Raw genomic sequence first — 111,139 nt, 5'->3', positions numbered from 1 at the left:
ATGCGGTCGGTGGGGAAGGCGGTGTCGAGGGGGACGTAGACGCCGTGGGCCATGAGGACGGCGAGGGTGGTGATGACGGTGTCGAGGGATCGTTCGACGCAGACCCCCACACAGACCTCGGGGCCCACACCCTGTCCGACCAGGAGTGTCGCGATGTCGGCGGCGCGGGTGGCGAGTTCGGCGTAGGTGAGGGTGCTGTCGTCGCAGACGACGGCCACGGCGTCGGGGGTTTCCAGCGCGCGGCGTATCACCAGTTCGTGGATCGCACCGACCGGGAGTTTTCCGCCGTCACCCGCCCACGACTCCACCGACTGCCGCTCGGCAGGCGCCATGAGCGGCAGTCGGCTCACCGGAAGATCGGGCGTGGCGAGGATCTGACCGAGCAGGATCTGCCAGTGGTCCACCAGGGTGCGGATGGTGTCGGCGTCGAACAGGTCCGTCGCGTACTCGACCTGGAGACGGAGCCCGCCCGGCCGCCGGTACACCGACCAGGTGAGGTCGAACTTCGCGGTCCCCGTGGCCACCATGGAACGCTCGACGCTCAACCCCTCGCCGAAGGGCTCCAGCGGCTCCTCCTCATGGAAGGCGAAGAGCGTCTGCACAATCGGGTTGTGACTCAGTGACCGTTCGGGGTGCAGCTGCTTCACGGCAAGGTCGAACGGGGCCCTGCTGCGGGAGAGTGCGCTCAGCAGCGACGCGCGGGAGCGCGCCACGAGCTCCCGGAAGCCGGGGTCGTCCCCCAGGTCCACCCGGAGGACGAGTGTGTCGACGAAGAAGCCGACCAGATCGTTGAGCTTGGCGTTGTCCCGGCCCGCCACCGGCGAACCGACAACGACATCGCTGCTCCCCGAGTGGCGCGCGGCGAGGACCTGGAAGGCGGCGAGCATCACCGTGTACAGACTGACGTTCTCCTCGGCGGCGAACGCCTCCAGCGCCGTCGAGGATACTCCGGTGAGCGGGAAGTCCGTCGTCTCGCCCCGATAGCTCATCTCAGCCGGACGGGGGCGGTCCGTGCCGAGGTCCAGCACGGCCGGAGCATCGGCCAGCGCATCCGTCCAGGCCGCCAGGGCCTTCTCCGTACGAGGGCTGCGCAGCGTCTCGCGCTGCCACAACGCGTAGTCGGCGTACTGGACCGGCAGTGTGCCCACCGACCCGCCGCCGGCACGATACGCCTCGTTGAGCCGGCGCTGGAACACATCGAGGGACCAGCCGTCGCAGGCGATGTGGTGGAAGGTCAGCTGCAACCAGTGCTCGTCCTCGGACAGCCGGTACAGCGACGCACGCAGCATTGGATCCCGGGCCAGGTCGAACGGCCTGCGGGCATCCGCCTCGACGGCCTCCCGTGCGCTGCGGACGCGGTCGACGGGTGCGAGGCCGGTGAGGTCGACGAGCGGGCAGTCCGTCTCACGGGTGTCCAGCAACCGTTGGCGCGGCTCCCCGTTCCCGTCCGCATCGAAGACGGTGAACAGGGCGTCATGACCGGCTGCGGCCGTAGTGACGGCGGCCGTCAGGCGGGCGGCGTCCAAGGGGCCGGTGAAGCGAAGAACGACCGGAATGTTGTAGACGGCGTTGTCCCCGAGCCAGCGGTCGAGGAACCAGAGCCGCTGCTGGCCGAAAGAGAGCGGACCGCGCTCATCCGGCCTGGCGCGGAGCCGGCCGGCCGCGGACGGTCTTGTTCCGCCTTCCGCACGCGCGTCTTCTCCCGCGTTCTCGTCGGTCGTGGGGATGCCGTCCATGATGACGCCCTTCTCACCGGTCCACTAAAGGTCCAATAAAAACGAAACGCGGCCGCGGTTTCTTGAAGAGCACACAGAGCAGTGCGTACGTGCATCGCCGAAGAGAACCTGTGAACGCTGCGAAGAACTGCGGGATTATTTGCATGGGACATGGAGGAGCGCTGTCACATTAGAGAGCCGCATCAGCGCCGGTCAACCCTCGCGATTAGCGCCTGACCTGCGCCTTTTAGTGATCGGGAGGGTTCTGGATCACATCCTTAGCGCAAATTTAGGGAAGTAATAGAGCCAAATAGGCGCACGTGTGTCTTGTATTTGAACGGAAGATTGAATCGCGTCCGGGTGCGGCGTTCCCCCGGAGCCCGTCGAGGTTCGTGGGGGAGTTGTGCGGGACCGCTGGAGAGGCTGTCAGCAGGACAGTCGTGATGGGATGCGCGCCGACATCGGGCCGGCAAAAGGGAATCGGTGCCCACGGCCGAACCGCCGCGGTGCCTCCCCGGGGAGTCACTTCCTGGCCAGCACCGTCGAACTGCTCGCCAGGCGACAGGAAATGGTCCACAGGCCGATTTCGGCCGCCTGCCGGCCCGCCGCCTCCACCTGGGCGCGCTCCTGCTGGTACCAGGCGAACGGGTCCGCCAGCAGACGGTCGATCAGGCTCCGCGGCATCGCATGGCAGCGGATGGGCTCATCCGGTACGGGCGGGTCCCCATGTCCGCTGCGGCGCTGCGCTTCTCCGGTGAGATACGCCAAGGTGTCGAGAACGCGCCATAACGCCGCCCGCTGCTCCTCCGGCGACTCCTCCGCCGCCAGGCGCTCCAGGGCGAAGGCCCGTACGAACGCGGGGAAGCGGTACCGGACGGCTCTGGACGCCTGGTCCACCACTGCGTCGAGCAGGTAGGACTCGGTGAGCTCGTCCAGCAGGTCCTGGGCGCGGTGCGGTTCGCATTCGAGGAGGGGAGCGCCGACCCAGGGCGCGAAGTCGGGTATCTCCAACTGGGCCAGGCGGCGCAGAGCCCGCTGGGCCTCCGGACTGAGCGCCGCGTAAGCCGGGGTCATGCACGTACGGACGGTCTGTTCCACGTGGCGCAGTTCGTCAGGGCGGCGGGCCGCGTCGGCGCATCCGTCCACCGCCTCGGCCTGGGCGACGGCGTCCGCCACGGCCCGGTGCGGCCGGGCGGCCAGGCGTGCGGCGGCCGCGCGCAGTACGAGCGGCAGATCGTCGCAGGCACGGCAGAGCTCCTCGACGGCCAGCGGTTCGGCGGCGACCCGTCGCCGTCCGATGATCTTCATCAGCATTTCCACGGAGCTTTCCCGCCGGAACCTGGAGAGTTCGATACGGGTGTCCGCGGGCAGCCCGGTGAAGCGTCGCCACGAGGTGATCAGCACCCGCGATCCGGACGACCCGGGGAGCAGCGGGGCGACCTGGCACTCGGACGCCGCGCCGTCCAGCACGACGAGGACCCGGCGCTCCGCCAGCAGGTCACGGTACATCTCGGCGCGCTCCTCGACGCTGCTGGGGACGGCTTCGTCGCTCACCCCGAGCGCGCGCAGGAAGCGCCGGAGCACCCCCGCGGCGCTCGTCGGGCGGCCCGGGGCGCCGGAGAGTTTCGCGAAGAGCTGCCCGTCGGGGTAGTCCGGAGCGAGCCGATGGGCGACATGTACGGCCAGGGTCGTCTTGCCGGAGCCACCCCGTCCGGTGATCACGGTGACGGGGACGACAGTTCGGGGGGCGTCGGTACGAGTGGGGGTGGCCAGAATGCGCTGGATCGCTCGCGCGCGGCCGGTGAAGTCGGCGATGTCGGCGGGCAGCAGCCGCGGAATCTTGTGCGCCGGAATGGCCGGAACCGCCGGAAGGGCCGCGACCGCCGGGCCGCTTCCGGGCCCGCCCGGCGTGGCGGCGGGCGCCGTCACCTTGATGAAGGGCTGGACCCGGGGCGGTGCGCCCCACTCCTCTTCCCCCGCCAAAATCATGCGGTGCAGCCGCTGCAGTTCTGCGCCGGGCTCGATGCCGAGCCTCTCGACGAGGGCCGCCCGCGCCTGGCGGTAGGCGTCCAGGGCCTCGGCCTGCCGTCCCGCGCGGTGGAGCGCGGTCATCAGGAGCACCCGCAGCCGTTCCCGGAGTGGGTGGGCGGCGACCAGAGCGCCGAGTTCACTCACGGCGCGGTGGTGATTGCCGAGCCGTAGTTCGAGTTCAAGACACTGTTCCTGTACGGCGAGGCGCCGCTCGTCGAGCTGGACGGCGTTCGCCCGTACCGGCTTGCTGCTGATATCGGTCAGGGCGTGACCCTGCCACAGCCCTAACGCGGCCCGTAACTCCTTTACCGCTTGCTTGGGTTGATGGGCGGCAGCGGCTCTTCCGCCTGCGGCGACCCGTTCCTCGAAGGCGTGGAGGTCGAGTTGTCCCTCGGTCATCCGTAAGAGATAACCGGGCGAGCGGGTCACGATGGGGCCGGGGTGGGGCCCCGCGGGGAGTATGCGCCGCAGCGCGCAGATGCCGATCTGTACCTGGGTGCGGCTCGTCGCCGGCGGCTTCCGCTCCCATATGGCCTCCACCAGGCGGTCATTGGAGACGACACGTCCCGATTCGAGGAGCAGCATCGCCAGAACCGTGCGCTGACGCTGCCCGCTGACATCTATGTGCCTGCCGTCGTCCACGACTTCGAGCGGCCCCAGAATCCTGAACTGCATGGGGCCCCCTTCGTGGCAACGACGGCTCGTAGAGGGCGATGGCGAACGGCCTGACGCACAGGCCCGCCGACCTCCACCGTACCTGGCGTGTTCGAATACTGGTACAGGGTGTACGAAAAGCGGATACAGGATGTGCATTCGAATGATTGCATGATCGAAAGGGGCCAGTCAACGACTCACTGCCCTGGCCGCGTCCGTCAACTTCTTTTCTCTTCAGACGCGTTATGAGGTACCGCTATCCGTAAGTTCCGGAAAAAGAACGTCTGAAATTCCATGTTTGAAGTGTGGGCGTCCGCTACGCGACGTCGAAGGACCTCACCGATGGTGTCGGCTGCCGAGGTCAGCCACGGCACGTCGATGTCCGCGGGCCCGCAGCGTGTGGGGATACCGCTGCTCGACGCGGTCCCCGAGGTACGCACGGGTCGCCACGCTGTACACACCGCGATGATCGGTGCGATTGACCTCCACATCGTCGCCGTGCAGCGCACGGCTGAGCGCGATGGCACCGCTGAGCAGTACGAAGAAGCACGGGGCCGGTTCACCCTCCCCGTAAACCACGCTTCCGGTCGGCTGTTGCTCAGCGCGGCCGCGCTCCGCCGGCCAATTGAGCTGTTCGTCGCCGTGTTTCTCGAACAGGAACAGCGTCCGCGACTGCTCCGGTGACAGATTCACTGACGTGGTCACTGTGCCTCCGGATAGCGATGCACCAAGAGGACGGCCATGGCTCCCTCGCCGCCGGCCGACGCGACTCGTTCGACCGAGGGGGAACGCACATCTCCCGCGGCGAAGACGCCAGGCACGCTTGACTCCAGGTGGTACCGATCTCTCGGCAGCCGGCAGCCGGCAGCCGGCGGCCGCCAGCCGGCTGCCGGCAGCCCGCCGGACGCTGCCCTCCGGCCGCCAAGTCCGGGCCGGTCGGCACGAATCCGCGATCATCACGGGAGACCACTCCCTCCAGCCACTGCGTATGCGGCTCGGCCCCGATGAAGATGAACAGCCAGGACGCAGCAAATGGTGCGCACGGCGCCGGTCCGGTTCTCGCGAAGGGTCGGCCGCTGCAGGTGTCCCTCGCCCTCACCGCCGAGGACTTCGGTCCACGCGTGGATCTCGATGTTGTCGATGCCGTTGATCCACCCGAACCAACGGGCTCAGCAACGAGATCAACGACGTGTCACTGATCTGCGAGCCCTTGGCGCCGGTCGGCGGCGTGCTCCTTCAAAAAGGCGCCTGCGTGGGCGGCGGCTTCTTCCTTTGTTGCGTAGTAAGAGGTGCTGTCTGCCTCATCGCGTGTTCCATCGGCTCCCTTGCCGGCCCACCGCCAGCCACCTGATGAGGGGTCCCGGGACAATTCGGCACTGCCACCGCACAGTTCGATGAGGCTTGCCTCCGCTTCTGCAGGGGATGATCTGTCGATGGCGTCGGGCCATTTCTTGCGGGCGCCCTGTCGGGTGATACCCCAAGCAGCGCCCAACTGCTCGTAGCTCGCACCATAGGAGCCGGCGGTCTTTGCCGCGATTGCCGTCAACCGCTTGACCTCTGCGTCCACCATCTTCCAGGTGGTGAGGATCGACAGTGTCACCTCGATGGGGTTGGCATCCCACGTGCGTTCCTCGGGGAGCCCGGTCGCTCGGGCGCGCATGGCCGAGGCGAGTGGGTTCAGGGCGTCGAGGAGGGCCTTGTCGAGGGCGGTCTGTTCCGCAGCGGTGATCTCAGACATCATGCAGGCAACTTTAGTTACCGAACGGGGATTCGGCAACTGAAGTTACCGCATCTGGCTACGTCGATCCGGGTCCGGGCGTGATCCCTGAACCGGCCGACTGTGATCCCGATGCCGCGGCACTCGAGCATGGTCGAAGAAGTGGTGCCACCGGGCCTCGGAGGTATTGGCAGACCGCTGATCAGGGGCGTGAACGCTCATTCCGTACCGGGGTGAAGCGGGACGGCGCCGACCTCACTCCGGCAGGCAAGGGAGTTTTCGGCAGAGTGCTGCCCGACAGCGAGTTGCGGCTGCGCGAGCTCTTCGCGAAGCTGCGGGCCAAACGCGGTGCGGCGCCTGTGGTCGTGGAGCGCTCGGCCTCGATCGGCGCGCCGTCGCCGGCTGTGGCTCGCGATGCGGGCTGCCGCGTTGCATATCTGCCGGGTGGGTGACGAGGTCTGCCGGTGACGGCGCGGCAGTCATGAGCGACTGGGGCGATGAGCAGGGCCCACGCGGGGTCAGGCGCGTCGACGATCACGCCCTTCCCCGGGGGATCCGAATTCCTGGTGTGTCGCTCAGGGTGCAGGCGGTCGGGGAGTCAGCGAGTCGATCCGGATGGGATCGCTCGCGCCGCCTGGCTCGGGACGGCGGCGGGTGTGCCGCTGAGGAGTGCCTGCCGGGTGAACCGGATGGCATACGGCAGGGCGGCACGGGTGAGTGCGTCCGCGCCGGAAGTGCGGGCTGCGGCTCCGATGACGGGCTCCGCGCACGCGACGGCGCGCCGAAGGGCGGCAGGAGTGCGCAACCGGCTCGTGTACCGCAGGGCCGGGCGGAGCAGGCCCGTGGCGGGAAGGTCGGGGAGGGCCAGGGTGAGGGTCCGGTCCTCGGCGCCAGGGCGCGGCCAGGACAGTTCGACGCGCATGAAACGGCCTCCGGTGGAGGTGGGGGGGGCCTGACGTCGGCCCGGCCGGTCGGGCGGGGAGCAGTGTTGTGGCTGGTCGGTCGACGAGCGAAGGGGGCGCGGTCGGGCGGTGACGGCGTCGATGGGCGAACGGAATTGCCGCAGCCGGTCAGGCCCTTGACGCTGAGGCGTCCACCGCCTGTTACCTCACATGGCGGTAAGTAGATATGTCCAGGCTTGCCGGAGTTGCGCGATCTTGTCAAGGTTACTGAAACGTGAGAGACGTCACGACCGCGTGCCGTCCGTCACCCCTGCCCCACGGAGAGAGAGCGACCATGACTGACAGTTCCCATGCGTCTGACTCAGGGGACACAAAGGTGCAGCATCCCGTCCAGGCGACACTGGCGCACCCCGTGCAGAGGGTGACGACAGCAGTGGAGAGGGTCCCTGGGGCGGATCGGGTCAAGGGGATCGTCAACGGTGTTCTGGACTCCGTCGGGATCGTTTCGCCGCATGCACGGCGCGTCGCGGCGTACACCGGTGCCGGACTGCTCGGCGTAGCCGGTGTGGTCGAGTGGCCCGTGGCCATGGCGGGCGCCGCGGTGGTGTGGCTCACGCAGCCGCGTCCGGCGGATGTCGCGGCGGCCCCCGCCGCCGGTGAGGCCCGCACCGAAGGGTCGCAGGCGAAGCGGGCCGCCAGGTCGGCCAAGGCGCGAACCACCGCGAGGCCGGCGAAGACCCGCTCGGCCAAGGCATCGACCACCTCGAAATCGGCAAAGAAACGTCCGGCCAAGTCATCTACCGCCTCCGGGGCGGCGAAGACCCGTCCGGCAAAGTCGACCGCCTCCGGGACGGCGAAGACCCGCCCGGCCAAGGCGTCGACCGCCTCCGGGACGGCGAAGGCCCGCGCGTCCAAGCGCGCGGCCACGACCGCCACAGGCACCTCGCGCGCCAAGGCACGTGGGCGGAAGAAGCCCTGAGGTCGCCTCCCATCCGCTGTTACGACCGTTCCGTGCCCGGCACCCGTGATGACCGTTCCGCCCGGCCGCGGGCGGCAAGCCCGCGAAGGTGAGACATGCTGCTCCGCTTCCTGACCGGGCTGCCCGCCGTGGCCCTCCAGAGCGCCCTGGCTGCGCCGGCCGAGGCCACCCGCCGGATCGCTCCGCCGACCGCAGATGCGGCGCGGTTGGCCGCTGAGCTTGTGAACGCCGGTGCACGCGGCGCGGTGGACGGGGTGGCGGCGGTGTCGGCGACCGCGCTGCGGGTCGGCAGGGTCGCCCGCAACGCGATGACTCCTCAGGTCGGCTACTGGCGCGCCGGAACCCGGATGCACCTGGCGCTGGCGCACCACCCGGACGCGCCCGTTCGAACCGTGGAACGACTCGAGGCCGCCGCCAGAAAGGTGGCCGTCGAGCTGGCCGAGCACCCTGACGTGCTGATCGCCTACTGGGACGGCGGCCTGGGGCGGCTGGTCGTGCAGACCACCGACGACGCGGTCGGCGAGCGGGTGGCGGACCGGGTGTCCGAACTGGCCGCCGAGCACGGGCTGATGCACGTCGGCGATCAGACGCTGGAACACGTGCACCCGGGCGCCGCCGGGGGCGTGCGCGCCAACGCTGTCGCCCTGGCGTGCGACGCGGCGGGCATCGGCGTCGCATTCGCCGCTCGGGCAGCCTTTGTGAAGCGCGCGCCGGAGGCCATGGTGGCCGCGGTCGTCATGATGCGTGAGGACTCGCGGGTACGCGTGGTGCTGAGCCGTGCGCTGGGCCCGGACGCAGCCGATCTGGTGCTGGCCGCGGCCCATGCGGCCGTCTGCGGGATCGGGCAGTCGCCGAGTCCGCTGCTCCTCGACGCGGCGCTGCGGACCGCCCAGTTGGTGGAATCGCTGGCTCAGCTCGCGACGTTCGACGCCTTGCACGACACGCTGTGCGCCCCGGACCGGCTGACTGTAGCCAACACCGACGTCGTACGTCCGCCGCTGCTTCCGTGCCCGGGCGAGGAATATGCCGCCGCCGCGGTCAACGGGATGCTGGGCGGCGCCGCCACCACGCTCCTGTTCACCCGCAGCCTCGACGAGGCGGCCGAGACCGTACTGGCCGGTTCCCCCAAGGCCGCACGCTACGGCCCGGCGGCCTTCACCGCGGCTCTCGGCAGTGCCCTGGCGCGCGAGGACGTGCTGGTCCGCGACCCCGAGCGGTTGCGTCAACTGGAGCTCGTGGACACCGTGGTCCTGCATCCCGAAGCGCTGCGCAGCACTCGGCGCACTGTGCTCGAGGTTCACCCCAGTGCGACCGACTGGGATCACCACCGGTTGTGGCAGGAAGCCACCGCGGCCCTGAGCGCGCCCGAGGACGCGGCAACGCCGTCCGAGGAGTCATGCATCGGTCTTCGCGCAGTGCCCGATGAGACGGTGCCGGACGAAGGACTGTTGATCGCGTCGGTTCGCGGAACGGACGTCGGCACCGTCCTGGTCGGCTGGGAGGTCGACCCCATGGCCGAAGCCGCGCTGAACGCAGCGCGCCGAGCCGGTCTGCATGTCGTGGTGGTGGACGACTGCTCGCTCGGCGAGTTCGGGACTCTCGCCGACCAACTCGTCTCTGCCGAGATCCCGTTGGCCGAGGTGGTGGCTGCCCTGCAGAACGAGGGCCGAACGGTCCTCACGGTGGCGCGCGTCCCGCACGACCGGGCGTCCGCCGAACGGGAGTTGACTGCCGCCGCCCACGACGTACTCGACGGACTGCTCCGCAGTGACATCGCCGTCGCAGTCACCGACGAGCGCAGCGCCATCGTCTGGGGCGCCGACCTTCTGCCCCTGCGCGGACTGGAGGGGGTGTGGCGGCTGCTGTCCGCCGTACCCGCAGCGCGGGCGGTCAGCCGGCGTGCCAAGTTCTGCGCCGAGGCGGGCGCCACACTCTCCGAGCTCCTGGTGCTCACCCGGGGGGCTCGGTCGCAGCGGGTTCCCTTCCCCCTCGAAGTGCGGCTCAGCCCCGTCACTGTCGCCACTGCCGCGGCCCTGGTCATGGGCTGGTGCGCCGCACTCGGTGTAGCCGCCGGTACGACCCCTCACCCCAGGCCGCGGGTGCCCTGGCACGCCCTGCAGCCCGAGCAGGTGATGGTCCGGCTGGCGAAGGCCTCACGCGCCACACCCACCGCCCTGACGGTGGTACGGACCCGGGTCGGCCACATCGCGGGCACCGCTGCCACGCACCCGGCCTTCGCACCCGCACGGGTGAGCGCACGTCTGGCCGACGCCGTGTGGGCCGAACTGGACGACCCGTTCACCCCGGTCCTGGTGGTCGGTGCCACAGCGCAGGCACTGCTGGGGTCCGCGGTGGACGCATTCCTGGTCATCGCCGCCGTGGCGGTGAACGCCCTGGTCGGCGGGGTACAGAGATTGCGCGCGGAACAGGCGCTGTCCGCACTGGTGACCGGGCAGCGGCGAACCGCCCGGCGACTCGCCCACCCGTCAGCAGGCGAGGCATCCGTCGTCGAGGCCGTGCGGCTGAAGCCCGGCGAGGTGATCGAGCTGCGCACCAACGATGTGGTGCCGGCCGACGCGCGGCTGCTGGAGGTCAGTGGCTTCGAGGTGGACGAGTCCTCGCTGACGGGCGAGTCACTGCCCACCCGTAAACAAGTGGCCGCCGTACCGCAGGCGTCCGTCGCCGACCGCAGCTGCATGGTGTTCGAAGGCACCACGGTGGTGGCCGGCCACGCCCGGGCAGTGGTGGTGGGCACGGGTGACCAGACCGAAGCCGGCCGCGCGGCGTCCCTCGCCGCCCGGGTCCCCACCTCGGCGGGGGTTCAGGCACGACTGCACCGGCTGACCCGCCGGGTGCTGCCCCTCACCCTCGTCGGCGGCGCCGCGGTGGCCGGCCTGTCCATGCTGCGCGGCCGCCCGGTGCGCGCAGCCCTCCGGGGCGGACTGGCAGTCGCAGTGGCTGCCGTACCCGAGGGCATGCCTCTCGTGGCGACCGTCGCGCAAATGGCCGCGGCACGGCGGCTGAGCAAGCTCGGCGTCCTGGTACGCACGCCACGCAGCCTGGAAGCGCTCGGACGCGTGGACACCATCTGCTTCGACAAGACCGGGACCCTCACCGAGAACCGGTTGCGTGTCGTCCGCCTGATCGCCGACACAGGCGTCGAGCACCCGGCCGACGCGGGCGAGGCGGAACACATCCTGCGCGTTGCCGCCCGGGCCTGCCCCCGCGTTGCCGAGCAGCCGGGCGTCCACGCCCATGCCACCGACGAGGCGGTCCTGGCGGTCGCCCCGCCCGAGGCAGGGTGGACCATCGTGCAGGCCCAGCCCTTCGAGGCGAGCCGGGGTTACGCCGCCGCCGCCGGAAGGGACGCGGACGGCGCGAGCATGCTGGTCGTCAAGGGCGCGCCGGAAGTCGTGCTGCCCTGCTGCCCGGATACGGATCCGGCAGCCGTCGAAGAGGCACACTCCCTCGCCGGCCAGGGCCTGCGGCTCCTGGCCGTCGCCCAGCGCTGTCTCGCGACGGACGACGAGGCGAGGGAAGCACTGGACAAGCCCCTTGAACTGCTGGAACTCATCGGGTTCGTGGCACTTGCCGACACCCCCCGCGCCAGCTCCGCAACGCTCGTGGCCGGTCTCGGAGAGGTCGGCGTACGACCCGTCATGCTCACCGGCGACCACCCACAGACCGCCCGCTCCGTGGCAGTCGCCCTGGGCTGGCCCCCTGATGTCACGGTCGTCACCGGTAACGAGTTGGCTTCACTGGACCGGGCGGGACGGGCCCGCCTGCTCCGGGACTGCGGCGTCGTGGCCCGCGTCGCACCCGAACAGAAGCTCCAGGTCGTCGAGGCATTCCGGGAGGCGGGTCGCGTCGTCGGCATGGTCGGCGACGGCGCCAACGACGCCGCCGCCATCCGCGCTGCCGATGTCGGGGTCGGTATCGCCGCGCGCGGATCGGCAGCCGCACGCAATGCCGCAGACCTCGTGATCACCAACGACGAACTGTCGGTTCTCATCGACGCCATCGGCGAAGGCCGAGCCCTTTGGCGCAGCGTGGCCGACGCGATCAGCATCCTGCTCGGTGGGAACGCCGGCGAGGTCGGCTTCTCCGTACTGGGCACACTGCTGTCCGGCACGTCGCCGCTGTCGACACGTCAGCTGCTGCTGGTCAACCTGCTCACCGACATGTTCCCGGCGATGGCGGTCGCGGTAACCCCCCAGGATCCGGAACCCGCCGGTGAGTCCACCGCGACCGATACCGTACCCGTGGGCCTCGCCGTCCTCGGGCAACCGCTGACACGCCAGATCCGCCATCGTGGCCTGATCACCGGTATCGGTGGGACCATCGCATGGCTCATCGGCACCCTCACTCCTGGCTCAGCACGACGCACCAGCACCATGGCCCTGTGTGGTGTGGTCGGAGCCCAGCTCACCCAGACCGTCGTCGGACGCCGCCACAGCGCGCTGGTCCTGACCACAGTCCTCGGCACCGCCGCCGTGCTCATCGCCCTGGTCCAGACACCCGTCGTCAGCCACTTCTTCGGGTGCACACCGCTGGGCCCACTGGCCTGGACCGGAGTGGCAGTCGCCGTCGGCACCGCCTCCCTCGGACCCCACGTACTGCCACAGGCCGAACAGCTGCTGGCCGACCTCACGTCACGACTGCGTCCCATGGTTCGGCTCGTCCGCTGACACGCTGTATGACCGGTAGCTGTCGCCGTTGATCGAGACGAGTTCGCAGTGGTGCCGAAGTTGGTCGAGGACCTCGTCGCCGAAGACCTGACCCCGTTCTCCGAAGGTCTTGTTCGAGGACAGGATGATTGAGCCCTTCTCGTAGCGTTTCTTGCTGAGTCTGCCCGCCGAGTCGCGCGACCGGCCTGAGACCCTTCACCGAGCTGTCGAGGCGGTCACACTTGAGGCCCATGAACCACTGGCCGGCGCTGTCCGCCGTTCCTCGACTGGTCGGCTCGGCGGTCGTCGGAGCGCTGATCGGCGCGGTCGTCGGTGTACTGACCAACACACCGCTCGGAATTCTCGCCGGAATCGCCGCGGCGGAGACGATCTTCGTCGTGGCAGGGTGGATGGTCCTGTGGCCCATGGACGCCGCCACCACCCATCACAACGTCCGACGCGAGGAGTTCCGGCCCGTCACCGAGGAACTCGTCGTCGTCGCGGCCGCCCTGTGCGGACTGGTCGGTATCGTGGCGCTGCTCCTGGTCGGCGACTCGGAGCTGAGCCACGCCGCGGCCGCGACGGCACTCTGCGGCGTGTTCATGGCCTGGGCGGCACTTCACCTGATGTACGCCGCCCGCTACGCGTTCCTTTATTACCTGACACCCGAAGGCGGGATCGACTTCAATTCCAACGACCCGCCGCAGTACAGCGACTTCCTCTACTTCAGTTACAACCTCGGAATGACCTATCAGGTCTCCGACACAGACGTCTCCAGTTCCATGATTCGCGCGGTCGCCCTCCGGCACTGCCTGCTGTCCTATGTCTTCGGCGCCAGCATCCTGGCCACCACCATCAACCTTGTCGTCGGAATCGTCACGCGCTGATGGACCGCTCCAGCGGTGCGTCGAACTCGTAGGAGACCGGCCCCGGGTGACCGGAAAGGCCGGCTCGGCGCCGTTGGCGCCGAGCCGGCCTTTCCGGTGGTGCATCCCCCTCGGGGGTGCCGAGCCTTCCGCTGGACGGGGGCTGGTCAGTCCGTGCCGAACTCCATCGCGGCGCGGTCCAGCATCTCGTCGTCACCGGAGACCTCGCCGCGGGAGGCGATGGCCTCGGCGCCGCCCTCCGGCATGGTGCCGATCAGTCCGGTCGCGGCCGCCTGGGCGGCACCGATGGCGGGACCGGCGGTGCCGATCAGGCCAAGCCCGGCGTACTGCTCCAGCTTGGCGCGCGAGTCGGCGATGTCGAGGTTGCGCATGGTGAGCTGGCCGATCCGGTCCACCGGGCCGAACGCCGAGTCCTCGGTACGCTCCATGGACAGCTTGTCCGGGTGGTAGCTGAACGCCGGGCCAGTGGTGTCGAGGATCGAGTAGTCCTCGCCGCGCCGCAGCCGCAGCATCACCTCGCCGGTGACGGCCGCGCCGACCCAGCGCTGCAGCGACTCGCGCACCATCAGCGCCTGCGGGTCCAGCCAGCGGCCCTCGTACATCAGCCGGCCGAGGCGCCGCCCCTCGTTGTGGTACTGGGCGAGGGTGTCCTCGTTGTGGATCGCGTTGACCAGACGCTCGTACGCCGCGTGCAGCAGGGCCATGCCGGGCGCCTCGTAGATGCCGCGGCTCTTGGCCTCGATGATCCGGTTCTCGATCTGGTCGGACATGCCCATGCCGTGGCGGCCGCCGATGGCATTCGCCTCCATCACCAGGTCGACGGGGGAGGCGAACTCCTTGCCGTTGATCGTCACCGGGCGGCCCTGGTCGAAGCCGATCGTCACGTCCTCGGTGGCGATCTCGACCGAGGGGTCCCAGAACCGCACGCCCATGATCGGCTCCACGGTCTCGACGCCGGTGTCGAGGTGCTCCAGGGTCTTGGCCTCGTGGGTGGCGCCCCAGATGTTGGCGTCGGTGGAGTAGGCCTTCTCGGTGCTGTCGCGGTACGGGAGGTCGTGGGCGAGCAGCCACTCCGACATTTCCTTGCGGCCGCCGAGCTCGGTCACGAAGTCCGCGTCGAGCCACGGCTTGTAGATGCGCAGGTGCGGGTTGGCGAGCAGGCCGTACCGGTAGAACCGCTCGATGTCGTTGCCCTTGAAGGTGGAGCCGTCACCCCAGATCTGTACGTTGTCCTCGAGCATCGCCCGGACCAGGAGGGTGCCCGTGACGGCGCGGCCGAGCGGCGTGGTGTTGAAGTAGGCACGCCCGCCCGAGCGGATGTGGAACGCCCCGCAGGTGAGCGCGGCCAGACCCTCCTCGACCAGCGCCGCGCGGCAGTCGACCAGGCGCGCGATCTCGGCACCGTAGGTCTTCGCGCGGCCGGGCACCGAGGCGATGTCGGGCTCGTCGTACTGGCCGATGTCGGCGGTGTAGGTGCATGGGATGGCGCCCTTGTCGCGCATCCACGCGACCGCGACCGAGGTGTCGAGGCCGCCCGAGAAGGCGATGCCGACGCGCTCGCCGGCGGGAAGGGAGGTGAGGACCTTAGACATAGGAAGAGTATGCATAATCTCGCATGATCATGCAAAGTCGGGGGCGCGCCACCGCCGGAGCGAGGCGCCCCGCCGCTCTGGCGGCGGAACCGACGCGGGCCGGTTCTTCCTAGACGCAATGGAGCCACAGGTCGTACAGCACACCGTGGATGTGCGCTTCACCGCCCGAAGGTCCGCGAACGGGCGGACGCCGACGGTCGAGGCACCCGCGCCAGACGATGCCCGATGCGGCCGTCGACCCTACCGTGGTGACATGGCAGTGATCAGCGGTTTGAAACGGGGGGCGCGGCCCCGGATCGGTGTGGTGGAGGCACTGGGCGTGGCGCTGCTGTTCGTGCTGTCGGTCGCGGCTGCCTCGGTCGTACGGCACGGGCACCAGTTCTCCCTGCGGTGGCCTGTCGTGGTGCTGGCGGGTATCGGTTGCGCCGCGTTGGTGTGGCGGCGCCATTACCCTTTCGGCGTACTGGCCGTCGCAGTTGCCTGCGGGGTGGCCTTTCAGATAGTCGGGATTCGGGAAAGCCCGCTGGTGATCAGCCCGGTCCTGGTGTCGGTCTACAACGTGGCCGCGCTGACCGACCGGCGTGCCACCTGGGCTGCGGCATCATTTTCGGCCGTCGTACTGGTGGGCGCCGCCGTGCTGTGCGACCCGCACTCATGGCTGGCCCCCGACAACGCGGCGATGCTGGCGTGGACGGCGCTGCCGGCTGCTGTCGGGGACGGGGTGCGTTCACGTCGCGCCTATGTGGCGGCCGTGGAGGAGCGGGCGGAACACGCGGAGCGTACGCGTGAGCAGGAGGCGCAGCAGCGGGTGGCGGCCGAGCGGGTGCGCATCGCGCGCGAGCTGCACGACATCGTCGCGCACCACATCGCCTTGATCAACGCTCAGGCAGGCGTGGCCGTCCATTTGGTGGAAAGGCGGCCGGAGCAGATCCTGGCCGCTTTGGAGGACATCCGGGACACCAGCCGGTCCGCGCTGGACGAACTACGGGTGACCGTGGGGCTGCTGCGGCAGTCCGGCGATCCGGTGGCGCCGCGTGATCCGATGCCGGGCCTTGCGCGCGTACCGGCGCTTCTGGCGTCGTTCGAACGCGCGGGCCTGACCGTGACCCATACTCGGCGGGGCATCGCCGAACCGCTGGCGCCGACGGTCGACCTGGCCGCGTACCGCATCGTGCAGGAGGCTCTGACCAACGTGCACAAGCACGCCGGCGCCGACCATGCCCGGTTGTTCCTGCACTACCGCCCCGAGCGGCTGACGATCACCGTTGAGGACGACGGACGGACCGGAGGGAACCACGCCCACCCGGGGACGGGCCACGGGCTGATCGGAATGCGTGAGCGCGCTTCCACGGTCGGGGGTTGTCTGTACGCGGGAGAGCGTCCGGAAGGCGGCTTCACCGTGACGGCTGAACTGCCGCTGCGTCCCGGCCTGGTAATGGGCAAACCACCGAGGAGAGACGGGCATGACGATTCGCGTACTGCTTGCGGATGACCAGGCCCTGCTGCGGGGTACCTTCAGGATGCTGTTCGACTCCACGGACGACATGGAGACGGTGGGGGAGGCGTCCAATGGGCAGGAGGCACTGGAACTGGCGCGTGCAGAGCGTCCGCATGTGGTCCTGATGGATATCCGCATGCCGGAGATGGACGGCCTCGACGCCACACGGCTCATCAGTGAGTCCGAGGACCTCTCGGCGGTGAAGGTGCTCATCCTGACCACCTTCGAGGACGACGAGCACGTCGCCGAGGCTCTGCGCGCCGGTGCGAGCGGCTTTCTCGGCAAGGGGGCCCGGCCCGAGGAGCTTCTCGACGCCGTCCGTACGATCGCCGCAGGCGAGGCACTGCTGTCCCCGTCGGCGACGCGTGCGCTGATCAAGCGCTTTCTCGCGCAGCCGGACCCGTGCCCGGCGGACGTGCACGAGCGGCTGGAGTGCCTGACACGGCGGGAGCGCGATGTCGTGGGCCTGGCGGCACTGGGGCTGTCGAACGACGAGATTGCAGAACAATTGTTCGTCAGCCCGCTGACTGCCAAGACCCACGTCAACCGGGCCATGACCAAGCTGGCGGCTCGTGACCGGGCCCAGCTCGTCGTCATCGCCTATCAGTGCGGCCTGGTCAGTCCGGCAGCGGAATCCGGGCCTTCACCGGCGTCGGAGTAATCGTCGGCGCGGTACGTGCATGTCGCCCCAGTCGTAGGCAGGTGTGGCAGATACCGCAGCCGTGGTAGCCGGGAATCGCTGCGGGGGGACGACGCGCGAGGGGCCCTTCCTGGGCGAAGGTGAGAAGGCGAACGGAGGTTTCGCCATGATCGAAGCCCACTGCCCGACCAAGCGATACAACGCCGAACCGATCAAGCCGCACACCGTGCGCCGATCACACCGCGTGTTCGCATCCTTGACCGCGGCCTGCGTCGCCGCTCTCTTCGGCGGCCGGGCGGTCCCGTCCCCGTATCACCTGACCACACACTCTCCACCCCCAGCATCACCCGTGTGATCTCCGGTACCACGCTTCACCTCACCACCGCCGGACTGCTCGGTGTCGCCCTCGACACCATCATCCGCAGTTCCGCCGGAACCATTGCAGCCCCGGTGGGCATCCATCTCGCCCTGCCCGGTCCGGCAGCCCTGCTGCCGACCGACTGGGCCCGGCTCACCACGCCCTGCGCGGCCGCGACGACCGCGTGAGGCGGCACCCCAGCAGCAGGAAGGACACCTCCCATGTTCACGGCATCCGAGAAGCACCGCACGATCAGTGAACGACCGGCAACCTGCCCCCCGTGCCGGGACGGGGACGACTTCCGTGCAGCCCTGCCCGTGCACCTGTCCCTGCTCCGCGACGCCCTGGCCGACAGCACCGGCCGATACCAGGGGACGTCCAGGGAGGGCCAGGCCGAACGCCGCCATGTGGCACCCACACAGCTCACCCTGTCCCAGTGGGTCAGCAGGACCGCGAAGATCGGGGATCAAAGCTGACGCGGCAGCAACGACGAGCCCGGGGCGGCCCGGCACAACGGCCGCCCGGGCTGAGCGGTCCCACCGCATGTCGGGGCAGCGCGCAGAGCCCAGCAGTGGCTTGGAACGATTGGCCGCCTGGCATCCCGCGACGACTCGACCACTCACGGGATGCGCGCGACAGGGTCGCTCGGTCAGGACATGCCGGCGAAGTTGTCGCAGCAGGTGGCCGACGACGAGGCCGCACTGCTCACTCCGATGGTGACGTCCTCGCACCGGGCCAGGGCGAGCCGGTGACCCGGGAGATCGATCATGATGTCAGCGTGGTGCGGACGCGTATACGTCCCTCACATTGTCCCTGGGCCTCGGCCTGTTCCGGCCGCACGGGCCCGCCGCGAACGCGTGGAGCAGATTCTCTGTCACGCGGGTGACGAAAGCCCCCGTACGGGCGTCCATGCCGTGGTTGCGTCCGTTCTCACGGGTCCCCGCCATCAGAGCCTCGACCCAACGCATCGTCCCGGAGGCGAAGACGCCCGCTCCGCTCGGCACGGTGTAGTAGGCGGAGTCGGAATGACTGTGTCTGCCCTCGCAAACGAGAGGGGAATGGGCGATGATCTCGAGCGGCGCCGGGGTGGGCATGTCCGGAGTGACCCGGTCGTACTCCACTCCGACCAGGTGGTCGAAGGAGTCTCCTCGCTTCACGCCCGTCCCCTCGAAGAGCCAGTGGTCGCTCCGGTGGACGACATACGGGGCGTCCACCGGGTAGCCCTCGTAGAGGACGCCGGTCAGGGACGACTCGGGGGAGGCGCCGGGCGGCAGGCGGAAGTCGTTGGTCGGCATGTCCGGGTGGTCGGCGAGGTACGGGTCGTTCCGGTAGTCGGTCTTGTAACAGACGACAGCGCGGTCGGCGCCGGTGGCGTCCGGCTCCAGTCTGACCCTGCGGAAGCAGGCGTTGGCGCCGAGGAAGGCCACGTTGGTGCCCGCGTCGCGCGCCCGGGTGACGTGAGCCCGTTGCTGCGGTGTCCAGTACTCGTCATGTCCCAGTGAGAGAGCTCCGGCGGCGTTCTGGAGAATGCCGGGGTCGCGATGGACGTCCGCACCCGTGGTGTAGGCGAGCGGGATGCCCAGCCTCTCCGCCAGGACCACCGCCGCCCGTTCGTAAACCATGAACTTCTCGGCCCCATTGCCGTCGTAGGGACGGTCGAAACTGACAGTGAGCGACCGCGTGCTGTATGCACCGTTCTCGCCCTCGTAAAGGCTGTAGCCGCCCCACCTGTTGTACGCCTGCCATGTTGCTACGGCGTGCATCAGCACGATTCTGCCCGCCGCGCTCGCCGAGCGGACGATCAGTGGCACATAGCGCTGGTGGCCGTTGTCCGAGTCCAGCCGGAGCAGATACGCGCCCTCCGGCCAGCCGTTGGTGCGGACACGGAGTGTGCGTCGCCAGTCCGCCCGTACGGTCCGGGTGACCCGGAGCAGCCGGGGGCGGGCCTGGACCGACCCGGGCACACGGTGCGAACGCCAGATCAGTCGCGCCTGCGCCCCGTCGTACCAGCCGACGCGGTAGGCCGAGACCCGGAACGCGGGGGCGGTGGTGGAGACGTACATGCCGAACTCCTCACCCGGCACCACGCTCACCTTGTCGGCATAGCCTTCGATGGCCCCGGGCGGTCCCACCGAACGGACACGCCAGTCGGAGTCCGCGGCCCGAGCGCTGTCCCCTTCCTCGGTGCGGCGGGAGGCGCCGGTTTGGGTGGAGCCGGTGGCGGTCCCCCCGGCCGCGGACGAGTGGCAACCGGTCACTGCCACGCCACCGGCCACCGCCCCGCCCGCTGCGGCAGCGAGGAAGAGCCTGCGGTCCAGCCGACCGGTAGTCCCGGCGTCCTGCCCCTCACCACGCTTCATGTCGCCCGCCGAACCCGTTCCGCAGCGCTGTCACCGGCCATCGTCACCCGCCACCTGCTCGGGCACGATCCGGGAAGGGCCGAATCGGGGACGGGCCGCGTCGTGCGCGACCAGCCGGGTTCGATCTCCTCGCAGCCATCCCGTCCTGCCGTCGGTCGAAGAGGTGCGAGCTCCGCTGTGACGGGACGGCGGCCCGCCGCGTCGCAGGCGGGCGCGTCGGGCGATGCACCGGGTGCCTGGTCAGCGCAGGGGACCGTCCTTGTTGCCTCGCCGGATCCAGTGTGCCCGGCGCTGGTAGCGGGCGACCGGCGGGGTGACCGCAGGACCGGGCGACGGCGCAGCCTCGCCGGTCGGGGGCGCGGTCGGTGCGGGCGTGTCGCTGGGCGGGCGGAGCCCTTCCGCCGAGTACCGCGTCGTCGCGATGCTCTCCACGAGCTGCTCTTCGGTGAAACTCTCCGAACCGGACACATGGGGTACGAAACCGATGAGTACTCCGTCGCTGACGATCTCCGCGTCGAGCCCCGAGGCCCCGTCGACGTCCCACAGCGCCTCGATCCCCTCGTCGAGGACGACCCGGATCCCGAACTCGTAGACACCCGCCTCCACGAGATGGGCCATCACGCCACGGGCACGAAGCGCCGACACCAAACGGCCGGCACGTTCCGAATCCATACCGGACGCACCTCCTTCGAGTACGGACGCGCGAGGTGGACAACCAACCGGGGGCTCCGACCCGAGTACCTCGGAGGCGTCCTGCCGAACGGCGGCCTTGCCGGTCGTGGCCGCCGTTCCGGGCCGGCCCCCGGCGCGCAGCACGCGGGCGGCGTGGTGGCGATGACTGTCGTGCAGTGCAGCGCCCCCTTCCGGGGCCGCTGACTTCACGGGTTCGGCTGCGGCGGAGCCGGGAAACTGGGCGGCGCACGGAGCCCCTTGCAGAGTGAACCGGCAAGGAGCCCTGCCGTACGGCCGCCGCCTCTGTCAGCTCTCGGCATGTTCCGCCAGGCGCTCATCCACGCGGCGGGGCACTTGGGCCTCGGCCGGATCCATGTTCCCTTCCAGCCTCCAGCCCTCGGCCCGCGACGGCGTCGGGTACTCGACGTTCTGGCTCCTGGCCGCCTCCGTAGGCCGCCACGCGTGTCTACAGAACGAGCCTAACGCGTCGCCCGGTTGGCGGCCCGACCCGCGCGCACCGCCGTGCAGGTCGGGCCCGGACAGCAGCTGCTGGGCGAGTTCGAGCCCGTCGTCGGCCCGGCCGGGGTCGGTGAATGGCGAGGACGAACGCGCGCTGGGCCCGGCTGGTGGTTCGTTCGCCTGCGACACCGTGCTGTTCGGCTTCGTTCCGGGCCGCTCGGTACGCTGCGCCGGAGCGGTCCCTGCCGCCTCCCGGCGGGCTGAGCGATCCGGCGGAGCGGCTCGGCGAGGGCAGCAACTCGCTCGACATCCCGCTGGTCAGCCATACGCCGGTCCTCAACTGTGCGGTTCGCGGTGCAGACGCCGGTCGTCCGGGCCGGCGCGCGACGGAAGCCGGCCGTCTCCCGGGCGGTCCACGGGGCGCGACCGCTCGTACATCACCGCCCGGACGGCCGCGGACCTTCTCCGCCACGCCCCGTCGACCGGCTCGTGGTGGTGGAGCACCGTGCCGCGATCGGCAGGGCGCGGGCCGGCCGGCCCCGATCCCCGTTTCAGGCGCCCGGCAATCCGAGCCCGCGCCGTGCGAGACGGCCACCGTCGGCGGACCCGCCCATCGGCGCCGACGCGATCGGGTGGTGCGTGCCGAACGACTTCGTGAACGCCGTCGACAACGCCATGGCCTCAATCATCGCCCTGGTCGGTACAGGGTCATCAGGCCGGTGAATCGGCCGCCGACGCCCTGACTTTCCGCGACGGCGTGACGCCTGCACAGCGCAGCTCCGCCCGGAACGCCACTGGAGTCGTACCGGTGTGCTGATGGAAGAACTTCGAGAAGTTGGCTGCGTCGGGAAAGCCCACCGAGGCTCCGATGCGGCCGATCGGCATGTCCGTGTGGGCCAGTAGGCGTCTGGCCTCGAGGACGACGCGTTTGTCGATGAAGCCCTTGGGGGTCTTGCCGGTGGCCGCGCGCACCGCGCGGACGAGGGTGCGGCGGGAGTAGCCGAGGGCGTCCGCGTACGCGCTGACGCTGTGGTTGGTGGCGAAGCCCTTCTCGACCGCGTCCCGGAAGCGGGTGAAGGTGGTGTCGGTCTGCCCACGTGCCGTCTCGGCGGAGCTCGCCGCGAGGTGGGCCAGGCGGAGCAGGAACGCGGTCAGGGAGTGCCGGAGCACCGCGGTGTGGAGGCTCAGCGGCAGTGTGGTCGTGTCGACGTACTCGCGCTCCAACTGGGCGAGGGAGCGTTCGAGGGCGGCCAGCTGATCCGCGTCGGGGCGCAGCAGCGGGGGCTGGTCATAGCGGTAGAGGCCCGTCGCCTCGACGGTCGCTCGGGGCAGGAAGCCGGGCTGCATCGTCAGGACGGTCCCGCGGTACCCGGCCGTGGGGGAGAAGCGGTGCACCTGGCCCGGGCGGATCCAGAGGAGATCGCCGGCGGAGACCTCGTACTCGGCGAAGTCGATCATGTGCCTGACCGGGCCGCCGCGGAACAGCATCACCACGTGGAAGTCGACGCGGTGCACGCGTTCCAAAGGCGCGTCCGCATGCCAGGTCCGGCCGGGCTCCATGGGCCCGACCTGCATACCTACGCCGCAGACGCTCAGGTTCGCGGGGAAGGGAAAGGTCTTGATCCCTCCACCCTCCTGGTCCGTTCTGTCTGTCATGTCCCTCTCGCGTCGGCTCGGTACGGCACCCGCTGTCCCACTTTCACCGAAGGCTGACACAGAGGCACCTTCCCCGGCAAAAGTCATACTTTTAAGTTTGAACGCATCAGAGCAGTTTCCCGGCTCCTATCGAGGACTTCTTGAAGATGAGCACGCAGATACCCGACAGCTTCCCTGACGGATTCGAGTGGACCGAACTCGACCGGCGTGCCGTCGACACCGCCCGCCTTCTGGCTGCCGATGCCGTGCAGCAGGTCGGAAACGGCCATCCGGGCACCGCGATGAGCCTGGCGCCGGCCGCGTACACCCTCTTTCAGAAGGTGATGCGGCACGACCCGGCCGACCCGGAGTGGACCGGCCGCGACCGCTTCGTCCTCTCCCCGGGCCACACCTCGCTGACCCTGTACACCCAGCTGTTCCTCTCCGGGTACGAGCTGGAGCTGGACGATCTGAAGGCGTTCCGTACGCACGGTTCGAAGACGCCCGGTCACCCCGAGTACGGGCACACCGCGGGCGTCGAGACGACCACCGGTCCGCTCGGCCAGGGTGTCGCGAACGCCGTGGGCATGGCGATGGCCGCCCGCTACGAGCGCGGCCTGTTCGACCCCGAGGCGCCGGAGGGTGAGTCCCCCTTCGACCACACCATCTGGGCGATCGTCTCGGACGGCGACCTGGAGGAGGGCATCTCCGCCGAGGCCTCGTCCCTCGCGGGTCACCAGAGGCTCGGCAACCTCGTCTTCGTCTACGACGACAACCACATCTCCATCGAGGGCGACACAGCAACCGCCTTCTCCGAGGACGTCCTGAAGCGGTACGAGGCGTACGGCTGGCACGTCCAGCGGATCGAGCCCTCGGCCGACGGCGACATCGACGTCCGAGCGCTGTACGGGGCGCTGACCGCCGCCCGCGCCGAGACCGGGCGCCCCTCGATCATCGCGATGCGCACGATCATCGCCTGGCCCGCCCCGAACGCGCAGAACACCGAGGCTTCGCACGGTTCGGCGCTCGGCGCCGAGGAGATCGCGGCCACCAAGCGGGTCCTCGGCTTCGACCCGGAGCAGACCTTCCAGGTGGAGCCCGAGGTACTGGCCCACGCCCGTGAGGCCCTCGACCGCGGCGCCGAGGCGCATGCTGCCTGGGACAAGCAGATCGCCGAGTGGCGCACCGCCGCCCCCGAGCACGCCAAGCTGTTGGACCGCGTCGTCGCCGGCCGGCTGCCCGAGGGCTGGGAGGCCGCTCTGCCGCGGTTCGAGGCGGGCACATCCGTCGCGACCCGTGCCGCGTCCGGCAAGGTGCTGCAGGTGCTCGGCGGTGTGATCCCCGAGCTGTGGGGCGGCTCCGCCGACCTCGCCGGCTCGAACAACACCACGATCGACAGGACCAGCTCCTTCCTGCCGAAGGGCAACCCGCTGCCGGAGGCCGACCCGTACGGCCGCACGGTCCACTTCGGTATCCGCGAGCACTCGATGGCCGCCGAGATGAATGGCATCGCGCTGCACGGCAACACCCGCATATACGGCGGCACCTTCCTGGTCTTCTCCGACTACATGCGCAACGCCGTGCGCCTGTCCGCGCTGATGCAGCTCCCGGTCACGTACGTCTGGACCCACGACTCCATCGGCCTCGGCGAGGACGGCCCGACCCACCAGCCGGTCGAGCACCTGGCCTCGCTGCGCGCCATCCCCGGCCTGAACATCGTCCGCCCGGCCGACGCCAACGAGACCGCGCTCGCCTGGGCCGAGATCCTCAAGCGGCACGCCACGAACCCGGCTCCGCACGGTCTCGCGCTCACGCGCCAGGGTGTGCCGACGTACGAGGCGAACCCCGAGGCGGTGAAGGGGGGTTACGTCCTGCGCGACTCCTCCACCAAGACCCCTGACGTCATCCTCATCGCCACCGGCTCCGAGGTGCAGCTCGCCGTCGCGGCGCGCGAACTGCTCGAGGCCGAGGGGATCGGTGCGCGTGTCGTGTCGATGCCGTCCGTCGAGTGGTTCGAGGAGCAGTCCGCGGAGTACCGCGCGAGCGTGCTTCCGGCGTCCGTGAAGGCCCGCGTGGCCGTCGAGGCGGGGATCGGCCTGACCTGGTACCGGTACGTCGGTGACGCCGGACGCATCGTCTCCCTCGAGCACTTCGGCGCCTCCGCCGACGCCAGGACCCTGTTCGCCGAGTACGGCTTCACCGCCGAGAACGTCGCCTCCGCCGCGCGGGAATCTCTCGCCGCAGCGCGTGGTTGATCAGACCGCCAGAAAGAAGATGATCACTGTGAGCAACACCGCCGAACCCCTCAAGGCCCTTTCCGGGGAAGGTGTTTCCATCTGGCTGGACGATCTGTCCCGCAAGCGGATCACATCCGGCAACCTCGCCGAACTCGTCGAGCGGAAGCACGTGGTGGGCGTCACCACCAACCCCTCGATCTTCCAGGCCGCCATCGGCTCCGGAGAGGGGTACGAGGAGCAGCTGGCCGACCTCGCCGTGCGCGGCGTCACGGTCGACGAGGCCGTCCGCATGATGACCACCGCCGACGTCCGCGCCGCCGCCGACGTCCTGCGGCCCGTGTACGACGCGACCGGCGGCCGCGACGGCCGGGTCTCCATCGAAGTCGACCCGCGCCTCGCCCACAACACCGCGGCGACAGTCGCCGAGGCCAAGCAGCTCGGATGGCTGGTCGACCGCCCGAACGTGATGATCAAGATCCCGGCGACGAAGGCCGGGCTCCCGGCGATCACCGAGGTCATCGGCCTCGGCATCAGCGTCAACGTCACGCTGATCTTCTCGCTTGAGCGCTACCGCGAGGTCATGGACGCGTACTTGGCGGGCCTGGAGAAGGCGCAGGCAGCGGGCATCGACCTGGCCGCCATCCACTCCGTCGCCTCGTTCTTCGTCTCCCGCGTCGACAGCGAGATCGACAAGCGCCTCGCGAAGGTCGGCACGGACGAGGCACTCGGGCTCAGGGGCAGGGCCGCGCTCGCCAACGCCCGTCTCGCGTACGAGGCGTACGAGGACGTCTTCGCCGCCGACCGCTGGACCGCCCTCGCCACGGTGAGCGCCAACAAGCAGCGCCCCCTGTGGGCGTCGACGGGCGTCAAGGACCCCGCGTACAAGGACACCCTGTACGTCGACGAGCTGGTCGCGCCCGGCACGGTCAACACCATGCCGGAGACGACCCTCGACGCCACAGCCGACCACGGCGACGTCCACGGCGACTCGGTGACCGGCGGCTATGCCCGGGCCCGCGCCGACCTCATGGCCGTCGAGCGGCTCGGGATCTCGTACGACGAGGTCGTGAAGCAGTTGGAGGACGAGGGCGTATCGAAGTTCGAGGCAGCCTGGGAAGACCTGCTGGGTGCGGTTGCAACCTCGCTGAACGGCAAGGGAGTTGAGGGGGAATGAGCGAGCGCGAGACGCTTCTGGACGGTGCCGCGCAGGATGCGCACACCGCGGCGGAGGGATCCGGTGACGCGGCCGTGGAACCGGGCGGCATGACCGCCGGATCCGGCGACGCGGCCCGGGAATCGGGCGACGCGACGGCGGAATCCGGTGACGCGACGGCCGACAGGGGCGCCACCGCCCCGGACCTCGACTGGAGCAACCCGCTCCGCGACCCCCGCGACCGCCGCCTCCCTCGAATCGCGGGCCCCTCCGGCCTCGTCATCTTCGGCGTCACCGGCGACCTCTCCCGCAAGAAGCTGATGCCCGCCGTCTACGACCTCGCCAACCGCGGCCTGCTCCCGCCGGGCTTCTCGCTCCTCGGATTCGCCCGGCGCGAGTGGGAGGATCAGGACTTCGCACAGGTGGTGCACGACTCGGTGCGCGAGCATGCCCGCACGGAGTTCCGCGAGGAGGTCTGGCAGCAGCTGGCCGAGGGCATGCGGTTCATCCCGGGTGACTTCGACGACGACACGGCGTTCAAGCAACTTCGCGCCGACATCGATGAGTTGGACGCGTCTCGGGGCACCAGTGGCAACTACGCCTTCTACCTGTCCGTACCGCCGAAGTTCTTCCCGAAGGTCGTCCAGCAGCTCAAGAAGCACGGTCTCGCGGACGCGCCGGAAGGTTCCTGGCGGCGTGCGGTCATCGAGAAGCCGTTCGGCCACGACCTGGCCAGTGCGCGCGAGCTGAACGCGATCGTGCACGAGGTGTTCGACCCTGACCAGGTGTTCCGTATCGACCACTACCTCGGCAAGGAGACGGTCCAGAACATCCTGGCGCTTCGCTTCGCCAACCAGATGTACGAGCCCGTCTGGAACCGCAGTTACGTCGACCACGTGCAGATCACGATGGCCGAGGACATCGGCATCGGCGGCCGCGCCGGATATTACGACGGCATCGGCTCGGCCCGTGACGTCATCCAGAACCACCTCCTCCAGCTCATGGCGCTGACCGCCATGGAGGAGCCGGCCGCCTTCGACGCGGAGTCGCTGCTCACCGAGAAGCTGAAGGTCCTCAAGGCCGTGAGGCTGCCGGAGAACCTGGGCGAGCACACCGTGCGCGGGCAGTACGCGGCGAGCTGGCAGGGCGGCGAGAAGGTGCGCGGCTACCTGCAGGAGGACGGCATCGACCCCAGGTCGACGACCGACACCTACGCGGCCGTCAAGCTGGAGGTCGACAACCGCCGCTGGGCGGGCGTCCCCTTCTATCTGCGCACCGGAAAGCGCCTCGGCCGCCGCGTCACCGAGATCGCGGTCGTCTTCCAGCGCGCGCCCCACTCCCCCTTCGACTCGACCGCCACCGAGGAGCTCGGCGCGAACGCGATCGTCATCCGCGTACAGCCCGATGAGGGCATGACGGTGCGCTTCGGATCGAAGGTGCCGGGTACGTCGATGGAGATCCGGGACGTCACGATGGACTTCGCGTACGGCGAATCCTTCACCGAGTCCAGCCCGGAGGCGTACGAACGCCTCATCCTGGACGTCCTGCTCGGCGACGCCAATCTCTTTCCCCGTCACCAGGAGGTGGAAGAGTCCTGGAAGATCCTCGACCCGATCGAGGGGTACTGGGACAAGCACGGCAAGCCCGCGCCGTATGCCTCGGGCAGCTGGGGTCCCGAAGAAGCCCACGAGATGCTCGCACGAGACGGACGGAGCTGGCGCAGGCCATGAAGATCGATCTGACCGACACCACGGCAAGCAAGATCAACAAAGCGCTCGTGCAGGGGCGTCGTGCCATCGGCACTCCCGCCGTGGGCATGGTCCTCACGATGGTCATCGTGACCGACGAGGAGAACGCGTACGACTCGATCAAGGCGGCCGAGGAGGCCTCGCGCGAGCACCCCTCGCGCACCCTGGTCGTCATCAGACGCGTCGCACGCACCCCGCGCGACCGCACGCGTTCCCGCCTGGACGCGGAGGTGCGGGTCGGCTCGGACGCGGGCACCGGCGAGACCGTCGTCCTGCGGACCTACGGTGAGGTCTCCGACCACGCCGACTCGGTGGTCCTGCCGCTGCTGCTGCCGGACGCGCCGGTCGTCGTCTGGTGGCCGGTGGACGCGCCCAACATCCCGGCCAAGGACTCGTTGGGTGCCCTGGCACAGCGACGGATCACCGACATGTACGCCGTCGAGGCTCCACTCGTCGCCCTGCAGGCCCGAGTCTCCTCGTACGCGCCCGGCGATACCGACCTGGCGTGGACCCGGCTGACGCCGTGGCGCTCGATGCTGGCCGCGGCGCTGGACCAGGCCCGCAAGAAGGTCGTGTCGGCCGCCGTGGAGAGCGAGGCCGAGAACCCGAGCGCCGAGCTGCTGGCCCGCTGGCTGGAGGCCCGGCTCGAGGTCCCGGTCGAGCGCATCGTCACCGCCGGGCCGGTCGTGACAGCCGTACGGCTCGGCACCGAGAGCGGCGAGATCGTGATCGACCGCCCCGACGGCCCACTGGCCACCCTGTCCCTGCCGGGCCAGCCCTCGCGCACCCTGGCCCTGAAGGTGCGCAGCACCTCCGAGTTGATCGCCGAGGAGCTGCGCCGCCTCGACGCGGACGAGATGTACGCCGTCGCCCTGCGCGGGGACGGCACCGAGGAGAACCCCCGTCATGCCTGACTCACCCAAGCTCACGCACCGCCCGCAGTGGACGGCCCTCGAGCACCACCATGCAGGGGAGCTGCAGCACTCGCAGCTGCGTGACCTGTTCGCCGCCGACCCCGGTCGTGCGGAGCGTTACACCGTGCGCGCCGGCGATCTGCGCATCGACTACTCCAAGCACCTGATCACGGACGAAACCCTCGCCCTGCTCCAGGAACTCGCCACCGTGACCGACGTGTTCGGGATGCGGGACGCCATGTTCCGCGGCGAGAAGATCAACGTCACCGAGCGGCGTGCCGTACTGCACACCGCGCTGCGCGCCCCGCGCGAAGCCGTCATCGAGGTCGACGGCGAGAACGTCGTCCCGGCCGTGCATGCCGTGCTCGACAAGATGGCCGACTTCTCCGAGCGCGTCCGCTCGGGCGAGTGGACCGGGCACACCGGAAAGCGGATCCGCAATGTCGTCAACATCGGCATCGGCGGGTCGGACCTCGGCCCCGCGATGGCATACGAGGCGCTGCGGGCCTTCACCGACCGCTCGCTGACCGTACGGTTCGTCTCCAACGTGGACGGCGCCGATCTGCACGAGGCCGTACGGGACCTGGACCCGGCGGAGACCCTGTTCATCGTCGCGTCCAAGACCTTCACGACCATCGAGACGATCACCAACGCCACGTCGGCGCGGTCCTGGCTCCTTGCCGGGCTCGACGACGGGGGCACCTCCCGCTCGAGCGAAGTCGAGAGTGGGGGAGAGAAGGCGGTCGCGAAGCACTTCGTGGCGCTGTCGACGAACGCCGAGAAGGTGGCGGACTTCGGCATCGACACGACCAACATGTTCGAATTCTGGGACTGGGTCGGCGGGCGCTACTCGTACGACTCGGCGATCGGCCTGTCGCTGATGATCGCCATCGGCCCGGACCGGTTCCGCGAGATGCTCGACGGCTTCCACCTCGTCGACGAGCACTTCCGAACCGCACCCGCCGCGTCCAACGCACCTTTGCTCCTCGGCCTGTTGGGCGTCTGGTACGGCTCGTTCCTCGGCGCCCAGTCGCACGCGGTGCTCCCCTACTCGCACTACCTGTCGAAGTTCACCGCGTACTTGCAGCAGCTGGACATGGAGTCCAACGGCAAGTCGGTGGACCGCGACGGCGATCCGGTGGAGTGGCAGACCGGTCCGGTGGTGTGGGGTACACCCGGCACCAACGGGCAGCACGCGTACTACCAGTTGCTCCACCAGGGAACCAAGGTCATCTCGGCCGACCTGATCGGCTTCGTCAACCCGGTCGACGAGCTGAGCCCCGAACTCAAGGCCCAACACGACCTGTTGATGGCCAACCTGTTCGCACAGGGCCAGGCGCTCGCCTTCGGCAGGACGAGCGACGAGGTGCGCGCCGAGGGGGTTCCCGAGGAGCAGGTGCCGCACCGCACGTTCCGCGGCAACCACCCCACCACGACCATCCTGGCAAGCGAGTTGACCCCCTCGGTCCTCGGCCAGCTGATCGCGCTGTACGAGCACAAGGTGTTCGTACAGGGCGCGATCTGGAACATCGACTCCTTCGACCAGTGGGGCGTCGAGCTGGGCAAGGTCCTCGCCAGGCGCGTGGAACCCGCGCTCACCGAAGGAGCGGACGTCCCCGGCCTCGATCCCTCCACCGCCGCCCTCGTGGCCGCGTACCGCACTCTCCGGAAGAAGTGAAACAGCATGACAACAATGCAATTGGGCCTCATCGGCCTCGGCAAGATGGGCGGCAACATGCGCGAGCGGATCCGCCGCGCCGGCCACACCGTCATCGGCTACGACCGCAACCCGGACCTCGCCGATGTGAGCAGTCTGGCCGAACTGGTCGAGAAGGTCGAAGGCCCGCGTGTGGTGTGGGTGATGGTGCCCGCGGGCGGCCCGACCCAGTCCGTCATCGACGAGCTCGGCGATCTCCTGGAAGCCGGCGACACCGTCGTCGACGGCGGCAACTCCCGCTGGACGGATGACGAGAAGCACGCCGAGGAGCTGGCGGCCAAGGGCATAGGCTTCGTCGACGCGGGCGTCTCGGGTGGTGTCTGGGGTCTGGAGAACGGCTACGCGCTGATGGTGGGCGGCGACGCCGAGAACGTCGCGAAGGTCCAGCCCATCTTCGACGCGCTCAAGCCCGAGGGCGACGCCGGCTTCGTCCATGCGGGCAGGGTCGGCGCCGGCCACTTCGCGAAGATGGTCCACAACGGCATCGAGTACGCCATGATGCAGGCCTACGCCGAGGGCTGGGAGCTGCTGGAGAAGGTCGACTCCGTCACCGATGTGCGCGAGGTCTTTCGCTCCTGGCAGGAGGGCACGGTCATCCGTTCCTGGCTGCTCGACCTGGCGGTCAACGCGCTGGACGACGACGAGCACCTCGACAAGCTCCGTGGTTTCGCCGCCGACTCCGGTGAGGGCCGCTGGACGGTGGAGGCGGCGATCGACAACGCGGTGCCGCTGCCCGCGATCACGGCGTCGCTCTTCGCGCGTTTCGCCTCGCGTCAGGACGACTCCCCGCAGATGAAGATGATCGCCGCGCTGCGCAACCGGTTCGGCGGCCACGCCGTCGAGTCGGCGAAGTAACTGCCATGGGCGACCTCCTGCTGGTCCGCCACGGCGAAACCGAGTGGAGCCTGTCGGGCCGGCACACCAGCTGGACCGACCTGCTCCTCACCCAGCGCGGCGAGGAGCAGGCCAAGTCCCTCGCCCCGCTGCTCGCCGGGCGGACCTTCGCCCTCGCGCTCACCAGCCCGCTGGGCCGTGCAGTGCGGACAGCGGAACTCGCGGGCCTGCACGACGTCGTGCCCGAGCCCGATCTGCGCGAGTGGGACTACGGCGCGTACGAAGGCGTGACGACCCTCGAGATACATCGCACCCGGCCCGACTGGTACCTGTGGAACGACGGGGTGCCGCCCGGTGGGGCCGGCCATCCGGGCGAGTCCCCGATCGAGGTGGGACAGCGCGCCGACCGCGTGCTGAACCGCGTCGGGCCGGCACTCGACAGCGGTGACGTGGTGCTCGTGGCCCACGCCCACTTCCTGCGGGTGCTCACGGCGCGTCGCCTCGGACTGCCCGCCGCGGACGGGCGGCTGTTCCAACTGGCTACGGGGACGGTCAGCCGCCTCTCCACCGAGCACGGACGACCTGTGATCGCCGAGTGGAACGCCACAGGAACTTCTGCGGCCGTCCACTGATTTCTACGGTGCCGTAGAACCGAAGAGGTTCCGGCCAGCCCCCGCGGGCTGGCCGGGCGGCGTTCTCGCCGAATAGGTTCTGCGGGCCGATCCGGGTTCCGTCGTCACGTCCTCAGGGCGAAGCAGCAGGCCAGGACGAGTGCGGCGTCGGCCCACAGGATGCGACGAAGGCTCCTCCGGGCGTCGGTCCCAGCACCGTGGCGAGGCTGCCGGTGACGGCGTACAGGCCCAGCGCACGGGTACGGTCCAGGCCGCTTAAGACGTCCTGAAGGGTTCCTATGGCCTGGGAGCTGACCAGACCGGACTTTGCTGTCTGTGCCAACCGCGCGGCGATCACCATGCCCGCACGCCGGTCGCGGCCGGGCCGGGCCGTTCGGCGTCGGCAAGAGGTAGCCGACGGTGCCGACCGGGCCGAAGTCGAACAGCTCCTCGGATACCCCCATTTTCCCACGGCCCCGGCGGCCCCTGCTGACGGCGGCGTAGATCATCCAGCCTGTCTCCCGTGGCAGGCCTCCTCGCCTGCGGTGAAAATGGTGATCGGAAGGCAAATGAGGAGGTTGGCATCCGGTGTGAAGCTCTCCCGTAGCCGTGTCGCGTCCGACTCGCGGCTCGCGCTCGACTCAGGCGCGGGTAGGAAAGGGCTCAAATCCGGTGCCCTGGGACTGTGGTCCTCCGTTGCCATCGGCCTGGCGTCCACCGCCCCGGCGTACAGCCTCGCGGCCACGCTCGGCCTCATCGTGGCGGCCGTCGGCCCGCAGGCCCCGATCATCACGATGCTGGCCTTCGTCCCGATGCTGCTGATCGCGTACGCCTACAAGGAACTCAACGCGAGCAACGCCGACTGCGGGACCACCTTCACCTGGGCGACCCGTGCCTTCGGCCCGCGCACCGGCTGGATGGGCGGCTGGGGCATCATCGTCGCCGACATCATTGTCATGGCGAACCTCGCAGAGATCGCCGGCATTTACAGTTTCCGGCTCCTGGGCTACGACTCACTCACCCAAAGCAGGGTGTGGACCACCATCGCGGGCGTCGTCTGGATCACCGTGATGACCGCGATCTGCTACGTCGGCATCAAGATCTCGGCCGCCGTTCAGTGCTGGCTTCTGTTCATCGAGGTGGCCGTACTGGTGCTGTTCGCCATCACCGCCCTGGTCAAGGTCTATACCAGTTCCCCCGAGACGGCGATCCATGTCTCCGCCTCCTGGTTCAACCCCTTCCACGTGCCATCGGCCGAAGCGCTGACCTCGGGCATCCTTGCGGCCGTCTTCATCTACTGGGGCTGGGACACTGCCGTCACGGTCAACGAGGAGACCGCGGACAGCACGCGCATCCCCGGGCGCGCCGCCGTCATCTCCGTTGTGCTCCTGCTGGTCCTGTACGCCCTGGTCGCCACCTCGGCGCAGGCCTTCGCCGGAATCGGCTCCGCCGGAATCGGGCTGGGCAACAAGGCACACGAGGGCGATGTGCTCTCGGGCCTCGGCAACGCAGTCTTCGGCAGCCAGGGCCTCGGGTCCGCCCTCTCCAAGCTGCTGGTCCTCATGGTGCTGACCTCTGCGGCGGCCTCCACCCAGACCACCATCCTCCCGATGGCCCGGACCGTCTTCTCCATGGCCGCGCACAAGACCATCCCCTCCCGATTCGCCCGCGTGCACCGCAAGTACCTCACCCCGACCTGGTCGACCGTCAGCTTGGGCCTGGCCTCCGTCGGCTTCTTCGTCCTCCTGACGGCATTCAGCCGCAACGTCCTGGCCGACTCCATCGGGTCGGTCGGCCTCGCGATCGCGTTCTACTACGGCCTCACCGGCTTCGCCTGTGTCTGGTACTTCCGCAAGGTGCTCACCCGCAGCCGCCGGGACTTCCTGTTCAAGGGCCTGCTGCCGGGTCTGGGCGGGCTGTTGATGCTCTTCCTCTTCTGCTACGCCGCCTTCGGCGTCTACGCCGACCCCGACTACGGTGAGACCTCCATCTATCTGCCGTTCATCGGGCAGACGGGCGGGGTGACCGTCGTGGGCCTCGGCGCCCTGCTGCTCGGCGTCGTGCTGATGCTGGTCGTCACGCGCGAACACACCGCGGCACTCAGGCTTCAACGCACCCTGCTGCCTCACCGGCTGCCGCAGCGGACCGCTGTCGAGATGGCGAGCCGCTATGTGCCCGCCGACAGCCGGTCCGGGGTGGGCGGTGACTGGTTCGACGTCATCCCGCTGTCGGGCACGCGTGTCGGCCTGGTCGTCGGGGAGGTGATCGGCCACGGACTGCTCGCTGCCGCCACCATGGGGCGCCTGCGTACAGGCGTACGCGTCCTCGCCCGCCTGGACCTCGCCCCGGACGAGCTCCTCTCGCGCCTGGGTGACCTGGTCGGCCAGACCGCCAAGGAGCAGGCGGCCGCTCAGGGCGCAGGCGGCGTGCGGCCCGGGGATGACGAAGCCCTGGGGGTGACGTGCCTGTACGCGGTGTACGACCCGGTGTCGGGGCAGTGCAGCATGGCACGTGCCGGTCATGCGCTGGCTGCGGTCGTCCTGCCGGACAGTGGTGTCGCCACCCACCCCGAGCTCCCGCCGGGCCCTCCGCTGGGACTGGGTGGTCTGCCCTACGAGACCGCGGAATTCCAGCTGCCGCGCGGCAGCCTTGTCGCCCTGTTCACCGACGGCCTCGTCCAGACGGCCGTCGACGACCTCGACGTCGGACTCGGCCTGCTCACCGAAATCCTCGCCCAGTCCCGGCGTCCCTTGGAAGAACTCTGCGACCGCGCAGTCGCGACCCTGGTGCCGGGGCCCGCGAACGACGACGCGGTCCTGCTTCTCGTACGCACACGGATGCTCGATGACCAGCGGGTGGCTGTGTGGGAACTGACCGCGGAGCCGGCGATGGTCGGCAACGCCCGCACCATGGCCACCGGGCAACTCGGAGCATGGGGATTGGACGAGCTGTCGTTCACCACCGAACTCATCGTCAGTGAGTTGGTCACCAACGCCATCCGCTACGCCGCCGGGCCGATCCACGTCCGGCTCATCCGCGACGAAACCCTCATCTGCGAAGTCGCCGACACAGGGCATACCTCACCCCATCTGCGCCACGCCGCGGCTGACGACGAGAGCGGCCGCGGCCTGTACATCGTCGCCCAGATCGCGCAGCAGTGGGGCACGCGCTACACGCCCACCGGCAAGACCATTTGGGTGGAGCAGGCCCTGCCGACAGCCCCTGCCGTCGAAGCGCCCTGACAGAGCGTTTCGCCCCGAGGCCCCAGGCGACATCCGCGCAGGTCACGGCCCCGCCCCCTGACCGCGGGCGACGGGCAACCGGGTGCTGCGACCAGCACAGATGGAAGGCGAGTTCGCCGGTTGAGGGGCTGCGGCGGATGGGCAGGCACCGGTTGGAGTCGGGATGAGCTGTACTTAAAGAGTATTTTGTCCCGCGGATAGTTGAGCCAGCCGGTTGGTGCGCTCGATGACCCGGAGTCGCGGGATCACCTTGAACCCCGTCGCGGCAGGACCCGGGCGGACGACTTCGACGTCGATGCCGAGGCGTGGCGCCGTGTGGGAGTGGTGGCTGACCTGGAAGGGCACTGCGGTCCCGGCGTCCTGACCGTTCGCTCGGACGTGGAGGAAGGACAGGACGACGGGGCCGAAGACCAGCTCGACCCGCCGGCCCACGAGCAGTGGATCGACTTGGTAGCGGTTGCCGTGCAGGGACACGAGCGCGGTGTGGGAGACGGTGCGGTGTTCTGACCGGCGGAAGGCTTCGGCGAGGTCGGCGGGGTTGGGGACGCCTCAGCGGATGGCTGTTCATCGAGCGGGCCAGTGGGGCGGTGGCGGCACCCGTCTCGGAGTGCACCCGGCGATGGTAGACGTTCTTGGTCCAGGCTGTGAACAGCCGGTTCATCTCCAGCAGGCTTGTCGGCGTACTCGTGAGAGTGCTCGACCGAGTACGGAGACGTCGAAAGGCGGGAGCCGTCCGCAACGAGGCCCGCTGGTACACGCGCTGGGGATGGATCGAGCCGAGGGCCGCGCCGGAGGGCCCCGCGCTGCCGTGCGCGTACAACATTCGGCGCAGCATCCTCGACCCGTTGATCAGGTCCCCTGCGGCAAAGACCCCTGGCGTCGATCTGCTGCTCGGCCATCATGTGACCGGGCCGGTCCGGGAAGCCGGGCGAACTTCACCGGTAGGGTCCCCGGCAAGTTGTTGATGCCCACCTCCCGCTGGTCACCGGACAGGAGTTGGCCGCTGATTACATTCACAAGCCGGACAGCGGCTACGGTGCTGTTGTGATGATCAACGGGGAGGACACAGTATCCGGGACCGCGCTGTTGATCGCGGCAGCCCCGGCCGGCAAGGGCTGTCTCATCGACGCAACCAGCGTCCTGCCCACGCTCGCGGCGGTCCCGCCCAGCACCCTGACCGGCACGACGGCGGCCACCATCGTTGAACTCGCCGACCCGACCGACCCGCAGACCGTCCTCACCCGCATCCGCGCCGCGGCCGCCGGACCAGGCCCGCTCTCCCTCTACATAACCGGACAACTCCACCTCGACCACAAGCAGCGCCTGATCCACCTCGCACTCGCCCGGACCACGCCGACCACCCTGCGCTACACCGCATTGCCCTGGCACTGGCTGGCCGGCGAACTCAAACTGCGCCGACCGGGCACCACCACCGTCGTCACCGACATGGTCGCCACCCCGGACGCCTGGCAACAGCTCCGTACCGAGGGCCTCGTCCTCGGCCATGGGATCCGCGTATACGGCCGGATCACCCCGCCGCCGCCCCGCCGCCGCATCGCAGAACCGGCCTATCTGAAGGCCCTCGCCACCACTTGGCGCAGCGGCATCAACCCGCCACTCGCCCAGCTCCACGAACAGGCCGCCGCCCAGGCCGGCCCCGTCGACGCACTGTTCCTGGCCATCGACCACACAACTGTCCCAACCCCTGCGGTACCGGCTGTGCCAGTACCGAACCGGCCACACCGGGAGCCTGCACCTGTTCCGACGGCGCCTGCTCCGATTTCGGAGAACACCGAGGAGGCCGAAGAGGACCCGCTGCCTGCGATTTTCGCCGCTGCCCTCGCCGGGCGGCACGGCGAAGCTGCGTCGCTCGCAGCCATGTGGGAGGGATGGGCTCTGCGTACCTACGGCGCGGGCTCCGTGCAGGCCATCCACTGGCTGGAGGTCCGGGCCGACCTCGCTCGTCTGGCCGAAGATCCCGCGTGCAGCTGCGAGTTGTGGATGGCTGCCGCCGACGCCCGCCTCGCCCGGCAACAGCCCCCGGACGACCCCGCCGTAGAAGGCGCCGTGGACCGCGCCCACCACCAGTGGCAGGAACTTCACAACCCGCAGCAGGCCCGGGAACTCGGCCCGCCCCTGGTCTCATTGCGCCGCCACGTACCCGGCCGGCGCTCCGGGGCGGTCGAAGCCGTCCAGCGCCGACTGGAACTGCTGCACACCATGCCCCCGGCGGGAGGCTGACGTGCGACATCCTGACGGGGGACAGGGCCGTCCCTCACGCGCCCGGGTCGGGCTGACCGGACAGCCTTCAGCCCTGCAACCAACCCTTGAAGACGGCCAGGCCGGACGTCGAGGGGTGCCCAGCCCCGGGTTCGGCGCGATGCGGAGGTGTCCTGTCCCTGCGATGCAGAGGCAGTCCCGCTCTTCTGTAGGCATGTACGGCTAGGTCCCGGTCATGTGTGGATGAGTTCCGGAGAGTTCCGGTCTTGTGCAGGCACCGCGAAGTCGGCGTTCGACTTCGGGTGGGGTTCGAGGCCGGTGGCCTGCTGATGGAAAGCCGCCAGAGCCAACGAATCAGGGCAGTCGAGTGTTATCGCGCTCAACTTCATCTGCAGGGGCATGACACCTCGAGCCGACCAGTGGACTTCCGCGATGAACATCCTAGTGACGGCTGCCTACGGTTGGGCCGGGCACCGACTGCCGACCTTTCCCGCTCAACTGTGGCACCGCAGGTCAAAACCTCGCCCTGCCCTCGCGGGCGCAGGACGGCGGCTACTGGCCGAGCACGCGATCCCGCCCTCGACCGCCAGATTCCGCACCCCGACGGACGTGGCCGCCCACCTCGGCAAGTACAGCAGCCAACCCCCGAGGAAGATCAAACCCGCATGTTGATTCTCGGCGATTTCTTGGGCCGTGACTGTCGGATCACTCCGGGCCGCGGGTCTCACCGGCGCCGCGCAGGTGTCACCCCTCCGAGTCGGGCTGATCCGAGAGGCAAGGCCTGACCGGCGTCCAACGGCCGCTCGAAGAAGGTTTCCAGAACCACCGTTGCCTGCGTCCCGCTGACCCCGTCGATCGCGTACAGGCGGCGCAACACGTCCTGGAGCCGCTCGGTGGTCGAGGTGCGCACCTTTACGAGGACGGCCGCGCTGCCGGCAATGACGTGCGCCTCCTGGATCTCCGGGACGGCGGCGAAGTCCTCGGCCCGGTCGCCCATCCACGCCGTCGAGTCGACCAGCACGAAGGCGAGAACCCCGCGGTCGAGTGCCGCGGGGTCGACGTCGACCGTCGTGGCCCGGATGACCCCCTGTCCGCGCAGCTTGCGCACGCGCTCGTGCGCGGCGCCCGCCGACAGGCCGACCGCCTTGCCCAGTGCGGCGTACGACTGGGTGGCGTCCTGCTGGAGCAGCGCGATCAGTTGTCGGTCGATGTCGTCCACTGGTTTCATGCGATAACCATATCTTGTTCGGTTGTATGCGTGTTACGTTGAATCACATCTGGCCACTTCCTCCGAGAGGACGCCATGCCTGCCGACGGGCTGTACGAGATCCTGGACGACCGCTTCCGCACCGGACGCTGTGCGAACGGCGACAGCAGGCTGGAGGTTCTGCACGACGGTTGCCGCTGGGCCGAGGGCCCCCTGTACCTCCCCGCCTGGCGCCAGCTGATCTGGAGCGACATCCCGAACGACCGCATCCTGCGCTGGGACGAGGCCACCGGCACGGTCGGCGTCTTCCGCACCCCGGCCGGCCACAGCAACGGCAACACCCTCGACCGGCAGGGCCGCCTGGTCACCTGCGAGCAGGGCAACCGTCGCGTCACCCGCACCGAGCCCGACGGGACCGTGACCGTCCTGGCCGACCGGTACGCCGGCAAGCGGCTCAACAGTCCGAACGACTCCGTCGTACGCTCCGACGGCACGATTTGGTTCTCCGACCCGGACTTCGGCATCAACAGCGACTACGAGGGCCATCGCGCCGAGTCCGAGATCGGCGAGTGCAATGTGTACCGGATCGACCCCGCGACGGGGGACGTGCACCTCGCCGCCGACGGGTTCGCAGGACCCAACGGCGTCATCCTGTCCCCCGACGAGATGCGGCTGTACGTCTCCGACTCGCGGACTGCCCGGATCCACATGTTCGACATCCGCGAGGACGGCACGCTCTGCGACGGGAAGGTCTTCGCCGAGGGCCGCGGTGAAGTCCGCTTCGACAACATCCGCTTCGACGACGAAGGCCGCCTGTGGGCCGCCGCCCTGGACGACGGCGTCCACTGCTACGACCCCGACGGCACCCTCATCGGCCGGCTGCGCGTGCCCGAGTCCGTCTCCAACATCGCCTTCGGTGGCCCGAAGAACAACCGCCTGTTCATCACGGCCACCACCTCCCTGTACTCGCTGGTGATGTCGGTGACCGGGGCGCCGCGCCTCTAGTGCTGCAGCAGTGTTTCGCCCTTTCTCCTGGTCACAGGGGTGTTTTCGAGTTGTGAGGGGGACGGCGTACAACCCTTGGCGCCCTGTGCGGGTCTTGTTGGTTGCCGAGCGCTTGAGATGAGAAGCGCGGCCACCTGCTCGCCGTCCTAAGGGGTTTGCCTTGTCCTCACGGAGATTCAATATGGCTGCCGCCGCTGTCGTCGCCGCCGTCATCGCCATGACGGGGGCGGCCCCCGCGGTGTCCTACGCCGAAGACACCCCTGCGGGCGCCCTCGCCGTCGACGCCGCGGCGTCCGTGCGGGCGGACTTCGACGGTGACGGATACACCGACGTGGCGGTCGCCGCTCCGGGCGGCACGGTCAACGGCAAGTCCGGCGCCGGGTACTTCGCCGTCGTCTACGGCATGGCCGAGGGCCCCAACGGCGTCAAGCGCCAGGTGATCAGCCAGGACCGCTACGGGATACCCGGCACGGCGGAGACGGGTGACCGCTTCGGCAGCCACCTGACGGCGGCCGACCTGGACGGTGACGGTTTCACCGACCTGGTTGTCGGAACCCCGGGCGAGGACATCGGCAGCGCGCGTGACGTCGGGCGGCAAACCGTCCTGTGGGGAGGTGTGGGCGGGCTTGCCACCGCCACCGACGTCGGCCAGGGCGGGGCGGAGACCCGGGCCGGTGACTTCGACGGGGACGGGAACCTGGACCTGGCGACGGCCTATCAGATGCGGTACGGGCCCTTCAGCCGTCATGGTGGTCCGGCTCGCACCGGCCCCCTCGTCGACCTGGACGTCCGTGTCTACGCGATGGAAGCGGGCGATGTGGACGGCGACGGCACAACCGACCTGGTGGTCAGCAGCGGTTCGTGGGACTCGGACGACGGAGGGGCGATCCCGCCGCCCCATCTGCAACTGCTGAAGGGCACCGAGGACGGCCTGGTGGCAGGGGCGTTCATCGCCCACCCCGACACGGTGTCCGCGGACAGCATCGCCCTCGGCGACATCGACGGCGACGGTCGGCAGGATGTCGTCTTCGGCCGCAGCACGGCGGCGGGCGGCGGTCTCGTGGGCGTGGTGCGGGGCACGGCGGGCGGGCTCGCGCCGCGGGCCACACTGATCGGCCAGAACACCCCCGGCGTCCCCGGGACAGGGGAGAGCGGCGACCGCTTCGGTACCGACGTCTCCGTCGGCGACGTCACCGGCGACGGTTACGCCGACGTCGTCACCGGTATCCCCGGCGAGGACCACGCCGGCCGGACCGACGCCGGCACCTTCGCCATCCTCAGGGGGAGCGCGACGGGTCTCGTCGGCACCAGGGTCCAGGTCCTCAGCCAGAACACGGCCGGGGTGCCCGGCACGGCGGAGAACGGTGACCGGTTCGGCAGCCGCACCTCCGTCGTCGGCGGGTACGTCGCCGTCTCGGCACCGGCGGAGAACAGCGGTTCCGGGGCCGTGTGGGTCTTCCCCGGCACCGCCTCCGGTGTCACCGCGACCAGGTCGGTGAGCTTCGGACCGCGCATGCTTGCCGCGCCCGTGCCCGGAGCACGCTTCGGCTCCGCCTTCCACCGCTGACGCCTGCGTCGCGTCGCGCCTCCGCGCATCACGACGGGAGAGCGCCCAGACCAGTCGCCCAGCGGTGCACCTCATCAACCGTGACGTCGGTATGTACTACGCGGCCGTGCGGCCGGCGGAGGTCATTCACCTCCGGCGTCCGCAGTGCCACTTGCCCAAGACTGGATGGATGCCCGGCGACGTCCTCCGGTGCCGGTCGGATCGCACCCACCACCGGCCCGAGCGTGGAAAGGCTGTCGAACAGCGGGGCAGGCCGTCGACAGCACCCGCTGCCGGGCCGGGGCCTGCGCCGCGACCAGCTCCTGGACCAGTCGGCTCTTACCGATCCCGGCCAAACCCTCGATCAGCACGACCACCGGCGGTCCGGACAACGCCGCTCTCAAGGCGGCGAGTTCGCGCTCGCGTCCGGCCGAGCCGGGTGATCCGATCGCCGGTGGGTCGCGTGTGTCGCAATCGCCGGTAGACATTCGCCCCAGCGTGGGAGACGGACGACTGTGTGCCCGAACCGTCGTGTGGTCCGGGCACAACATGATCAGAGGTCACAAGGCGGGGCGGCAGGCGCATGAATGACCGACGCATCGACGAGCTGGCCGGCCGCGCCCAGGCCGAGGGCCTCCGGGCCCTTCGGCAGGAAGGCGAGGGACGCCGCGGTGTCCGGGGGGTTCGGATCGGGTTGGTCAACCGAGGGAGCGGCGGGCAGCCGCGGCGTCGCCGGGGTTCCAGCCGCGTCGGGGGACGGAGCTGAGCAGCAGACGTGTGTAGGGGTGGTGAGGCGCGTCCAGGATCCCGGCCGTGGGGCCCGCCTCCACCACCTGTCCCTCCCTGAGGACCATCACCTCGTCGGTGATGTGTCGGACGACGGCGAGGTCATGGGTGACGAAGAGGAAGCCGATGCCGACCTCGCGCCGGATGGTGCCCAGGAGTTCGAGGACCTGCGCCTGAATGGACACGTCCAAGGCCGCCACGGCCTCGTCGAGGACGAGGACGCGCGGTTCGGCGGCCAGCGCGCGGGCGATCGCCACGCGCTGGCGCTGGCCGCCGGACAGCTTGCCGGGCAGGGCGGCCGCCTCCCGTTCGCCGAGCCCGACCTGGTCGAGGAGTTCGGCGACGCGCTCCCGCCGGGCCGTCGTCTCCATCGGGAAGTGGAGGCGCAGGACCTCCTCGACGCACTGGCCCACGGTCACCCGCGGATCGAGGGACAGGTACGGATCCTGGAAGACCATCTGGATCTCGCGTGCGCGGGCGAGTCGCTCGGCTCTGCCCCTGGCCGGCGCAGAGCGGTCACGTCCACCGATGCGGATGGTGCCGCCGTCGGGGCGCTCCAGGCCGACGAGCATCCGCACCGTCGTGGTCTTGCCGCTGCCGGATTCGCCGACGATGCCGAGAGAGGAGCCCGGCGGCAGGGTGAAGGACACGTCCTTGACCGCCGTGTGGTCTCCGTACCGCTTGCGCAGCCTCTGAACGACGAGTTCCTCGGTCGCCCCGGTCACAGTTTGATCCCTTCATCGGCGCGGTGGCACGCGGCGAGTCCGTCGCCGTGGTGCGCAAGTTCGGGCGTCTCCTCGGAACAACGCGGCTGCGCATGGGCGCAGCGCGCTGCGAAGGCGCACCCCGGTGGGGCCTCGGCGAGGGAGACTGGTCGGCCCGGGATGGGGCGTGGGGCGGCGGCTGCGGCCTCGATATGGGGCGTGCAGGCGAGGAGTCCCGCCGTGTACGGGTGGCGTGGACGGTCGAACAGCGCGTCGGTGCCGTTGGTTTCGACGATCCGGCCCGCGTACATGACGTACACGCGGTCGCAGATCGCCGAGGCCAGTTCGAGGTCGTGGGTGACGAAGAGCATTCCGGTGCCGCGTGCGGCCTGGAGGCGGGTGAGGATCGCGATGATCTCCGCCTGGGTGGTGACATCGAGGGCCGTGGTCGGCTCGTCGGCGACCAGCAGAGCGGGCTCGCCCGCGAGGGCAGCCGCAATGACCACACGCTGGAGCATCCCGCCCGAGAACTGGTGAGGGTAGCGGCGCAGCGCGCCCCGCGGATCGCGGATGCCCACCGCGTCGAGGAGTTCCTCGGCCCGGTTCTCGGCCGCGGCGGCGGGGGTGCCCGCCCCGCGCAGTCCCTCGGTGAGGAAGTCGCCTACGCGGCGCAGCGGGTTCACGGACGCGCGCGGGTCCTGGAAGATCATCGCGACCTGTCCGGCACGCAGCCCGGCCAGTTCGGCGCGGTTCATGGCCAGGACGTCGCGGCCCGCGACCTGCACCTCACCACTCGTTCGCGCCCGAGGCGGCAGCAGCCCGAGCACGCTGCGGCACGCGACCGACTTGCCCGAGCCGGACTCGCCGACCAGGCCGACGGTCTCGCCGGCCCGGACTCGCAGCGTGACGCCGTCGAGGATGGGCCGGGCCGCCTGCTCGCCGGGCAGACGGACGCCGAGTCCGTCGATCTCCAGCGCGGGGGTTTCATACTCGGTCATGGCACTCACCGCTCCCGCTTCGCGATTCGGTCGGCGAGCCCCTCGCCGACGATGCCGAAGGCGACCACGGCTAGGACGATGCACGCGGACGGCGCGAGCGCGGGCAGCATCGCCCCCTGCTGGATCGCCGACTGGCCTTCGTTGATCATGGCTCCCCAGTCCGCCGTGGGCGGCTGCACCCCGAACCCGAGGAAGGACAGCGCGGCGAGATCCATCAGTACGTAGCCGAAGTTCATCGCGGACTGCGCGAACACCGTCGGTGCGATGTTCGGCAGCAGATGACGCAGGCAGATCGTCCAGCCCGACCAGCCCTGCACGCGGTAGGACTCGATGTAGGCGCGGGCCTTCTCCTGGCGGGCGATACCTCGGACCAGGCGTCCGACGTACGGGGTGTAGGCCACGGCCATGGCGATCACGGGCGCGGCCATGCCCGAGCCGAGGACAGCTACCAGGAGGATGGCCAGCAGCAGTCCGGGGATCGCGAAGGCCAGGTCCATCGACCGGGACAGCAGGGCATCGGCCCAGCCACCGCGCCAGGCGGCGACCATGCCGATGAGCGTGCCGAGGAGGGTCGAGACGCCGACCACGAGGAGCGGTCCGAGCAGGCCCGTGCGCGCGCCGTGGATGAGCCTCGACAGGATGTCGCGGCCCGACTGGTCGGTACCGAGGAGATGGTCACCGCTGGTGCCCGTCAGGCTCGCCGACAGGTCGAGCACGTCGGGGTCGTACGGTGCGAGCACGGGGGCAAGGACGGCGATCAGGACGAGCACCGCGAGCACGACGACGCCGGCCGTGAACAGTGGGCCCTGGCCGAGAACCCGCAGTCCGCCCAGGCCCCGGCGGCGGCGCAGCGCACCCGAGGAGGGGGGCGCGGGGGAGACGGTGGTGGTCATCGGGAAGCCTCCCCGTAGAGGGACAGCCGGGGATCGATAACCGGCACGAGCAGATCGACGATCAGGTTGACGACGACGAACGCCGCCACGCTGAGCAGGGTGATCGCCTGAACGACGGCGAAGTCCTTGGCCGTCACCGCCTGCACCAGCAGGGAGCCGATACCGGACACGTTGAACGCGGTTTCGACGATCGAGGTGCTGATCAGCAGGCCGGCGAGCATGGTGCCGCCGACGGTGACGATGGGGCCCAGCGCGTTGCGCAGCACATGCCGGCGGACCACGGCGCCTCTCGCGACACCACGGGCACGCGCCACCTCGACGTGTTCGCGCCCGAGTTCGTCGAGCATCGCCGACCGGGTGACCCGGGCCAGCAGTCCGGCGAACGTGATCGCCAGGGCGAAGGCGGGCAGCGTCAGATGGTAGAGGCGGTCGCCGAGGCTCTCGGGGGTGCCACCGGGCCCGGGAAACCAGCCCAGTTGGACGGAGAAGAGCGAGATGAGCGCGATGGCGCTGACGAACGAGGGAGTGGCCGTGGCGACGCCGGTGCCGAGGAGCACGGCGCGGTCCACCGCCCCGGGGCGCAGGGCGGCCAGGATGCCGCCCGTCACGCCGAGGACGGCGACCAGCAGCGCCGAGTACCCGACGAGCAGCGCGGTGCCCGGCAGACGGGAGGCGATGAGGGAGCCGACGTCCTGGTGGAACTGGGTGGAGCGGCCGAAGTCGCCGTGCAGGACGCCGCCGAGCCACTTCGCGTACTGGACCGGCAGCGGGTCGTCCAAGTGGTACTGGGCGCGCAGCGCCTCGACCGCTTCCGGGGTCGCGGGGCGGCCGTGGAGCAGGAAGGTCACCGGGTCGCCCGGCGCGAGATGCACGGTGCCGAAGACGACGAACGAGGTGACGAGCAGCACCGCCGTGAGGCCGAGGAGGCGGCTCATCAGATAACGCGTCATTGCTGCGCGGCCCCGATCGTCGCGGCCCATGGGTAGTACAGCTGGGCGATGCCGGTCGGGGCACCCGTCACCCGGTTGCCGAGAAAGACCGAGTAAGGGGCTTCGTACAGCGGGATGATCGGGAGTTCGCGTACGGCGATGCGCTGGAGTTCGGCGGTCAGTTCCGCGCGGCGCGCCGCATCGGGCTCCGCGTTCGCCTTGTCGAAGGCGGCGTCGAACTCGGCGTCGGACCAGTTGCCGTAGTTGCCGAAGTCACCGGTACGCAGGTACTGGTAGAACTCCAGCGGGTCGGGCGTGTTGTCGTACCCGTTGGTGATGACGAGGTCAAGTCCCTTGCGGGCGCCGGGGTCGACGAAGATGCTGCTGTACGCCTCCGGGGCGACTGCCTTCAGTTGGACGTCGAGGCCGATCTGCTTGCCGGCGGCCTGGACGGCGTTGGCCACGACACTGATCTCCGGTGCGAGCGAGCTGGTGACGAGGGTGATCTTGCGCCCCGTGGCACCGGCCTCGGCGATCAGCTTCTTCGCGCCGGCCACGTCGTACTCGGGCTCGGGCAGCGCCTTGAAGTAATCGTCGGCCTTCTCGGGCGCGAGCGCCCACGCGCCGCGCGCGGCGGGCGCCTTCGCGGGAATGCCGATGCCGCCGGCGGCAGCCTTGACGATGCTCTTGCGGTCGAGGGCCATGGAGAGGGCCTGGCGGACCTTGAGGTCTCCGAGCGGGCCCTTGAAGTCGAGCACGGCGAGATCGGAGGCCGCCGTGTTGGGGCCGAAGTACACCGTGCCCTTCGAGCCGGTGCGCAGCTGGGCGAGGGAGGAGGAGGGCACCATGTAGCCGCCGTCGGCCGTGCCGGACAGGAAGGCGTTGGTGCGGGCGGACGAGTCCTCGATGAAGGTGAATGTCACGGTGTCGGTCTTGGGGGTCAGCGACCGGTTCCAGTAAGCGGTGTTCTTCTTCAGGGTGAGGCTGTCGCCCTGAGCCCAGCTGTCGAGGGCGTAGGGGCCGGTGCAGTTGACCTTGCCCTTGGGGCCGCCGTAGTCCTTGCCGGCCTTGGCAAGGAAGGCGGCGCTCTCGACGGTGCCGGGGGAGGCCGCCATGAGTTCGTTGAGGAGCACGTCGGGCTTCTTGAGCCGGATCGTCACCTCCAGCGGGCCGCTCTTCTTGATGGAGGCGACGTTCTTGAAGGACGAGCCCCACGGGGATCCGGTGGCCGGATCCATGTGGCGTGTGAGGGAGGCGACCACGTCGTCCGCCGTCATGGTCGATCCGTCGTGGAACTTCACATCCGGTCGAAGGGTGTACACCCAGGTCTTCGGGTCCGGGTTCGCGTACTTCACGGCCAGCCCGGGTTCGATCTTCATGTCGGGGGTGACCCGCAGCAGTTGCTCGCACACGTTGGCGAGCACGGTGTTCGGCGGGTAGTCGTAGGCGAGGGCGTAGTCGAGCGTGTAGGGCTCGGCGTACAGCGACCAGGTGAAGGAGTCGAGAGAGCCCTTCGCCGCCGGGGAGTTCGGGGTGACGGTGTAGGCGCTGGCGCCGCCGGACCGGGACTTGGTCGCGCCGGAACAGCCGGCGGTGGCGGCCGTGACGACGGCGGAACAGACAAGCAGCGCGGTGGCTCTGGACATGCGCAAGGAGACCCACCCCTTTACGGGTGTAGTGACGGGCGCTGGGAGATGGAGCGAGTATTGATGCGGGAACGTTCCCGCGCAAGACTTTGCGGGAACGGTTTTGCTGAGGTCGCGAGGGTGGCAGCATCAGCGCATGACTTCAGCTCCCCAACGCGGCGGCCACACTTTGCGGACCGCCCCGCCTCGCGTCCGTCTTGTCGATGTCGCCCGCGAGGCGGGCCTGTCCAAGACCACCGTCTCGGCGGCCCTCAACGGCACGGGACGGCTCTCGCCGGCCGTACGGGAGAAGGCCAGGGAGACTGCGCGCAGGATGGGATACCGGCCCAACGCCACCGCCCGGCAGCTGCGTTCGGGGCGGGCCCGGCTGATCGGTTACGTCGTGGGGGAGTTCGCAGGGACCCCGTGGACGTATTTGGAGTCGCCCTACTTCGCCCAGCTGACCAGCGCCACGGCGGCCGCGGCGCTCAAACGCGGATACGCCCTGGTGATGCTGCCCGCGGGATCGCTGCACAGCGAGTGGGCCGACCTGCCGCTCGAAGCGGTGATAGTCGCCGATCCGGTCGCCGACGATGGGGTGGTGGAGGATCTGCTTGCCGCCCGTATCCCCGTCTTCAGCGACGGATCGGTGGACGGCAGACCTGGAGCGCACTGGGTGGACGTCGATGCCGAGGAGGCGGTCCGCGGAACCCTGGAGCATCTGGGATCGCAGGGCGCACGGCGGACGGCGCTCGTGCTGCCCGACAGCACCACCCGCTTCCACCGGGGCGTTCTGGCCGCCTACCGGGGCTGGTGTGCCGCACGCGGCCACACGGCCCGGGTGACCTTCGCCGCCGACGCCGGCAACGGCCCGGTGGTCCGGGCGGTGGACAGCGCACTGACCGCTGCCGAGCGGCCCGACGCCCTCTTCGTGGTGGCGGAGCTGAGCCCGCCGCTCGTCCTGGAGGCGGCACGCCGCCACGGCTACGACGTACCCGGCGACCTTCTCGTGGTGTGCGTGAGCGAGGACGGTACGGCCGAGCACACCGAACCTCCTGTCTCGACGTTGAGCCTTCAGCCCCGGGAGGTCGCCGAGGCCGGGATCGAACTCCTCGTCGCCGCCCTGGAGAACGGCGACGAAGGGCCCTCGGGCGTGCTCGTGCCGACGCGCCTGCTGGTCCGGGAGTCCTCGCGGCGGCCGTCCTAGACCCTCAGGCGGAGTGCACCAGCGCGCCGCCGACGTAGGTGCGCAGGACCTGGGCCTCGGCGATCTCCTCCGGGGGCAGCGTGAAGATGTCCCGGTCCAGCACCACCAGGTCGGCCAAGTGGCCGGGGAGCAGACTGCCGGTGTCGTCGAGCCCGTTCACATGTGCCGAGCCGGCGGTGTAGGCGGCTACCGCGGTGGCGAGGTCGAGGCGCTGCTCCGGCAGGAAGACCCGTCCGTCGGTGGCCTCGGGCTCCATCCGGTTCACCGCGACATGGATTCCGGCGATCGGATCGGGGCTGCTGACGGGCCAGTCGCTGCCTGCGGCCAGGGTGGCTCCAGCGCGCAGGAGGGAGCCGAACGGGTACTGCCAGGAGGCCCGTTCGGGTCCGAGGAAGGGGATCGTCAGCTCGTCCATCTGGGGTTCGTGTGCGGCCCAGAGCGGCTGGATGTTGGCGATGGCGCCGAGCCGCGCGAAGCGATCCAGATCGTCGGGATGGACCACCTGGAGGTGGGCGAGATGGTGGCGGTTGCCACGCCGCCCGTGGGCCTCGACGGCTGCCTCGACCGCGTCCAGGGCCTCGCGCACCCCCCGGTCGCCGAGCGCGTGGAAGTGGACCTGGAAGTCGTGGGCGTCGAGCTCGGTGACGTACGAACGCAGGGCGACGGGGTCGACGAAGCTCAGACCCGAGTTGGCGGTGGCGCAGCCGCAGCCGTCGAGGTACGGGCTGGTCATGGCCGCCGTGAAGTTCTCGGCGATGCCGTCCTGCATGATCTTCACCGCACGGGCGCGGAACCGTCCGTGGCTCAACTGCTCTCGCTGGGACAGCAGCTCGGCGATCTGCTCGGCCCCCCGCTCGCGGTCCCACCACAGGGCCCCGGTCACCCGGGCGGTGAGCGTGCCTTCACGAGCGGCCGCCAGATAGGCGTCGGACGGGTCCGGATTGCCGCCGAACACGCCCAGCAGGGCGTCCTGCCAGCCGGTGATACCGAGGGAATGCAGCAGCTTCTGGGCCCGCAGCAGACCGGCGAGGCGGTCCGCCGGTGTGCTCGGCGGCACGATCCGGGAGACCAGGGCGGTGGCGCCCTCCTGCAGCATGCCGCTCGGGGTGCCGTCCGGCTCGCGCTCGATCCGGCCGTCGAAGGGATCGGCGGATTCCCGGGTGAGACCGGCCAGTTCGAGCGCCCGGGTGTTGGCCCAGGCGCCGTGGTGGTCGCGGTTGACCAGAAGGACCGGGCGGTCCGGAATCACCGAGTCGAGGAGCTGCCGGGTGGGCAGTCCGCCGTCGAAGCTCTCCAAGGACCAGCCGCCGCCCGTGATCCACGAGCGGTCCGGGTGCGCGTCGGCGTAGGAGCGTATGCGGGTGAGGTAGTCCTCGACGCCCACCGTGCCGGTCAGATCGCACTCGGCCATTTCCATTCCACCGAACACGGCGTGGATGTGGGAATCCTGGAATCCGGGGAGCAGCAACTTGCCCTGGATATCGATGACTTCGGTGTCCGGGCCGATCAGTTCGCGCACCTCGTCATGGCCGACGGCGGTGATGCGCTCCCCGGTGACGGCCAGGCTGCTCGCCCGGGTGCGCGCGGGATCTCCGGTGTGGATGGGGCCACGGGTGAAGACCAGATCGGGCTTGGCCATGAGGTGCTCCAAGGCGAGAGGGAGGGATGTGTCGAACGGTCATGCAACCGAGGTGTGCATTCACATGTCAACGCTGTTGTCGTAAGACGCTTCCGAGGGGGGGGTGGGGTGCAGGCGGCACGCTCATGCTGTACGCGGCGGCACGGCTGCCTGGGAGCCACGCTGAGGGGGCGGCGGCTTCGGTGGGCGCCCCCTCGGGCTCGTCGTGCGACTCAGGCGTAGAACCTGTACACCGCCTGGGCGACGCAGGCGGGCTTCGCCGAGCCGTCGATCTCCACGGTCAGGTCGACGACGACCTCGACCCCACCCTGGACCTCTTCCACGGACACGACCCGGCCGTGGGCGCGGACCTTCGCGCCGACCCGCACGGGAGAGGGGAAGCGGACCTTGTTCAGACCGTAGTTGACGGCCATCGAGACGCCCTCGACCCGCAGCAGTTCGCTCCACAGGGGGATAAGGAGGGAGAGCGTGAGGTAACCGTGGGCGATGGTCCCGCCGAAGGGGCCGGCCTTGGCGCGCTGGACATCGGTGTGGATCCACTGGTGGTCGCCGGTGGCGTCGGCGAAGGTGTCCACGCGCGGCTGGAGGATCTCCAGCCAGCCGCTGTGACCGAGATCGGCTCCGGCCTGGGCCTTGATCTCGTCGATTCCGTTGACGGTGAGGGGCATGGGGTACTCCCGGGTGCTGAGAGGGATTCTGTCGATGAGGGGCGGTCGGCGAGGGGCGGTCAGCCGCCGAATTCGGACCGGATGACGCCCTTGAGCAGCTTTCCGGTGGCGTTGCGCGGCAGCATCGTGCCGAGCAGGAGGTGAAAGGTCCTGGGAATCTTGTAGCGGGCCAGCCGGCCGTTCAGATGGGCGAGGAGTTCGGCCTCCGTCGCGGTGGAGCCCGGAGAGAGGACGACCACGGCCCGGCCGACCTCGCCCCACTTGGGGTCGGGCACGCCGAAGACCGCGCATTCGATGACGTCCGGATGCTCGAGGAGCGCGTCCTCGGCCTCGGCGGGGTAGATGTTCTCTCCACCCGAGATGATCATGTCCTTGAGGCGGTCGACCAGTTGCACATAGCCGTATTCGTCGACCATCGCCACGTCGCCGGAACGGAACCAGCCGTCCTCGGTGAAGGCCGCGCGGCTCTCCTGCGGAAGATTCCAGTAGCCGGGCGTGACGTTCGGGCCCGAGACGACGACCTCGCCCTTCTCGCCCGGTGCCGTGTCCTCGCCCGCCGCGTTCCGGACGCGGACATCCGTGAAGAAGTGCGGTACCCCGGCCGAGCCGACGCGGTCGAGGGAGTCGGCGCGGTCCAGGACGAGCGCCCCGGGCGAGGTCTCTGTCATCCCGTACCCCTGGACGAACGCGAGTCCGCGCTCCAGATAGGCGCGCGCGGTGCGGGCGGGGACGGGTGCCCCGCCGCAGAGGAGGGTCCGCAGGCTCGACAGGTCGGCGGTGTCCCAGCCCGGCGCCGAGGCCATCGCGTCGTACATGGTCGGAACCCCGAACAGACAGCTGACGCGGTGCTGTTCCACCAGCTCAAGCGTGCGGTCCGGATCGCAGGAGGACTCCAGCAGGACCGTGCCGCCCTTGAGCAGGGTCGGCAGGAAGAGGGGCGCGCTGACGAGCGCGACCTCCTCGCCGGACAGCTCGGTGTCGACGAGGACGTTGACGCTGTTCCAGATGATGTTGCCATGGGTCAGGACAGCGCCCTTCGCCCTGCCCGTGGTGCCCGAGGTGTACATGATCAGGCAGGGCTCCTCGTGCCTCACCGCCTCATCGATCTCCTCCGCCGGGGCGGCGGCGATCGTCTCCTCGTAGGCGAGTCCCGGACCGGCCGTCACAGCGATCAGCGTCGCGAGACCGGCCCGGTCCGCGAGCTCCACCATGTCGGCGGCCGGCCGGTGGGCGTGGACCAGGACGCGGCTGCCGGAGTCGGTGATCTGGTGCACCAGTTCGGGCACGGTGAGACGGGAATTCAGTGGTACGAAGACCGCCCCGAGTTGCCCCGCCGCGAAGAGGGCCTCCAGGAAGGCCGGATGGTTCGGACCGAGGAAGGCCACCCGGTCCCCGCGCTCGACCCCTGCGTCACGCAGGGCATGGGCCAGCCGTGTGCAGCGGTCGTGCAACTCCCCGTAGGTGAGGCCGCGACCCTCGTGGACGAGGGCGGGGCGGCGTGGCGTCTTGCGATTGCGCCGGGCGGTCCAGGAACCGATCCCCTGGTTGCGCATGGCTCACTCCTCCGTCAGGCCGAGCAGCCGGGCCGCGTTCTCCTTGAGGATCTTCGGACGCACCTCGTCCTTGACCGGCAGCTTCGCGAAGTCGGCGAGCCAACGGTCGGGGGCGAGCAGCGGGTAGTCGGACCCGAACAGCACCTTGTCCCGCAACAGGCTGTTGGCGTACCGCACGAGCTGTGGCGGGAAGTACTTCGGCGACCAGCCCGACAGATCGATGTAGACCTCCGGCTTGTGCGTGGCCACGGCGAGAGCCTCGTCCTGCCAGGGGAAGGACGGATGGGCGAGGACGATCCGCATCCCGGGGAAGTCGGTGGCGACGTCGTCGACGTCCAGCGGATTCGAGTACTTCAGCCGGATGCCGCCGCCTCCGGGCGCCCCCGCGCCGATGCCGGTCTGCCCGGTATGGAAGACGGCGATGGCGCCGGCCTCCTCCATGGCCTCGTACAGCGGGTACGCCATGCGGTCATTGGGGTGGAACGCCTGGATGTTGGGGTGGAACTTGAATCCCCGTACTCCGTACTCGGCGACCAGCCGGCGGATCTGGCGCACGGCGGCCCTGCCCTTGTACGGATCGACCCCCGCGAACGGGATGATCACGTCCGGGTGCTCCTGGGCCGATTCGGCGATCTCCTCATTCGGTACGGGTGCGGTGCCGGTGGCCGACTCCGCGTCGACCGTGAAGACCACACAGGCCATCCTCCGCTCGCGGTAGTACGCGGCGATCTCCGGCAGGGTGGGGTGGCGGTGCTCCGCCTTGAAGTACGTGCCGGCGGCGCTGTCCAGTTCGGCGGAGAGCGAGGTCGTGCCCCGCGCGGACACCTCGGCGTGGACGTGCATGTCGATGGCGACGAGCTCGGCCGGGTCCGGCCCGCTGGTACCGCTCGCGGCCGTGGTGCCCGTCACAGCTGCGGCGCCGGGATGCCGTAGGTCTGCTCGGACCGGGCGAAGACGTTCGGCCAGGCCCCCGCGACAGCATCCGCGCTCCAGCCACCGTCGGTGTAGGCCACGGCGACCTCCTGCGGGTGCGACCAGAGGGCGAGCTTGTCGCCACCGACGCCGATGCACTGACCGGTGATGCCGGCCGAGGCGTCCGAGGCGAGGAAGGCGACGAGGCCGGCCGCGTCCTCGGGGGTGCCGAATCCCTCGCCCTTGCGCAGGCTGTCGGGGAACGCGGTGCCCTCCAGCTCCAGCGCCTCGACGTGCGGGGCGAAGGCCGCGATGGTCTTCGTCATCGCGGTGGCGGCGACCGGTATGACCGCGTTGGCGGTGATACCGGCGCGAGCCAGCTCCAGCGCCCAGGTGCGCACCATGGCGGCGATTCCGGCTTTGGCAGCCGCGTAGTTGGTCTGCCCGAAGTTGCCGCGCTGACCCGCGGGGGAGCCGGCGACGATCACACGCCCGCCTTCGCCCTGTTCCCGCATCCGTTCGACAGCGGCCCGGACGCAGGTGAACGTGCCCCGCAGGTGTACCTGGACCACCGTGTCGAAGTCGTCGTCCGACATCTTCCACAGCACCTTGTCGCGCAGGACGCCGGCGTTGGTGACGATCGCGTCCAGGCGGCCCCAGCTATCGACAGCCCGGGAGACCAGAGCATCGGCGGCCTCGGTGGAACCGACGGGCACCACTTCCGCGACTGCGCGCCCGCCGTCGGCGGTGATCTGTTCCACGGCCGCGGTGGCGGCGTTCGCATCCACGTCGTTGACGACGACGGCCGCGCCCGAGGCGGCGAGTGAGCGGGCGTAGGCCAGCCCCAGACCGCGGCCGCTGCCGGTCACGACGGCGACCTTGCCGGAGAGATCCATGCTGCTTCCTTTCGTGAAGGCCGGTGCGCGGGTGCGGGAAGGGCGACCACGGCGGAGACCGGCGGGAGCCAAAGCTAGGCAAAATTCAAACGGCGGTCAACAGAATGCCGAATATTTATCTCCGGGAGCAGTGCGGCGCCTACGCTGTCCCCGTGACCCGACCCCGCTCGCCCCAGGAACCGATGGACACCGCCGAGGGCGGCACAACTGTCAGGCCTCAGTCGCTGATGATGAGCTTCTTCGGTATTCACGTGCTCGGCCGTGACATCGCGCTCTCTTCGGCGTGCGTCATCGACGCCTTCGCCCGTGTGCGGGTGGGCGAGGATGCCGTCCGCTCGACGCTGACGCGTATGGTCGGCCGCGGTCTGCTGGAGCGGCATCGGCGAGGACGCCGCATGTACTTCTCGCTCACGGAGCGCGCGGCCACTGTCCTCTCCGACGGGCAGGAGCGGATCTGGCGCGACGGAGCCGTCAATCGGGAGTGGGACGGCACCTGGACCCTGGTCGGTTTCTCGCTGCCGGAGTCCAGGCGCCGTGAGCGGCACGACCTGCGCTCACGCCTGGTGTGGGCCGGATTCGGGCCTGTGCAGAGCGGCCTGTGGGTTGCCCCTCGTCGAGTCGACGTCGCCCCGCTGGCGGCGGAGGTCGGGCTGGAGGATCACATCAGGGCCTTCCACGGCGAGGCCGCGCCGCCGACCGAGGCCGGGCCTCTGTTGCACTCCGCCTTCGACGTGGACGCGATCGCCACCGGCTACCGGTCCTTCATCGATCGGTGGGGCGGCTCCGTTCCGCCCGGCGGCGCGGCGGACGACATGGCGCTGCAGCTCCTGCTGCACACCGACTGGCTGGAACTCGTGCGCGACGCCCCCTATCTGCCCGCCGAGCACTTGCCCGAGGACTGGCCGGCCGCGCGCGCCGAGGAGCTCTTCCGCGAGCTGGCGCGGCGGTACGAACCCGGCGCGTCGCAGATCGCGGACGAGATGCTGGACCGGATCGACCTGGCCTACGAAGCCGAGACCGAGGGGGCCGGGGGCGATGAGCCCGGGGTCGGCTGAGCTCTTATGACAACACCGTTGACGTTATGACCTCCAAGCGGTCTGATGGCGGCACTTCGGAGGCACGTTCCTCCATATTCCGAAGGAGCCGCCTCATGGACCCCCTCATCTCGCTCCGGGACGCCGAACCGATCCCCTTCTGGCTGGACGACCCCGACCGGCCCCGCGCAGCCGGCGCTCTCGTCGGGGCCACCCGCTGCGACCTGCTCGTGGTCGGCGGCGGATACAGCGGACTGTGGACCGCACTGATCGCCAAGGAACGCGACCCGTCCGCCGACGTGGTGCTGATCGAGGCGCAGGAGGTGGGCGGAGCGGCTTCGGGCCGCAACGGCGGATTCTGCGAAGCCAGCCTCACCCACGGCCTCAACAACGGACTGCAGCGCTGGCCGAACGAGATCGGTCTGCTGGAGCAGTTGGGTCGCGAGAACCTCCAGGCCATCGAGGACACGATCGAACGGCACGGGATCGACTGCGCCTGGGAACGCACCGGCTCTCTCGTCGTGGCCACTGAGCCCTATCAGGTCGCGGGCCTGACGGAGGAGGCCGAGAGCGCCGCCCGGTACGGCGGCCGCCCGGTCCTCCTCGACACCGACGCCGTACGGGCCGAGATCGACTCACCCACTTTCCTCGGCGGCCTCTGGAACAAGGACGACGTCGCCATGGTCAACCCGGCCAGGCTGGCCTGGGGCCTGAAGCAGGCGTGTCTGAACCTCGGAGTGCGCATCCATGAGCACACGCCCGCGACGGAGCTCGCCGAGGCCGGCTCCGCAATCGCTGTCCGCACCCCCTACGGCCGCATCGACGCCGCGCGCGTGGCGCTCGCCACCAACGCCTACCCCTCACTGGTCCGCCGCCACCGCCCGTACACCGTGCCCGTGTACGACTACGCCCTGATGACACAGCCGCTGACCGACGCGCAGCTGGCTTCCGTCGGCTGGCGCAACCGACAGGGATTCGCGGACAGTGCCAATCAGTTCCACTACGTACGCCTGTCCGCGGACAACCGCGTCCTGTGGGGCGGGTACGACGCCGTCCACCGCTACCGAGGCCGTGTCAGCGCCGAGCGCGACCAGCGGCCGGAGACCTTCGCCACCCTCGCCCGGCACTTCTTCCGGACCTTCCCGCAACTGGAAGGGGCCCGCTTCACGCACGCGTGGGGCGGTGCCATCGACACCAGCACGCGCTTCTGCGTGTTCTTCGACACGAGTCACCGCGGGAGGGTCGCTTACGCCGCCGGCTACACCGGACTCGGCGTCGGTGCCACGCGCTTCGGCGCGGAGGTCATGCTCGACCTGCTCGCAGGCGACCGCACCCGGCGCACCGCTCTGGAGATGGTCCGGAGCAAGCCCCTGCCCTTCCCGCCGGAGCCGGTCCGCTCCCTGGGAATCGGCATCACCAAGTGGTCCCTCGCCCGCGCGGACGAGAACGCCGGCCGGCGTAACCTCTGGCTCAAGACCCTGGAGCGCTTCGGTCTCGGCTTCGACAGCTGACACCGGACTCGGCTGCTGCCGGGAGCGACCCGACGATTCCTGCAGTGAGTCCGTGAAAGAGGCCGATGCCACGGCACTGTTCCACGACGGATGCATCGCCGTCGCATCCGTCATCGCCGGCCGCATGGCCGAGGACGCGAAGGTCCCGGCGCGTACCCGCCACTACATCGAGCGCGAGGCGCCCCGCCACTGACCGACACCATCGGAGAGGCCCCGCATGACGGAAGACATCATCCGTACCAGCCACGGACCGGTGCGTGGCGAACGGACCGAAACAGGCGTCCGCTTCCTCGGCATTCCCTACGCCCGGCCGCCGATCGGACCGCTCCGCTTCGCCGCGCCCGTCCCCCCGGAGCCGTGGGCCGACGTCCTCGACGCCCGCGTGTACGGACCCACCGCGCAGCGCCGTCCGTTCGCCGAGGCAACCACCATCCCCGAGCCCTGCGTTCCCGGCGAATCCACCCTGAACCTCAATGTGTTCACCCCGGCCCGCGCCGCCGGGCAGACCGGCCTCCCCGTCCTGGTGTGGATCCACGGCGGCGGCTTCGTCGCGGGCTGCTCGGCCAGCCCCTGGTACGACGGCACCGCCTTCAACCGCGACGGAGTGGTCCTGGTATCGCTGGGCTACCGGCTCGGCATCGAGGGCTTCCTGCACGTGGAGGACTCGCCCGACAACCGCGGGGTGCTCGACTGGATCGCTGCCCTGCGGTGGGTACGGGAGAACATCGCCGCCTTCGGTGGGGACCCGGACAAGGTGACCGTCGCCGGACAGTCGGCAGGCGGCGGCGCGGTCCAAACACTCCTGGCCACGCCGGCCGCGGCGGGCCTGTTCCGGGCAGCGATCTCGGCTTCGGGCGCGGTCATGCGACCGCAGGGCCCCGAGTTCGCGGCGACCGTCTCCGAGTTCTTCACCGCACGCACCGGAGTGCCCGCCACGGCCGAGGCGCTCCAGAGCCTGACGGACGAGGAGATCCTCGCCCTCCAGGACGCGCTGAACGCACCCGGTCCCGATCGCGATGCCCTCCCGATGTTGGTCCTCGCCCCCTTCGCCGACGGAGCGCTGATCCCCGAACCCGTACCGGAGGCACTCATTGCCGGCGCGGCGGGCCAGGACATCCCGCTGATGATCGGCTGCACCACGCACGAGTTCAACGCAGTCGCGGAGGGAGAGGCCGGTCAGGCCCTCACCGACCAGATCTTCCGTGCACCCGCCCTTGCCCTCGCCGAGTCCCGGGCGAGCCGCGATCTCCCCACGTGGCTCTACCAGTTCGATTGGACCGCGACCGCACCCGCGTTCGAGGGCCTGGCCCACCACTGCGCCGACCTTCCCTTTGTCTTCGACCTTCTGGGCGCCGAAGGGGTCGACAAGGCGTTGGGGGAGGCGCCCCCGCAGCAGCTCGCCGACGCCGTGCACACGGCCTGGGTCGCCTTCATCCGCGACCTCGACCCCGGCGCGGCCTGGCCCTCCTACTCCACCGAGCGGCGCGAGACCCGTATCTGGAACACGGAGTCCCGCACGGCGCGCGACCCGCTCCGCTCCGTACGGGAGACCTGGCTGGGCGCGGCGACCTGACCGCGGTCTCCGCGCACCGTCGTCACCGGCCCGGCTCGTCCTCCTCAAGGACCGGCCGGGCTGCGGCGTAGGCAGCGTTGACGGCCGGGACCCGGTGGACCGCAGCCTGGGGCAGGGGGCGATCGGGGTCCGCAGAGCGTGCCGGGGGAGACGCCGGGCGGCCACGGGCGTCGTTGCGGTGTCCATGATGTCCTGGCCGGCCGCGCCCCGGTGGACGCAGGGGCCGTACCCCCGTGGCACGTTCGGACGTCGCGGCCTCGGCGGGGGAGCCGGCCCGCCTTGTCGGTGATCAGCAGGAGTCCGGGGCGGTCGGTGCCAGGCGGGGTTCTCGGGCGAGGAACGCCATCAGGACCTCGCGCACGTCGACTTCCGAGCAGGCCGGAGCCCGGGCGGCAGGCATCCTGGCCGGGGTACCGACCAGGTAAACAGTCAACGGCGACAACCTGACGGAGGGATAGGGTTCGGCTGAGAAGAATCCGCTCGGTGCACGGGAGCTGCGCCAGGGCCGGACACGGTGGCCACCCGAGGAGGAGCCGGATGCTGCAGGCGCTGGGATTGGGCCCGGCCGAAGAGGCCATCTACACGGCACTGCTGGCCCGCCCGACAGCCTCCGCACAGGACCTCGCCCGGCAAACCGGACTCGACAAGGCCGAGAGCATGCGCATCCTGCTCGACCTGGCGGCGCGCGGCCTGGTGGCCGTCGCCACCGAGGTCGAGAGCGGGGCACTCGACTCGGCCGATTGCGAGGCCGGTCTCCGGCCTGCCCACTACCGGCTCACACCGCCCTCGGTCGCCCTGGCCCCGCTCCTCGTCGAGCAGCGCAACGCGCTGCACCAGGCCGAGACCGCGTTCTCGATGCTGACCGAGCAGTACCGCAGCACCGCCGCACACACTGCGGGCGGTGTCGTGGAGGTGGTCGTCGGTGTGGAGCAGGTCGCACACCGGTTCCACCAACTGCAGCGCGGCGCTCAGCGGGAGTTGCTCGTCTTCCTCGTCGGCGCGCCCATCGCGGTCCCGCGCGAGGATACCGACACGTCGGAGAGCTCCGCGCTGGACCGCGGGGTCGACTTCCGGGTCGTGGCTGACAAGAACTATCTCGACAGTCACGACGTCGTGCGGGACGTGCGGGCGGCCGTCACGGCAGGCGTCGAGCTTCGCCTGGTCGATTCGCTGCCGCTGAAGATGGTCGTGTCGGACCGGGAGCGCGCCATGGTGCCACTGGACATGGCGGACTCCGGCGGTGAGCCGAGCGCGATCGTGGTGCACCGCAGCGGCCTGCTGACGGCCCTGGTCCATCTTTTCGAGAAGGAATGGGCCCAGGCCCGGCCGATGTACACCTCTGCCACGGGCGTGCGCGAGGAGCCGGCAGCCGATCAGCAGCCGACAGAGGAGGAACTGGAGGTCCTGGCCTTGCTGCTGGCAGGGATCTCCGACCGGCGGGCGGCATCCCAACTCGGTCTCTCCATACGCACCGTGGAGCGACGGATACGCCGTCTGATGGACCTTGCCGGGGTGGAGTCGCGCCTGCAACTCGGATGGCACGCTGCACGTGCGGGCTGGCTTTGACCTCCTCTTCGGCCTGACAGCCAAGGACCTTCCGTCTGTCGGTGGCCCCCTGCGAGGGCGGCCGCCAACTCCTGGCGGGTTCTGTATCACCGCCGACGGGCCCGTTCTCCGGCAGCGGATCGGAGTCCGCACGGATCCGGAGGAATCGGCGTAACGGAGAGAGCTTGAGGCGGGCCGGGGCCTGCTGCTGGTCAAGGAGTGGGGGAATGTGCCCCCGCGCCCCCTTCGGCGAGATCATCCGGGCGAGCGTCGGCCCGGCGAAGCGTGCCCCCGTCTGCCGGGCCCGAAGATCCACCGAGCTGACGAACCAATTGATGTGACCGCGTGACGGAATACCGCCACGTGGGAAACCCGTCACGCGCGGCATCCCCACTCAATCGATACGTCTGCCAGGCTGCAGCCGCAGTTTGGCATATGTTCATGGCTCACATAGGGAGATTCATGCGTTCCATAACGCGTATGGCCTTGGGCACGGCGACCGCCGCCGTCCTGGCCGTCACGGCGGTCGCGCCTTCCGGGGCGGCGGACACTCCGCCTGACGGTGCCTCGGGGAAGAGGCCCGTCATCGGCAGCAAGACCGCAGGTGGCAAGCAGGTGACGGTCACGCTCGTCACCGGCGACAAGGTGCTGGTGACCACGGACACGTCGGGTCACAGCTCGGCGGCGGTGCTGCCCCGCAAGGACGGCACACAGCCGATGGTGCAGACCTATCAGAAGGGCAAGGACCTCTACGTCTACCCGGAGGGCGCCTCTCAGGCGATCGCTCAGGGCAAGGTCGACGAGCAGCTGTTCAATGTCACCGGGCTCATCCGCCAGGGATACGACGACACACATACCGACACGCTGCCGCTCATTGCCACTTACCAGAACAATGTGAACGTTGCCGACAGCGCGCCGGCGGCTCCGCGCGGAGCCGAGCGGGGCCTGAGCCTCCCGGCTGTGGACGGCGTCGCGCTCAGGGCCGGCAAGGACACCGCCGCCGCCTTCTGGCAGGACGTCACCAACCCGCGCTCACGTTCTGGCTCCACGCTGAAGAAGCTGTGGCTGGACGGCAAGGTCGAGGCCACGCTGGACCGGTCCACCAAGCAGGTGCACGCGCCGGAGGCCTGGGCCGAGGGCTACGACGGCAAGGGCACCAAGGTCGCCGTGCTGGACACGGGCGCGGATGCCGAGCACCCGGACCTGGTGAACCGGGTGGACGCGTCCAAGAACTTCACGGATTCCAAGACCACCAACGACTATGTGGGCCACGGCACGCACACCGCCTCCACGGTCGGCGGGTCCGGAGCGGCGAGTGACGGCCGTAAGAAGGGCGTCGCCCCCGGTGCCTCCCTGCTTGTCGGCAAGGTTCTCAACGACGCGGGCTACGGCCTGGACTCCTGGATCATCGCGGGTATGCAGTGGGCCGTCGACCAGAAGGCCGACGTCGTCTCCATGAGCCTGGGCAACCCCAGGATCGGCGACTGCGCCGACCCGATGGCCCAGGCCACGCAGGAGCTGTCGAAGAGCAAGCACACCTTGTTCGTCGTCGCCGCCGGCAACTCCGGCCCGGGCGCCGAGACTGTCTCCTCGCCCGGCTGTGTGCCCGGCGTGCTGACCGTCGGCGCCGTCGACCGCGACGACACCACCGCGCAGTTCTCCAGCCGCGGTCCGGTGGCCGTCACCCACACCCTCAAGCCCGAGCTCGCCGCCCCCGGCGTCGACATCTCGGCGGCGGCCGCGGGCGGCCGCGGTGTCTATGCCTACCGGACGATGTCGGGCACCTCCATGGCCACCCCGCATGTCGCGGGCGCTGCGGCTGTCGTCCGCCAGGCGCACCCGGACTGGACCGCGCAGCAGATCAAGGCTGCCCTGGTCTCCTCCGCCCGCACCGGCGGCAAGGTCGCCGGCGCCGACCAGACCGGCGGTGGGGTGCTTGACGTGTTCGGCGCGGTGAACCAGAAGGCGCTCTCCGTGCCGGCTGTCCAGGCCGGCAGCTACAACTGGCCGCAGGACGCGTCGGACCGCACCACCGTGCAGGTGCCCTTCACCAACACCAGCGACAGCGACCTGACGCTCCATCTGAAGCTCAGCGGTGTGCACGGCAACGACGGCAGCGACGTCACCTCCGGAATCATCAAGCCGGAGCAGAACAAGGTGACGGTCCCGGCGGGGGCCACCGCTCAGGTGCCGCTGCAGATCGACCCCACCGCCCGTCTGAAGCCCGCCCAGTACGGTGCGGTCACCGGCCGGATCCTGGCCACCGGCGGCGATGTGCACGTCTCCGTGCCCGTCACCCTCTACGTCCAGCCGGAGACGGTCACCCTCCGGGTCAAGGTCGTCGACCGTAACGGCAAGCCCGCGACCGGCGCCTCCTCCCTGGACGTCGCCAGCATCGACTCCGACGAGGGCGAGCGCCGCACCAACGCGGGTGCGCCCGAGCAGATCTACCGTGTGCGCCCGGGCGACTACGCCCTCAGCAGCTTCGTGGCGACGCCCGACGCGAGCAACAAGCCCGAATCGGTCAGCTACCTCGCCCACCCGCAGATGCGGATCACCGAGGACACCACCGTCGTCCTCGACGCCCGCAAGGCCCACCAGCTGAGCCTGCGCACCGACCGCCCCTCGAAGCTGCAGGGCACCACGTTGAACTACGCCCGCACGTGGGACGACACCTGGCAGCTCAGCGGAACACTCACGGCCGGCGGCGCCGTGCAGAAGTTCTACGCGGACATCGACGGGCGCGCTCACAAGGGCACCTTCGAGTTCCGGCCCACCTGGCGCGCGACCGGTTCCGAGGACGGCTCGTCCTACGTCTACAACGTGTCGTTCCCGACCGAGGGGCCGCTGCACTCCGACCAGGTCTACCAGCCGAAGGACTCGAAGCTGGCCCAGGTCACCGAGACGTGGCATGCCATGGGCAAGGAGGCCGACTACATCGACGCGCTGTTCCTCCGTCCCTCCGGGAGCAGCTCCACCCAGATCCCCGTGAGCCTGTACCAGACGGTCCACGTGCCTGGTACCCGCACCGCCTATTACACGACCGGCGACGACGCCTGGTTCCACGGTGCGATGACCAGCTTCCCGTTCGCCGCGTTCATGGGCGACCACGATCGCACCTATCGGGCCGGACAGCGGAGCGCCGAGGAGTGGTACGGCGGCCCCCTGCGGCCGGGCGCGGCGCGCGACGCCGACGGCAACCTGATGCTGGCCGCCGAGCGGCAGGGCAACCTGATCGGCATCCAGAACGCCCTCTGGGTCGACGGCTCCGGCGACCACTGGACCTACGGCGGGTCCTTCGGCGACCTCGGCAACATGTCGCTGAAGCGCAATGGTGAGCAGATCGGCAGACTCACCTATCCGTACGGCGTGTTCGAGGTGCCGGACGAGGATGCCGCGTACGAGCTCACCCAGAACCTGGCCAAGATCGACACTGCGGACCGCAACTGGCTGCGCTCCACCGCCGCCACCACCACCTGGAGCTTCCGCTCCCACCGGGAGCCGGACGTCTACTCCCGCGGCCTGCCGCTCCTCCACCCGGCGTACGACCTGCCGGTGGACGGCATGAACACCCTGCCCGCGCAGAGCGGCATCAAGGTCGGCCTGTCGGTCGAGGGCCACGCCGGGTACACCGCGGGCGCGATCACAGCGGCCTCGCTGTCCTACTCCTACGACGGCGGCACCACGTGGACCCAGGCGCCGACCGAGCAGCAGGACGGCAAGTGGACGGCCGTCCTCGACCACACCGGCGCCGCCGGTAAGCAGGTCATGACGAAGGCCACCTTCACCGACGCCAACGGCAACGCGGTCACCCAGACCATCACGCGCGCCTACGACGTGCGGTAACCACACGGTCCGGCCGGGCGGTCTCCCGCAACAGGGGGCTTGCTCGGCCACCCACCTGCTGCCCCGCCCGCGGCACCCAACGAGCACGTCCGGTTCGGCGGGCGGGGATGGGAGGACCGACGCCCGACAAGGTGCACGGCGTCCCGTCCCCGCCCCAACTTCTGAGGAAGGGCGTCCGGTCGGCGGGGTGCAACGCCACGACTCCGGGACCGTCGGCCATACGGAGAACTGCCGGATCGGAGTGTTTCCCGCCTGCGCATCGGGCAAGGGCCGCACTCTGATCGACCGGGCCCTGTCTGTGCCGAAGTCCTGGAACGCTGCCGGGCCGCGGGCATCGGCGACGAGGCCGGCGCGGGGAGCGGCGCGGACTCACGACAGCCCGCTCAACTCCTGTGTCACGGGCAACTGTCATGGCGTCCCGGCCGTGCGGTGCGCAGAAGGGAAGAACCCTCTATGCGTCATCCCAGGCCATTGAGCTCATCCTCCAGCCGACCGGTGTCCGGACGAACTGGGTGGTCTTGCGGCCGGATCCCTCGAACCACTCGCCATCGAGGAAACCGGACTTGCGGTACTCGCTGAATCGGTGCGCGATCGACCCGAAAATCTCGGTCCGTTCGGCAACTTCCCATTCGGAGAACTCCGTCAGCGTCCCATCGGTGAGGATCTTCTCCCGGGGCTCGACGAACGCGTCAAGGTTGTAGACCACCGGCTCGCCCCCGACGTTCTTGATGATCATTCCTTGCGGAATGAACACCTCATGCACAGCGTTCACGTTCGGCCGACTTCCGCCGGTGTTGGTGAACGCACCGAGGAAGGAGTGCATCAGCTGGTCGAGCTCGGCCTTGACGTCGGACACGGATCCCCTTCCACAAGTGAAGCACCTCGCGCCTGATCGTCGCCCATTGCCGGCCTGTCGGCAAGGTCGACGCACTTGGCCCTGCCCCGGGCAGCCCCAGGCACTCGGTGGGCGATGCCGCGAACAACAATGTCCTGCCCGGACCCGGCCCGGCTGCCGAAGGTGCTGCCCGCACCCGCGACCGGGATCACGACAGTGCTGCTCACGAGGCGGACGGGCCCGCTGCGTGGGACAATCATGGGGATTGTTCCCGGCCGACAGGTGGCGGGAGGAGCGGACATGGAGATCAAGCCGCAGGCGGCCGTCGTCCCCAAGATCGACCAACTCGAGCAGGGGAAATACGGCCCCGTGTTTCCGAAGACACCGGCGTGTTACGGGTTCACCATCGTCGCGAAGGTCAAGCCGGGCCGGGCCGACGCGATGCGTGCCTACGGCAGCACTCTGGCCGAGGCTTTGGAGGAAGACCCCCAACTCCTCGCGCCACTGAAGTTGCACTACCTGCGCTGGGTGCTCTTCGACGACGACACGCGCTTCATGTATCAGGGGATCTTCGATACCGACTTCGACAAGTACACCGAGGACGCCATCGCGCTTTTCGGCAAGGCGGGGGTGAACACGGCCTTCGAGAACCTCGAAGGATTCCCCGAGGACTGGCGGACCAACCCTGAGGCGTTCGTCAGGTTCGTGCGCGAACACCACTGTCCGAGCTTCATCGAGTACGGGGAGTACCCGTACGTGTCCGCTGATGAGATCAAGAAGGCTCTGCGGATCAAGGGTGCTCTGTCGGAGATGCTCGACCAGTTGCAGTGAGAACGGGCTGTCGTGTGCTTGTCCCATTGCGGATCGGAGACGAGATGAGCGAGGTCAGGACCGCGCGCACCTACAACCAGAACCACGTCCCGCGCGAATACACCCCTGGTCGGCGACGGGTGAGCATCTACGTCTCGTGGAGCTATCCGGCCGAGGCGGGCAGGAACCCGGCTGAACTGGACAACCGGTTCTCCACGATGACGGAGGTCAGGCGGGTGGCGTGGCCTGCCTACGAGGACCCGAAGTGGTCCGACCCGTTGCAATTCCAGCAGGGCATCGCCGGCTCGCTGGAATTGTTCTTCTGGGCCTGGGTGCCGTTCCAGCAGTTTGTCGAGGAGGTCACCGGGCATCCCGTTCCGGTGTATCAGCGCATCGACCAGGCCGGGTTCCGGACTCCGCTCGACGAGCGTGTACTGGCCGACACCGACACTCTCTTCGTGTTCGGGCTGGATCACATGGTCACGGGGCAGGAGGCCCGGCCCGAGGAGGTCGAGGCACTGCGGGCCTTCCTCGGCCGGGAGGACGCCTGTCTGGTCCTGGGGCCTCACCATGACGTCGGGGCATCGGACGATCTGGCCGTGCGGGACGTGGAGTACCACCATCACGGAGATCGCCTGGTCCCCCGCCAGCAGCGATTCGCCACCTACGTCCGGGGCTTGATGCAGGGCCTCGCGGTGCCGGTCGAGAACCGTTACGGACTGCGCCCCGCGGTGCGGGAGAAGAACGAGATCGCCCCGCTCTCCACGGTGAGGGACCTGGACGCGAAAGGGTGGCTGGAAGGCGTGACGAACTTCAACTTCCATATGCACCTGCCGCATTACGCCGTGACGACCGACGAGCCGGAAGTCATCCACGTGCTGGCCAGGCAGCCGATCGACACCTCCAGGCCGCATCCGTTCACCGAGGCAGGCAACACCGAGTTCAACATGTTCCTGTGGATGCCTCCGGGCGGTGAGCGGGCCGGAGATGTGCTGTTGGCGGACTCCACGATCTTCAGTTCGCTGTTCGGCGGCGACGAAAGTCTGCGGAGATTCTGGCGGAACCTCGTTACGAGGTAGTGCCGCAGGGAGGCGAACCGTGAGCGGACCTACGCAAGTCGCGTTGGAACTCGACGATATTCAGCGCGGGGTTCTCAGCCCTCGGCCGACTCCCTACGCGGCGACCTACCTTGTGTTCCGCGTCGATGACCGGGCGGACGGGCGGGAGCTGATGCGGCGCGCGAGCGCGGTGGTGACCTCCGCCGCCGACTCGGTCAGCCCCCGGGGGGACACCTGGGTCAGTGTCGCGGTCTCCTGCCACGGTCTGGAGGCCCTGGGTGTGCCGCGCGCGTCACTGGACACGTTCGCCTGGGAGTTCCGGCAGGGGATGGCCGCCCGGGCCAAAACACTGGGCGATGTCGGCGAGAGCAGCCCCGAGAACTGGGAAGCGCCGCTGGGCACGCCGGATGTCCATGTGGTGCTCACGGCGGTCGCGCCTGATCCCCAACGGTTGGCGGCGGCTCTCGACCGGGCCCGCCCCGCGTACGACCACCTTTCCGGTGTGACCGCGATCTGGCGCCAGGACTGTTACGCGCTGCCCACCGAGACCGAGCATTTCGGCTATCGCGACGGCGTCAGCCATCCAGCCGTCGAAGGAAGCGGCATCGCCGGGTCGAACCGGCTGGAGTCGCCGCTGAAGGCCGGGGAGTTCGTGCTCGGCTACCGGGACGAGATCGGCGGTCTGCAGACCCCGCAGCCGGAGGTGCTGGGGCGCAACGGCAGCTACGCGGTCTTCCGTAAGCTCCACCAGGACGTCGCCGCGTTCAGGCGCTGTCTGCGGGACAACGCCACTTCTCCCGAAGACGAGGAACTGCTCGCGGCCAAGATCATGGGACGCTGGCGCAGCGGAGCTCCCCTCGCGCTCAGTCCGCAACACGACGACCCCGCTCTCGGTACCGACCAGGACCGCCGCAACACCTTCCTGTACGAGCGAGACGATCCGGCGGGATTCATCACGCCCGGCGGCTGCCACATCCGCCGGGCCAACCCCCGCGACGCCTCGGTGGCGGGAGAAGTGCGACTTCACCGCATGATCAGACGCGGTGCCGTCTACGGTCCACCGCTCCCCGAGGGGGCCCTGGAGGACGACGGCACCGACCGCGGCCTGATGTTCGCGTTCATCGGAGCCCACCTCGGGCGGCAGTTCGAGTTCGTCCAGTCGGAATGGATGAACGACGGCGTCTTCTTCGGCGCGGGCGACACCAAAGATCCCGTCGCCGGATCCCACGACGGAGTCTCCGGCTTCACCATTCCCCGGCGGCCGCTTCGACGGCGCCTCACCCCACTGCCGCGCTTCGTCGTCACCCGCGGCGGCGAGTACTGCTTCCTGCCGAGCCGGAGTGCCCTGCGCTGGCTCGGGGAACTCCAGAACTGACAGGGCGGCCATGCACGCCGTGGCACCACCCCGAGGTGCTCCGCCGCCCGAGGGCGCGTCCCTCGGCATGTTGTGGTGGCGGTGAACACCCGCCATCACGACACGCCGGGGAAGACCCGGTCGGCCAGGACCAGTGTGCGCGGGCCCGCCGGCCGGCCACTCGACACGGGCCTGCAGCATCGGCTCCCCGACCCGGCAGTCGTCCAGCTCCGCATCAGGTATCGCGTGCGTGCCGCCCTGCACCGGCGCGGCCATCCGTACCTGCGGGAACGCCGCCTTGTCCGGGCCACGGGTGTTGCCCGGACGATCGAAGGCCTTCCCGGTCGCGCGACTGTCAGCGGCATCCCAGCACGTGTCGTCCACCGCCACCAGCCGCAGCCCACGCCAGATCGCTCGCGGCGTCTGCGCCGGGCGGTGGCAGCGAACAGCGCCATCAGCGGCTCCGAATCCGGCCGTCGCCCGGCTCGGAACAGCGAGGACTCGGCAGGCATCCGCCACGGTCCGCACAGCCCGGCTTCCCCGGGCCGTCGACCAGAAGCCCCACCGCGCTGCGCAAGCAGTGTCTTCCTGCGGTTGTCGCCGTCGAACCTGATCGGTTCAGTCCGTGGAAGCCTTCTGCTCGACGACGATCTCCCGCTTGAGGATCTTGCCCGTTGCTCCCTTGGGGAGTGCGTCGGTGAATGTGACGATCCGCGGATACTTGTACGCCGCCACCAGCTGTTTGACATGGTCGCGTATCTCATCGGCCGTGATCTGCGCACCGCCCCGGAGGGTCACGACGGCGGCTATCTCCTCTCCGTGGGTCTCGTGCGGTACACCGATCACCGCGGCCTCGGCGACGGCCGGGTGTTCGTAGAGCACCTCCTCGATCTCACGTGGGTAGACGTTGTATCCGCCCCGGATGATGAGGTCCTTCTTCCGGTCGACGATGAAGTAGTAGCCGTCCTCGTCGACACGGGCCAGGTCGCCACTGTGGAACCATCCGTCCCGGATGGCATCCGCGGTCGCGTCCGGACGATTCCAGTAGCCCTTCATCACGTTGTCGCCGCGGATCGCGATCTCACCCACCTCGCCCGGGCCCACCGAGGTGCCGTCGTCCGCCACGAGCTTGAGCTCGACCCCGCGGATCGGGAGGCCGATCGAGCCGGCCTTGCGCGGCCTGTCCGGGGGGTTGAACGACGCGACAGGCGAAGTCTCCGACAGCCCATAGCCCTCCAGTACCGTGATGCCGAATATCTGTTCGAATTTGTGGAGTACCTCGACCGGCAAGGAGGCACCGCCGGAAACGGCCAGGCGTAGTCGTGAGAGGTCGTAGCCGTCGGGGATCCCGGTGTGGAGCAGGGCTGTGTACATCGTGGGGACGCCCAGGAAGATGGTGGCCCCGTGGTCGTGCATGATCTCCAGCGCCCTGACCGGCTCGAACCGCGGCAGCAAGGTCAAAGTGGCGCCCGCGGCGACGGCGGTGTTGAGAGCGCAGGTCTGCCCGAAGGCGTGGAACAGCGGCAGGCCCCCGAACAGTACGTCGCCCGGCCCGACGTGGAGCAGCGTCCGGGTCGTGGTGGCCGCGTTGGTCATCAGGTTGCGGTGGGTCAGCTCGGAGCCCTTCGGGGTTCCTGTCGTGCCCGATGTGTAGAGGATCACGGCAGTGTCGTCCTCCGCCCGGTCGACGACGTGGGGCATCGGTTCGGTGGCCCGCACTCGGGTGTCGAGCGCCGTCGAGTCGGTGACCAGGCAGTCGGCCCCGACTTCCGCCGCGGCCGTTGCGACCTGGTCCGCGCACCGCTGGAGTGTCACCACGATCCGCGATCCGGAATCCCGGAGAGTGAAGGCTATTTCACGGGCCTTCAACAGCGGATTCATCGGTACCACCACGCCACCGCAGCGGAGGATGCCGTAGTACGCGACCGGGAACCAGGTGACGTTGGGCATGACCAACGCGACGCGGTCGCCCGGCCGGACGCCCTTGGTCTGCAACAGTGTGGCGAACCGGGCGCTCGCGTCGTCCAGTTGGGCATAGGTGAGGGCGATCTCGTCCTGGCGAACGGCGACGCGGTTGCCGTCGGCCCTGGCGGATTCGGTCAGGAGCGTGGCGAGGTTGTTCATTCGGTTTCCTCTTCGATCTGGGGTGGCGGCGGTCACCATGGGTGCCGGCAGCCGCCGAGGCCCACGGATTTTTGTGTCGCGATCACGTCGCGGGGGGCAACCCCGCCGCGATCGGGGTCGCCGCCGGTGCTGTGCGGATCTCCCCAGAAGTCGGGCGGCAGGTGGCGTCCCTGCCGCACGGCCAGCCACAGCCGCAGGACGTGGCGCTTCAGTTCGGGGTCGTCGAAGTCCTCATACTCCGTGCGGGAATGAAGAACCGCATGGTTGTTGAGGAACAGCAGGTCACCGACCTCGAAGTCGACCTCGAGCCGGAGCTCCGGTGACCCTGCCAGTGCGTCGACGAGGTCGAACAGTTCCACGTCCGTCGGCTCCAAGCGGGGAACGTCAGGAAAGCGCTGTGCGGATTCGAGGTAGCAGCGGTTGTAGCGCATGCTGAGCTTGCCCCCGCTGAAGGACACCAGAGGGACCGCGGCGTACGGGCGCTCGCCGGGGGCTTGCTCCTCCCGGCGATCGAGGAAATGTGTGCGGTACAGCCGCTCGACCAGATCAGGTCGCCGTGCCAGGACGGCGTTGTAGACCGCTGCCGAGCTGACGACGGCGGTCCGTGCGCCGGAGCGGGCCGCTCGCAGGCACAGCAGCCCGAGGGCATCGGATCCGTCGGTGTGGAACGGCAGCCTCGCTCTGGTCTGGTATCCGCGCGTTCCCGGGTCGGCAAGGCTACGGCCGGTGTCCCGGGCGTGGCCCAGCATGTGGCCTGATGCGTTCTGCGACACCGGAACACCCAGATGCCGGCCCACTCCCCAGAAAATGGTGTTTGCCGCCGCCTGGCTGTATCGCTCGACCGGAATGCGTTTGACGAGCACGAATCCGCGTCCGTTCTCCAATTCGTCGGCGATGCGTTCCAGTTCGCAGGCCAGTGTCGGCAGCGGAAAGTCGCCGGCGGTCATCTTCAGCAGTGGAAGGTCCCGCGCACGCACCGCGTGCACGGCCGCCTCGAGTTCGTCGATCTGCGCCGGCGAGAGCCGCAGGACCCATTCCTCGGAGTCCGCCAGGTCCGGACCCGCCCACACGGCCGGCCCGGTGCAGGGCCGACGCAGCACGTTGATCACGCTTGTCATGGTGACCTCCCTCAGGTCGTACGTCTCTCTTCGGACTCCTGTGCAGCTCATTGCCGGCTGGAACAGAAATCGGGCGTACGACCTCTCGCCTTCCTTGCTGAATATTTCTGACGGATTCGGGGCGTTTCACTGCCCCGAATCCATTGATCTGCAGGAAATTCCGTACAGCCTTTTCAGGGCTGGTCAGCACGTGAACATTTTGCGATGGTGCTCTCCGCTGGAATTCCGATCGGCCGGGACGCCGTATCCAGGCGGAGAACCCCACCGCAGTGGTGCAACGCTAGGTCACGATGTGTCCTGTGGCTTGACGTGACGTGACATCTCACTTATCACTTGGGGACAAAGCCCCCCTGGAGCGCGCCCATGAAGCCTCTTGTCCGCAATGCAGCGCTGAACAACTATGTCGAGGTCAGCCAGTCGCTGGGCATCGATGCGCGGGCCCTGATGAAGCGCGTCGGCCTTGACCCTGTCGGCCTCGCGGTCCAGGACAGATGGATCCCCGGCACGGCGGTCATCCAGCTGCTCGAACTCTCGGCGGCGGCCTCACGGCGCGGGGACTTCGGCCTGCTCCTCGCCGAGCGACGCAGCTTCTCCAATCTCGGCCCCATCAGTCTGGTCCTGCGCGACGAGCCCGATGTCCGCAGTGCCCTCGAACTTCTCGTCCGCCATGAGCACATGTACAACGAGATGCTCCGCAGCCGGCTCTCCGGGGCGAACGGACTGGCCACCCTCAAGGTGAGCCTCGAGCTGGGTGAGGCGATGGCCGCCCGCCAGGCCACGGAGCTGGCCGTGGGCGCCTTCCACGGGGTCCTCCGCAGCTTTCTCGGTGCCCGGTGGCAGCCGTTGTCCGTGTGCTTCACGCACGACGCGCCGGCGGATCCCGGTACCCACCGGCGCCTCTTCGGTCCCGTAGTGGAATTCGACCGGGAGTTCAACGGGATCGTCTTCTACGCCAGCGATCTCAAGGCTCCCAACCCCATGTCGGACCCGCTGCTGCGGACCTATGCCCGGCAGTATTTCGAGTCCATCGCGGTCTCGAGGGACACCACCGTGCTGGACCGCGTGCGTGAGCTGATCGAAGTCCTGCTGCCCACCGGGCGCTGTTCGATCGAGCAGGTCGCAGACAGCCTCGGCATCGACCGGAGGACGATCCACCGGCACCTCGCGGCCTCGGGCGAGACGTTCTCCGCCGTTCTCAACGCCACACGTACCCAGCTCGCGGAGCAGCTCGTGGCAAACCCGCGCCGCTCGTTCACGGAGATCTCCGGGCTTCTGGGATTCTCGGCACCGAGTGCTTTCTCGCGCTGGTTCCGCGAGAGGTTCGGCTGCAGCCCGAGGGAGTGGCGGGTACGCGGTACCGGGCAGCGGCCTTCCGGCGAGGAGTGACCGCCCAGAATTCTGCAGGGGCGTGGAACGGCCGTTCACGCCATATCCCGGCATACCCCTGGCTGGGTCCGGGGACGCCGGCCGCGACGGCAAGGCATGTCCCCAAGCGGTAAGTCTTCTGTCACCTTCGGTCAAGCGCGCGCCCTGGCCCGCCCTTAACGTTGCCTCACCGCAAGGGACAAGGCCGATCCCACGAGGGCGGGCAGAAATCCTGCCCCCAGCCGAATGTTCCCTCCCGGGCCCGCTGATCGTATCCGAGCCCCCGGCGAGCCCGGGAACCCCGTCTGCATTCCCGCGTCCGCTCCTCGCAAGCCCTCCGGGCCTCGCATCGAAGGCAGTGATGCGTGCGGCGAGTGAAGACCCATCCGACAAAGGAGATGGACCATGCACTTCTTCGACGACTCCCTGTATCCGGAGAACCAGGAGAGGCTGGTCATCCAGGCCGCGCCCTACGGGCCGGAGTGGTTGCCCGGTGACGCCGACGACCTACCGCTCACCATGGACGAGCACGTGCAGGCGGCCGTCGACTGCTACAACGCCGGCGCCACGGTGCTGCACATCCACGTGCGCGAGCTGGACGGCCACGGATCCAAGCGCATCTCCATGTTCAACGAGCTGATGGCCCGCCTGCGCGAGGCCGTGCCGGACATGGTCCTCCAGATCGGCGGGTCGATCTCCTTCGCCCCCGAGGACGAGGGCGGCGACGCCAAGTGGCTCAGCTACGACACTCGTCACATGCTGGCCGAGATCACTCCCAAGCCTGACCAAGTGACGATCGCGATCAACACCAACCAGATGAACATCGTCGAGATCTTCGACGACGAGGACATCGAGGGCACTTCGATCGCCAAGGCGGGTTACTACAAGGCCTATCGGGACATGGTGGTCGAGGCCGGGCCGGACTTCTACCTCGAGCACCTCGAGCGGCTCCGTGCCAACGGCATCCAGCCGCACTTCCAACTCGCCGACATGGCGCAGCTGGAGACCGTGGAGCGGCTGATCCGCAAGGGCATCTACAGCGGGCCGCTGGTGCTCAACTACGTTGCCATCGGCGGTGGGTTCGCCGGCCGGCACCCGGCCGACCTGATCGAGTTCATCCGCCGCGTCCCGGACGGCGCCGTGCTCACCATCGAGGCATCCATGCGCGCGGTGGCGCCGATGAACGCGATCGGCATCGCCCTCGGCACGCACGTGCGGGTGGGCAATGAGGACAACCTGTGGCGGCACAAGGGCGAGCGGATGTCCTCCGTGGAGCAGGTCGAGCAGATGGTCAAGATCGCCCATGTGCTCGGGCGTGAGATCGCCACAGGGCAGGAGGCGAAGAAGATCTACAGGATCGGTGAATGGTACTCGGACGCCGACGAGACCCTGGACCGGCTCGGCATGGTGCCCAACCGCCGCCCCGGCCGGCGCGGTTCCATGCTGCGCGACCTCAAGAGCTGATTCGATCCTACTGGCGGCGGCCAGGGTTCCCGCCCCGCCGCCGCCCCGCACAGCCCCCACACACGAGCAAACGGAGCACGTCATGGCACACGCCATTCGATTCCATGAAACCGGTGGCCCTGAGGTCATGCGGTGGGAACAGGTCGTCGTCGGCGACCCGGGTCCGGGCGAGGTACGGATCCGGCATGTCGCCGTCGGACTCAACTTCGCCGACACCTACTTCCGCTCCGGCCTGTACCCGGCTCCGCTGCCGGCGGGGCTCGGCGTGGAGGCCTCGGGTGTGATCGAGGCCGTGGGCGAGGGTGTGCCGCATGTCGCCGAGGGCGACCGTGTGACCTACACCGGCAGTCCGCTGGGTGCCTACAGCACGGAGCGGGTCATGCCCGCGGATTCACTGATCAAGCTGCCGGACGAGATCGGCTGCGAGACCGCCGCGGCGATGACCATGCGCGGACTCACCTCGGCGTATCTGCTGCGCCGGATCCACCCGCTGAAGTCCGGCGATACCGTGCTGCTCCACGCGGCGGCCGGCGGCGTCGGTCTGATCCTCTCCCAGTGGGCGAAGCTGCTCGGCATCACGGTGATCGGCACGGTCTCCAGCGAGGAGAAGGCCGAGGTCGCCCGCGCCCACGGCTGCGAGCACATCATCTACTACCGGCGCGAGAACGTGGCCGAGCGGGTGCGTGAACTGACCGACGGCAAGGGCGTCCCGGTCGTCTTCGACAGTATCGGCAAGGACACCGTCGCCGGATCCATGGCCTCGCTGCAACGCCGTGGCCTGTTGGTGTGTTTCGGTACGGCCTCAGGGGTACCGCCGCTCGACGCCATGCAACTGGCAATCCACGGATCGCTGTTCGTGACCCGCCCCGCACTGGCCGACTACATCGCCGAGCCGGCGGAGCGGGACGCCCTGGCCGGAGAGCTGTTCGGGCACGTCGCGGCCGGGCGCATCAAGATCGAGACCAACCAGCGCTACGCCCTTCAGGACGCGGTACAGGCCCATCGTGACCTGGAAGCGGGACGGACCACGGGATCTTCCGTCTTCGTCCTCTGAGCTCGCCGTGCCCCGCACGTGACCCCCAGGAGTGAGCACATGCCCCAGACCGTCCGCCCGAAGGAAGACACACCCGCACTCGTGCGTCCGGGCGCCCTCCGTACCTCCATCAAGGTTGAGCCGCTGACCTGCACCATCGGCGCCGAACTGTCCGGTGTGAACCTCGGCGACGCCGCGCGCGACGGCGACCTGTTCGCCGAGATCAAGGCGCTGCTGCTGGAGTACAAGGTCCTGTTCCTGCGTGACCAGGACATCACGCGCGCCGAACACATCGCCTTCGCCGGGCGCTTCGGCCCGCTGGAGGACCATCCGGTGGTCGGCAGCGACCCCGACCACCCCGGGCTGGTCCGCATCTACAAGGATCTGGACAGCAAACCCGAGCACTACGAGAACGCGCTGCACTGCGACGCAACCTGGCGCGCGTGCCCGCCCATGGGCGCCGTGCTGCGCTGCGTGGAAACACCAGAGGTGGGTGGTGACACGATCTGGGTCAACATGGCTGAGGCCTATCGCAGGCTGCCGGAGCACATCAAGACGCAGATCGCGGGCCTGCGCGCACGGCACAGCATCGAGGCGACCTTCGGCGCTGTGATGCCGACGGAGCAACGTCACGAGCTGAAGGCCCGCTTCCCGGACCCGGAGCACCCGGTGGTGCGTGCCCACCCGGAGACCGGCGAGCAGATTCTCTTCGTCAACGCCTTCACCACGCACTTCGTCAATTACCACACGCCCGAGAACGTGCGCTTCGGCCAGGACTACGCGCCCGGAGCGGGCAGTCTCCTGAACTACCTGATCAGCCAGGCGGCCGTCCCCGAGTACCAGGTGCGCTGGCGCTGGCAGAAGAACAGCGTCGCCATCTGGGACAACCGCTCCACCCAGCATTACGCCGTCCAGGACTACTGGCCCGCCGTCCGCAAGATGGAGCGCGCGGGGATTGCCGGCGACAAACCTTTCTGAGCCCCGACCAGAGACGAAAAGGTGATGCCCATGGGACTGCACACTGCCGGCACAACAGTGCCGGGGACGTCTCCCGCCGCACCGGCTGTATCCCGTAGCTATGCCTGGCTCGTGTTCGCCCTCGGTTTTGGGCTACTGCTGTCCGACTACATGTCGCGACAGGTCCTCAACGCGGTTTTTCCCCTGTTGAAAGCCGAATGGCTGCTCTCCGATGCCGAGTTGGGCTCTCTCAGCGGCATCGTGGCCCTGATGGTCGGAGTGCTCACCTTCCCCCTGTCGCTTCTGGCGGACCGCTGGGGCCGGGTCAGGACCTTGGTCATCGCCGCGACGGCGTGGAGCCTGGCGACCCTGGGCTGTGCCATTTCCGCGAGCTACGGCCAGATGTTCCTGGGCCGGTTCATGGTGGGCGTCGGAGAGGCGGCCTACGGGAGCGTCGGCATCGCGGTGGTCCTCAGCGTGTTCCCCATCGGTTTGCGGGCCACGCTCTCCGGAGCCTTCATGGCGGGGGGTTCGTTCGGATCCGTGCTGGGTGTGTCGGTCGGCGGTGTGATCGCCCAGGAGCATGGCTGGCGCTGGGCGTTCGGCGCGATGGGAATCCTCGGACTGGTCCTGGCCGCGGTCTACGGCCTCGTGGTCACCGAGAAGAGGCTGGGCCCGGCGTCCATCCGCAACAGCGCCGTGTCCGGGGAACGCGCCCCCGTCCGGACCCAGTTGCCGCGGCTGTTCTCCTCTGTCTCCGTGGTCTGCGCCTACATCGGCAGCGGGCTGCAGATGTTCATCGCGATGGCCCTGCTCGCGTGGATACCCAGTTTCCTCAACCGGTACTACGACATGCCTCCTGCGAAGGCCGGCCTGGCCGCCGGGGTCTTCGCGCTGATCAGTGGCATTGGCATGATCCTCTGCGGGATCGTCGCGGACCGCCTCAGCCGGAAGGCCGCGGACCGGAAGTGGATCGTTGCGATCGTCTGCTCTCTCGGGTCGTTCGTGCTGTTGATGGCGGGATTCCACTTGCCGGTCGGCCCGCTGCAGCTTGTGTTGATCGCGGCCGGGACCCTGGTGGCCGGCGGCACCGCCGGTCCGGCGGCCGCCATGGTGGCCAATCTGACCCCTGCCGCCATCGCGGCGACGGCTTTCGCCACCCTCACTCTGGCCAACAGCCTGCTCGGGCTGGCCCCTGGGCCCGCGGTGACGGGCATGCTCGCGGACCACCTGGGCCTGCTCGGCGCACTGCAGGTGATTCCGCTCGTCGCGCTCGCCGGCAGCGTGGCCTTCATCATCGGCAAGTTCTCCTACGAAGACGACCTGCGCCGCCTGGGGCTGCTCCCCGGCCCGGCGCTCAAGACCCCGGAGTTGCAGTCATGAGTCCCAGCGCACAGCCGACGGTCGTCATCGTCCCCGGACTGCGCGATCATGTGCCGGACCACTGGCAGACCGTCCTCGCCGCCACGATCGCCGACGCCCGAACCGTTCCCCCGCTGGAGAAGGACAGGCTGAGCCGCGATGCCCAGGTCGCCGCACTGGAGGAGGCGCTGTCGGACATCTCCGGGCCCGTCGTACTGGTGGCCCACAGTGCCGGGGTGATGACCACCGTGCACTGGGCGCAACGACACCGGCGTCCCGTCAAGGGCGCACTGCTGGCGGCGCCGCCGGACTTCGACACGCCGCTGCCGGAGGGCTACCCCACCCTGGGAGCCCTGCGTGAAAACGGCTGGACGCCGACGCCGCGGACACCCCTGCCCTTCCCCAGCATCGTCGCAGCGAGCACGAACGACCCCTTGGCCGCTGCCGATCGCGTCGCCGATCTCGCCCGGGCATGGGGGAGCCGCCTCGTGGACCTCGGCCCGGTCGGACACCTCAACCCCGCCTCCGGCTACGGCGCATGGCCCCGGGCGGAGGAGTTCGTCCGCGAGCTCGGCCGAGCCTCGTCCGACATGTCCGCCTGACCGGCGACGGCCTTGCCTCACGGCTCCCTCCTGCCCGCGCCGGGCCGGAGGGAGCCGTGTGCCGCCGAGCCCCTTGTTGCAGACATGTCGATGCGTCCCGTAGGCGCTTCCCCCGGCCGGCCTCCGCGCACCGGTCCCCACCCGCACGACCCCGCCCCCTGGAGGCGCTGATGAGTACCGATACCGACCTGCTGTGGTCCCCCAGCCGCTCGACGGCCGAAAGCTCCAACATCGCCGGCTTCATGCGCTGGCTGAGGCAAACGCGGGGCCTGTCCTTCTCCGACTACGCGGAGCTGTGGCGATGGAGCACCACCGAGGTGCCCGCCTTCTGGTCGGCGGTATGGGAGTTCTACGGCCTCGACGCCGTCAGCAGCTACGACGAGGTGCTGGCCGACGCGTCGATGCCAGGAGCATCCTGGTTCGGGGGAGCGCGGATGAACTTCGCCGAGCAATGCTTCGCCCGTAGCACCGACGAGCGCCCGGCCTTGATCAGTGTCTCCGAAGGCGGCGTTCCGGTGGAGACTTCGTGGCGGCAGCTCGGACGCGACGTCGCCGCTGTCGCCGCATCCCTTCGCGAGATGGGCGTGGGGCCCGGTGACCGCGTTGCCGGTTACCTCCCGAACACGTCGCATGCCGTGGTCGCGTTGCTGGCCAGTGCCGCTGTCGGCGCGGTGTGGACCGTGTGCTCCCCGGACTTCGGTACGTCCAGCGTGCTCGCGCGGCTGCAGCAGGCGCAGCCGACGGTCCTGGTGGCCGCCGACGGCTACTTCTACGGGGGGAAGAAATTCGACCGACGTCCGGCGGTCGCCGAGATCGCGGACGGGCTGCCCACGGTCCGGCATCTGATCGCGGTCGGCCACCTCTCCACGTCCTCCACCACCTCATCGTGGTCGCAGCGGCCTCGGCTGGAGCAGCACACGTGGTCCACGCTTCTCGACAACCAGGCCGAACTCACCTTCGCGGACGTCGCCTTCGACCACCCTCTGTGGATCTTGTGGTCATCGGGTACCACAGGCGTACCGAAGGGCATCGTGCAGGGGCACGGCGGCATCGTCGTCGAGCTGCTCAAGGCCCTCGGTCTCGGCGTCGACCTGCGGAGCGACGACCGCTACTTCTTCCATACGTCCACCAGCTGGATGGTGTGGAACTTCATGGTGGGCGGCCTGCTGCACGGCGCCACGATCGTCCTGTACGACGGCAGCCCCACGTACGTTGACGTCAACGGCCTCTGGAAGGTCGCCGAACAGACGCGCGCGACGATGGTCGGCGTGGGAGCGGCCTACCTGGTCGCCGCGGAGAAAGCGGATGCACACCCAGCGGCCGAGATCGATCTGAGCGCTCTTCGGTCCATCCTGCAGACCGGTTCATCGCTTCCCGGCAGCACGTGGCGCTGGGTTTACGACCGCCTCGCCCCCGACGCCTGGCTGCAGTCGATCTGTGGAGGGACCGATGTCTGCTCGGTCCTCGCGGGGGGCTCCCCGCTCCTGCCGGTGCGGGTCGGCCGGATCCAGTGTCCCGCGCTCGGCGTTGCCATCGCCGCCTGGGACGCCTCCGGACAGCCGCTTGTCGGGGCGCAGGGGGAACTGGTGGTGACGGCACCGCTTCCCTCGATGCCGTTGCACTTCGTCAACGACCCGGACAATCAGCGCTATCTGGCGAGCTACTTCGATGTCTATCCCGGAGTCTGGCGGCACGGCGATTGGGTCACGGTCGAACCGGACCTGTCGGTCGCGGTGGTGGGACGTTCGGATTCAACACTCAACCGAATGGGCGTGAGGATGGGGTCCGCCGACATCTACGCCGTTGTCGAGCAGCTTCCCCAGATCGCAGACAGTCTGGTCATCGGCGCCGAACTGCCGGACGGCCGGTACGTCATGCCGCTCTTCGTCGTCCTCGCCGAAGGGGAAACCGTCGACGACACACTTCGCAGTGCCATCGCGACGTCGATCACCCACACGCTTTCACCTCGGCACGTTCCGGACATCATCGTTCCGATAGCTGCCGTGCCGCGCACCTTGACCGGAAAGAAGCTGGAGGTCCCCGTCAAGCGCATCATCCAGGGAGCCCGCGCCGCTGATGTGACCGCTGAGGGCGCCGTCACCCACCCCGAGATGCTGGCCTGGTTCGAGGGGTTCGCCACCAGGCTCCCTTCCGGACACCGACGCGGCCGCCAGGACGGTAAATGATCTCCATGTCCCTTCCTGGGACAGACCGCGTCACCGGATCGATCAGAAGAGTCGAAAAACGCGCAGAGCCGCGTGCTGCGTCACCAACCCGCTGTGCTGCGCCGTCAGATCGATCACGGCTTGCACCGTGGAACCGGGCGCTGATCGCGGAGCCGATTCGCCTCGTATCGAGGGCTGTGCGGGAGAGACGCAGACCGTTGAAGGCGTGATGACTGACGACCCGCGGCAAGGATGCAGGGGCCGCGGCTCACCGTCGCCCTGTCTGGCGGAGGTCATTCGCCTCAGGTGTTCGCAGTGCCGCTCACCCGAGGCCGGATGAGGGTGCTCAACCTGTCCGGTGGTGTGGTCACCGCCGGGACGGAGCGGACCGACGACGGCGTGGTACCGGATGGTCGTCTGTTCCGGAACGAGGCCGGCAACTATGTGGATACTGCCGTGTATGGCGCGACGTGGTCGTTGATCCTGCCGGCCGACAGCGTGTCAGGTCGCTCGGTGGGCAGGCCGGGACCCGGCTGTGCCGCCGCGCTGCTGGGGGCCGGCGACACGGTGGTCGCCGCCTCGCGACAGAACCTCCTCGCACCTGTCCCGGTGCGGGGGTGTCTCGACGCCGGATCGCCCCGGGGTCGACGGGATGATCCCGGAGGAGGGACCGGCGGACGCGGCCGGCCCCGGTGCCGCTCTCCGCGCTCTGTTCATGCGGACGGTACGTGGACCGACGCCGCACACGACCGGGGGTGCCCGAGCGGCGTGCCGCTCGGAACGAACCTCTCGTGCGTGACGGACGGACCTTCCGGTCGGTTTCGGGCCGGTGTGCCTGCGGGCGGCGGGGTGGTTCATCTTCCGTAGACACGTTCATCCGTATCGGGGCGATGTATCCCGGATCAGCCGTCTGCTTGTGCGGACGATGACTCAGGATTTGCCCGGGCCGGTGTGCTTTGGGGCGCTGGAAAAGGGTCGTCGACAAGTCCGGCCCGCGTGAGATTGACACCTGCCTGAAATCGACTGGTGGCTTTGATTTCATCCATTATTTCAGCAACATGGCGGCGGCAGGTGCGGACGGATATTCCGAGCCGGCGGGCGACCAGTTCGTCCTTGTGGCCCATTGCCATAAGCTGCACGATCGACATCTTGAGATCGTCGAACGAGTTCGGGAGGTCTTTGGTGCAGGGGCTGAACGGGGTTGCGGCGTTCCACAGGTTCTCAAAAGCGCCGCAGGTGAACGCAACCATGGCAGGATCGTCCACCGTCACCGCTTCGGTCATTCGGTTGCCGGGGCCACACGTCGAGGAATCCGGCAGGATCACGGCCTGTCGGTCGTAAACGATGAGCGGGTCGATGAGTTCGGCGCTGGTGCGGACCTCCGCGCCGCGGTGCGTCAGTTCGCGGACCATTGACCGCGTGACCAGGTCGCCACGGGCCGCGTGCTGGTAGATCAGCCTGGTGCGCACACCGCGGTCGAGCAGGCGCAGCACGATCGCGCGGGCGGCGGGGAACGCGTGACAGGGCCGGGCGCCACTGGGCAGCACGACCAGCAGTTCCCGGTGGCAGTCGGCACTCTCGTCGGCGATCAGCGTCTGAAGAGCCGTCGCGGCGGGGTCGAGGGTCTCGTCCGACGGGGGAGCGTCTTCTCGGTGGGGCTGTGGCCTGGAGGAATCGGAGGAGTGCGCCTGGGGGCAAGGGTGCCCGCGCGACTCGGGGGCGCGTTGGTCGCCCCTCCGCTCACCCAGTGCCCGCGCCAGTCGGGCAGCGGTCTCCTCGGAAGTCATCGGCGATAGGAGATCCGGGCCGGAGAGGGCCGGCTGCATCAGTCCGAGGAGGCGCAGGACCAGCTCGGCACCCACCGACTGTTCGGGGCTGAGTCTCAGTGCCTCGGCCACGTCCTCGCACCGGACCCGGCTTCCCTCCGCAGTGGATCCACGCGTCGATGTAACGCGTTCCAGTGGTGAGCATTCCTCCGTGGAGTGGGATCCTCTGGCTGCCGACATTCTTCGCTACCCCCTTTTGCCCGTGGGTTATCGGGCGCCAACTCTAAAGCATCCGGATTTCGTGAAGTGATGCCATGGGTTCATTAATTCACGAATGATGCAGTACTGCGTCAAGCGGCGGGGAAAGCAGGCATGGGAATCATGGAAGCCTTGACTGAGTATCCATTCCGCTGGTGTGCGGTGGTTCGGTCGGAGTGCTGTCCATTATGCAGAAAATTCTCGTGGCAGCAATTGTCTGCATAGGAAAACTATGTGACACCTGTGTCGTCCACGAGGTTAACCCGGGTCATTGTGCACGGGTGAATATTTGCTCAATTAATACTTTCCACATACTATTTCTTTACTCTGACGGGAGTGCATGGCGTCCGGGCTGTTTCGTCGGGCCGGGACGGGGCAGGATGTTTAATTCGCAAGGTTTTCCGGCGTTCCCCTGCGTCCATGTGCGCTCACGAAGTGATGGGGGTTCATGGGACCTTCCTGCTCTTGCGCGCACATCGGCCACGCGGGAACGGAATGCCTGATTCGATGGATGGGGTGGGTGAAGGGGCGTCCGGCGCGAAGGCGTCGCACGCCGGAACGACCGCGTCCGCCGACGGTGAGAGCCGTCGGCGGACGCGGTCGTTCCGGGCTGTTTCGTCGCTCAGACCGCCTCGGCCGTGGACACGGTGAGCTGGAGATCCACCGGCAGGTCCTGGCGGCGGGTGATGCTGAGCTTGCGGTAGACGCGGGTGAGGTGCTGTTCGACCGTGCTCACGGTGATGTGCAGTCGCAGCGAGATTTCCCGGTTGGTGTAGCCGCTCGCAGCGAGCGTGGCCACCCGGCGTTCGGAGTCGCTGAGTTTCGTATCGGTGCCCGAGCGGAACTGCGGCTGTGCGGTGGACCGCTGCCGCATCCGGTCCTCGGGCTCCAGTTCGGGGGAGATCTCGGCGCACAACGCCTCGGCCCCGCACTCCCAAGCCAGATTCCAGGCCCTGCGGATCACCGCGTCCGCGCGGATGGGCTCGGCCGCGGCCCGCAGTGAGCGCCCGAGATCGGCGAGGGAGCGCGCCAGTTCCACGCGGTCGCCGGAGCGGCTCAGTTCGTCCACCGACTGGTTGAGCAGGGAAAGCTGCTGTCGGCGATCGGACGTCACCGCGCGTAGACGCAGAGAGATGCCGCGGACCCATGGTCTTCGGGCATCCGGATCGGCCAGTTGCTGTTCGACGAGCGTCTCCGCCTGATCGGTTTCACCGAGGCGGAACAGCGCCTCGGCCGCGTCCGTCCGCCAGGGCAGCATCGAGGGGCGGTCCACGCCCCAGCTCTTGGCGAGCCGACCGGCTTCGAGGAAGTCGCCCAGGGCGGAGTCGAGTTGATGGGTCGCCATGAGGTAGAGCCCTCGGGCCCGCAGATAGGCCAGACCGTGAATGCTCTTGAACAGGGTGTCGGCGACCGGCTGATGGAGCTGCCGGGCCACGGCGGCATGGTCGCCCATCAGGGTGCGTGCCCTGATCAGGGTGGCCGTCGGGGCGCCGACGAACGCACTGCTGCTCTGTTCGGGCAGGCAGTCGAGCGCTCTGCGGGCGTACTCCTCGGCGGCGTGCAGATCACTCAGGCGCAACAGCACCGCCGCGAGCAGGGAGGAGAACAGGGACTGCCAGGCCGGGGCGTTCTGCCGCTCCGCCTCGGCGATCAGCTCACGGCAGCACTGGGCGGCGCGCTCCGGATGCCCGGAATAGCTCAGGACCCGCAGGGCCCGTACGACCGGTTCCAGCGTCTCGTCCGTGAGTACCGTGTTCCGCAGGAACACCTGGGCGGCCGTCTCCGCGTCCGTCCGGCTGTCGCCCCGGCCGGCGCGCTCCTCGGTGCGGGTGACCGCCGGCCCCGACACCTCGTCCGCGACGGTTCCGTATCCGGTCCTGCCGCCGTTGTCCTGGGCCCCGTTGGCGCCGGATTCCCGGAGAATGATCGATCTGACCTCTGCGGCCTCGGCGATCCGTCCCTGTCCTGCGAGGAGTTCGGCCAGCGGGGCCATGCGCTCGGACGCGAGGCGGCCTGATCGCAGGACGGCGAGGGGTGCGGACAGGTGCTTCTCCGCCCTGCCCGGATTGATCCGCCAGGTGATGGCCGCGAGTCGGGTCTTGATGTCGGCCTTCTGCTGTTCGTCCCGACTGAGCTCGTGGGCGAGTTCGAGGGCGTCGGTGGCCCGGGTGCTCTCGTTGTTCATCAGCAGGTGTTCGGTGGCCTCGCGCAGGACGTCCACGGCCCATGGTGTGGCGACGAGGGATCCGTCGCGCTGGGCGGTGGCGAGCAGGTGGCCGGCGACCGTGGTGAGGGACCCCCCTCCCAGGTGCAGCAGTTCGGCGGCACTCAGGTGCAGGTCGGCCAGCACCTCGGAGGAGATCTGGTCCAGCACGGCCGACTCGGTGCAGGGGTGCCGGAAGAGGTGCCCGTCCAGGATGCCGGAGGCTTGGAGCGAGGCGACCGACTGCGCGGCCGTGAAGGTGGGGATGGACAGGAGACGGCCGGCGCGCTCCGGCGTGTAGGAGTCGCCCAGTACGGTGAGAGCCGCGCCGACATCCAGGGCGTGCGGCCCGCTGTGGCGCAGGCAGGTGAGCACGGCCTGGCCGAAGAGGCCGCCGGGCTCGGGACGGAAGGGGCGGGCGCCGGACGGCGCGGACCGGTACTCCTCCAGCAGGGCACGCAGCAGCAGGGGGTTGCCGCCGCTGATCGCGTGCAGCTCGGCGGAGAGGTCCTCGCCCGGCGCCGGTGCGACCGAGCCGGCCGTGACCAGCCTGGATCCTTCGGGGGTCAGTCGTCGTAACCGGATGCGCCGCACATGACGGCTGCGCAGCAGCTCCGTACCGAAGGCGGCGTCCTGACCGTCCTGGTGCAGCGGTGCGGTGAGCACCAGCAGCATCCTGGTGGAGCGGCTGTGACGGACGATGTGCTGGAGATAGCGCAGGGAGGCGCTGTCGGCGTGGTGCAGATCGTCGACGGAGATGACGAGCGGGATCGAGGAGCTGAGCCGCTCCAGCGCCGTCTGGAACTCGCGGACTGCGCTGACCTGTGGCTGACCGTCAGCAGCCACGGAGACCTCGGGGAGGGATCCGGCCGGTGCGTCGCCGGCCAACTGCCGCATCACCCCGAGCGGCAGGTCCCGCTCGGCCAGGGAGCCGAACGCCCGCAGTGTCAGGACACCGCCGGAATCGGCCCACTCGTCGAGGGTGTCGACGAGCTCGCTCTTGCCACATCCTGCGGCCCCTTCGATGAGGACGATGCGGGCCGGTCCGGCCTGACAGTCCGTGAGGGCGGCGCGCAGGGCCTGGACTTCCGTCTCGCGTTCAATCAATGCCACAGATGTCTCCCCCGTACCTCGCGCTGCAACATGGGTGCTCCACCCGCGGGTGCAAGCCCCGGCGGGATATGTGTGGCGTATGTAGAATGCGTGTGCGTACGTCACACGCCAATGAGTGTGGCGCACGCATGACCGAACCTCTAGTGGTCACAAGCTGCACGCACGGGGTGGGGCGGAGCACTCGCCGGAGTGGAGAAAAGCTCCCTCGTACTGGGGAGTTCGCAGCCACTGCGTGCGGTTTCCGCTCCGGCGGTGCACCGGCGCGGAGCCGGGCGGGCGGGAGTCTAAGATGCCCCGAACGGCTTCGAGACGAGGGGGTGTTGTGGGTCATCGCGAAGATCTGCTGCAGGGCGCCAAGCGTTGCTTGCTGGAGAAAGGGTTCGCGCGCACGAGCGCGCGGGACATCGTGGCGGCGTCGGGGACCAACCTGGCATCGATCGGTTACCACTACGGCTCCAAGGACGCCTTGCTGGTCGAGGCCTACGTCCAGGCGATGCAGGAATGGGGCGACGAGTTCCAGCCGGGCACGGCGATCGGTGCCGATCTGGAATCCGCGTCCTCGGCGATCGAGCGCTTCGAGATGGTCTGGAACCGCATCATCGAACTCTTCCCCACGCGCAAGTCCCTGTGGGCGCTGAGCGTGGAGGTCGCCGGGCACGCGGAGGACCTTCCCCAGATGCGCGAGGGACTGTCCAAGGCACAGCCGTTCGGTTGGTCGGCGCTGGTGGCGCTGTTCCACGGCGTGGACGAGAGCGAGGTCGACGAGCAGATGGCCGGCACCCTCGGTCGCTTCTACGCCGCGCTGCTCAACGGCGTGATGTCCCTCTGGCTCTTCTCGCCGGACACCGCCCCCTCCGGGCGGCAGCTCGCCGAGGCGATGCGGGCCATCCTGGTGCTCCATCAGGGCGCCGCCGCGGGCGCGGGCCCGACGGTCTGAACCGGGGGCGGTTGAGGGTCAGGGCTCTTCGCGGACCAGCCCGGCGTCCCGCAGTTCGCTCACCCAGATGTCCATGTCGGTCCGGGTGTTGTCCGGATCCGTGCACCACAGCGCAGCGAGCATCTCGGCCGCCGGGCCGACTTGTCCGTCGTGCTGGCGCAGCGCGATCCACATGGCGGCCCCGACCGGGCTGCACCGGAAGCTGGTGCCGTTCCCCATGGTGAGTAGTTCGAGCGATCCGTCCTCCGCCACGCGTGAGGTGACGCCGTGCTCAGGTCGTACCGGCACTCTGGCCTCCGTACTCGATAGCCGCTCGATGACGGCCAACCGCGAGGGAACGCGCGACCGTGTACGCGGGGTGGGGGGTGGCGGCGTCGGTCCGCGCAACTCTGCGGACACCGGCCGGGACTGCCTCGCATGCCGACGGCAGAGGACGGACGGGCCTCGGCACCGATTTAGACGATAGTCTAGTACGGTCGTCTAGATCCTGGTGCGGGTAACGGAACTCTGTCCGGAATCCATCGTCCCGGGGCCTGAGCCGCGCATGCCCCGGAGCGAACTCCGGGGCAGCGATGGGGTCATGGTGGACGACGGCTTCGATATCGCCGTGGGCAGGCGCCACTCCGCGCTCTTTGGCCACCGGGTGCGCGGGAACGTGCGCCCGGTGACCGGACCGGCTCAGGACGTGGTGGACGGCACCCCGAGACGACCGCGGATGAGGTCGAGAATCGCCGGAGCGTGCCCGTCCAGGAAGAAGTGCCCTCCCGGGAACACCTTCAGGTTGAACGGACCGGTGGTGTGGTCGCGCCAGGACTCCGCCTCGGCGACGGTCACCTGCGGATCGTTGTCGCCGACCAGCGCGACGACCGGCGAGCCGAGCGGCGGACCCGGGCGGTAGCGATAGGTCTCCGCCGCCTTGTAGTCGCTGCGGATCGCAGGGAGGATCATGCGCAGGATCTCCGGGTCGCCGAGCACCGCGGAGTCCGTACCGCGCAGCCGGCTGATGTCGTCGATGAGCCTGTCGTCGTCCGCCAGGTGCACCGATTCGTCCCGGACCCGCGACGGTGCCCGGCGGCCGGAGACGTAGACGCCCCTCGGGGGTGTTCCCGCGGCCTCCAGCCTGCGGGCCACCTCGAAGGCGACCGTGGCCCCCATGCTGTGGCCGAACAGTGTCAACGGCACATCGCCCCACGGTGCCAGTTCCTCGACGGCGCGGACGGCCAGCGTCTCGATGTCCTCGATGCACGGCTCGTGCCTGCGGTCCTGGCGGCCCGGGTACTGGACCGCCAGGACGTCCATCGCCGGTGAGAGCGCGCGCGACACCGCGAAGTAGTAGGTGGCCGAACCACCGGCGTGCGGGAAGCAGACGAGCCGGTCGCGGGCTTCCGGCGCCGGGTGGAACCGCCGGATCCAGGCCCCGGTCTCGCGGGAGTCGTCCGTCATCACTGCTCTACATCCTTCTGTCGGGTGGTCGATCGGTGGGGGATCGGGCAGGAGGGGGCACGGTCGCCGAGCGCGGTCGGCCGTCTCATCGGGCGGCCCAACTGCCGGGTGACCGGTAGTGGATCGGCGCGGTCCAGCGCGGTGGCCCGGCCGGCCGTTCCTCCGCGCCCGCCGTCGAAGCCCTGCGCAGGCTCATCAGGGCGGCGGTCACAGCGGCGATCTCCTCCGCGGAGGGCGTGCCGCTCACGAAACGCAGCGCCGGTCCGTGCGGTACGGGCCTGCGGGCTTCGGGGGTCAGGTCGAGAGATGCGGTCATCGGTTCCTCACTCAATGCGTCGCGGTCGGCAAGGCCGTGCGGGGCGTGCGCGGATGACTCCGACCAGGTGGCGCGGGTACACGGCGCGCCGTGTACCGGCCGGGTCGACGCGCACGAGACGCGGGGCCCGTGGCCGGATCAGGTCGGGGGATTGCCGTGCTTGCGTGCCGGAACCCGAGCGTCCTTGGTCCGCAGCATCGCCAGCGAACGCACCAGCACCGCACGGGTCTCCGCGGGATCGATCACGTCGTCCACCAGGCCGCGTTCCGCCGCGTAGTAGGGGTGCATCAGCTCCTGCTGGTATTCCTTGATCCGTTGCTCACGGGCCGCCTCCGGGTCCGGCGCCGCGGCGATCTCCCGCCGGAAGACGATGTTGGCCGCGCCTTCCGCGCCCATCACCGCGATCTCGTTCGTCGGCCAGGCGAAGGACAGATCGGCCCCGATCGAGCGGGAGTCCATCACGATGTACGCACCGCCGTAGGCCTTGCGCAGGATCACCTGGACCCTCGGCACGGTGGCGTCGCAGTAGGCGTAGAGCAGCTTCGCGCCGTGTCGGATGATGCCGCGGTGTTCCTGGTCCGTGCCGGGCAGGAAGCCCGGCACGTCGACGAGGGTGACCAGCGGGATGCTGAACGCGTCGCAGGTCTGCACGAACCGCGCCGCCTTCTCCGACGCGTGGATGTCCAGGACACCGGCCTGCGAGGCCGGCTGGTTCGCAACGATGCCCACAGTGTGGCCGTCCAGCCGGGCCAGCGCGCAGATGATGTTGGTGGCCCACTCCGCGTGCACCTCGAAGAAGTCCTCGTCGTCGACGATCTCCCGGATCACGGCCCGCATGTCGTACGAACGGTTCGGGTGCTGCGGCACCAGGTCCAGCAGGCTTTCGCAGCGCCGGTCGGGCGGATCGTCGGTCGCGGCGGTGGGCGGCAGCTCCCGGTTGTTGGACGGCAGCAGTGACAGCAGGTGCCGGACCTCCTCCAGGCACTCCACCTCGTCGTCGTGGATGAAGCCCGCCGCCCCCGACACCGTCGCGTGCACCTCGGCCCCGCCGAGCTCGTCGTGGGTGACCCTCTCGTTGGTGACGGCCTGCACCACGTCGGGCCCGGTGATGTACATCTGGGAGATGTCCCGCACCATGAAGACGAAATCGGTCAGCGCCGGTGAGTAGGTGGCACCACCCGCACACGGTCCGAGAATGACACTGATCTGCGGGATGACCCCGGACGCCTGCACGTTGCGGCGGAAGATACCGCCGTATCCGGCCAGCGCGGTCACGCCCTCCTGAATCCGCGCCCCGGCGCCGTCACTGAGCCCCACCAGCGGTGCTCCCGCCGCGATGGCCAGATCCATCACCTTGTGGATCTTCTGCGCGTGGGCCTCGCCCAACGATCCGCCGAAGACCCGGAAGTCGTGCGCGTAGGCGAAGACGGTCCTGCCGTGGACCTGCCCCCACCCGGTGATCACCCCGTCCCCGCCGGGCCGCCGGTTCTCCAGGCCGAAACCGGTGGAGCGATGCCTGCGCAACGGTTCCACCTCCTGGAACGTCCCCGTGTCGAAGAGCAGCTCCAGCCGCTCCGGCGCGGTCAACTTGCCTCGCGCGTGCTGCTGTTCCGTCGATCGTGGTCCGAGCCCCTCGCGCGCGGTGCGCTTGAGTTCCTGCGCCTGCGCCACCAGGGAACGGACGTCCGGCCGAAGGGACGCGGCAGACTCCGCGCCGCTGTCCGAAGAGGCGTCCTGAACTACGGTCATGGTCCCACCCATCCATGGGCCGGCAGTGCGCGGTGGCTTCGTCCACCAGCGCCGGAATCCGGGAAACTGCGAAACTGCCCACATTGAAGCCGCGGAATGGGGCCGCCGCCTCCCCTAAGTTGCGCGGGCCACCCCTACGCCCTCGCGCGAGGGATCAGGCCGGACCAGTGCGCCCTGGTGCCCGATCCTGCCGGATCCTCACGAAACGCCCCGCGGGATCGGCTACCGCCGCTCCGTCGCGGGCCGCTCCCCGGTTCGCGCCACAAGGTCCGTATCCGTCCGCCCGGACCCTTAGGGGCTCTACGAGGGACCGGGCGCCCGGACGCGAAGTCCCTTTCCGGAAGCTGCACATGAGCGCCCGGTGCCACTGGCGATCGCCGCCGTCAACGGAATTGGAAACCGAAACCTTAGGGGTTTTGGCATTGCCGCGGCAGACCTCAGCCTGGGTGCCGAACCGGCCGGACACGGAGTACCGAAAGGCCGGCCGTTCGCAGGAGACGTGCTGAAGGGCAGGAACACCATGACGAACGACTTCCGTGCCGACGGAGCCCTGGTCTTCCCCGGTATGAGCCCCACGCGTTTCCAGGACTCGGCCAAATTCATGCTCGTCAACCCGGTGGCCCGCCGCCTGGTCGCCCAGGCCGACGACGTACTCGGCTATTCGCTCCTCGACCGGTACCGGCAGGCCGAGGGCGACTACAGCGAATACGCGCAGGTCGCGTTCCTCGTCAACTGCCTGGCGCTCGCCGAATGGGCCCGGGACCGGTTCGAGCCGGAGCCCACGCTCTGCGTGGGCCCCAGCTTCGGAGGGAAGACGGTGGCGGCGTACACCGGCGTCCTGGACTTCGCCGAAGCGGTCCGGCTGACCGCAGGCTGGGCCCGACTGCTGGACGAATGGTTCGCAGAGCACCACCGCGACGTGGTCACCCACTCCTTCACCCGCGTCCCGCGCGCGGAACTGGACCAGGTGCTCGCCGAACTCGACGCGCAGGGCGAGTGGTACGAGATCTCCTGCCACGTCGACGACGACTTCTACATGGTCTCGCTCCGCGCCGACGTTCTCGAATGGCTCGGCAAGCGGCTGCGCTCCGTCGGCGGCCTCCCCCTCTACACCATGCACCCGCCCATGCACGCAAGCGTCTTCGGCCCGCTCCGGGAGCGGGCCGAAGACGAACTGTTCGACGGACTGACCTTCCGCGAGCCGCGGATCCCGGTCGTCGCCGACCAGGACGGCACTCTGCTGACCACGGGCGACGAGGTACGCACCATGCTCCTTGACGGATTCGTGCGCCCGGTCCGCTGGCCCGACGTCGTCGCGGCGCTACGCCGGCACGGCGTGGGAAGGCTGTACGTCTCCGGCTCCGACAGCCTCTTCGGCCGGGTCCCCGTCACGACCAGGAACTTCGACGTCGTCGCCGTGGACCCGAGGTCGGCGCTCCAGCCCATCCGCAGGAGTTTCGCCGCCTGACCGCAGCACCGACACCCCGCACCACCAAGGTTTCCGGTGGGACGCGCCCAGGCCGGCGCCGCGTCCCGGCCACCGGCACACGGACCGGCCGTGAACTTCGGAGCGAGAGGCATCCCATGACCCTTCTGAACGGGACCGACCTGAGTTTCGGCTACCTGCAGCTGACTGGCTCGGCCTGGCAGGAGCCGGTACGCCACACCCTGGAGGAGCGGTTCGCCGCGCTGGCCGAGCACGGCTGTTCCTCGATGGGGATGAGCGTCGAGGAGCTGGAGAAGTACCTGGCCGAGCACTCCGCGGACAAGCTGCGCGGCCTGATGACCGAGTACGGCGTGCGCCTGCACGAGCTGGAGGTCCTCTTCGGCTGGAACGCCGGAGGGGAGGAGGGGGAAGCCGCCCGTGCCGGTGAGACCCGCCTCTTCGAGCTCGCCGAGGCGGCGGGCATCCCGTCGGTCAAGTCCTGCGCGGTCTACCCGCCCGGGGTCGAGATGCCGCCGACCGAGGTCCTCACCGAGCGCTTCGCCGCCCTGTGCGACCGCGCCGCGGAGCGTGGGCTGACCATCTCCCTCGAAGCGATGGCCGTCATGCCCGGTTTCACCTACCAGGTCGCGTCCGATGTAGTCGCCGGCGCCGACCGCCCCAACGCCGGCCTGATGATCGACATGTGGCACCTTTTCCGTGACCCGACCGGTCTCGGCGCGATCGAGCAGCTCACCGGTGCGCAGATCGCAGCCGTGGAGTTCAGCGACGGCCCCAGCACCCCGTCCCCCGATGTGATGAACGAGGTGCTGAACGCCCGACTGCTGCCCGGCGACGGCGACTTCGACATCACCGGCCTGCTGCGCACGCTCGACGCCAAGGGCGTCGACCTCACCCCGTCGGTGGAGGTTCTCTCGACTGAATTGCGCGCCCTGCCGCTGAGCGAGAACGTCAGCCGCACTGTCGCCGCCGTTCGCCGGTCCCTTGAGAAGGCCCGCGGCTGACCGGTCCCTCCAGCCGTCACCAAACCCCGAGCGCAGAGACATCGAGAGAAGGAACCATGTCGGATCTCGTCGACACATGCCCCCATGCCCAGCCCCGTCCGTTCCCGCTGGAGCGCACCGGCTGTCCGCTGGATCCCGCCCCCGAGTACGCCGTCCTGCGGGAGACGGAGCCGGTCTCCCGCGTCAAGCTGAAGTTCAACGGCCGTGAGGCCTGGCTGCTCACCCGCTACGAGGACGTCCGGCAGATGCTGGTCGACCCCCGCTTCAGCTCCAACATGGCGGACCCCGGCTACCCGCTCCAGTTCGCCTTCCCCATGGAGCTCCTCGGCAAGGTCAAGCCGGCCCTGCTGCACATGGACCCGCCGGAGCACACCGCGCACCGCATGATGCTGATGCCGGAGCTCAGTGTGAAGCGCGTAGAGGCCATGCGGCCGCGCACCCAGGAGATCGTCGACGAGTGCATCGACGCGATGCTGTCGCACGGCGGCCCCGTCGACCTGGTGTCCATGCTGTCGATGCCGGTGCCGTCCATCGGGATGTGCGAACTCGTCGGTGTTCCGCAGGAGTCGGCCGACCTGTTCCACCGCTGGGTCACCCTGCTCGTCACCCAGGGCAGCGCCGAGGAGCACGCCTCGGCCAACGCCGAGGTCGAGATGCTGCTCCACCAGCTCATCGCCGATCGCCAGAAGAACCCCGGCGACGACCTGATCAGCAGCCTGCTGAAGCGCAACGCCACAGAGAACGAACTGGAACCCGCCGACATCAGCGCCCTGGTCCGGGCCATGATCGCCGCCGGTCACGAGAGCACCGTCAACGGCATCTCCGTCGGCGCCCTGGTGCTCCTCCAGCATCCGGAGCAGGCCGACTGGCTGCGCGCCCACCCCGAGCTCTCGGGCCAGGCCGTGGACGAGCTCTCCCGCTACTCCAGCATCTCCGACCACGGCACCGTCCGGGTCGCCCTGGAGGACGTCGAGATCGGCGGCCGGCTCATCCGGGCCGGTGAGGGCGTCATCTGCTCGCTCTCCGCGTCCAACCACGACCCGGCGGTCTTCAAGGACCCCAACACCCTGGACCTGACCCGCCGCGAGGCACGCCACAACGTCGCCTTCGGCTTCGGACGGCACCAGTGCGCGGGACAGATGCTCGTCCGCATGCAACTGGAGGTCGTCTTCACGACCCTGCTGCGCCGCATCCCCGGACTGCGCCTCGACGCGGCCCTGGACGAGCTTCCCTTCAAGGCCAACGCACTCATCGACGGCCTCCACGAGCTGCCGGTTACCTGGTAAAGGAGTTTTCCATGCGTGTGATCGTCGACCGAGAGCGCTGTGTCGCGGCAGGTTCCTGTGTGATCACCTCTCCCGCCGTGTTCGACCAGAACGACGAGGACGGCAAGGTGGTGCTGCTCATCGGGACCCCGGACGAGAAGCTCCGCGAGGAAGTCCTGGAGTCCGTCAACGTGTGTCCGGTCGCGGCGTTGAGCGTCGCCGACTGAGGACCCGCAGGGCCGCCCGCCGGTCCTCCGCCCCCGAAGGCCGGGGCACGCGACCCGAGCCACGGGTCCCGTGAGGGCCGTTCCGCACTTCCCGGCGGGGCGGCCCTCACCCCGGCTTCGCCGGGCGCCCCGTCTTTCCCCGAAGAGCCCGGACCCGTCGGCCACGACGGCCGTCCCGCTCCCGCCCTCACCCGAAAGCGACGTTGGAACCGTGGAGAATCCGAACACCAGCTACGCGCGGACGCCGCACGGGAACCGCGGGACGGTCCATTCCCTGATCGACGACGCGGCCGCCGATTCCCCCGAACGCCCTTGCCTGACCGACTCCTTCGGCCAGGTCACCTACGACCGGATGGCCGCCCTCAGCCATGGCTTCGCCACCTGGCTGACCCGGCAGGGCGCCGGCCGCGGCGACCGGCTCCTCGTCCAGCTGCCCAGCCGCCGTGAACTGGTCGCCATGGTCTACGGAGCCTCGCGCGCCGGTGTGATCCTGGTACCGCTCAACCCCGCGATGAAGAAGTACCACCTCCGGTCCGTCATCGAGGACGCGCAGCCCTCCCTGATGATCGGCGACGGCCCCGGCACCGCCGTCCTGGACGGCCTCGCCGAGGTCCCCGTGCACGACCTCGCCGCGATCTGGCCCGAGGTCGAGGCAGCTGCGCGGGAGGACGCATCGCCGTCCGTCGACGTACGGCCCGACGAGACGGCCTTCCTCGTCTACACCTCAGGCAGTACCGCGGCGCCCAAGGCCGTGATCTGCCCGCACGCACAGGTCACCTTCGCCTCCCGCGCGATTCAGCAGGTACTGCGCTACGGCCCGGACGACGTCGTTTTCTGCCGCTTCCCGATCTCCTGGGACTACGGCCTGTACAAAGTGCTGCTCACCGCTCTCGGCCGGTCCGAACTGGTTCTGGACGGCGGCGAGTCCGACCTCGTCCTGTTGCGCAGGATGCGCGAGACCGGTGCCACCGTCGTGCCGATCGTCCCCTCGCTGGCCGCGATGATCGGCACGATGGCCCGGCGCGACCGCGAGGCACCACCCCCGGTCCGGATGTTCACCAACACCGGTGCCGCGCTGCCCGCCCACGCTGTCACCGCACTGCGGGACGCGTTCCCCGGGGTGCAGGTCGTCCGGCAGTTCGGCCAGACCGAGTGCAAGCGCATCACCATCATGCCGCCCGACGAGGAACACCTCAGGCCCCTCTCCGTCGGCCTGCCGCTGCCCGGCACGTCCGTGCTCATCCTCGGCGCCGACGGAGAGCCCGTCCCGGCCGGGGAGACCGGCGAGATCGTCGCCGTGGGCCCGCACGTCATGCCCGGCTACTGGCGCCGGCCCGAGCTGACGGCCCGTACCTTCCGCCGTGACCCGGAGACCGGCTCACTGAGGCTGCACACGGGGGACTACGGCCGGCTGGACCAGGACGGTTATCTCTACTTCGAGGGCCGCCGTGACGACATGTTCAAACGCAAGGGCATCCGGATGAGCACGGTGGAGATCGAGGCCGCCGCGATGGACATCCCCGGGGTGCGCACCGCCGCCGCGCTGCCCCCCACCGACAGTCGCGACCTGGTCATCTTCGCCGAGACCGAACTGGCGCCGCACACCGTACTGAAGGAACTGGCCGAACGCCTGGAGTCCGCCAAGGTCCCCGCGCAATGCCGGGTCCTGGCCGAGTTGCCGCTGAGCCTGCACGGGAAGAACGCCCGCCAGGCGCTGGTGGAGATGATCGACGGAGAAGGACGATGAGCCGCTACCAGGCATTGGCCGAACGGTTCGGCACACCGCTGTACGTGTACGACCTCGACGAGCTCGACGCGGCCCGGCAGGCTCTCTTCGACACGCTGCCCGAGGAGTTCACCCTCTTCTACGCCCTCAAGGCCAACCCGCACCCCGGCTTGGTCCGGGCGCTCCGGGAGGGCGAGGGACGCCACTGCCGGCCCGAGATCAGCTCGACCGGTGAGCTGGAGGCCGCCGTCGCAGCCGGGTTCCGAGGCAAGGACTGCCTCTACACCGGACCCGGGAAGACCCCGGGCGAACTGGACGAGGCGATCGGTCTCGGGGTGCGGCTCTTCTCCACCGACTCCGTCTCCGACGTACGCCACGTGGCCGAGGCCGCCCGGACGAACGGGGTGACGGCGAACTGCCTGCTGCGCGTCAACAGCGCGTCGGCGAGCGCCACCAGCAGCATCCGGATGACCGGCACCCCTTCCCAGTTCGGCTTCGACAGCGAGACCCTGGCCGAGGTGCTGCCCACGCTGAGGGAGATCGACGGAATCAGCATCGCCGGCATGCACTTCTTCCCGCTGAGCAACGCCAAGGACGAAGCCAGTCTGATCGGCGAGTTCCAGCACACCATCGAGCTCGCCGCCCGCCTCCAGTGTGAGTTGGACCTCCCGCTGCGCTTCCTGGACATCGGCGGCGGGTTCACCGTCCCCTACGCCGTCCCTGGCGACCGGGGCGCCTACCCCGAGCTGCGCGGCGCGCTCGAGGCCGCGCTGGACACCCACTTCCCGCGGTGGCGCACCGAAGGGCCGGAGATCGCGTGCGAATCGGGCCGCTACCTGGTCGGCGCGAGCGGCACACTGATCACCCGTGTCAGCAACGTCAAGGTGAGCCGCGGCCGGAAGTTCGTCATCCTCGACGCCGGCATCAACACCTTCGGCGGCATGTCGGGCCTCGGCCGGCTGCTCCCCGTCGCCGTGGGCGTCGAACCGGGGGAGACGGTCGAATCCGCCAGCCTGGTCGGCCCGTTGTGTACGCCGGGCGACATCCTCGGGCGCGAGATCGACCTTCCGGTACTCGCTCCCGGAGACCTTGTGACGATTCCCAACGCCGGGGCGTACGGCCCCACCGCCAGCCTCTTGATGTTCCTCGGGCGGCCGGCGCCCACCGAGGTGATCGTCCGCGGTGAGGAGGTGCTGTCCGTCTCCAGGATCGAGCACCACCGCGCCTACCGGCCCCTGGACGATTCCGTCCCGGCGAGCACCGCGGGAGCCGTCCGGTGACCAGCGATCTCACCCCCGACCGCAGGACCTCCGCAGCCACCGCGACGCAGCCGCGCGGCACCGTCGTCGTGACGACCGTGGCCTCCGACTCCCACACCTGGAACCTGGTCTTCCTCCAGCTGCTCATCGAGGAACTGGGCTACGAGGTGGTCAACCTCGGTGCCTGTGTTCCGGACCGGGTCCTGGTGGACGCCTGCCGGGAACTGGCCCCCGACCTCGTGGTGATCAGCACCGTCAACGGACACGGACACCACGACGGCCTGCGCGTCATCGGTGCTCTGCGCTCCTGCGGTGAACTCGCCGCCACTCCCGTCGTCATCGGTGGCAAGCTCGGCGTCGCCGGGAAGCAGAGCACCGGGTCGATCGACGCGCTGATCGCCGCCGGATTCGACGCGGTCTTCGACGACGCCTCGACCAGCACGCTGGAGTTCAGCCGGTTCGTCACCGCGCTTCCCGCGGCCTCGCCCCGCCCGGTGGCCCGCACCGAGGTCGTGGCGTGATTCCGGGTGCGCGCCCGCCGGTGCGGACGCCCGAGGGGGCGCGCCCGGTCGACTTCGGGGCCTTCGTCCGTGCGAGAAGCGGCTCCGGAGCTCTCGTGGTCCAGCCCCGCATGGGGTTCAGTGACCCTGCCGTGATGCGCGCGGGGCTCGCCGCGACCCGTGAGGCCGATGCCGTGACGGTGGGCACCGTCACCCTCGACAGCTACACCAGGGTCGGTGAACTGGCCTTCGTCGAGAGTGCCCTGCGGGCAGGGAGCGACCTCAACGGTTACCCCATCGTCAGCTACGACCCGGCCGTCACCGAGCAGGTCCTCGCCGGCATACGGTCCGAAGAGTTCCCCGTCCAGGTCCGGCACGGATCGGCGGTGCCCGACGACATCTTCGCCGCACTGCGCACCTCGCTGATCAACGCCACCGAGGGCGGCCCCGTCTCGTACTGCCTCCCGTACAGCCGTACCCCGCTCGGCGACTCCGTACGGAACTGGGTCCGCTGCACCGAGGACTTCGCGCAACTGCGGGAATCGGGTGTGGAACCACATCTGGAGACGTTCGGCGGCTGCATGCTCGGACAATTGTGTCCGCCGAGCCAACTGGTGGCGCTCAGCGTCCTCGAAGCGCTTTTCTTCTGCCAGCACGGAATACGCAGCGTCTCCCTCAGTTACGCCCAGCAGACCCATGCGGAGCAGGACCTGGAAGCGATCGCCGCATTGCGGCGACTGAGCCGCGAATTACTGCCCACGCAGAACTGGCACGTGGTCGTCTACGCCTACATGGGGGTCTATCCGACCACGGCCCAGGGCGCCTACCGACTGTTGGCCGAGGCGACCCGCCTCGCCGTGCGCTCCGGCTCGGAACGGCTCATCGTCAAGACGGTCGCCGAGTCGCGCCGCATCCCGAAGATCGAGGAGAACGTGGCGGCGCTGGAGTCGGCAGCCCAGGTCGCCCGGAAGGAGACCGCCGGACCCACCCAGACACGTGCTGAGGCGGACTCGGAGACGTATGCCGAGGCCAGAGCTCTGATCGAGGGGGTTCTCGACCTGGCGCCGGACGTCGGGCGTGCCCTGGAACTCGCCTTCAAACAGGGCTCTCTGGACATCCCGTACTGCCTCCACCCGGACAACCACGGCCGTGCCCGGAGCTATATCGACGGCGACGGCCGGCTGCGGTGGGCCGGTACCGGGCGGCTCCCGCTCGGCGGCCTCGTCGGGCGCGCCAGTGCCCGGGAGGTCACCTCGGCCGGCCTGCTCGCCGATCTCTCGTACGTACAGCGGACATTCGACCAGGCGGTGCTGGAATCCGACGCACCGGAGCACCGGGCGGGTTCGGGGATTTCACCCGTGCGCACCGGGCCCCCTTCCCGCCGTGAATTACCGCGAAAGCTTAGGGGGCCCCTAGGGGCTGTGCCCGGCCCCTCGCCTTCATAGCGTGACCCGCAGTGGTGCGGTTCCTTGGTGATTTCCGTCCGGTGACGGGCGACAATTGTGTGGAGTGCAGATGACCGAGTCCGGAAACCTCGTCTCCGGCACCGACGGTGTGCCGGGCGGGAACACGCTGCAGCAGGCCGCACTCGTGCGTGAGCTGGAGTCCCTCCCCACCGCCGAGCAGAAGCGGGTGCTGCTCGATCTGGTACGGGACAACGCCCTCGCCGTGCTGCGGCAGGCCCGTCCCGACACGCCGCCGACCATGGAACCGGATCGCGCCTTCCGTGAACTGGGGCTCGACTCCGTCGCCCTCGTCGCGCTGCACGCCCGTCTCACCGCGGCGACCGGCCTCGCCCTGCCCCCTACCGTCGTCTTCGACCACCCCTCACCGGCCGCCCTGGCGGCCCATCTGCGTACGGAGGCGCTCGGCCTGCCCGACCGGCCCGAGCCCCTCGTCGCACCGGCCACCGCCACCGACGAGCCGATCGCCGTCGTCGGCATCGGCTGCCGCTACCCGGGTGACGTCGCCTCGCCGGAAGACCTGTGGCGGCTGGTCGCCGAAGGCACCCATATCCGGGACGAGTTCCCCACCGACCGCGGCTGGGACCTGGACCGGCTCTTCGACGACGACCCCACCACCCCGGGCACCACCTACGCCCGCCACGGCGGATTCCTGACCGACGCCGCCGGGTTCGACGCCGAGTTCTTCGGCATCAGCCCGCGCGAGGCCCTCGCTATGGACCCGCAGCAGCGGCTCGTGCTGGAGACCGTCTGGGAGGCCGTCGAGCGCGCCGGTATCGACGCGGAGACCCTGCACGGCAGCCGTACCGGTGTGTTCGTCGCCGCCGAGCCGCAGGAGTACGCCATGCGCCTGCACGAGGCGCCGGACGGCCTGGACGGCTACCTGCTCAGCGGCAACGCCCCCAGTGTCGTCTCCGGGCGGGTCTCCTACACCCTCGGTCTCGAAGGGCCGGCGCTGACCGTCGACACCGCCTGCTCCGGATCGCTGGTCAGCCTGCATCTGGCCGTCCAGGCGCTGCGTCGCGGTGAGTGCGCCCTCGCGCTCGCGGGCGGCGTCGCGGTCATGGGCAGCCCCGGTACCTTCACCGCGTTCAGCAGGCAGCGTGGCCTCGCACCCGACGGGACCGTCAAGGCGTTCGCCGCTGCCGCGGACGGCACCGCCTTCGCCGAGGGCGTCGGCGTCTTCGCCCTGGAGCGGCTGTCGGACGCCCGGGCGAGCGGCCACCCCGTGCTCGCCGTCATCCGCGGCTCGGCCATCAACCAGGACGGCGCGTCCAACGGTCTCACCGCACCGAGCGGACGGGCCCAACGACAAGTGATCCGGCAGGCACTCGCCGACGCCGGACTCGCCCCCGGGGACATCGATGCCGTCGAGGCACATGGCACCGGCACCACCCTCGGCGACCCGATCGAGGCCCAGGCGCTCCTGGCCACCTACGGTCAGGAGCGGGCCGACGGACCGGTCTGGCTGGGATCGGTGAAGTCCAACATCGGGCACACCCAGGCAGCGGCCGGGTCGGCCGGCCTGATCAAGATGATCATGGCGATGCGCAACGGCCTGCTCCCGGCGACCCTGCATGTCGACGCTCCCTCACCCAACGTCGACTGGACGGCCGGCGAGGTCCGCCTGCTGACCGAGCCCGTGCCCTGGGCCCCGTCCACCCGCCCGCGCCGGGCCGGTATCTCCTCCTTCGGCGTCAGCGGCACCAACGCCCACCTCATCGTCGAGGAACCACCCGCCGCCGAGCCCCGGTCCGCGGTCGGCGAGGGCGACGGCACCCGGGCCGAGACCGGTCAGCCACTGCCCGCGGTGATCTCCGCCAGGAGCGAGGAGGCCCTGCGCGACCAGGCACGTCGTCTGCTCGACCGCGTCGAGGCAGATCCCGCCCTGCACCCGCTGGATCTCGCCCACTCCCTCGCGACGACCCGCGCCGCCCTGCCCCACCGCGCCGTGGTGCTCGCCGACGACCGCGACGGCCTGCTCGCCGGACTGCGGGCGGTCGCGGACGGCCAGGACGCCCCGGGCGTGATCGCATCCGTCACCGGCGGGGCCACCGCCTTCCTCTTCACCGGACAGGGCAGCCAGCGGCTCGCCATGGGCCGCCGGCTGTATGACACCTATGCCGTCTACGCCAAGGCCCTCGACAACGCCATCGGCTATCTCGACCTCCAGCTCGACCAGTCGCTGTGGGACGTCCTGTTCGCCGACGAGGGCTCCCCCCAGGCCGCGCTGCTGGACCGCACCATGTACGCGCAGGCGGCCCTCTTCGCCGTCGAGGTCGCCCTGTTCAGGCTCCTGGAGTCCTGGGGAATGCGTCCCGACTACGTTGCGGGGCACTCGATCGGCGAGCTGACCGCGGCCCACGTGGCCGGTGTGCTCTCGCTCGACGACGCGGCCACCCTCGTCGCCGCCCGCGGCCGCCTGATGCAGTCACTCCCCGAGGGCGGCGCGATGATCGCGGTGCAGGCGGCCGAGGAGACGGTGGAACCGCTCCTCGCGCACTGCCGTGACACGGTCGGCATCGCCGCAGTCAACGGGCCGGACTCCGTCGTGCTGTCCGGGGACGAGGAAGCGGTGACCGCGCTGGCCGCACGACTGGAGGCCGCCGGGCACCGGACCAAGCGGCTCAGGGTCAGCCACGCCTTCCACTCGCCGCTGATGGACCCCGTGCTCGACGACTTCCGCCAGGTTGCGCAGATCCTCACCTACGCGCCGCCGAAGCTCCCCGTGGTCTCGGCCCTCACCGGCCGCATCGCCACCGCCGAGGAACTCCGCGACCCGGAGCACTGGGTCCGGCACGTGCGCGAAGCCGTCCGCTTCCACGACGCCGTCCGCCTGCTGAACGACCGGGGCGTCACCACCTTCCTCGAACTGGGCCCCGACCCGGTGCTCTGCGCGATGGGCCGCGAGAGCGCCGACCCGGCGGCCGTGTTCACCTCCGTGCTGCGAGGCGGCCGCGACGAGCCGCGCCAGTTGCTCTCCGCGCTGGCCGTCGCTCACACCCGCGGCGCCCGCGCCGACTGGCACGCGTTCTTCGCGGGCACCGGCGCACACCAGGTCGAACTGCCCACCTACGCCTTCCAGCACAGCAGGTACTGGCTGAGCGCTCCGGACACGGCCCAGGACGCGACCGCGCTCGGCCAGGTCGCGGCCGGGCACCCGCTGCTGGGCGCGGTCGTCGGCCTCGCCGACACCGGCGGCGCCGTCCTCACCGGACGGATCTCCCTCCGTTCGCACCCCTGGCTCGCCGACCACATCGTCGCCGGTCACGCCCTGTTGCCCGGTACCGCCTTCGTCGACCTCGCGGTCGGGGCGGGCGTACAGACCGGCGCCGAGCGCCTCGACGAACTCGTGATGGCGGCCCCGCTGCTCCTGCCCACCACCGGCGGTGTCGCCCTCCAGATCGTCGTCGACCCGGCCGACACGACCGGACACCGCGCCCTCGCCTTCTACTCCCGCGACGAGGACGCCGCCGACGACGCACCGTGGACCCGGCACGCGACGGGCCGGCTGGTCCCGCAGGAGGAGCCCGAGCCCGGGACGGCGGACTTCGCCGCGGGCACCTGGCCGCCGCCCGGCGCCGCACCCGTCGACGTCACCCACCTCTACGACGACCTGGCCGCACAGGGCTACGGATACGGCCCCGCCTTCCACGGCCTGCGAGCGGTGTGGCGTGGCGCGGCCGGCGAGGTGTTCGCCGAAGTCCGGCTCCCCGAATCGGCCGGTGACCGGTCGGCCGCCTTCGGCCTGCACCCCGCACTCCTCGACGCGGTCCTGCACGCGACAGACTTCGCCACCGGCACCCGGCAGACGGACGACCGCGTCCTGCTCCCGTTCGCCTGGACCGGCGTCACTCTCCACGCGACCGGTGCCACCTCGTTGCGCGTACGCATCACCGCGACCGGCACCGACGAGGTCGCCCTCGAACTCGCCGACACCACCGGTGCACCCGTCGCCTCCGTCGAATCCTTCCTCGTCCGTCCGGTAGCCGCCGACGGACTGGCGGCCGCCGCACACCACGACGCCCTCTTCCACGTCCGGTGGACCCCCCTGCCCGTCCTCGCGGGCCCCACCGCCACCGCCGAAGCCGCACTGCACACCGTGCCGGCCGCGACCGGGAACGACCTGACCGCCGACGTCCGCGCCGCACTCGGCGACACCCTCACGGCCGTGCGGACCTGGCTCGACGACGAGCGGCCCCCACGCGGCCGGCTGGCCGTGGTGACCCAGGACGCCGTCACCGTCACGCCGGGGGAGCGGCCCGACCTGGCCCAGGCACCCGTCTGGGGACTGGTGCGCTCCGCCCAGGCCGAGCATCCGGGCCGCTTCGTCCTCGTCGACACCGACGGCTCCCTCACCCCGGACGAGCTGCTGGGCCTCGCCGCCGGTGCGGTCGAGCCCGAACTGGCCGTACGCGCGGGCCAGGTGTACGTGCCCCGTCTGGCCAAGCTCACCCACACCCCGCAGCCCGTCGCCACCCCCTGGCGGAGCGACGGCACCGTCCTGATCACCGGCGGCACCGGCGGCGTCGGAGCCACCCTGGCCCGTCACCTGGTCGTCGAACACGGCGTACGCGGACTGGTGCTGACGAGTCGACACGGACTGGCGGCACCCGGCGCCGAAGAGCTCCGGGCGGAGCTCACCACTCTGGGTGCCGAGGTCACGGTGGCTGCGTGCGACATCGCCGACCGTGAGGCGACGGCCGCCGTGCTCGCCGCCGTCCCGGAACGGCTGCCGCTGACCGCGGTGATCCACGCGGCCGGCGTCCTGGACGACGGACTCGTCGACGCGCTCGACGCCGCACGGCTCGACACCGTTCTGCGGCCCAAGGCCGACGGAGCCTGGAACCTGCACGAACTCACCCGGGACCACGACCTCTCGGCCTTCGTTCTGTTCTCCTCGACGGCGACGCTGCTGGATGGTGCCGGACAGGGCAACTATGCCGCCGCCAACGTCTTCCTCGACGCTCTCGCCGCGCACCGCGCCGCCCTCGGCCTGTCGGCCACCTCGCTCGCCTGGGGTCTGTGGACCGGCACCGGTGGCATGGGCGGCTCCCTCGACGAGGTCGCGCTCCGGCGCATCGAACGGCTCGGCCTGCAACCCCTGTCCGTCGCGGAGAACCTTGCCCTGCTCGACCGCGCCGTCACCACCCACGCCGTACCGGCCGTCGTCCCCGTACGTCTGAATCTGCGTGCCCTGAACGCACGCGCCGCCGACGTCCCGGCCGTCCTGCGCGGCCTGGTCCGTCCGCCGCGCCGCTCCGTGGGCGCCGGCGGGGTCAGCGTCGAGCAGTCGCTCACCCGTCGGCTCACCGGTCTGACCCGCGCCGAACGGGGCGACGTCCTCCTCGACCTGGTCCGCACCCAGGTCGCAGCCGTCCTCGGTCACGAAGGACCCGAACGCGTCAGCCCGACCCGGGCCTTCAACGAGATGGGCTTCGACTCCCTCGCCGCCGTCGAACTCCGCAACCGGCTCGGCTCCGCCACCGGCCTGCCGCTGACCGCGACCCTCGTCTTCGACTACCCGTCCCCCGGCTCGCTCGCCGACCACCTCGCGGGACGGCTCGGCGGCGACACCGACCGCACCGGCCACCCGCACACCCCCACGGTCACCGTCGCGGCCGACGACGAGCCCATCGCCATCGTCGCGATGGCCTGCCGCTACCCCGGGGGTGTGACCTCGCCCGAGGAGCTGTGGCAGCTGGTCGACGAGGGGCGCGACGTCGTCTCCGCCTTCCCCACCGACCGCGGCTGGGACACCGACGTCCACGACCCCGACCCCGCCGCACCTGGCAAAAGCCTGACCGACCAGGGCGGATTCCTTTACGACGCGGCGGACTTCGACGCCGAGTTCTTCGGTATCAGCCCCCGCGAGGCGCAGGCCATGGACCCCCAGCAGCGACTGCTGCTGGAGATCGCCTGGGAGACCGTCGAGCGCGCGGGCATCGACCCGCACACACTGCGCGGCAGCGACACCGGTGTCTTCGCCGGCGTGATGTACCACGACTGGGGCCTGCGCCTGGGCCCCCTGCCCGAGCACGTGGCCGGCTACCACGGCAACGGCAGCCTCGCCAGCGTGGTGTCCGGACGCGTCGCCTACACGCTCGGCACCGAGGGCCCGGCCGTCACCGTCGACACCGCCTGCTCGTCCTCCCTGGTCGCGATGCACTGGGCCGCCCAGGCTCTGCGAAGGGGTGACTGCGGGCTCGCCCTCGCCGGCGGCGTCACGGTCATGTCCACCCCCGACACCTTCGTCGACATGAGCCGACAGCGCGGCCTCGCCGCCGACGGCCGCTGCAAGTCCTTCGGCAGCGGCGCCGACGGCACCGGATGGGGCGAGGGCGTCGGCATGCTCCTGCTGGAGCGGCTGTCCGACGCCGAACGCAACGGCCACCGGGTACTCGGCCTGGTACGCGGTTCCGCGGTCAACTCCGACGGAGCGTCCAACGGCCTGACCGCCCCCAACGGCCCCGCCCAGCAGCGCGTCATCCGCCGGGCCCTCAGCGACGCCGGCCTCACGCCCGCCGATGTCGACGCCGTCGAGGGGCACGGCACGGGCACCACCCTCGGCGACCCGATCGAGGCGCAGGCCCTGCTCGACACCTACGGCCAGGAACGTCCGGGGGACGACAGCCCCCTCCTGCTCGGCTCCATCAAGTCGAACATGGGCCACACCCAGGCGGCCGCCGGAGTCGCGGGTGTCATCAAGATGGTGCAGGCGATGAGGCACGGCACCCTGCCCGCGACCCTGCACGCCGAGGAACCCTCGCCCCAGGTGGACTGGGCGTCGGGCGCCGTGCAGCTCCTGACCGACTCCACCGACTGGCCCGCGCACGGCCGCCCGCGCCGTGCCGGGGTGTCGTCGTTCGGTATCAGCGGCACCAACGCGCACGTCATCATCGAGGAGCCGCCCACCCGGTCGGCCGACAGCGCACCACCGGCCCCGTCCGCCGCCCCGGCCGCCCCGGTGTCGTGGCCGCTGTCGGCGAAGACCCCGGAAGCCCTGGACGCACAGGCCACGCGCCTGCTCACCCACCTCGACACCGTCTCCGACGACGCCCTCGCCGCCACCGGGCACGCGCTGGCGACCACGCGCGCCGCATTCGACCACCGGGCCGTCGTTCTGGGCACCGACCGTACGGAACTCGCCGCCGGCCTCCAGGCCGTCGCCTCCGGCGCCGGGCCCGTGCGGGACACGGTCAGTGAGGGGAAGGTCGCCTTCCTGTTCACCGGCCAGGGCGCTCAGCGCCTCGGTATGGGACAGGAGCTGCACCGGTCCTTCCCGGTGTTCGCGGAGTCGTTCGACGCGGTTCTGGCCGAGCTGGACGCACAGCTGGGGAGTTCGCTGCGCGACGTGATGTGGGGCGAGGACGCCGACGTCCTGAACGGGACGATGTACGCGCAGGCGGGTCTGTTCGCGGTGGAGACCGCGCTGTTCCGGCTGCTGGAGTCGTGGGGGATACGCCCCGCCCTCCTGATCGGCCACTCGGTCGGCGAGATCGCCGCCGCGCATGTGGCGGGGGCGCTGTCGCTGCCGGACGCGGCACGGCTGGTCGTCGCGCGTGGCCGGCTGATGCAGGCGCTGCCCGCCGGTGGCGCGATGGTCGCCGTCGAGGCGACCGAGGCGGAGGTGCTGCCGCTGCTGACCGACGCGGTGGGCATCGCCGCGGTCAACGGGCCGCGCGCCGTGGTCGTCTCGGGCACGGAGGCGTCGGTTCTGGAGCTCGCCGCGACCTTCACCGGTCAGGGCCGCAGGACCACCGCTCTGCGGGTGTCCCACGCCTTCCACTCGCCGCTCATGGAGCCGATGCTCGCCGAGTTCGGTGCGGTCGTGGCAGCCCTGGAACTCGGCCGCCCGTCGCTTCCGGTCGTGTCCGGCGTCACGGGTGACCTGGCGGAGGACTGGGGAAGCGCCGACTACTGGGTCCGGCATGTGCGGGACGCGGTCCGGTTCGCCGACGCGGTGCGGTTCGCCGAGAGCCGTGGTGCCACCACCTACGTCGAGATCGGCCCGGACGCCGTGCTCAGCGGCATGGGCCAGGAATGCGTCGACAACACGGACGCCGTGGCGTTCGCGGCCACGCTGCGCCGGGAACGGCCCGAGGCACGTGAACTGCTCACCGCCGTCGGCCGGCTCCACGCCCGGGGCGTTCCCGTCGACTGGGACGCACTCCTCGACGTCAGCGGCTTCGGACAGGGCCCCGACCTGCCCACCTACGCCTTCCAGCACCAGCGGTACTGGCTCGACCAGGTCGCCGGAGCCCGCGACCTGGACGCGGCCGGTCTCGAACCGGTCACCCACCCCCTGCTGAGTGCCGCCGTCGCGACACCGGACACCGGCGGCGTCGTCCTGACCGGACGGCTCGCCACCGGCACTCAGCCGTGGCTCGCCGACCACGGCGTGCTGGGCAGCGTCCTGCTCCCGGGCACCGGCTTCGTCGAGCTGGCGATCCGGGCGGGCGACCACGTCGGCTGCGGCCGCATCGAGGAACTGCTCCTCGAAGCGCCCCTGACCCTCCCGGCCCGTGGTGGTGTCTCCCTGCGCGTCGTCGTCGGTGCGCCGGACGGATCCGACGCCCGGCCGGTCAGCATCCATTCCCGCACCGGCACCGACCCGGACAGCCCCTGGACGCGCCACGCCTACGGCACCCTGACCCGCGAAGCCCCCGCACCCGCTTTCGAGTTGACTCAGTGGCCACCGGCCGGGGCCGACCCGGTGGACGTCACGTCCGCCTACGAGCGGCTGGCCGCACGCGGTTATGCCTACGGGCCCGCCTTCCAGGGGCTGCGCGCGGCGTGGCGACGCGGTGACGACGTGTTCGCCGAGGTGTCACTCGACGGACCGGCCCGCGACGAGGCCGCAGCCTTCGGCCTGCACCCCGCGCTGCTCGACGCCGCCATGCACGCCGACCTGCTGACCGATCAGGCCGCCGACGCGGCGACACTGCTGCCGTTCTCCTGGAACGGCGTCACCCTGCACGCCGCCGGTACTCCCTCGCTCCGGGTGCACATCCAGCGCATCCGCGGCGACGAGGTGTCCGCCATCATGGTCGCCGACGACAGCGGCGCCCCGGTGGCCACCGTCGAGTCACTGGTCTCCCGGGAGGTCTCGCCGGAGCGGATCGCCGCAGCCTCCGGAGCCCTGTCCGCTTCGCTCCACCGCATCGCGTGGCAGCGGACCGCACCCACCGCCGAGCAGACGGGATCCGTAGCCGACGCCTCCGCATACACGGTCTTCCACTGCCCGGCCGCACCCGCCGACCCGGACGTCCCGGCAGCCGTGCGCGCGCTGACCCGTCACGTCCTCGCCGAGGTCCAGGCGTGGCTCGCCGACCCCGCGTCGGCCACCCGCCGCCTGGTCGTGGTCACCCGGCGCGCGATGTCCGTGCACCCCGGCGAGGACCCCGACCCGGTCCAGGCCACCGTCTGGGGCCTGGTGCGGGCCGCGCAGGCCGAGAACCCGGGCCGCTTCCAGCTCGTCGATCTCGGCCCCGACGACGTCGGCGACGCACCCGCGACGGCTGCGGCGCTCGCCGCCGCCGTCTCCTCCGCAGAGCCCGAAACCGCCGTCCGGCAGGCGGAGTTGTGGGTTCCACGGCTGAGCCGGGCCACCCCGTCCGACCCGGCGCGTTTGACCCCGTGGGACGCGGACGGCACCGTGCTCATCACCGGAGGCACCAGCGGTCTCGGCGCACTCGTCGCCCGCCACCTGGTCACCGAGCACGGTGTCCGGCATCTGCTGCTCGTCGGCCGACGCGGCATGGACACGCCGGGTGCCGAGCTCCTCGTCGCCGAACTCACCGGCCTCGGGGCCGACGTCGCCGTCGCCGCGTGCGATGTCGCCGACCGCGACCGGCTTGCCGAACTTCTGGGCGGCATCGCGCCGGAGCACCCGCTGCGCGGCGTCGTGCACGCAGCCGCGGTCGCCGACGGCGGACTGGTCGGCACCCTGACCCCCGAGGGGTTCGACGCCGTCCTGCGCCCCAAGGCCCACGGGGCCTGGACCCTGCACGAACTGACCAGGGACACCGACCTCACCGCCTTCGTGATGTTCTCCTCCGCGGGCGGCCTCGTTCTCGCCGCCGGACAGGCGGACTATGCCGCAGCGAACGTCTTCCTGGACGCGCTGGCCGCCCACCGCGCGGCCGCCGGACTGCCCGCGACCGCCCTCGCGTTCGGCATGTGGGAGGTCAGCACCGGCCTCGGCGGTGATCTGACCTCGGCCGACCTGGAACGCATGAAGCGGCTCGGCCTGCCTGCACTGCCCGCCGACCGGGGGCTCGCCCTCTTCGACGCCGCCGTCGCCACCGGCGAAACCGTCGTCGTCCCCCTCACCGTCGACGCGAAGGCACTCGCCGCCCGCACCGACGAACTGCCCGCGCTGCTCCGTGACCGGGTCCGCACGCCCGTGCGCCGCACCGTGCGGCCGGGGGCGCCCGGTTCCGCGCTGGAACGACGCCTCGCCGGTGCGACACCCGAGGAACGCGCCCGCGTCCTGCTCGACGCGGTACGCACCCAGGTCGCCGCGGTCCTCGGCCAGCCGTCGCCCGAGGCGGTCGGCCCCGACACCGCCTTCCGGGATCAGGGCTTCGACTCCCTCGCCGCCGTGGAACTGCGCAACCTGCTGGCCGGCACGACCGGGCTGCGGCTGCCCGCCACCCTCGTCTTCGACTACCCCAACTCCCGTGCTGTGGCGGGCCACCTCGACACCCTGTTCACCGGCACGGCACTCGCCTCGCCCACCGCCGCCCCCTCGCCCCCCGTTGACGACGAACCCATCGCCGTCGTCGCCATCAGCTGCCGCTTCCCCGGCGGAGTCCGCTCGCCCGAGGACCTGTGGAACCTGGTCGCCGACGGCGTCGACGCCATCGGTGACTTCCCCGCCGACCGCGGCTGGGACGCGGACGCCCTCTACGCCCCCGAGCCCGGCCTGCCCGGCCGTACCTACGTACGCGAAGGCGGATTCCTCTACGACGCCGCCGAGTTCGACCCCGAGTTCTTCGGCATCATGCCCCGCGAGGCCCTCGCGATGGACCCGCAGCAGCGGCTGCTGCTCCAGTCCGCGTGGGAGGCCTTCGAACGCGCCGGGATCGACCCGGAGACCCTGCGCGGCAGCCAGACCGGCGTCTACGCCGGTGTGATGTACCACGAGTACGGCAGTCGCGTCACCGACGTTCCCGACGACCTGGCCGGCTATCTCGGCAACGGCAGCGCGGGCAGTATCGCCTCCGGCCGCGTCGCCTACGCGCTCGGCCTCGAAGGCCCGGCCGTCACCGTCGACACCGCCTGCTCCTCCTCCCTCGTCAGCCTGCACATGGCCTGCCAGGCGCTGCGCACGGGCGAGATCGACCTCGCGCTGGCAGGCGGGGTCACGGTCATGCCGACCCCCGAGATCTTCGTCGACTTCAGCAGGCAGCGGGGCCTCGCCGCCGACGGCCGCTCCAAGGCGTTCGCGGGTGCGGCCGACGGCACCAGCTGGGCCGAGGGCGTCGGGCTGCTGCTGGTCGAGCGTCTCTCCGACGCCCGGCGCAACGGCCACCCGGTCCTCGCCCTGGTCCGGGGCAGCGCCATCAACCAGGACGGTGCGTCCAACGGCCTCACCGCACCCAACGGCCCCTCCCAGCAGCGCGTCATCCGCAAGGCACTGGCCGCCGCCGGACTCGCGCCGGCCGATGTCGACGCGGTGGAGGGCCACGGCACCGGAACCCGGCTCGGCGACCCGATCGAGGCGCAGGCCCTGCTTGCCACCTACGGCCAGGACCGGTCCGCCGACCGGCCGCTGTGGCTCGGCTCGGTCAAGTCGAACATCGGGCACGCCCAGGCGGCGGCCGGTGTCAGCGGTGTCATCAAGATGGTGATGGCCCTGCACAACGGCCTGCTGCCCAGAACCCTGCACGTGGACGAGCCGACACCCCAGGTGGACTGGGAGGCCGGCGGCGTACGGCTGCTGACGGAACCGGTCATCTGGGCACCGCAGGACCGGCCGCGCCGGGCGGGTGTCTCCTCCTTCGGGCTCAGCGGCACCAACGCCCACATCATCATCGAGGAAGCGCCCCAGGCCGCCGACCCGGCCACCGGGACAGGCATGCCGGACGAGGCCGACGCGACCTTCCACCGGGAGCAACTGCCCGTCGTACCGCTGCTGCTGTCGGCCCGGAGCGCCAAGGCGCTCTCCGCACAGGCCGACCGGCTCCTGACGCACCTGGAGACCGAGCCTGAGCCGTCCCTCATCGACATCGGCTTCTCCCTCGCCACCACCCGCGCCGCCCTGGACCACCGGGCCGTCCTCCTTCCGGCCGACCGCGCAGCAGCAGTCCACACCCTCGCCGAACTGGCTGCGGGCCGTGCGGGCACCGACGTCATCACCGGCCCCGGGATCCTTCCGGAAGGCCTGACGGCGTTTGTGTTCACGGGTCAGGGTGCGCAGTGGTTGGGTATGGGGCGTGGGTTGTATGAGGCGTTCCCGGTGTTCCGGGAGGCTTTTGACGGGGTGTTGGGGGAGTTGGACGGGCGGTTGGGGTGTTCGTTGCGTGAGGTGGTGTGGGGTGAGGATGCGGAGGTGCTGAACGGGACGATGTTTGCGCAGGCGGGGTTGTTCGCGGTGGAGACGGCGTTGTTCCGGTTGGTGGAGTCGTGGGGGGTGCGGGCTGATGTGGTGGCGGGTCATTCGGTGGGTGAGATCGTGGCTGCGCATGTGGCG

Annotated in this window: 77 protein-coding genes and 5 pseudogenes; 48 read left to right on the top strand and 34 right to left on the bottom strand. The window is 69.8% G+C overall.

Features of this window, described 5'->3' with window-relative positions; translation table 11 throughout:
• Together IEZ15_RS28295 and IEZ15_RS28290 are read right to left on the bottom strand one after the other, a co-directional pair.
• Positions 1-1,736 (bottom strand): condensation domain-containing protein (locus IEZ15_RS28295; protein WP_189279926.1); only part of this gene is annotated, 1,736 nt, incomplete at its 3' end.
• A 501-nt stretch (positions 1,737-2,237) separates the two neighbouring features.
• Positions 2,238-4,421, bottom strand: a complete 2,184-nt coding sequence (locus tag IEZ15_RS28290) for an AfsR/SARP family transcriptional regulator (RefSeq protein ID WP_189279925.1) — start codon at positions 4,419-4,421, stop codon at positions 2,238-2,240.
• 321 nt (positions 4,422-4,742) lie between these two features.
• Here IEZ15_RS28290 and IEZ15_RS28285 point away from each other — a divergent pair, with 321 nt between their 5' ends.
• Positions 4,743-5,084 (top strand): hypothetical protein, encoded by a 342-nt coding sequence (locus tag IEZ15_RS28285; protein WP_189279924.1) that lies wholly within the window; start codon positions 4,743-4,745, stop codon positions 5,082-5,084.
• 508 nt (positions 5,085-5,592) lie between these two features.
• Here the strand turns inward: IEZ15_RS28285 and IEZ15_RS28280 are convergent.
• A complete protein-coding gene (locus IEZ15_RS28280; RefSeq protein WP_229846149.1) occupies positions 5,593-6,141 on the bottom strand; it encodes a hypothetical protein in 549 nt (182 codons plus the stop codon).
• 221 nt (positions 6,142-6,362) lie between these two features.
• Between IEZ15_RS28280 and IEZ15_RS28275 the strand changes: the two are divergent.
• Positions 6,363-6,563, top strand: a pseudogene (locus IEZ15_RS28275) (IS110 family transposase); the annotation flags it as partial.
• 152 nt (positions 6,564-6,715) lie between these two features.
• Here the strand turns inward: IEZ15_RS28275 and IEZ15_RS28270 are convergent.
• The gene (locus IEZ15_RS28270) at positions 6,716-7,039 is read right to left on the bottom strand and encodes a hypothetical protein (protein WP_189279922.1); all 324 of its coding nucleotides are present in this window, start codon (positions 7,037-7,039) and stop codon (positions 6,716-6,718) included.
• Positions 7,040-7,452: 413 nt separating this feature from the next.
• Between IEZ15_RS28270 and IEZ15_RS28265 the strand changes: the two genes are divergently transcribed.
• Both IEZ15_RS28265 and IEZ15_RS28260 read left to right on the top strand, forming a co-directional pair.
• On the top strand, positions 7,453-7,998 hold the full coding sequence (locus IEZ15_RS28265) for a hypothetical protein (RefSeq protein WP_189279921.1): 546 nt from the start codon (positions 7,453-7,455) through the stop codon (positions 7,996-7,998).
• A 95-nt stretch (positions 7,999-8,093) separates the two neighbouring features.
• The gene (locus tag IEZ15_RS28260) at positions 8,094-12,686 is read left to right on the top strand and encodes a cation-translocating P-type ATPase (protein ID WP_189279920.1); all 4,593 of its coding nucleotides are present in this window, start codon (positions 8,094-8,096) and stop codon (positions 12,684-12,686) included.
• Here IEZ15_RS28260 and IEZ15_RS28255 read toward each other — a convergent pair.
• Positions 12,651-12,836, bottom strand: a pseudogene (locus IEZ15_RS28255) (ATP-binding protein); the annotation flags it as partial. The gene IEZ15_RS28260 and the pseudogene IEZ15_RS28255 overlap by 36 nt on opposite strands.
• Positions 12,837-12,916: 80 nt before the next feature.
• Between IEZ15_RS28255 and IEZ15_RS28250 the strand changes: the two are divergent.
• On the top strand, positions 12,917-13,552 hold the full coding sequence (locus IEZ15_RS28250; protein ID WP_189279919.1) for a DUF1345 domain-containing protein: 636 nt from the start codon (positions 12,917-12,919) through the stop codon (positions 13,550-13,552).
• A gap of 146 nt (positions 13,553-13,698) precedes the next feature.
• Here the strand turns inward: IEZ15_RS28250 and argG are convergent, their stop codons facing one another.
• Positions 13,699-15,144 carry an argininosuccinate synthase gene (gene argG, locus IEZ15_RS28245; RefSeq protein WP_114248167.1) on the bottom strand — a complete coding sequence of 482 codons (1,446 nt, stop codon included), beginning with the start codon at positions 15,142-15,144 and terminating at the stop codon, positions 13,699-13,701.
• Positions 15,145-15,397: 253 nt separating this feature from the next.
• Between argG and IEZ15_RS28240 the strand changes: the two genes are divergently transcribed.
• The 4 genes from IEZ15_RS28240 (at position 15,398) to IEZ15_RS28225 (ending at position 18,116) form a co-directional block, all read left to right on the top strand.
• A complete protein-coding gene (locus IEZ15_RS28240; protein WP_189279918.1) occupies positions 15,398-16,636 on the top strand; it encodes a sensor histidine kinase in 1,239 nt (412 codons plus the stop codon).
• Positions 16,608-17,303: a response regulator transcription factor gene (locus IEZ15_RS28235; RefSeq protein WP_189279917.1), complete on the top strand. Its 696-nt coding sequence runs from the start codon at positions 16,608-16,610 to the stop codon at positions 17,301-17,303. Before IEZ15_RS28240 ends, IEZ15_RS28235 begins: the two co-directional genes overlap by 29 nt.
• Positions 17,304-17,633: 330 nt before the next feature.
• On the top strand, positions 17,634-17,828 hold the full coding sequence (locus IEZ15_RS28230; RefSeq protein WP_189279916.1) for a hypothetical protein: 195 nt from the start codon (positions 17,634-17,636) through the stop codon (positions 17,826-17,828).
• Positions 17,829-17,861: 33 nt separating this feature from the next.
• Positions 17,862-18,116, top strand: coding sequence for a hypothetical protein (locus IEZ15_RS28225; RefSeq protein WP_114248171.1), 255 nt, complete (start codon positions 17,862-17,864; stop codon positions 18,114-18,116).
• Positions 18,117-18,413: 297 nt separating this feature from the next.
• Here the strand turns inward: IEZ15_RS28225 and IEZ15_RS28220 are convergent, their stop codons facing one another.
• From IEZ15_RS28220 to IEZ15_RS28210, 4 genes are all read right to left on the bottom strand, one after another.
• Positions 18,414-20,000, bottom strand: coding sequence for a N,N-dimethylformamidase beta subunit family domain-containing protein (locus IEZ15_RS28220; RefSeq protein ID WP_189279915.1), 1,587 nt, complete (start codon positions 19,998-20,000; stop codon positions 18,414-18,416).
• 240 nt (positions 20,001-20,240) lie between these two features.
• Complete coding sequence (locus IEZ15_RS28215; RefSeq protein WP_189279914.1) at positions 20,241-20,672, bottom strand: hypothetical protein; 432 nt, start codon at positions 20,670-20,672, stop codon at positions 20,241-20,243.
• A 1,010-nt stretch (positions 20,673-21,682) separates the two neighbouring features.
• Positions 21,683-21,808, bottom strand: a complete 126-nt coding sequence (locus IEZ15_RS46475) for a hypothetical protein (RefSeq protein ID WP_268250436.1) — start codon at positions 21,806-21,808, stop codon at positions 21,683-21,685.
• 34 nt (positions 21,809-21,842) lie between these two features.
• Positions 21,843-22,787: a helix-turn-helix domain-containing protein gene (locus tag IEZ15_RS28210; RefSeq protein ID WP_189279913.1), complete on the bottom strand. Its 945-nt coding sequence runs from the start codon at positions 22,785-22,787 to the stop codon at positions 21,843-21,845.
• A 146-nt stretch (positions 22,788-22,933) separates the two neighbouring features.
• Here IEZ15_RS28210 and tkt point away from each other — a divergent pair, with 146 nt between their 5' ends.
• The 8 genes from tkt to IEZ15_RS28170 all read left to right on the top strand — a co-directional run bounded on the left by tkt (position 22,934) and on the right by IEZ15_RS28170 (position 35,222).
• A complete protein-coding gene (tkt, locus tag IEZ15_RS28205) occupies positions 22,934-25,021 on the top strand; it encodes a transketolase (RefSeq protein WP_189279912.1) in 2,088 nt (695 codons plus the stop codon).
• A 19-nt stretch (positions 25,022-25,040) separates the two neighbouring features.
• Positions 25,041-26,177, top strand: a complete 1,137-nt coding sequence (tal, locus tag IEZ15_RS28200; RefSeq protein ID WP_189279911.1) for a transaldolase — start codon at positions 25,041-25,043, stop codon at positions 26,175-26,177.
• Positions 26,174-27,886, top strand: a complete 1,713-nt coding sequence (gene zwf / locus IEZ15_RS28195) for a glucose-6-phosphate dehydrogenase (RefSeq protein ID WP_189279910.1) — start codon at positions 26,174-26,176, stop codon at positions 27,884-27,886. Before tal ends, zwf begins: the two co-directional genes overlap by 4 nt.
• On the top strand, positions 27,883-28,818 hold the full coding sequence (gene opcA, locus IEZ15_RS28190; protein ID WP_189279909.1) for a glucose-6-phosphate dehydrogenase assembly protein OpcA: 936 nt from the start codon (positions 27,883-27,885) through the stop codon (positions 28,816-28,818). The genes zwf and opcA overlap by 4 nt, the downstream gene beginning before the upstream one ends.
• Positions 28,811-30,496 (top strand): glucose-6-phosphate isomerase, encoded by a 1,686-nt coding sequence (gene pgi, locus IEZ15_RS28185; protein ID WP_189279908.1) that lies wholly within the window; start codon positions 28,811-28,813, stop codon positions 30,494-30,496. The genes opcA and pgi overlap by 8 nt, the downstream gene beginning before the upstream one ends.
• Positions 30,497-30,511: 15 nt before the next feature.
• Complete coding sequence (gene gnd, locus IEZ15_RS28180) at positions 30,512-31,390, top strand: phosphogluconate dehydrogenase (NAD(+)-dependent, decarboxylating) (RefSeq protein WP_189279935.1); 879 nt, start codon at positions 30,512-30,514, stop codon at positions 31,388-31,390.
• Positions 31,391-31,395: 5 nt separating this feature from the next.
• Positions 31,396-32,001: a histidine phosphatase family protein gene (locus IEZ15_RS28175; protein WP_189279907.1), complete on the top strand. Its 606-nt coding sequence runs from the start codon at positions 31,396-31,398 to the stop codon at positions 31,999-32,001.
• Positions 32,002-32,570: 569 nt separating this feature from the next.
• Positions 32,571-35,222: an amino acid permease gene (locus tag IEZ15_RS28170; protein WP_229846148.1), complete on the top strand. Its 2,652-nt coding sequence runs from the start codon at positions 32,571-32,573 to the stop codon at positions 35,220-35,222.
• A gap of 216 nt (positions 35,223-35,438) precedes the next feature.
• Here IEZ15_RS28170 and IEZ15_RS46805 read toward each other — a convergent pair.
• Positions 35,439-35,528: pseudogene (locus IEZ15_RS46805) on the bottom strand (IS5 family transposase); the annotation flags it as partial.
• Positions 35,529-36,269: 741 nt separating this feature from the next.
• Between IEZ15_RS46805 and IEZ15_RS28160 the strand changes: the two are divergent.
• A complete protein-coding gene (locus IEZ15_RS28160; protein ID WP_189279933.1) occupies positions 36,270-37,463 on the top strand; it encodes a hypothetical protein in 1,194 nt (397 codons plus the stop codon).
• Positions 37,464-37,720: 257 nt separating this feature from the next.
• On the opposite strand, the pseudogene IEZ15_RS45105 reads toward IEZ15_RS28160, so the two are convergent.
• Positions 37,721-37,843: pseudogene (locus tag IEZ15_RS45105) on the bottom strand (VOC family protein); the annotation flags it as partial.
• A 323-nt stretch (positions 37,844-38,166) separates the two neighbouring features.
• Entirely contained in the window at positions 38,167-38,661 is a 495-nt protein-coding gene (locus IEZ15_RS28155; RefSeq protein WP_189279932.1) for an Lrp/AsnC family transcriptional regulator, read from the bottom strand.
• A gap of 84 nt (positions 38,662-38,745) precedes the next feature.
• On the opposite strand from IEZ15_RS28155, the gene IEZ15_RS28150 reads away from it, so the two are divergent.
• Entirely contained in the window at positions 38,746-39,654 is a 909-nt protein-coding gene (locus IEZ15_RS28150) for an SMP-30/gluconolactonase/LRE family protein (protein WP_189279905.1), read from the top strand.
• A gap of 181 nt (positions 39,655-39,835) precedes the next feature.
• Entirely contained in the window at positions 39,836-41,221 is a 1,386-nt protein-coding gene (locus IEZ15_RS28145) for an FG-GAP-like repeat-containing protein (RefSeq protein ID WP_189279904.1), read from the top strand.
• 122 nt (positions 41,222-41,343) lie between these two features.
• Here the strand turns inward: IEZ15_RS28145 and IEZ15_RS47225 are convergent, their stop codons facing one another.
• The 6 genes from IEZ15_RS47225 to IEZ15_RS28115 form a co-directional block, all read right to left on the bottom strand.
• Entirely contained in the window at positions 41,344-41,688 is a 345-nt protein-coding gene (locus tag IEZ15_RS47225) for an ATP-binding protein (RefSeq protein WP_189279903.1), read from the bottom strand.
• Positions 41,689-41,898: 210 nt separating this feature from the next.
• Positions 41,899-42,711, bottom strand: coding sequence for an ABC transporter ATP-binding protein (locus IEZ15_RS28135; protein ID WP_189279902.1), 813 nt, complete (start codon positions 42,709-42,711; stop codon positions 41,899-41,901).
• Positions 42,708-43,688, bottom strand: coding sequence for an ABC transporter ATP-binding protein (locus tag IEZ15_RS28130; protein ID WP_189279901.1), 981 nt, complete (start codon positions 43,686-43,688; stop codon positions 42,708-42,710). Before IEZ15_RS28130 ends, IEZ15_RS28135 begins: the two co-directional genes overlap by 4 nt.
• A gap of 5 nt (positions 43,689-43,693) precedes the next feature.
• On the bottom strand, positions 43,694-44,581 hold the full coding sequence (locus tag IEZ15_RS28125; protein ID WP_189279900.1) for an ABC transporter permease: 888 nt from the start codon (positions 44,579-44,581) through the stop codon (positions 43,694-43,696).
• A complete protein-coding gene (locus IEZ15_RS28120) occupies positions 44,578-45,531 on the bottom strand; it encodes an ABC transporter permease (RefSeq protein WP_189279899.1) in 954 nt (317 codons plus the stop codon). The genes IEZ15_RS28125 and IEZ15_RS28120 overlap by 4 nt, the downstream gene beginning before the upstream one ends.
• Complete coding sequence (locus IEZ15_RS28115) at positions 45,528-47,156, bottom strand: ABC transporter substrate-binding protein (protein ID WP_189279898.1); 1,629 nt, start codon at positions 47,154-47,156, stop codon at positions 45,528-45,530. Before IEZ15_RS28115 ends, IEZ15_RS28120 begins: the two co-directional genes overlap by 4 nt.
• Positions 47,157-47,292: 136 nt before the next feature.
• On the opposite strand from IEZ15_RS28115, the gene IEZ15_RS28110 reads away from it, so the two are divergent.
• Positions 47,293-48,342, top strand: a complete 1,050-nt coding sequence (locus IEZ15_RS28110; protein ID WP_114248190.1) for a LacI family DNA-binding transcriptional regulator — start codon at positions 47,293-47,295, stop codon at positions 48,340-48,342.
• A 4-nt stretch (positions 48,343-48,346) separates the two neighbouring features.
• On the opposite strand, the gene IEZ15_RS28105 is transcribed toward IEZ15_RS28110, so the two are convergent.
• The 5 genes from IEZ15_RS28105 to IEZ15_RS28085 all read right to left on the bottom strand — a co-directional run bounded on the left by IEZ15_RS28105 (position 48,347) and on the right by IEZ15_RS28085 (position 54,010).
• A complete protein-coding gene (locus IEZ15_RS28105) occupies positions 48,347-49,981 on the bottom strand; it encodes an amidohydrolase (RefSeq protein ID WP_189279897.1) in 1,635 nt (544 codons plus the stop codon).
• A gap of 212 nt (positions 49,982-50,193) precedes the next feature.
• Entirely contained in the window at positions 50,194-50,649 is a 456-nt protein-coding gene (locus tag IEZ15_RS28100; protein ID WP_189279896.1) for a MaoC family dehydratase, read from the bottom strand.
• A gap of 59 nt (positions 50,650-50,708) precedes the next feature.
• The gene (locus IEZ15_RS28095; RefSeq protein WP_189279895.1) at positions 50,709-52,202 is read right to left on the bottom strand and encodes an acyl-CoA synthetase; all 1,494 of its coding nucleotides are present in this window, start codon (positions 52,200-52,202) and stop codon (positions 50,709-50,711) included.
• A gap of 3 nt (positions 52,203-52,205) precedes the next feature.
• Positions 52,206-53,045 carry an amidohydrolase family protein gene (locus tag IEZ15_RS28090; RefSeq protein ID WP_114249467.1) on the bottom strand — a complete coding sequence of 280 codons (840 nt, stop codon included), beginning with the start codon at positions 53,043-53,045 and terminating at the stop codon, positions 52,206-52,208.
• Positions 53,046-53,107: 62 nt separating this feature from the next.
• Positions 53,108-54,010, bottom strand: a complete 903-nt coding sequence (locus IEZ15_RS28085) for an SDR family NAD(P)-dependent oxidoreductase (RefSeq protein WP_189279894.1) — start codon at positions 54,008-54,010, stop codon at positions 53,108-53,110.
• A gap of 152 nt (positions 54,011-54,162) precedes the next feature.
• On the opposite strand from IEZ15_RS28085, the gene IEZ15_RS28080 reads away from it, so the two are divergent.
• The 4 genes from IEZ15_RS28080 to IEZ15_RS28065 all read left to right on the top strand — a co-directional run bounded on the left by IEZ15_RS28080 (position 54,163) and on the right by IEZ15_RS28065 (position 58,128).
• Positions 54,163-55,065, top strand: a complete 903-nt coding sequence (locus tag IEZ15_RS28080) for a PaaX family transcriptional regulator (RefSeq protein WP_229846147.1) — start codon at positions 54,163-54,165, stop codon at positions 55,063-55,065.
• A 95-nt stretch (positions 55,066-55,160) separates the two neighbouring features.
• Positions 55,161-56,555: an NAD(P)/FAD-dependent oxidoreductase gene (locus IEZ15_RS28075; RefSeq protein WP_189279893.1), complete on the top strand. Its 1,395-nt coding sequence runs from the start codon at positions 55,161-55,163 to the stop codon at positions 56,553-56,555.
• Between the two features lie 52 nt (positions 56,556-56,607).
• Positions 56,608-56,748, top strand: coding sequence for a hypothetical protein (locus tag IEZ15_RS28070; RefSeq protein WP_189279892.1), 141 nt, complete (start codon positions 56,608-56,610; stop codon positions 56,746-56,748).
• Between the two features lie 24 nt (positions 56,749-56,772).
• Positions 56,773-58,128, top strand: a complete 1,356-nt coding sequence (locus IEZ15_RS28065) for a carboxylesterase/lipase family protein (protein WP_189279891.1) — start codon at positions 56,773-56,775, stop codon at positions 58,126-58,128.
• A gap of 289 nt (positions 58,129-58,417) precedes the next feature.
• Here IEZ15_RS28065 and IEZ15_RS28060 read toward each other — a convergent pair whose 3' ends face one another.
• On the bottom strand, positions 58,418-58,561 hold the full coding sequence (locus tag IEZ15_RS28060; protein WP_189279890.1) for a hypothetical protein: 144 nt from the start codon (positions 58,559-58,561) through the stop codon (positions 58,418-58,420).
• Between the two features lie 104 nt (positions 58,562-58,665).
• On the opposite strand from IEZ15_RS28060, the gene IEZ15_RS28055 reads away from it, so the two are divergent.
• The 3 genes and pseudogenes from IEZ15_RS28055 to IEZ15_RS45100 all read left to right on the top strand — a co-directional run.
• On the top strand, positions 58,666-59,694 hold the full coding sequence (locus IEZ15_RS28055) for a helix-turn-helix domain-containing protein (protein ID WP_189279889.1): 1,029 nt from the start codon (positions 58,666-58,668) through the stop codon (positions 59,692-59,694).
• Between the two features lie 441 nt (positions 59,695-60,135).
• Positions 60,136-63,519, top strand: a complete 3,384-nt coding sequence (locus IEZ15_RS28050) for a S8 family peptidase (RefSeq protein WP_189279888.1) — start codon at positions 60,136-60,138, stop codon at positions 63,517-63,519.
• A 178-nt stretch (positions 63,520-63,697) separates the two neighbouring features.
• Positions 63,698-63,864 (top strand): annotated as a pseudogene (locus tag IEZ15_RS45100) (IS701 family transposase); the annotation flags it as partial.
• Positions 63,865-63,970: 106 nt separating this feature from the next.
• Here the strand turns inward: IEZ15_RS45100 and IEZ15_RS28045 are convergent.
• Positions 63,971-64,342 (bottom strand): DUF4440 domain-containing protein, encoded by a 372-nt coding sequence (locus IEZ15_RS28045; protein ID WP_308427450.1) that lies wholly within the window; start codon positions 64,340-64,342, stop codon positions 63,971-63,973.
• 312 nt (positions 64,343-64,654) lie between these two features.
• On the opposite strand from IEZ15_RS28045, the gene IEZ15_RS28040 reads away from it, so the two are divergent.
• Genes IEZ15_RS28040 through IEZ15_RS28030 form a run of 3 tightly spaced genes read left to right on the top strand, consistent with a single transcriptional unit; the run spans position 64,655 to position 67,597 of the window.
• Complete coding sequence (locus tag IEZ15_RS28040; protein WP_189279886.1) at positions 64,655-65,185, top strand: hypothetical protein; 531 nt, start codon at positions 64,655-64,657, stop codon at positions 65,183-65,185.
• A gap of 44 nt (positions 65,186-65,229) precedes the next feature.
• Complete coding sequence (locus tag IEZ15_RS28035; RefSeq protein WP_189279885.1) at positions 65,230-66,243, top strand: hypothetical protein; 1,014 nt, start codon at positions 65,230-65,232, stop codon at positions 66,241-66,243.
• Between the two features lie 19 nt (positions 66,244-66,262).
• Positions 66,263-67,597: a Dyp-type peroxidase gene (locus IEZ15_RS28030; protein ID WP_229846146.1), complete on the top strand. Its 1,335-nt coding sequence runs from the start codon at positions 66,263-66,265 to the stop codon at positions 67,595-67,597.
• Positions 67,598-68,194: 597 nt separating this feature from the next.
• Here the strand turns inward: IEZ15_RS28030 and IEZ15_RS28025 are convergent.
• Together IEZ15_RS28025 and IEZ15_RS28020 are read right to left on the bottom strand one after the other, a co-directional pair.
• Positions 68,195-69,700, bottom strand: coding sequence for a long-chain-fatty-acid--CoA ligase (locus IEZ15_RS28025; RefSeq protein ID WP_189279884.1), 1,506 nt, complete (start codon positions 69,698-69,700; stop codon positions 68,195-68,197).
• 32 nt (positions 69,701-69,732) lie between these two features.
• Entirely contained in the window at positions 69,733-70,818 is a 1,086-nt protein-coding gene (locus IEZ15_RS28020; protein ID WP_189279883.1) for a TauD/TfdA family dioxygenase, read from the bottom strand.
• Between the two features lie 363 nt (positions 70,819-71,181).
• On the opposite strand from IEZ15_RS28020, the gene IEZ15_RS28015 reads away from it, so the two are divergent.
• From IEZ15_RS28015 to IEZ15_RS27985, 7 genes are all read left to right on the top strand, one after another.
• Positions 71,182-72,204: an AraC family transcriptional regulator gene (locus IEZ15_RS28015; RefSeq protein ID WP_114248205.1), complete on the top strand. Its 1,023-nt coding sequence runs from the start codon at positions 71,182-71,184 to the stop codon at positions 72,202-72,204.
• Between the two features lie 384 nt (positions 72,205-72,588).
• Positions 72,589-73,647, top strand: a complete 1,059-nt coding sequence (locus IEZ15_RS28010) for a beta-keto acid cleavage family enzyme (RefSeq protein WP_189279882.1) — start codon at positions 72,589-72,591, stop codon at positions 73,645-73,647.
• 82 nt (positions 73,648-73,729) lie between these two features.
• Entirely contained in the window at positions 73,730-74,701 is a 972-nt protein-coding gene (locus IEZ15_RS28005; protein ID WP_189279881.1) for a quinone oxidoreductase family protein, read from the top strand.
• Positions 74,702-74,740: 39 nt separating this feature from the next.
• On the top strand, positions 74,741-75,658 hold the full coding sequence (locus tag IEZ15_RS28000; RefSeq protein ID WP_189279880.1) for a TauD/TfdA dioxygenase family protein: 918 nt from the start codon (positions 74,741-74,743) through the stop codon (positions 75,656-75,658).
• A 30-nt stretch (positions 75,659-75,688) separates the two neighbouring features.
• Entirely contained in the window at positions 75,689-77,020 is a 1,332-nt protein-coding gene (locus tag IEZ15_RS27995; RefSeq protein WP_189279879.1) for an MFS transporter, read from the top strand.
• Positions 77,017-77,601 carry an RBBP9/YdeN family alpha/beta hydrolase gene (locus IEZ15_RS27990; protein WP_189279878.1) on the top strand — a complete coding sequence of 195 codons (585 nt, stop codon included), beginning with the start codon at positions 77,017-77,019 and terminating at the stop codon, positions 77,599-77,601. Before IEZ15_RS27995 ends, IEZ15_RS27990 begins: the two co-directional genes overlap by 4 nt.
• A 170-nt stretch (positions 77,602-77,771) precedes the next feature.
• On the top strand, positions 77,772-79,787 hold the full coding sequence (locus IEZ15_RS27985; RefSeq protein WP_189279877.1) for an acetoacetate--CoA ligase: 2,016 nt from the start codon (positions 77,772-77,774) through the stop codon (positions 79,785-79,787).
• 881 nt (positions 79,788-80,668) lie between these two features.
• Here the strand turns inward: IEZ15_RS27985 and IEZ15_RS27980 are convergent.
• Both IEZ15_RS27980 and IEZ15_RS27975 read right to left on the bottom strand, forming a co-directional pair.
• On the bottom strand, positions 80,669-81,664 hold the full coding sequence (locus IEZ15_RS27980) for a LuxR C-terminal-related transcriptional regulator (protein ID WP_229846145.1): 996 nt from the start codon (positions 81,662-81,664) through the stop codon (positions 80,669-80,671).
• 748 nt (positions 81,665-82,412) lie between these two features.
• Complete coding sequence (locus tag IEZ15_RS27975) at positions 82,413-85,106, bottom strand: AAA family ATPase (protein WP_229846144.1); 2,694 nt, start codon at positions 85,104-85,106, stop codon at positions 82,413-82,415.
• A 322-nt stretch (positions 85,107-85,428) separates the two neighbouring features.
• Here IEZ15_RS27975 and IEZ15_RS27970 point away from each other — a divergent pair, with 322 nt between their 5' ends.
• Positions 85,429-86,043, top strand: coding sequence for a TetR/AcrR family transcriptional regulator (locus IEZ15_RS27970; RefSeq protein ID WP_114248211.1), 615 nt, complete (start codon positions 85,429-85,431; stop codon positions 86,041-86,043).
• Positions 86,044-86,061: 18 nt separating this feature from the next.
• On the opposite strand, the gene IEZ15_RS27965 is transcribed toward IEZ15_RS27970, so the two are convergent.
• The 4 genes from IEZ15_RS27965 to IEZ15_RS27950 form a co-directional block, all read right to left on the bottom strand.
• Entirely contained in the window at positions 86,062-86,331 is a 270-nt protein-coding gene (locus IEZ15_RS27965) for a PqqD family peptide modification chaperone (protein WP_114248212.1), read from the bottom strand.
• Positions 86,332-86,721: 390 nt separating this feature from the next.
• Positions 86,722-87,486, bottom strand: a complete 765-nt coding sequence (locus IEZ15_RS27960; RefSeq protein ID WP_189279876.1) for a thioesterase II family protein — start codon at positions 87,484-87,486, stop codon at positions 86,722-86,724.
• Between the two features lie 85 nt (positions 87,487-87,571).
• The gene (locus IEZ15_RS27955) at positions 87,572-87,802 is read right to left on the bottom strand and encodes an acyl-CoA carboxylase subunit epsilon (RefSeq protein WP_189279875.1); all 231 of its coding nucleotides are present in this window, start codon (positions 87,800-87,802) and stop codon (positions 87,572-87,574) included.
• A 138-nt stretch (positions 87,803-87,940) separates the two neighbouring features.
• Complete coding sequence (locus IEZ15_RS27950) at positions 87,941-89,551, bottom strand: acyl-CoA carboxylase subunit beta (protein WP_189279874.1); 1,611 nt, start codon at positions 89,549-89,551, stop codon at positions 87,941-87,943.
• A 601-nt stretch (positions 89,552-90,152) separates the two neighbouring features.
• Here IEZ15_RS27950 and IEZ15_RS27945 point away from each other — a divergent pair.
• The 9 genes from IEZ15_RS27945 to IEZ15_RS27905 form a co-directional block, all read left to right on the top strand.
• On the top strand, positions 90,153-91,019 hold the full coding sequence (locus IEZ15_RS27945; protein ID WP_114249471.1) for an ACP S-malonyltransferase: 867 nt from the start codon (positions 90,153-90,155) through the stop codon (positions 91,017-91,019).
• Between the two features lie 116 nt (positions 91,020-91,135).
• Positions 91,136-91,999 carry a sugar phosphate isomerase/epimerase family protein gene (locus IEZ15_RS27940; protein WP_114248216.1) on the top strand — a complete coding sequence of 288 codons (864 nt, stop codon included), beginning with the start codon at positions 91,136-91,138 and terminating at the stop codon, positions 91,997-91,999.
• A 56-nt stretch (positions 92,000-92,055) separates the two neighbouring features.
• Positions 92,056-93,285: a cytochrome P450 gene (locus IEZ15_RS27935; RefSeq protein WP_189279873.1), complete on the top strand. Its 1,230-nt coding sequence runs from the start codon at positions 92,056-92,058 to the stop codon at positions 93,283-93,285.
• A gap of 11 nt (positions 93,286-93,296) precedes the next feature.
• Positions 93,297-93,491 (top strand): ferredoxin, encoded by a 195-nt coding sequence (locus tag IEZ15_RS27930; RefSeq protein WP_114248218.1) that lies wholly within the window; start codon positions 93,297-93,299, stop codon positions 93,489-93,491.
• Positions 93,492-93,702: 211 nt separating this feature from the next.
• Complete coding sequence (locus IEZ15_RS27925) at positions 93,703-95,238, top strand: AMP-binding protein (protein ID WP_189279872.1); 1,536 nt, start codon at positions 93,703-93,705, stop codon at positions 95,236-95,238.
• Positions 95,235-96,497: a type III PLP-dependent enzyme domain-containing protein gene (locus IEZ15_RS27920; RefSeq protein WP_189279871.1), complete on the top strand. Its 1,263-nt coding sequence runs from the start codon at positions 95,235-95,237 to the stop codon at positions 96,495-96,497. The genes IEZ15_RS27925 and IEZ15_RS27920 overlap by 4 nt, the downstream gene beginning before the upstream one ends.
• Positions 96,494-96,997 carry a cobalamin B12-binding domain-containing protein gene (locus IEZ15_RS27915; RefSeq protein WP_189279870.1) on the top strand — a complete coding sequence of 168 codons (504 nt, stop codon included), beginning with the start codon at positions 96,494-96,496 and terminating at the stop codon, positions 96,995-96,997. Before IEZ15_RS27920 ends, IEZ15_RS27915 begins: the two co-directional genes overlap by 4 nt.
• Complete coding sequence (locus tag IEZ15_RS27910; protein WP_189279869.1) at positions 96,994-98,421, top strand: methylaspartate mutase; 1,428 nt, start codon at positions 96,994-96,996, stop codon at positions 98,419-98,421. The genes IEZ15_RS27915 and IEZ15_RS27910 overlap by 4 nt, the downstream gene beginning before the upstream one ends.
• A gap of 70 nt (positions 98,422-98,491) precedes the next feature.
• The coding region (locus IEZ15_RS27905) for a type I polyketide synthase (RefSeq protein WP_194535975.1) at positions 98,492-111,139 on the top strand (12,648 nt) is incomplete at its 3' end.

Origin of the sequence: Streptomyces atratus (assembly GCF_014648655.1) — a bacterium.
Taxonomy (GTDB): Bacteria; Actinomycetota; Actinomycetes; order Streptomycetales; family Streptomycetaceae; genus Streptomyces; species Streptomyces atratus.
The sequence above is the reverse complement of the archived record's forward strand: the minus strand, read 5'-3'. Positions and strand labels throughout refer to the sequence as shown.

Excerpts from the sequence above, each read along its gene's own strand:
- IEZ15_RS28290 (WP_189279925.1), bottom strand. The coding sequence starts at position 4,421 with ATGCAGTTCAGGATTCTGGGGCCGCTCGAAGTCGTGGACGACGGCAGG.
- IEZ15_RS28285 (WP_189279924.1), top strand. The coding sequence starts at position 4,743 with ATGGTGTCGGCTGCCGAGGTCAGCCACGGCACGTCGATGTCCGCGGGC.
- IEZ15_RS28280 (WP_229846149.1), bottom strand. The coding sequence starts at position 6,141 with ATGATGTCTGAGATCACCGCTGCGGAACAGACCGCCCTCGACAAGGCC.
- IEZ15_RS28270 (WP_189279922.1), bottom strand. The coding sequence starts at position 7,039 with ATGCGCGTCGAACTGTCCTGGCCGCGCCCTGGCGCCGAGGACCGGACC.
- IEZ15_RS28260 (WP_189279920.1), top strand. The coding sequence starts at position 8,094 with ATGCTGCTCCGCTTCCTGACCGGGCTGCCCGCCGTGGCCCTCCAGAGC.
- IEZ15_RS28250 (WP_189279919.1), top strand. The coding sequence starts at position 12,917 with ATGAACCACTGGCCGGCGCTGTCCGCCGTTCCTCGACTGGTCGGCTCG.
- argG (WP_114248167.1), bottom strand. The coding sequence starts at position 15,144 with ATGTCTAAGGTCCTCACCTCCCTTCCCGCCGGCGAGCGCGTCGGCATC.
- IEZ15_RS28240 (WP_189279918.1), top strand. The coding sequence starts at position 15,398 with ATGGCAGTGATCAGCGGTTTGAAACGGGGGGCGCGGCCCCGGATCGGT.
- IEZ15_RS28235 (WP_189279917.1), top strand. The coding sequence starts at position 16,608 with ATGACGATTCGCGTACTGCTTGCGGATGACCAGGCCCTGCTGCGGGGT.
- IEZ15_RS28225 (WP_114248171.1), top strand. The coding sequence starts at position 17,862 with ATGTTCACGGCATCCGAGAAGCACCGCACGATCAGTGAACGACCGGCA.
- IEZ15_RS28220 (WP_189279915.1), bottom strand. The coding sequence starts at position 20,000 with ATGAAGCGTGGTGAGGGGCAGGACGCCGGGACTACCGGTCGGCTGGAC.
- IEZ15_RS28215 (WP_189279914.1), bottom strand. The coding sequence starts at position 20,672 with ATGGATTCGGAACGTGCCGGCCGTTTGGTGTCGGCGCTTCGTGCCCGT.
- IEZ15_RS46475 (WP_268250436.1), bottom strand. The coding sequence starts at position 21,808 with ATGGCGTTGTCGACGGCGTTCACGAAGTCGTTCGGCACGCACCACCCG.
- IEZ15_RS28210 (WP_189279913.1), bottom strand. The coding sequence starts at position 22,787 with ATGACAGACAGAACGGACCAGGAGGGTGGAGGGATCAAGACCTTTCCC.
- tkt (WP_189279912.1), top strand. The coding sequence starts at position 22,934 with ATGAGCACGCAGATACCCGACAGCTTCCCTGACGGATTCGAGTGGACC.
- tal (WP_189279911.1), top strand. The coding sequence starts at position 25,041 with ATGATCACTGTGAGCAACACCGCCGAACCCCTCAAGGCCCTTTCCGGG.
- zwf (WP_189279910.1), top strand. The coding sequence starts at position 26,174 with ATGAGCGAGCGCGAGACGCTTCTGGACGGTGCCGCGCAGGATGCGCAC.
- opcA (WP_189279909.1), top strand. The coding sequence starts at position 27,883 with ATGAAGATCGATCTGACCGACACCACGGCAAGCAAGATCAACAAAGCG.
- pgi (WP_189279908.1), top strand. The coding sequence starts at position 28,811 with ATGCCTGACTCACCCAAGCTCACGCACCGCCCGCAGTGGACGGCCCTC.
- gnd (WP_189279935.1), top strand. The coding sequence starts at position 30,512 with ATGCAATTGGGCCTCATCGGCCTCGGCAAGATGGGCGGCAACATGCGC.
- IEZ15_RS28175 (WP_189279907.1), top strand. The coding sequence starts at position 31,396 with ATGGGCGACCTCCTGCTGGTCCGCCACGGCGAAACCGAGTGGAGCCTG.
- IEZ15_RS28160 (WP_189279933.1), top strand. The coding sequence starts at position 36,270 with ATGATCAACGGGGAGGACACAGTATCCGGGACCGCGCTGTTGATCGCG.
- IEZ15_RS28150 (WP_189279905.1), top strand. The coding sequence starts at position 38,746 with ATGCCTGCCGACGGGCTGTACGAGATCCTGGACGACCGCTTCCGCACC.
- IEZ15_RS28145 (WP_189279904.1), top strand. The coding sequence starts at position 39,836 with ATGGCTGCCGCCGCTGTCGTCGCCGCCGTCATCGCCATGACGGGGGCG.
- IEZ15_RS47225 (WP_189279903.1), bottom strand. The coding sequence starts at position 41,688 with ATGTCTACCGGCGATTGCGACACACGCGACCCACCGGCGATCGGATCA.
- IEZ15_RS28130 (WP_189279901.1), bottom strand. The coding sequence starts at position 43,688 with ATGACCGAGTATGAAACCCCCGCGCTGGAGATCGACGGACTCGGCGTC.
- IEZ15_RS28125 (WP_189279900.1), bottom strand. The coding sequence starts at position 44,581 with ATGACCACCACCGTCTCCCCCGCGCCCCCCTCCTCGGGTGCGCTGCGC.
- IEZ15_RS28120 (WP_189279899.1), bottom strand. The coding sequence starts at position 45,531 with ATGACGCGTTATCTGATGAGCCGCCTCCTCGGCCTCACGGCGGTGCTG.
- IEZ15_RS28115 (WP_189279898.1), bottom strand. The coding sequence starts at position 47,156 with ATGTCCAGAGCCACCGCGCTGCTTGTCTGTTCCGCCGTCGTCACGGCC.
- IEZ15_RS28110 (WP_114248190.1), top strand. The coding sequence starts at position 47,293 with ATGACTTCAGCTCCCCAACGCGGCGGCCACACTTTGCGGACCGCCCCG.
- IEZ15_RS28105 (WP_189279897.1), bottom strand. The coding sequence starts at position 49,981 with ATGGCCAAGCCCGATCTGGTCTTCACCCGTGGCCCCATCCACACCGGA.
- IEZ15_RS28100 (WP_189279896.1), bottom strand. The coding sequence starts at position 50,649 with ATGCCCCTCACCGTCAACGGAATCGACGAGATCAAGGCCCAGGCCGGA.
- IEZ15_RS28095 (WP_189279895.1), bottom strand. The coding sequence starts at position 52,202 with ATGCGCAACCAGGGGATCGGTTCCTGGACCGCCCGGCGCAATCGCAAG.
- IEZ15_RS28090 (WP_114249467.1), bottom strand. The coding sequence starts at position 53,045 with ATGCACGTCCACGCCGAGGTGTCCGCGCGGGGCACGACCTCGCTCTCC.
- IEZ15_RS28085 (WP_189279894.1), bottom strand. The coding sequence starts at position 54,010 with ATGGATCTCTCCGGCAAGGTCGCCGTCGTGACCGGCAGCGGCCGCGGT.
- IEZ15_RS28075 (WP_189279893.1), top strand. The coding sequence starts at position 55,161 with ATGGACCCCCTCATCTCGCTCCGGGACGCCGAACCGATCCCCTTCTGG.
- IEZ15_RS28065 (WP_189279891.1), top strand. The coding sequence starts at position 56,773 with ATGACGGAAGACATCATCCGTACCAGCCACGGACCGGTGCGTGGCGAA.
- IEZ15_RS28055 (WP_189279889.1), top strand. The coding sequence starts at position 58,666 with ATGCTGCAGGCGCTGGGATTGGGCCCGGCCGAAGAGGCCATCTACACG.
- IEZ15_RS28050 (WP_189279888.1), top strand. The coding sequence starts at position 60,136 with ATGCGTTCCATAACGCGTATGGCCTTGGGCACGGCGACCGCCGCCGTC.
- IEZ15_RS28045 (WP_308427450.1), bottom strand. The coding sequence starts at position 64,342 with ATGCACTCCTTCCTCGGTGCGTTCACCAACACCGGCGGAAGTCGGCCG.
- IEZ15_RS28040 (WP_189279886.1), top strand. The coding sequence starts at position 64,655 with ATGGAGATCAAGCCGCAGGCGGCCGTCGTCCCCAAGATCGACCAACTC.
- IEZ15_RS28035 (WP_189279885.1), top strand. The coding sequence starts at position 65,230 with ATGAGCGAGGTCAGGACCGCGCGCACCTACAACCAGAACCACGTCCCG.
- IEZ15_RS28025 (WP_189279884.1), bottom strand. The coding sequence starts at position 69,700 with ATGAACAACCTCGCCACGCTCCTGACCGAATCCGCCAGGGCCGACGGC.
- IEZ15_RS28020 (WP_189279883.1), bottom strand. The coding sequence starts at position 70,818 with ATGACAAGCGTGATCAACGTGCTGCGTCGGCCCTGCACCGGGCCGGCC.
- IEZ15_RS28015 (WP_114248205.1), top strand. The coding sequence starts at position 71,182 with ATGAAGCCTCTTGTCCGCAATGCAGCGCTGAACAACTATGTCGAGGTC.
- IEZ15_RS28010 (WP_189279882.1), top strand. The coding sequence starts at position 72,589 with ATGCACTTCTTCGACGACTCCCTGTATCCGGAGAACCAGGAGAGGCTG.
- IEZ15_RS28005 (WP_189279881.1), top strand. The coding sequence starts at position 73,730 with ATGGCACACGCCATTCGATTCCATGAAACCGGTGGCCCTGAGGTCATG.
- IEZ15_RS28000 (WP_189279880.1), top strand. The coding sequence starts at position 74,741 with ATGCCCCAGACCGTCCGCCCGAAGGAAGACACACCCGCACTCGTGCGT.
- IEZ15_RS27995 (WP_189279879.1), top strand. The coding sequence starts at position 75,689 with ATGGGACTGCACACTGCCGGCACAACAGTGCCGGGGACGTCTCCCGCC.
- IEZ15_RS27990 (WP_189279878.1), top strand. The coding sequence starts at position 77,017 with ATGAGTCCCAGCGCACAGCCGACGGTCGTCATCGTCCCCGGACTGCGC.
- IEZ15_RS27985 (WP_189279877.1), top strand. The coding sequence starts at position 77,772 with ATGAGTACCGATACCGACCTGCTGTGGTCCCCCAGCCGCTCGACGGCC.
- IEZ15_RS27960 (WP_189279876.1), bottom strand. The coding sequence starts at position 87,486 with ATGACGGACGACTCCCGCGAGACCGGGGCCTGGATCCGGCGGTTCCAC.
- IEZ15_RS27955 (WP_189279875.1), bottom strand. The coding sequence starts at position 87,802 with ATGACCGCATCTCTCGACCTGACCCCCGAAGCCCGCAGGCCCGTACCG.
- IEZ15_RS27950 (WP_189279874.1), bottom strand. The coding sequence starts at position 89,551 with ATGACCGTAGTTCAGGACGCCTCTTCGGACAGCGGCGCGGAGTCTGCC.
- IEZ15_RS27945 (WP_114249471.1), top strand. The coding sequence starts at position 90,153 with ATGCTCGTCAACCCGGTGGCCCGCCGCCTGGTCGCCCAGGCCGACGAC.
- IEZ15_RS27940 (WP_114248216.1), top strand. The coding sequence starts at position 91,136 with ATGACCCTTCTGAACGGGACCGACCTGAGTTTCGGCTACCTGCAGCTG.
- IEZ15_RS27935 (WP_189279873.1), top strand. The coding sequence starts at position 92,056 with ATGTCGGATCTCGTCGACACATGCCCCCATGCCCAGCCCCGTCCGTTC.
- IEZ15_RS27930 (WP_114248218.1), top strand. The coding sequence starts at position 93,297 with ATGCGTGTGATCGTCGACCGAGAGCGCTGTGTCGCGGCAGGTTCCTGT.
- IEZ15_RS27920 (WP_189279871.1), top strand. The coding sequence starts at position 95,235 with ATGAGCCGCTACCAGGCATTGGCCGAACGGTTCGGCACACCGCTGTAC.